General features: G+C 64.2%; 79 protein-coding genes and 2 pseudogenes. 39 read left to right on the plus strand and 42 right to left on the minus strand.

Going from position 1 to position 84,614, the window contains the following annotated elements:
* Positions 1-332 precede the first annotated feature (332 nt).
* The 22 genes and pseudogenes from M6689_RS01965 to M6689_RS02070 all read left to right on the plus strand — a co-directional run bounded on the left by M6689_RS01965 (position 333) and on the right by M6689_RS02070 (position 28,717).
* A complete protein-coding gene (locus M6689_RS01965; RefSeq protein WP_298267186.1) occupies positions 333-1,604 on the plus strand; it encodes an ATP-grasp domain-containing protein in 1,272 nt (423 codons plus the stop codon).
* 25 nt (positions 1,605-1,629) lie between these two features.
* Positions 1,630-4,359, plus strand: a complete 2,730-nt coding sequence (locus tag M6689_RS01970) for a citrate/2-methylcitrate synthase (RefSeq protein ID WP_298267188.1) — start codon at positions 1,630-1,632, stop codon at positions 4,357-4,359.
* A gap of 31 nt (positions 4,360-4,390) precedes the next feature.
* On the plus strand, positions 4,391-4,834 hold the full coding sequence (locus M6689_RS01975) for a CBS domain-containing protein (RefSeq protein WP_298267190.1): 444 nt from the start codon (positions 4,391-4,393) through the stop codon (positions 4,832-4,834).
* Positions 4,835-4,965: 131 nt separating this feature from the next.
* Positions 4,966-6,669 (plus strand): annotated as a pseudogene (locus M6689_RS01980) (FAD-dependent oxidoreductase).
* A complete protein-coding gene (locus tag M6689_RS01985) occupies positions 6,669-7,643 on the plus strand; it encodes a succinate dehydrogenase/fumarate reductase iron-sulfur subunit (RefSeq protein ID WP_298267192.1) in 975 nt (324 codons plus the stop codon). Before M6689_RS01980 ends, M6689_RS01985 begins: the two are co-directional and overlap by 1 nt.
* 10 nt (positions 7,644-7,653) lie before the next feature.
* Positions 7,654-8,502, plus strand: coding sequence for a CoB--CoM heterodisulfide reductase iron-sulfur subunit B family protein (locus M6689_RS01990; RefSeq protein WP_298267194.1), 849 nt, complete (start codon positions 7,654-7,656; stop codon positions 8,500-8,502).
* A 275-nt stretch (positions 8,503-8,777) separates the two neighbouring features.
* The gene (locus M6689_RS01995) at positions 8,778-9,557 is read left to right on the plus strand and encodes a hypothetical protein (RefSeq protein WP_298267196.1); all 780 of its coding nucleotides are present in this window, start codon (positions 8,778-8,780) and stop codon (positions 9,555-9,557) included.
* A gap of 86 nt (positions 9,558-9,643) precedes the next feature.
* On the plus strand, positions 9,644-10,195 hold the full coding sequence (locus M6689_RS02000) for a cytochrome c3 family protein (RefSeq protein WP_298267198.1): 552 nt from the start codon (positions 9,644-9,646) through the stop codon (positions 10,193-10,195).
* A 72-nt stretch (positions 10,196-10,267) separates the two neighbouring features.
* The gene (locus M6689_RS02005; protein ID WP_298267201.1) at positions 10,268-11,050 is read left to right on the plus strand and encodes a 4Fe-4S dicluster domain-containing protein; all 783 of its coding nucleotides are present in this window, start codon (positions 10,268-10,270) and stop codon (positions 11,048-11,050) included.
* Positions 11,051-11,052: 2 nt separating this feature from the next.
* Positions 11,053-12,306: an NrfD/PsrC family molybdoenzyme membrane anchor subunit gene (gene nrfD / locus M6689_RS02010; RefSeq protein WP_298267203.1), complete on the plus strand. Its 1,254-nt coding sequence runs from the start codon at positions 11,053-11,055 to the stop codon at positions 12,304-12,306.
* A gap of 139 nt (positions 12,307-12,445) precedes the next feature.
* The gene (locus M6689_RS02015) at positions 12,446-13,249 is read left to right on the plus strand and encodes a c-type cytochrome (RefSeq protein ID WP_298267205.1); all 804 of its coding nucleotides are present in this window, start codon (positions 12,446-12,448) and stop codon (positions 13,247-13,249) included.
* The gene (locus M6689_RS02020) at positions 13,249-16,824 is read left to right on the plus strand and encodes a nitrate reductase subunit alpha (protein WP_298267207.1); all 3,576 of its coding nucleotides are present in this window, start codon (positions 13,249-13,251) and stop codon (positions 16,822-16,824) included. The genes M6689_RS02015 and M6689_RS02020 overlap by 1 nt, the downstream gene beginning before the upstream one ends.
* A gap of 136 nt (positions 16,825-16,960) precedes the next feature.
* Complete coding sequence (gene narH / locus M6689_RS02025; protein WP_366949714.1) at positions 16,961-18,412, plus strand: nitrate reductase subunit beta; 1,452 nt, start codon at positions 16,961-16,963, stop codon at positions 18,410-18,412.
* Positions 18,409-19,026 carry a molecular chaperone TorD family protein gene (locus M6689_RS02030; RefSeq protein WP_298267212.1) on the plus strand — a complete coding sequence of 206 codons (618 nt, stop codon included), beginning with the start codon at positions 18,409-18,411 and terminating at the stop codon, positions 19,024-19,026. The genes narH and M6689_RS02030 overlap by 4 nt, the downstream gene beginning before the upstream one ends.
* Positions 19,020-19,703 (plus strand): respiratory nitrate reductase subunit gamma, encoded by a 684-nt coding sequence (locus tag M6689_RS02035; RefSeq protein ID WP_298267215.1) that lies wholly within the window; start codon positions 19,020-19,022, stop codon positions 19,701-19,703. Before M6689_RS02030 ends, M6689_RS02035 begins: the two co-directional genes overlap by 7 nt.
* A gap of 97 nt (positions 19,704-19,800) precedes the next feature.
* Complete coding sequence (locus M6689_RS02040) at positions 19,801-21,054, plus strand: nitrate/nitrite transporter (protein ID WP_366949715.1); 1,254 nt, start codon at positions 19,801-19,803, stop codon at positions 21,052-21,054.
* Between the two features lie 90 nt (positions 21,055-21,144).
* A complete protein-coding gene (locus tag M6689_RS02045; RefSeq protein WP_298267221.1) occupies positions 21,145-22,530 on the plus strand; it encodes a NarK family nitrate/nitrite MFS transporter in 1,386 nt (461 codons plus the stop codon).
* 85 nt (positions 22,531-22,615) lie between these two features.
* A complete protein-coding gene (glp, locus tag M6689_RS02050; protein ID WP_298267223.1) occupies positions 22,616-23,824 on the plus strand; it encodes a gephyrin-like molybdotransferase Glp in 1,209 nt (402 codons plus the stop codon).
* Between the two features lie 21 nt (positions 23,825-23,845).
* The gene (locus tag M6689_RS02055) at positions 23,846-24,520 is read left to right on the plus strand and encodes a 2Fe-2S iron-sulfur cluster-binding protein (RefSeq protein ID WP_298267225.1); all 675 of its coding nucleotides are present in this window, start codon (positions 23,846-23,848) and stop codon (positions 24,518-24,520) included.
* Between the two features lie 2 nt (positions 24,521-24,522).
* Positions 24,523-26,118 (plus strand): FAD-binding protein, encoded by a 1,596-nt coding sequence (locus M6689_RS02060; protein WP_298267227.1) that lies wholly within the window; start codon positions 24,523-24,525, stop codon positions 26,116-26,118.
* A gap of 140 nt (positions 26,119-26,258) precedes the next feature.
* Positions 26,259-27,161 carry a protoglobin domain-containing protein gene (locus tag M6689_RS02065; protein WP_298267229.1) on the plus strand — a complete coding sequence of 301 codons (903 nt, stop codon included), beginning with the start codon at positions 26,259-26,261 and terminating at the stop codon, positions 27,159-27,161.
* Between the two features lie 176 nt (positions 27,162-27,337).
* Positions 27,338-28,717 (plus strand): sigma 54-interacting transcriptional regulator, encoded by a 1,380-nt coding sequence (locus tag M6689_RS02070; RefSeq protein ID WP_298267232.1) that lies wholly within the window; start codon positions 27,338-27,340, stop codon positions 28,715-28,717.
* A gap of 24 nt (positions 28,718-28,741) precedes the next feature.
* Here the strand turns inward: M6689_RS02070 and M6689_RS02075 are convergent, their stop codons facing one another.
* Positions 28,742-31,720 carry an NAD-glutamate dehydrogenase domain-containing protein gene (locus tag M6689_RS02075; protein WP_298267235.1) on the minus strand — a complete coding sequence of 993 codons (2,979 nt, stop codon included), beginning with the start codon at positions 31,718-31,720 and terminating at the stop codon, positions 28,742-28,744.
* Positions 31,721-31,990: 270 nt separating this feature from the next.
* On the opposite strand from M6689_RS02075, the gene M6689_RS02080 reads away from it, so the two are divergent.
* Positions 31,991-32,191: a cold-shock protein gene (locus M6689_RS02080; RefSeq protein ID WP_039740022.1), complete on the plus strand. Its 201-nt coding sequence runs from the start codon at positions 31,991-31,993 to the stop codon at positions 32,189-32,191.
* A gap of 56 nt (positions 32,192-32,247) precedes the next feature.
* On the opposite strand, the gene M6689_RS02085 is transcribed toward M6689_RS02080, so the two are convergent.
* Together M6689_RS02085 and M6689_RS02090 are read right to left on the minus strand one after the other, a co-directional pair.
* Positions 32,248-32,676 carry an FKBP-type peptidyl-prolyl cis-trans isomerase gene (locus tag M6689_RS02085; protein WP_298267242.1) on the minus strand — a complete coding sequence of 143 codons (429 nt, stop codon included), beginning with the start codon at positions 32,674-32,676 and terminating at the stop codon, positions 32,248-32,250.
* Between the two features lie 182 nt (positions 32,677-32,858).
* Entirely contained in the window at positions 32,859-34,079 is a 1,221-nt protein-coding gene (locus tag M6689_RS02090) for a class I SAM-dependent rRNA methyltransferase (protein WP_298267244.1), read from the minus strand.
* 98 nt (positions 34,080-34,177) lie between these two features.
* On the opposite strand from M6689_RS02090, the gene M6689_RS02095 reads away from it, so the two are divergent.
* A complete protein-coding gene (locus tag M6689_RS02095; RefSeq protein ID WP_298267245.1) occupies positions 34,178-34,333 on the plus strand; it encodes a hypothetical protein in 156 nt (51 codons plus the stop codon).
* A gap of 57 nt (positions 34,334-34,390) precedes the next feature.
* On the opposite strand, the gene M6689_RS02100 is transcribed toward M6689_RS02095, so the two are convergent.
* Positions 34,391-36,028 (minus strand): ATP-binding cassette domain-containing protein, encoded by a 1,638-nt coding sequence (locus M6689_RS02100; protein WP_298267246.1) that lies wholly within the window; start codon positions 36,026-36,028, stop codon positions 34,391-34,393.
* Between the two features lie 119 nt (positions 36,029-36,147).
* A complete protein-coding gene (locus M6689_RS02105) occupies positions 36,148-36,462 on the minus strand; it encodes a hypothetical protein (RefSeq protein WP_298267248.1) in 315 nt (104 codons plus the stop codon).
* Positions 36,463-36,756: 294 nt separating this feature from the next.
* Here M6689_RS02105 and M6689_RS02110 point away from each other — a divergent pair, with 294 nt between their 5' ends.
* From M6689_RS02110 to M6689_RS02125, 4 genes are all read left to right on the plus strand, one after another.
* A complete protein-coding gene (locus tag M6689_RS02110; protein WP_298267250.1) occupies positions 36,757-37,815 on the plus strand; it encodes an ATP-binding protein in 1,059 nt (352 codons plus the stop codon).
* Positions 37,808-38,206 carry a response regulator gene (locus M6689_RS02115; RefSeq protein ID WP_298267252.1) on the plus strand — a complete coding sequence of 133 codons (399 nt, stop codon included), beginning with the start codon at positions 37,808-37,810 and terminating at the stop codon, positions 38,204-38,206. Before M6689_RS02110 ends, M6689_RS02115 begins: the two co-directional genes overlap by 8 nt.
* Positions 38,199-38,771 carry a CheB methylesterase domain-containing protein gene (locus M6689_RS02120; RefSeq protein ID WP_298267253.1) on the plus strand — a complete coding sequence of 191 codons (573 nt, stop codon included), beginning with the start codon at positions 38,199-38,201 and terminating at the stop codon, positions 38,769-38,771. Before M6689_RS02115 ends, M6689_RS02120 begins: the two co-directional genes overlap by 8 nt.
* A gap of 111 nt (positions 38,772-38,882) precedes the next feature.
* Positions 38,883-39,215, plus strand: coding sequence for an RNA-binding protein (locus M6689_RS02125; RefSeq protein ID WP_298267254.1), 333 nt, complete (start codon positions 38,883-38,885; stop codon positions 39,213-39,215).
* A 203-nt stretch (positions 39,216-39,418) separates the two neighbouring features.
* On the opposite strand, the gene M6689_RS02130 is transcribed toward M6689_RS02125, so the two are convergent.
* From M6689_RS02130 to M6689_RS02160, 7 genes are all read right to left on the minus strand, one after another.
* On the minus strand, positions 39,419-40,915 hold the full coding sequence (locus M6689_RS02130; protein WP_298267255.1) for an ATP-binding protein: 1,497 nt from the start codon (positions 40,913-40,915) through the stop codon (positions 39,419-39,421).
* 69 nt (positions 40,916-40,984) lie between these two features.
* On the minus strand, positions 40,985-42,625 hold the full coding sequence (locus M6689_RS02135; RefSeq protein WP_298267257.1) for an ammonia-forming cytochrome c nitrite reductase subunit c552: 1,641 nt from the start codon (positions 42,623-42,625) through the stop codon (positions 40,985-40,987).
* A 177-nt stretch (positions 42,626-42,802) separates the two neighbouring features.
* A complete protein-coding gene (locus M6689_RS02140) occupies positions 42,803-43,207 on the minus strand; it encodes a hypothetical protein (protein ID WP_298267259.1) in 405 nt (134 codons plus the stop codon).
* Between the two features lies 1 nt (position 43,208).
* Positions 43,209-44,378, minus strand: a complete 1,170-nt coding sequence (locus M6689_RS02145; RefSeq protein WP_298267261.1) for a VWA-like domain-containing protein — start codon at positions 44,376-44,378, stop codon at positions 43,209-43,211.
* Between the two features lie 243 nt (positions 44,379-44,621).
* Positions 44,622-44,921, minus strand: a complete 300-nt coding sequence (locus M6689_RS02150; protein ID WP_298267264.1) for a hypothetical protein — start codon at positions 44,919-44,921, stop codon at positions 44,622-44,624.
* 11 nt (positions 44,922-44,932) lie between these two features.
* Positions 44,933-46,414 (minus strand): hypothetical protein, encoded by a 1,482-nt coding sequence (locus M6689_RS02155; RefSeq protein WP_298267266.1) that lies wholly within the window; start codon positions 46,412-46,414, stop codon positions 44,933-44,935.
* A 129-nt stretch (positions 46,415-46,543) separates the two neighbouring features.
* Complete coding sequence (locus M6689_RS02160) at positions 46,544-47,203, minus strand: YceH family protein (RefSeq protein WP_298267270.1); 660 nt, start codon at positions 47,201-47,203, stop codon at positions 46,544-46,546.
* A gap of 199 nt (positions 47,204-47,402) precedes the next feature.
* On the opposite strand from M6689_RS02160, the gene M6689_RS02165 reads away from it, so the two are divergent.
* The 5 genes from M6689_RS02165 (at position 47,403) to M6689_RS02185 (ending at position 52,487) form a co-directional block, all read left to right on the plus strand.
* Positions 47,403-49,163: a DUF4388 domain-containing protein gene (locus M6689_RS02165; protein WP_298267272.1), complete on the plus strand. Its 1,761-nt coding sequence runs from the start codon at positions 47,403-47,405 to the stop codon at positions 49,161-49,163.
* Positions 49,164-49,191: 28 nt separating this feature from the next.
* Positions 49,192-50,262 (plus strand): type IV pilus twitching motility protein PilT, encoded by a 1,071-nt coding sequence (locus M6689_RS02170; protein WP_298267273.1) that lies wholly within the window; start codon positions 49,192-49,194, stop codon positions 50,260-50,262.
* 119 nt (positions 50,263-50,381) lie between these two features.
* Positions 50,382-50,864 carry a peptidylprolyl isomerase gene (locus M6689_RS02175; protein ID WP_298267275.1) on the plus strand — a complete coding sequence of 161 codons (483 nt, stop codon included), beginning with the start codon at positions 50,382-50,384 and terminating at the stop codon, positions 50,862-50,864.
* Positions 50,865-50,955: 91 nt separating this feature from the next.
* Positions 50,956-51,951, plus strand: coding sequence for a tRNA-dihydrouridine synthase family protein (locus M6689_RS02180; protein WP_298267277.1), 996 nt, complete (start codon positions 50,956-50,958; stop codon positions 51,949-51,951).
* A 413-nt stretch (positions 51,952-52,364) separates the two neighbouring features.
* Complete coding sequence (locus M6689_RS02185) at positions 52,365-52,487, plus strand: hypothetical protein (RefSeq protein ID WP_298267279.1); 123 nt, start codon at positions 52,365-52,367, stop codon at positions 52,485-52,487.
* A gap of 12 nt (positions 52,488-52,499) precedes the next feature.
* On the opposite strand, the gene M6689_RS02190 is transcribed toward M6689_RS02185, so the two are convergent.
* The 4 genes from M6689_RS02190 to M6689_RS02205 all read right to left on the minus strand — a co-directional run bounded on the left by M6689_RS02190 (position 52,500) and on the right by M6689_RS02205 (position 57,719).
* The gene (locus M6689_RS02190; protein WP_298267281.1) at positions 52,500-54,059 is read right to left on the minus strand and encodes a PAS domain-containing sensor histidine kinase; all 1,560 of its coding nucleotides are present in this window, start codon (positions 54,057-54,059) and stop codon (positions 52,500-52,502) included.
* Between the two features lie 59 nt (positions 54,060-54,118).
* A complete protein-coding gene (locus tag M6689_RS02195) occupies positions 54,119-54,991 on the minus strand; it encodes a bifunctional 5,10-methylenetetrahydrofolate dehydrogenase/5,10-methenyltetrahydrofolate cyclohydrolase (protein WP_298267284.1) in 873 nt (290 codons plus the stop codon).
* Positions 54,992-55,123: 132 nt separating this feature from the next.
* Complete coding sequence (locus M6689_RS02200; protein ID WP_298267286.1) at positions 55,124-56,110, minus strand: serine/threonine protein kinase; 987 nt, start codon at positions 56,108-56,110, stop codon at positions 55,124-55,126.
* A gap of 100 nt (positions 56,111-56,210) precedes the next feature.
* The gene (locus tag M6689_RS02205; RefSeq protein WP_366949716.1) at positions 56,211-57,719 is read right to left on the minus strand and encodes a radical SAM protein; all 1,509 of its coding nucleotides are present in this window, start codon (positions 57,717-57,719) and stop codon (positions 56,211-56,213) included.
* A gap of 212 nt (positions 57,720-57,931) precedes the next feature.
* Between M6689_RS02205 and M6689_RS02210 the strand changes: the two genes are divergently transcribed.
* Positions 57,932-58,858, plus strand: a complete 927-nt coding sequence (locus M6689_RS02210) for an MBL fold metallo-hydrolase (protein WP_298267292.1) — start codon at positions 57,932-57,934, stop codon at positions 58,856-58,858.
* 119 nt (positions 58,859-58,977) lie between these two features.
* Positions 58,978-59,457, plus strand: coding sequence for a hotdog domain-containing protein (locus tag M6689_RS02215; RefSeq protein ID WP_298267295.1), 480 nt, complete (start codon positions 58,978-58,980; stop codon positions 59,455-59,457).
* Between the two features lie 83 nt (positions 59,458-59,540).
* Here M6689_RS02215 and M6689_RS02220 read toward each other — a convergent pair whose 3' ends face one another.
* Positions 59,541-60,503 (minus strand): NADPH:quinone reductase, encoded by a 963-nt coding sequence (locus tag M6689_RS02220; protein ID WP_298267297.1) that lies wholly within the window; start codon positions 60,501-60,503, stop codon positions 59,541-59,543.
* Positions 60,504-60,707: 204 nt separating this feature from the next.
* On the opposite strand from M6689_RS02220, the gene M6689_RS02225 reads away from it, so the two are divergent.
* On the plus strand, positions 60,708-61,820 hold the full coding sequence (locus M6689_RS02225; protein WP_298267299.1) for a sorbosone dehydrogenase family protein: 1,113 nt from the start codon (positions 60,708-60,710) through the stop codon (positions 61,818-61,820).
* Positions 61,821-62,141: 321 nt separating this feature from the next.
* Here M6689_RS02225 and M6689_RS02230 read toward each other — a convergent pair whose 3' ends face one another.
* A complete protein-coding gene (locus M6689_RS02230) occupies positions 62,142-62,435 on the minus strand; it encodes a DUF1540 domain-containing protein (RefSeq protein ID WP_298267301.1) in 294 nt (97 codons plus the stop codon).
* A gap of 277 nt (positions 62,436-62,712) precedes the next feature.
* Between M6689_RS02230 and M6689_RS02235 the strand changes: the two genes are divergently transcribed.
* A complete protein-coding gene (locus tag M6689_RS02235) occupies positions 62,713-62,895 on the plus strand; it encodes a hypothetical protein (protein WP_298267304.1) in 183 nt (60 codons plus the stop codon).
* 110 nt (positions 62,896-63,005) lie between these two features.
* On the opposite strand, the gene M6689_RS02240 is transcribed toward M6689_RS02235, so the two are convergent.
* Positions 63,006-63,266, minus strand: coding sequence for a DUF3862 domain-containing protein (locus M6689_RS02240; RefSeq protein WP_298267306.1), 261 nt, complete (start codon positions 63,264-63,266; stop codon positions 63,006-63,008).
* A 230-nt stretch (positions 63,267-63,496) separates the two neighbouring features.
* Here M6689_RS02240 and M6689_RS02245 point away from each other — a divergent pair, with 230 nt between their 5' ends.
* Entirely contained in the window at positions 63,497-64,309 is an 813-nt protein-coding gene (locus M6689_RS02245) for a hypothetical protein (RefSeq protein ID WP_298267309.1), read from the plus strand.
* A gap of 18 nt (positions 64,310-64,327) precedes the next feature.
* Here the strand turns inward: M6689_RS02245 and M6689_RS02250 are convergent, their stop codons facing one another.
* A complete protein-coding gene (locus tag M6689_RS02250; RefSeq protein WP_298267311.1) occupies positions 64,328-65,077 on the minus strand; it encodes an MFS transporter in 750 nt (249 codons plus the stop codon).
* Positions 65,078-65,124: 47 nt separating this feature from the next.
* Positions 65,125-65,952, minus strand: a complete 828-nt coding sequence (locus tag M6689_RS02255) for a biosynthetic peptidoglycan transglycosylase (protein WP_366949713.1) — start codon at positions 65,950-65,952, stop codon at positions 65,125-65,127.
* Between the two features lie 129 nt (positions 65,953-66,081).
* Between M6689_RS02255 and M6689_RS02260 the strand changes: the two genes are divergently transcribed.
* Positions 66,082-67,284, plus strand: a complete 1,203-nt coding sequence (locus M6689_RS02260; RefSeq protein ID WP_298267353.1) for an MFS transporter — start codon at positions 66,082-66,084, stop codon at positions 67,282-67,284.
* Between the two features lie 79 nt (positions 67,285-67,363).
* Here M6689_RS02260 and M6689_RS16230 read toward each other — a convergent pair.
* The 21 genes and pseudogenes from M6689_RS16230 to M6689_RS02360 all read right to left on the minus strand — a co-directional run.
* A pseudogene (locus M6689_RS16230) lies at positions 67,364-67,432 on the minus strand (Fic/DOC family N-terminal domain-containing protein); the annotation flags it as partial.
* Positions 67,433-67,439: 7 nt separating this feature from the next.
* A complete protein-coding gene (locus tag M6689_RS02265; protein ID WP_298267313.1) occupies positions 67,440-68,036 on the minus strand; it encodes a hypothetical protein in 597 nt (198 codons plus the stop codon).
* Positions 68,037-68,253: 217 nt separating this feature from the next.
* Positions 68,254-68,985, minus strand: a complete 732-nt coding sequence (locus M6689_RS02270; protein WP_298267314.1) for a cupin domain-containing protein — start codon at positions 68,983-68,985, stop codon at positions 68,254-68,256.
* A gap of 287 nt (positions 68,986-69,272) precedes the next feature.
* Positions 69,273-69,548 carry a plasmid stabilization protein gene (locus M6689_RS02275; protein WP_298267316.1) on the minus strand — a complete coding sequence of 92 codons (276 nt, stop codon included), beginning with the start codon at positions 69,546-69,548 and terminating at the stop codon, positions 69,273-69,275.
* Between the two features lie 2 nt (positions 69,549-69,550).
* Complete coding sequence (locus tag M6689_RS02280; RefSeq protein WP_298267318.1) at positions 69,551-69,814, minus strand: prevent-host-death protein; 264 nt, start codon at positions 69,812-69,814, stop codon at positions 69,551-69,553.
* Between the two features lie 141 nt (positions 69,815-69,955).
* A complete protein-coding gene (locus M6689_RS02285; RefSeq protein ID WP_298267319.1) occupies positions 69,956-70,411 on the minus strand; it encodes a YaiI/YqxD family protein in 456 nt (151 codons plus the stop codon).
* Between the two features lie 881 nt (positions 70,412-71,292).
* Positions 71,293-72,459, minus strand: a complete 1,167-nt coding sequence (locus tag M6689_RS02290) for a Fic family protein (RefSeq protein ID WP_298267321.1) — start codon at positions 72,457-72,459, stop codon at positions 71,293-71,295.
* Between the two features lie 169 nt (positions 72,460-72,628).
* A complete protein-coding gene (locus M6689_RS02295) occupies positions 72,629-73,360 on the minus strand; it encodes a hypothetical protein (RefSeq protein WP_298267323.1) in 732 nt (243 codons plus the stop codon).
* Positions 73,361-73,431: 71 nt separating this feature from the next.
* On the minus strand, positions 73,432-73,773 hold the full coding sequence (locus M6689_RS02300; protein ID WP_298267325.1) for a hypothetical protein: 342 nt from the start codon (positions 73,771-73,773) through the stop codon (positions 73,432-73,434).
* Positions 73,774-73,878: 105 nt separating this feature from the next.
* Positions 73,879-75,111, minus strand: coding sequence for an LL-diaminopimelate aminotransferase (locus M6689_RS02305; RefSeq protein WP_298267327.1), 1,233 nt, complete (start codon positions 75,109-75,111; stop codon positions 73,879-73,881).
* Between the two features lie 136 nt (positions 75,112-75,247).
* Positions 75,248-75,532, minus strand: a complete 285-nt coding sequence (locus M6689_RS02310; protein WP_298267329.1) for a HEPN domain-containing protein — start codon at positions 75,530-75,532, stop codon at positions 75,248-75,250.
* Entirely contained in the window at positions 75,525-75,836 is a 312-nt protein-coding gene (locus M6689_RS02315; RefSeq protein WP_298267331.1) for a nucleotidyltransferase domain-containing protein, read from the minus strand. Before M6689_RS02315 ends, M6689_RS02310 begins: the two co-directional genes overlap by 8 nt.
* Before the next feature lie 8 nt (positions 75,837-75,844).
* Positions 75,845-76,645 carry a 4-hydroxy-tetrahydrodipicolinate reductase gene (dapB, locus tag M6689_RS02320; protein ID WP_298267333.1) on the minus strand — a complete coding sequence of 267 codons (801 nt, stop codon included), beginning with the start codon at positions 76,643-76,645 and terminating at the stop codon, positions 75,845-75,847.
* Positions 76,646-76,774: 129 nt separating this feature from the next.
* Complete coding sequence (gene dapA / locus M6689_RS02325; protein ID WP_298267335.1) at positions 76,775-77,647, minus strand: 4-hydroxy-tetrahydrodipicolinate synthase; 873 nt, start codon at positions 77,645-77,647, stop codon at positions 76,775-76,777.
* 42 nt (positions 77,648-77,689) lie between these two features.
* Positions 77,690-78,943 carry a diaminopimelate decarboxylase gene (lysA, locus tag M6689_RS02330; RefSeq protein ID WP_298267337.1) on the minus strand — a complete coding sequence of 418 codons (1,254 nt, stop codon included), beginning with the start codon at positions 78,941-78,943 and terminating at the stop codon, positions 77,690-77,692.
* Positions 78,944-79,054: 111 nt separating this feature from the next.
* Positions 79,055-79,879 carry a fibronectin type III domain-containing protein gene (locus M6689_RS02335; protein ID WP_298267338.1) on the minus strand — a complete coding sequence of 275 codons (825 nt, stop codon included), beginning with the start codon at positions 79,877-79,879 and terminating at the stop codon, positions 79,055-79,057.
* 5 nt (positions 79,880-79,884) lie between these two features.
* Entirely contained in the window at positions 79,885-81,261 is a 1,377-nt protein-coding gene (gene argH, locus M6689_RS02340; RefSeq protein ID WP_298267340.1) for an argininosuccinate lyase, read from the minus strand.
* Between the two features lie 23 nt (positions 81,262-81,284).
* Positions 81,285-82,448, minus strand: coding sequence for a hypothetical protein (locus M6689_RS02345; RefSeq protein WP_298267341.1), 1,164 nt, complete (start codon positions 82,446-82,448; stop codon positions 81,285-81,287).
* Positions 82,449-82,458: 10 nt separating this feature from the next.
* A complete protein-coding gene (locus M6689_RS02350) occupies positions 82,459-82,902 on the minus strand; it encodes an NUDIX domain-containing protein (RefSeq protein WP_298267343.1) in 444 nt (147 codons plus the stop codon).
* 96 nt (positions 82,903-82,998) lie between these two features.
* Positions 82,999-84,216, minus strand: coding sequence for an argininosuccinate synthase (locus M6689_RS02355; protein WP_298267345.1), 1,218 nt, complete (start codon positions 84,214-84,216; stop codon positions 82,999-83,001).
* Between the two features lie 27 nt (positions 84,217-84,243).
* Positions 84,244-84,614: hypothetical protein (locus M6689_RS02360; protein WP_298267348.1), on the minus strand; the 371-nt coding region annotated here is incomplete at its 5' end.

The raw sequence follows: 84,614 nt of genomic DNA on the forward strand, positions 1-84,614 counted from the left end.
AGCGTCCCTACAACTGTACCCCATTTCGCGCCCAAGGAAAGAACGTAACCCTTCTCACCCACCACGTTACGGCGGGGAAACATCGGTTCTTGCCCGCCCCCACTCCCCATCAGCTACTTCACTAAAAAAGTTCCGCATAATCAAATGGTTAAAATTTTTCATGGTGCCCAACGCTTTTGGTATGCCGCTTGCCATTGATAACGGCAACCTGCTCTTCCGAGCGCACGCGTTACTGCCTTATTCTGTATCAGGGAGGCGACCAAACTGTCAGAGGCGAGGAGAGTTGTTGTATCAGGCGAAGTGACTATAAAGAAGACAATGAGGAGGACCATATGCAGTTGACAGGATTAAAGTACGGGAGAAGGCTGCTCGATCTGGTCGAGTTTCCGGTGTCGCCGGTTTTGACAGAGGATGCGTCCCACGATGAGATCAATGCGCTCATCGCATCCCATGGGGGCAAATGCATTGTCAAGCCGGTCTTTCTGGGTGGAGTGGGGAAAAAGGGGAAGGCGGGGCTCGTGCGTGTCGCCACCAACGTCTTTGACGCCATGGTGGCAAAGCGCGAGCTCTTCTTTGCCGCCCACCACCAGGGAAACCGCGAGGTGCAGGCGTGCGGCGTGACCTTTGAGGGATACATCGAATCGGACATCGAGATCTACGTGAGCATCACCGAGTCGAGCGAGTACCGGATGCCGGTCCTCCTCCTGACCGCAAAGGGGGGGATCGACGTGGAGGACGTCCCCCCCGAGGAGAAGCGGACCATCGTCTTCAACCCGGTCACGGGGGTGAAGTCGTTCCACATCAACGACGCCCTGCGGGAGCTGAAGTGCCCCTCCCACTACATCAGCTCCCTGGTGCAGCACCTGCCGAAGCTCTGGCAGCTCTACGACAACTACGGGCTCACCACCCTGGAGCTGAACCCGATCCGGATGGGGAAGGTGAAGGGGCGCTACGTCCCCTTCGCCTGCGACATCAAGGCCTCCTTCGACCAGGACAACCCGGCCTGGAAGCGGCTCGGCTACCCCGAGGAGATCTTCTCCACCACCATCACCCAGTTCGAGGCGGAGATCAACGTCCTGCGGACCCACCAGGGACAGAGCGACGTGACGGAGGTGAACCCGAAGGGGACGATCCTCCCCTTCATCTTCGGGGGTGGGGCCAACAGCGCCGCCACGGAGATCCTGGGGGACCGGGCGATCATCTCCTCCGACTTCGGCGGCAACCCCCCCTACGAGAAGATGAAGGCCATCGCCGACATAACCTTCCGCCACTGGCTCCCCCAGGCGCACGTGGTGCTCCTGATCGGGGGAAGGGCCAACAACACCAACATCTTCACCACCTTCAGGGCGATCTTCGATTCGCTGCGGGAACATATCCGCCTGAACCCCGACATCTTCGTGGTGGCGGGGCGCGGCGGCCCCATGGTGGTGGAGGGGATGGTCTGCGGCAGGGACGTCCTCGACTCCCTGCGGGTACCCTACCGCTTCTTCGGCCACGACAGCAGCATGATGAGTGTGCTGCAGCATGCCATGGAGATTGATTCCTTTCGCGAACCGAAACCTGCCGCGATGGCACCGAAACACTATAAAGCCATAGCGGCGTGAAGACTGATGCAGCAAGGAGTCGGCAATGAACTATCAGAACAATCCCTTTCCCTATCACGTTGGCGTCCAGTCGCTGCACGAGCTGGCCAACAAGCATTCCCGGGTCTGCATCATGAACATCCGGGGGACCGAGAGCTCCCTGGTCACCCCCGTATCCCACGCCTACAGCGGCGGGAACGTGGTGGCCGGAGTCCAGTACGGCGAGCCCGGCGGAGCCTTCGAGACCCCCATCGGCGACATCCCGGTCTTCGGGAGCATCTCCGACGTCATCAGGGCCGGGATCCACTTCGACACGGGAGTGATCTATCTCCCCCCCGGCGCCGTTTCCCATGCGGTGTCGGAGATGTGCGCCCGCAACGTCCATCTGAAGCGGATCGTCATCGTGACCGAAAAGGTCTCGGCCCGGGATTCCCGCCTGATCCGCTACGGCTGCCAGAACAGGAAGGTGGACGTGATCGGGGCCAACACCCTGGGGATCGCCAACTCCTGGGACCAGGTGCGGATCGGCGGCGCCCTGGGGGGAGACTCTCCCGCCCAGAGCCTGCGCAAGGGGAGCGTGGCCATCTACAGCAACTCCGGCAACTTCAGCACCACCATCTCCGAGTACCTGAAGACCGCCGGCTTCGGCACCTCCACCATCCTCAGCAGCGGCAAGGACATCTACATCCATTTCGCCCTGGCGGAGTTCCTCTACTGCGCCGAGAACGACCCCAGAACCAAGGCGGTCGTGGTCTACGTGGAGCCGGGGGGGTACTACGAGAAGCAGGCCATGGACTGGATCGAGGAGGGGCGCTTCAAGCTGACCAAGCCAATCGTCGCCTGCGTGACGGGACGGTGGAAGAAGAACCTCACCCGGTCGTGCGGCCACGCGGGGGCCATGGCGGGATGCGGTGACGACGCCGAGGCGAAGGAGGGGTGGTTCGACGCCTTCTTCGGGGTGCCGGTGTTCGAACCGGCAAAGCCGCAAGTCTCCAAGCGGGGGGTCCGCATCAGGACCATCCAGGATGTCCCCGAGGCGGTTAGCGCCTGCATGGAGCTTTTAGGCGAGCATCCCGACTTCCCCTCCACGGGGGATCTGAGCCTCAAGCCGTGGTTCGTGAACGACCAGGAGCTGGAGCTCCCCCCCCAGCTCCGGATGCAGCCGGTAAGGGCCATCTCCCCCTACGGGGAGGAGATCGAGAAGTTCAACCGGCTGGTGGGGGCCCGCATCATGCGGGAGCCGATGAGAAACCGCTCCGGGGCAAGCTTCATCGACCCCTCCGATTTCACCATCGCGCTCCAGGGCCGAAAGCTCCTCGATCTCATCGAGTGCCCCTTCGGCGCCGTGACCCTCTTCTCGGTCCTGAAGAGCATGCCCGACGCGGGGCAGATGGCCATCGTCAACCCGCTCCTCAACTGGTTCACGGCCCGGGGGAGCACCCACGTCGATACCGTGGCCCGGGGGAGGGCCAACGGCTGCACCCCCAACGCTGCAATCGGGGCCGAGGTGATGCTTGCGGGGAACAACCGGCTCTTCGAGGAGCTGCGCGCCACGAGCTCCTGGCTCATCGACCGCTTCTTCCCCGAGACGGGTTCGGATCTCACGGTCAACGAGGAGCTGATCGAGACCATATGCCAGAGCGCCGAAGGGTTCCCCGCCACGGAGGGGGAAGCCCAGTCGGAAGAACTGGCGGACTACTTCGGGGCGCTCCTGCGGACCCACGGCCAGGAGACGATCCTGACCCGCTTTGCCCAGGCTTACAGCGAGCAGCGCCGGGCCGCAGGGGAGCCGGCCGACTCCTTCACGCTCCTTCTCGCGGCCATGCTCCTGGGGCTTGCCTGGAAACCCCTGGCCGAGCGCCGCATCGTCCGGGAGACGGCCCAGGACCTCGGGACCTACCTGGGGCTTAACGGGATCATCGCCGGGGTCTCCCCCGTTACTCCCGAAAAGAACCGCTTCTGGCAGCAGCTCCACACCCTGGACGATCCGGCGGTTCTGGCCACCGATTTCGCGTCGACCTGTTTCCAGATCCTCTTCAACCGCGCGCCGAACGAGCAGGAGCTCTTCACCTACAACGCGCTCCTCAACCTGACCGTCACCAACGGCCCGGGGACCCTGAGCGCCAAGGGGGCCAAGGAGAGCGTCAGCGCCCGAAACCATATCGCCACGGCCTACGCCGGCTTCATGACCAACACCGGCCTGGCCCACGGCGGCAACGGCTTCGAGTCGGTCGGCTACCTGCTGGACATCTTCGCGGAGACCGATCCGTACCAGAGCGACCCGGCGGACCTGGACCACGTGCTGAATGCCCTGGCGGCCCAGGCGACCCAGGAGTTCGTGGCCCGGAAGAGGAAGGCGAAGATGGAAGGGGCCACGGAGAGGATTCCGTGCATCAACCACCCGGTGTTCCGCGACCGGCCCGAGAACCATGACCCGCGGGAGGTTCACATCCGCAACCTGCTCAAGGCCAGGGGGGTCACAAATCCCTTCCTGGAGTTCTACCATCACCTGGTGAAAGAGCTCCATGCCGAGGGGGTGACGGACAACGTCTACTGCGTCAACGTCGACGCGGCCATCGCCTGCATCGCGCTGGATCTCCTCTGGAAGCAGCTGGCCCAGGGGGAGATCAGCGAGCAGGAGGCCCGGGAGATCGTCTTCATCATGTTCCTCCATGGCCGGATGGCGGGGGTGGCGGCCGAGATCGCCGACCACCGGAGCAGGGGGCAGGACCTCGACTGCCGCACCCAGCCCCACGAGCTGGCGTATCTGGCGTAAACCCAACACATTTCTTAAAGGAGGTGGCTCCATGGAGGCCCTGAAGAAAATCCGCAACACCCCCGTATCCGAGCTCATGCAACGAGACGTGGTGACCATCGACGGGAGCCGGACCGTGGCCCAGGCGATCCAGCTCATAAAGAGCAGGGAGGTGGCGAGCCTCGTGGTGCTCCCCCGCAACGAGGACGACGTCTACGGGATCCTCACGGTGCGGGACATCCTGGGGAAGGTCATCGACCCGGGGGAGAACATCTACCGCGACATCTGGAACACCCAGGTCCACGACATCATGACCAAGCCGGTCTACAGCATCGACCCGACCATGCGGGTGAAGTACGCCCTGCGGATGATGAACAGGCTCGGCGTGCGGCGGCTGGTGGTGCTGCGGGGGCACGAGCTGGCGGGGATCATCAGCGAGATCGAGATCTTCCGCGCGGTGGAGGATCTGCCGTCGGTGGCCCAGGTGGCTTTGTAGAACTATTTCCTCCCCCCTTTACAAAAGGGGGGCTGGGGGGGGGGATTTGCCTTCATCCCCGTTTAAATCCCCCTAAATCCCCCTTTTTCAAAGGGGGACTTTCCTAGCGTATCCCACACAGGGAGTCAGTCATGGATCATAGATACGACATAGTCATCGTCGGCGCCGGAGGCGGGGGACTCTTCGCCGCCCTGGAGGCGGTCCGCACCAACCCCCGGGTCTCCGTCGCCGTCATCTCCAAGGTCTACCCGACCCGCTCCCACACCTCCGCCGCCCAAGGGGGGGTCAACGCGGCCCTGGCCAACAAGGACAAAGACGACACCGTGGAGCTCCATCTCTTCGACACCGTCAAGGGGAGCGACTACCTGGCGGACCAGGATGCCGTGGAGTACCTCTGCAGCCAGGCCCCCGCGGTGGTGCGGGAGCTGGAGAACCTCGGAGCCCCCTTCTCGCGGTTTGCCGACGGCACCATCGCCCAGCGCCCCTTCGGCGGGACGGTGAAGGACCGCTGCTGCTACTGCGCCGACAAGACCGGCCACACCATCCTCCACACCCTCTTCGAGCAGTGCCTGCGCCGGGGGGTGACCTTCTTCAACGAGTACTTCCTCCTCTCCCTGGAGCACGCCGACGGCGCGTGCCAGGGGGTCATCGCCCTGGACATGCGCACCGGCGCCATCGAGACCTTTGTGGCGCCGGTCGTCATCCTGGCCACCGGGGGCCACGCCAAGATGTACTGGAACCGCTCCAGCAACGCCGCCGGCAATACCGGCGACGGACAGGCCGCGGCCCTGCGGGCCGGCATCCCCCTGAAGGACATGGAGTTCATCCAGTTCCACCCCACGGGCTTGCGCAAGAGCGGCCTCCTGGTGACCGAGGGGGCCCGGGGCGAGGGGGGATATCTCCTCAACCGCCACGGGGAGCGCTTCATGGCCCGCTACGCCCCCCAGAAGATGGAGCTGGGTCCCCGGGATCTGGTGGCCCGCTCCATGGAGACGGAGATCATCGAAGGAAACGGCTTCGAGAGCGACGCCGGGAGCTACCTCGAGCTGGATCTGCGCCACCTGGGGGCCGAGGCGATCAGGAAGAAGCTCCCCCAGATCCGGGAGCTCTCCATGCACTTCGAGGGGGTGGACCCCGTCGAGGAGCCGATTCCCGTGCGCCCCACGGCCCACTACGCCATGGGGGGGATCGACGCCACCATGGCGAAGACCGCGGTCCGCGGCGTCTACGCCGTGGGGGAGTGCGCCTGCATCTCCGTGCACGGGGCCAACCGGCTGGGGGGGAATTCGCTGCTGGACATCCTGGTGTTCGGGAAGCTGGCGGGGCGGGAGGCGGCCCTGGAGGCCCCGGAGCGAAACGCCCACGGGATCACCCCCGCGGCGGTCAGGAGGGTGGCCGACGAGATCGGGTCGTACACGGGTCACGAACGGTACGAGCGCTACGGGATCATCCGGGAGGAGATGGGGAAGACCATGGGGGACAACGTGGGGATCTACCGGGTCGAGGAGCGGCTCCGCAAGGGAGTCGAGGAGCTCCGGGCACTGCGGGAGCGCTTCCGGCGCATCAGGCTCTTCGACACGGGGACCGTCTACAACACCAACCTGATCCAGATCCTGGAGCTGAAGAACATGCTCGACCTGGCCCTCTGCGTGGCCGTCGCCGCCCTGGAGCGGCAGGAGAGCCGGGGGTCCCACTACCGGTAGGACTTCCCCCGGCGGGACGACGAGGCGTGGCACCGCCATTCCCTCTGCACCATGGGGGGAGACGGCGGGGTGCGGCTCGACCGCAAGGCCGTGACCATGGGGAAATACGCCCTCGGGACAAGGAGCTACTAATGGAAAGGCGAGAGGTTTCCTTCCGCATCTACCGGTACAACCCCCAGGCGGACCGCACCCCCTTCTACGACAACTTCAGGATTGCGGTGGAGAAGGGGATCACCATCCTGCGGGCCCTGAACCACATCAAGGAGCAGCTGGAGCCGCGCCTGACGTTTCGGGCCTTCTGCCAGGCGGGGATCTGCGGCTCCTGCGCCGTGCGCATCAACGGGGTCTCCAGGCTGGCCTGCACGACCCAGGTCTGGGATCTCCTCACGGGAAGCGGCGACGGCCCGATCCTCATCGAGCCCCTGGGGAACCTGGAGGTGATCCGGGACCTGGTGGTGGACATCAACCCGATCATGGAGAAGCTGAAGCGCAACTACAGCTGGGTCAGGCCGGCCATCCCCGAGGAGGAGATGGGGCGAAAAGAACACCTCGTGAGCGACGGGGAGTTCGAGACCATCAACGCCGCAAGCGACTGCATCCTCTGCGGGTCGTGCTACTCGGAGTGCAGCATGATGGGGGTGAACCGCCGCTACATCTCCCCGCCGGTCCTCCTCAAGGCATTCCGGATGAACAACGACACCCGCGACACCCTCGGCTGCGAACGGCTGCGGGAGGTGACCGCCGACAACGGCCTGTGGGACTGCACCCACTGCCACAGGTGCACGGAGCACTGCACCAAGAAGATACCGATCATGGACGGCATCCACCGGCTGCGGGAGGAGGCCTTCGAGCGGGGGATGACCCAGTCGGAGGGGGCCCGCCACGCCCGGGCCTTCTACGACGACATCCGCGACCTCGGACGGCTGAAGGAGGTCACCCTGCCGCTTCGCACCAAAGGGATGCTCGGGAGCCTCAAAATGTTGCCCCTGGCGCTCAGGATGGGGCTCAAGGGGAGAAGGCCCCCCCTGCTGGTGAAACGGATTCCCCAGATCGAGAGGGTGAGGGAAATCTACAGCCGCCTGGAAGCGAACCGGGGCGAGAGATAGGGAGGTCCCCATGAAATACGCCTATTTCCTGAGTTGCATCAACGAATCCATGACCAAAGAGGTGGACCGCGCCCTGAACCTGTGGAAGAAGGACCTGGGGATCGAGCTGGTCAACCTGGAGAAGGGTACCTGCTGCGGGGGGAGCAACCTCGACTACGTGAGCCCCGACCACTTCATCGTCGTCAACGGGCGAAACCTCGCCCTGGCGGAACGGATGGGGCTCGATCTCGTGACCTCCTGCAGCACCTGCCTCCTGACCCTGCGCCGGGCCAAGCATCTCCTGGACACCTTGGCCGAAAAGCGGGAGCTGGTGAACGCCCAACTGGCGTACGAAGGGCTCCGCTACGGCGGCACCAGCGACGTGAAGCACCTCCTCTGGGTGATCACCGAGGATTACGGGCTGGAGCGGCTTGCCCAAAAGGTCACCACACCCCTGCAGGGGGTCCGCTTCGCCCCCTTCTACGGCTGCCACATCCTGAGGCCCTCCGCTCTCCTGGGGAGGGACGACCCCGCCGCCCCCGCCGCCCTGGACCGCCTCGTGGAGGCCCTCGGCGGGAGCGTCGTGGAGTACGGGTCCAGAAACAAGTGCTGCGGCTTCCACACCCTGCTCGTGGCGGAGAAGCAGTCCCTCGCCATGACGGGAAACGCCCTGGAGGACGCGGTGCGGGCCGGGGCCGACTACATCGTCACCCCGTGCCCCTTGTGCCACACCGCCTTCGATGCTTACCAGGACAAGGCCCTGGACGGCAGGGACGTTTCCCGGAACATTCCGGTGCTGCATCTCTCCCAGATGATCGGCCTGGCCCTGGGGTATTCCGGAAAAGAACTCGGCATAGACCTCCACATGATCGCCGCGTAGGAGCGCTTGCTGCCATGGGCGCTCCTTTCGGAGGCCGGGGGACGCCCCGGCCTTTTTTTGGGTCGTAACCCTTCCCTCCCATATGTTACCGGCAGGTAACGCCAACACGGCTCCCCAGCCCTTCCATTGCCCGATCTCGCCCTAATAAGTTTCGCCATATCAAATAGTTACAACTTTTTATCCCACCCGGCGCATTTGGTACGTCGCTTGCGATTATGAAATCACTCCAAGGTTTCCGGATGTCGCACCCATCGCTTCACAGGGAGGTGAAGGTCATGGGAAAAATACTGGAGCTGGTCGGCGGTCCCCCTGCATCGGGAAAGAGCACCTACGTTCGGGCAAAGTACGGAGACAGAGGCACCAGGGAGTTTGTGCACCTCGACTATGACGCCATGGTGGTCAAGGAAGTGGAAAGGTCGTGCGGAAGGGTCGCAGAGCAGGATGTCAGGGATCACGTCAGCATGGTGTACGGTTTCGAGAGATCGACGGTAATTTACGGTGATGCATCGAGGGTAACGGTGGATTGGCCCTTCTGCGTCTCGAAACGGGCCGAGGAGTATATCTCCATCGGTCACAACGCCGGTCGTTTTGTCGAATGTAATTTTTTTACCGCCCAGGCCACCGAGGCGTGGAAGAGATCGCTGACCAGGCATGTGGCCGGCGAATACAACGCGTTCACGGTGTTCCTCAACAAGAATACCAACATTGCCGAAGCGCTCAGGCCCAGCTTCAGGATCTTCCTGGAGGCCCATCGCGACATGCCGGCATCCGTTGAAAGGATATTCCCCCAGGCCGATGCGGCGTTTCTGTGGGACAACAACGAGAGGGATGCCGTGCCGGTCATCATCGCGACCTGCAAAAAAGGCGAGAAGATCCAGATCATCGACCAGGCCCGATGGGACAAGTTTCAGTACAAGAGGGAGATCGACATTGATGCCGGGTTCGAGGTCCTGAGCAGCCATGTCGAGGAATTCATGGGCAGGCCGAGGACCCTCTTCGAAGTCAGGTACGCCAATCTGATCCGAAGCGCAAGGGAGAAGGAGTGTGTGATTTAGCCGATTCGAATTGACATTCGGCAACAAGGTGCTGTCATTGCATTAACGGCAGTTTAGGAACAGACCGGGAGAGAAGGGAGATCACCATGGGGAGTCATGTCTGGCGGCCGCTCTATATCGCCGCGGCCCTGATCGCTGTGGTCCTGGTTGCCAGGACCTTCCTGGTGCCGGAAGACTTCGGCATCCACGAGCGGGGGTACATGTACGGCTGGCACCGCAAGGGGAATGAGGCCGAATGGAAGGCCGTGACGGTGAAATACCGGACGGCCGCGTACTGCAGGGAGTGCCACGCCGACAAGGCGGAGAGCATCAGCCGCACCCCCCACGGGATCATCTCCTGCGAGAACTGCCACGGTCCGGCCCTGAACCATCCCGACGACCCTCCCACCCTCACCATCGACAGGAGCCGGGCGCTCTGCCTGCGCTGCCACGCCGCTCTCACCACCCCCTCCAGCGGCAGGGCAAAGATCGCCGGGATCAACCCCGAAACCCACAACCCCGAGGCGGAGTGCACCTTGTGCCACGACCCCCACAATCCGATCTCATCTCAAGGTGAGGCTCTTGCAAAACGTCATGAGGAGGGCGGGATGCAAGGCGCAAGCGAACGAGGAAGCGAGGCGTACCCATCGGTACGTTGAGCTTTCGAGCGAGCGGCAACAAAGCAGACCGGCCCCGCAGTAGTTTTGCAAGAGCCTCAAGGAGTCACAGGGATGAACAGGCGCGACTTTCTCAAGAATAGCATCACGGTCATCGCGGGTCTGGCGGTTCCCCTCTCGGCCCTGGAACTGATCAGCCCGAGAACGCTCCTTGCCAGGAAGGAGGACGGGTCGGCGGTGCGGTGGGCCTTTCTGGTGGACACCCAGGCGTGCGTGGGGTGCGGCTTCTGCGTCAAGGCGTGCAAGACGGAGAACGAGATCCCCTACGAGGCCGGCATCACCCGCACCTGGGTGGAGCGGTACGTGGTCACCGGAAAGGGGAAGAGCTGCGTGGACTCCCCGCAGGGGGGGCGGGAGGGCTTCACCTCGGACCGGATCGACCAGGGGGAGGAAGGGCACCGGGAGCTCGCCAGGGACGACGTCGAAAAGGCGTTCTTCGTCCCCAAGCTCTGCAACCACTGCGAGAGCCCCGCCTGCGTCCAGGTCTGCCCCGTGGGGGCCACCTACCAGACCCCCGACGGCGTGGTCCTGGTGGACAGGAAGCACTGCATCGGCTGCGCCTACTGCATCATGGCGTGCCCCTACGGGGTCCGCTCCTTCCATCCGGTCCACAAGACGGCTGAGAAGTGCACCTTCTGCTACCATCGGATCACGAAGGGGATGAAGACCGCCTGTGTCGACGCCTGCCCCTTCGGCACCAGGAAGATCGGCAACCTGCGCAACCCCGACGATCCGGTGACGAAGACCATCATGTCCGGACGGGTCGGGGTCCTGAAGGAAGAGTACGGCACCAAACCGCAGGTCTACTATCTCGCCCTTTCCCGGGAGGTGAAATAGCCATGGTACACGGAGAAGCCTGGACCATCAAGGAGCTGTTCGTCTACCCCAACGAGTACATCTACTGGACCATCCAGATCGTCATGTACCCCTTCATGACCGGGCTTGTGGCCGGTGCCTTCGTCCTCTCCTCCCTCTACCACGTCTTCGGGATCAGACAGATGAAGGACATCGCCCGCTTTTCCCTGGTCTTCTCCTTCGCCCTCCTCCCCGTGGCCATGGTGCCGCTCCAGCTCCACCTCCAGCACCCGGAGCGGGGGATCGAGGTGATGCTCACCCCCCACTTCACCTCGGCCATCGCCGCCTTCGGCATCGCCTTTTCCACCTACGGGATGATCGTCGCCTCGGAGCTCTGGTTCGTCTACCGGCGGCACTTCGTGGAGACGGCCCTCTCACTCAAGGTGAAGCGGAACAAAAACCTCCCGGAGCGAGGAAGGTATCTCCTCTTTTCGGCCCTCACCCTCGGCGCGTGGGACGTCAGCGAGCATGCCCTGGCAAAGGACGAAAAGGCAGTGAAGGTCATGGCGGCGACGGGGATCCCGGTCGCCTGTCTCCTCCACGGCTACGCCGGCTTCATCTTCGGCTCGGTCAAGGCCAACGCTCTCTGGACCACCCCCCTCATGCCCTTCATCTTCATCTGCTCCGCCGTGGTCTCGGGGATCGCCCTCTGCGTCCTCTGCTACATCGTGACCATGGAGATCCGCAAGCTGATCGTCGGCTGGAAGAGAAAGAACGACCCGAGCCTCCCCACCCCCGAGCAGATCAAGACCGTGGAGATGTACGAGGTCACCATGACCGCCAAATATCTCGTCATGGCCCTGCTGGCGGCCCTGGGGCTGGAGCTCCTGGACCTCCTCTTCAGGGACTACGCCAAGTTCCGCTCGTGGGAGATCGTGCGAAGTCTCATCTACGGCAAGGATTTCGTGAATGTCTTCGTGATCCAGTACGGCCTCGGCAACCTGGTCCCCCTCATCCTCTTCCTCCTGCCGCGGCTCACCGTGAGGCGGGCGATCGTCGCCACGCTCCTGGTCCTCATGGGGGTGTTCATGATGCGGTGGAACCTGGTCATCGGCGGACAGGGCTTTTCGGCCTCCTTTGCCGGCTTCATGCACTACGACCTCCCCATCATTCCCCGCGACATCGAGACCTTCAAGGAAGGGCTGCCGGGCGCCATACTGGTGGGGATACTCCCGTTCGTCATCTTCTGGGGATTGAACAAGATCTTCCCCGTCTTCAAGGGGGAGGATTCCCACTGAGACGGCTTTGAAACTAATTGCGCTTTCTTGATTAAAGTCAATGCAGGAAAGTTGCAGGACCTTACTCTAAAGCTAAACTTAGACTATACCCAAAGGTGTCGTTAATTAACAAAAACAACTGGTCGACAGGAGGAAAGTCATGACGAGAGGAATTCTCCGAGCAGCGGTCAGCCATCTCTCCCTGATCCTGATGCTGTCACTCGCGCCCCACGCTTACGGCGATGCCGGCAAGGAGCTGTTCGACAAGCAGTGTTCCGGCTGTCACACCATCGGCGGCGGCGACGCGGGGGGGCCGGACCTGAAGGGGGTAACCGGGAAGCGGCCGGAGGAGTGGCTCGTCAAGGTCATCGTGGAGCCCGACAAGCTGACGGCCGCCAGGGATCCGGTCCAGTTGGAGCTCGTCAAGAAGCATGGGTACGAGATGCCGAACCTGGGGATAAGCCGCGACGATGCCCTGCAGATTATCGCCTATCTGAAGGCGGCGAGCGGGGGAGGAGCCGTGGCGGGGGAGCAGCCGGCAGCCGAAGCGGCGAAACCGGCGGAAACGGTGGTGACACCCGAGCTGGCTACCCGGGGGAGGGCCCTCTTCACCGGGGCGAAGCCCTTCGCCAAGGGGGGCGCCCCCTGTGCGGCCTGCCATCCGTTCCGGGCCCCGGGGGTATCGGGCGGCAATATGGCCGCCGACCTCTCCGACCTCTACGAGGGGATGGGGGAGCAGGGGCTTCGCGGCGTGCTGAAGAGCCTCAAGTTTCCCGTCATGAAAAAGGTGTATGAAAACCGCCCCCTGACCGAGGAGGAGATTACCGCCATCGTCGCCTTCTTAAAGGATGCGGCGGCCCAGAAGCGGGGGGGATGGTCCTTCGACATCTTTCCCCTGGCCGGTACCGGCTTCTTTGTCTTTTGTCTCGCGGGGTTGATTCTCTACAAGAGGAGGACCAGATAATGACGCACGAACGGATCAAGGACGACTACACCCCGGCTGGCCGTGACTGGGAAGAGTTCTACCGCAACCGCTACCAGTACGACAAGGTGGTGCGGAGCACCCACGGAGTCAACTGTACCGGAAGCTGCAGCTGGATGGTCCACGTGAAGGACGGCATTGTCTGCTGGGAACTCCAGGCGAACGACTATCCCCAGTTCAACGGCGAGATCCCCAACCACGAGCCCCGGGGGTGCACCCGGGGGATCAGCTTCTCCTGGTACCTCTACAGCCCGATGCGGGTGAAGTACCCCTACGTGCGCGGCCCCCTCCTCGACCTCTGGCAGAAGGCACGGGCCCGCTTTGACGACCCGGTGGAGGCGTGGCGGAGTATCGTGGAGGACCCCGAGGCGAGGAAGAGCTACACCAGCAAGCGGGGGATGGGGGGCTTAAGGCGCGCATCGTGGGACGAGGTGGTGGAACTGATCGCCGCCTCCACCATTTACACGGCCAAGAAGCACGGTCCCGACCGGGTCATCGGCTTCTCTCCGATCCCGGCCATGTCGATGATCAGCTACGCGGCCGGCACCCGTTTCCTCCAGCTCTTCGGCGGGGTGGCCATGAGCTTCTACGACTGGTACTGCGACCTTCCCCCCGCCTCGCCCCAGATCTGGGGGGAGCAGACCGACGTGAACGAGTCGGCCGACTGGTACAACGCCACGAACATCGTCCTGTGCGGCGCCAACGTACCCATGACCAGGACCCCCGACTCCCACTATCTCGTGGAGGCTCGCTACCGGGGGGCCAAGGTGACGGTCATCTCCCCCGACTACAACATCGCGAGCAAGTTTGCCGACACCTGGCTCCCGGTGGCCCAGGGGCACGACGGCGCCTTCTGGATGGCGGTGAACCACGTGATCCTCACCGAGTGCTACGCCGATCGAAAAGTCCCCTTCTTCGAGGATTATGCCAGGAAGTTCACCGACCTCCCCTTCCTGGTGAAGCTCGACGAGAAGGAAGGGGCCTGGCAGGCGGGAGAGCATCTCCGGGCGGCGGAGCTCGCCCGCGGCGCGGGGCTTGAGCACGCCGAATGGCTCCTCTGCGTGGCCGACGACTCCGGCGAGGTGCGAATCCCCAACGGCAGCCTCGGCTCCCGCTGGAGCAAGGCCGAGGGGAACTGGAACCTGGACATGCGGGACCTGGCGGACGGCTCCGAGATCGCCTGCCGCCTCTCCTTCCTGGGGGAAGAGACCCGCAAGGTCCGCTTCCGCTTCGAGGGGACGGGGGAGGTTATCCGGGAGGTCCCGGTCCGGCGGATCAGGACAGCCACAGGCGAGGCGACGGTCGCCACGGTCTTCGACCTCCTCATGGCCCAGTTCGGCGTCTCCCGGGGGCTCGGCGGCGACTACCCGAAGGACTACGATTCCGACCGGCCCTTCACCCCGGCCTGGCAGGAAAAGTACACCGGCATCGGCCGGGAAACCCTGATCCGCTTCGCCCGGGAGTGGACGGAAAACGGCGAGGCGAGCGGCGGCCGCAACATGGTCATCGTCGGCGCCGGGATCAACCACTGGTACCACAACGACCTCATCTACCGGGGGATCATCACCGCCCTGATCCTCACCGGGAGCGTGGGGCGAAACGGCGCCGGGCTCGCCCACTACGTGGGGCAGGAGAAGGTGGTGCCGCTGGCCCCCTGGACCACCATCGCTATGGCCCAGGACTGGGTGAAGCCCTCACGCCTCCAGAACACCCCGAGCTTCTGGTACATCCACTCGGACCAGTGGCGCTACGACCGGAGCTACGTCGACTACTTCAAGCCCGAGACGGGCGAGAAGATGCCGCTCCACTCCGCCGACATGAACGCCAAGGCGGTCCGGCTCGGCTGGCTCCCCTTCGCCCCCCACTTCAACGACAGCCCCTTCAGGCTCGTGGAGAAGGCCCGGGCCGCGGGGGCCGCCACCGACGAGGAGATCCGCGCCTGGCTCGTCGGGCAGCTAAAGAGCGGCCAGGTCCGCTTCGCCATCGAGGACCCGGACGGGGCGGGAAACTCCCCCAAGGTCTGGTTCATCTGGCGCGCCAACGCCATCTCCGCCAGCGCCAAGGGACACGAGTACTTCCTGAAGCATGTCCTCGGCGCCCCCAACGCCGCCTGCACGGCCAGGGAGCTCGCCAAGGGGGAGGTAAAGGACATCGTCTGGCACGAGCAGGCCCCCGAGGCGAAGGTGGATCTCGTGATCGACCTGAACTTCCGGATGGACACCTCGGCGGTCTACTCCGATATCGTCCTTCCCGCGGCCACCTGGTACGAGAAGTCCGACCTCAACACCACCGACATGCACTCCTTCGTGAACTGCATGGACGCCGCCGTCCCCCCCTCGTGGGAGTCGAAGCCCGACTGGCAGACCTTCGCCCTCATCGCGAAGAAGGTGAGCGAGCTGGCGCCGCGCCACTTCCCCGGGCCGGTGAAGGACGTGATCGCCGCCCCCCTCCTCCACGACACCCCCGGCGAGATCGCCCAGCGCCGGGTGCAGGACTGGAAGCTCGGGGAGTGCGAGCCGCTGCCGGGCAAGACCATGCCGAACATCGCCCTCGTGGAGCGGGACTACGCAAACCTCTACAACCGCTTCGCGTCGCTCGGGCCGGGGATCGGCCATCTTCACGCCCACGGCGTCTCCTGGGAGGCGGACGACGTCCACGAGAGGCTCCTGCGGCAGATGCCGACCCGCAGCTGGGGGGAGAAGCGCTACATCGACCTGGCCGATGAGAAGGTCGTGGCCGACGTGATCCTCGCCTTTGCCCCCGAGAGCAACGGCGAGCTCGCCTACCGGGCCTACGAGAACCTGGAGAAGCGGGTCGGCAAGCCTCTTGCCCCCATCGCCGCCGGCAACCGCGACTTCCGCATCACCTGGGAGGAGATCACCCAGAAGCCGCGCCGCTACGTGAGCACCCCGGTCTGGAGCGGGCTCGTGACCGAGGGGCGCCCCTACTCCCCCTACACCCTGAACGTGGAGTACGGGGTGCCGTGGCGCACCCTCTCGGGGCGCCAGTCCCTCTACCTGGACCACCCCTACTACACCGCCTTCAACGAGGGGCTTCCCACCTTCAAGGCGAAGCTGGATCAGGGGATCCTCGGGGAAACCGAAGGGGAGGAGGGGCTTGTCCTCAACTTCCTCACCCCCCACGGGAAGTGGAGTATCCACTCCACCTACAGCGACAACCTCCGGATGCTCACCCTCTCCAGGGCGGGGCAGGTGGTCTGGCTGAACCACGAGGACGCCGCCGGGGCGGGGATCGCCGACAACGACGAGATCGAGCTCTTCAACGCCAACGGCGTCGTGGTCTGCCGGGCGGTGGTCTCGGCCCGCATCCCCAAGGGGGCGGCGATCATGTACCACGCGCCGGAGCGGACCCTCAACATCCAGAAGTCGCGGAAGAACGGCCGACGGGGCGGGGTCCACAACAGCCTCTCCCGCATCCTCCTGAAGCCGACCCTCATGCTCGGCGGCTACGCCCAGTTCAGCTGGTACTTCAACTACTGGGGACCGACCGGGGTGAACCGGGACTGCTACGTGGTGGTGCGGAAGCTGGAGAAGTGACGACCTGTCTTTGTTCCCCCCTTTGAAAAAGGGGGGCCAGGGGGGATTTTTCCCCGCCGGACGAAGGCAAATCCCCCTAAATCCCCCTTTTTCAAAGGGGGACTTAATGACCATAAACCGCACAGGGAGCGACGTCATGGACGTGAGAGCGCAAATTGTAATGGCATTCAATCTCGACAAGTGCATCGGCTGCCACGCCTGCAGCATCGCCTGCAAGAACATCTGGACCGACCGGCAGGGGGCCGAGTACATGTGGTGGAACAACGTGGAGACCAAGCCGGGGATAGGCTACCCGAAGAGGTGGGAGGACCAGGAGGAGTACCAGGGGGGGTGGGTCGCCGACGGGACCAACCTGCGGCTCAAGGGACTCGGCAAGGGGCCGACGCTGCTCAACATGTTCTACCAGCCCAACATGCCGAAGCTCGACGACTACTACGAGCCGTTCGACTTCGACTACGCCAACCTCTACAAGGCGCCGCCGGGGAGCGACCAGCCGGTGGCCGACGCCTTCTCCCAGATCTCCGGGGAGAAGATGCCGGTGATCCAGGGGGGGCCCAACTGGGACGACGACCTCTCCGGCTCCCAGCTCTACGCCGCCGGGGACGTGAACCTGGAGGAGAAGCGGCTCATCGAGGACTACGGCCGGATCTTCATGCATTACCTGCCGCGCATCTGCAACCACTGCGCGCACCCGGCCTGCGTCGCCTCCTGCCCCTCCCGGGCCCTCTACAAGCGGGGGGAGGACGGCATCGTCCTCGTGGACCAGAACGTCTGCCGGGGATGGCGCTTCTGCACGAGCGCCTGCCCCTACAAGAAGGTCTACTTCAACTGGGCGAGCGGCAAGGCGGAGAAGTGCATCTTCTGCTACCCGCGGGTGGAGACCGGCGTCTGTAGCTCCTGCGCCCACAGCTGCGTCGGAAGGATCCGCTACAACGGCGTCCTGCTCTACGACGCCGACAAGGTGGGCGACGCCCTCCTCAGGCGCGACGACCAGCTCGTGGAGGGGCACCGGGGGGTGATCCTCGACCCCCGCGACCCCCAGGTGCGGGAGGGGGCCAGGAAGAACGGCGTCTCCGACCAGTGGCTCGCGGCGGCGGAGAAGTCGCCGGTCTACGCCCTCGTCAAGGAGTTCGGCGTGGCCCTGCCGCTCCACCCCGAGTTCCGGACCATGCCGATGAGCTTCTACATCCCCGCCCTCTCGCCGGTCATCGGCTCGGCCGGCGAGCTCTTCGAGGTGGTGGAGCACGGGGAGATCCCGCCGCTGGAGAGCCTGCGGGCCCCCATCGGGTTCCTGGCGAGCCTTCTGGCCGGGGGGAACCGGGAGGTGATCACCCAGGTCCTTACCAAGCTCATCGCCCTGCGGATCCACATGCGGGCAAAGAGCCTCGGCCGGCCGGCCCCCACCGGGGCCCTGCAGGCGGCCGGGCTCGACGAGGCGGGGGCCGAGCGCCTCTACCGGCTCTTCGCCGTCGGCGGCTACGGGGAGCGCCACGTGGTCCCGCCCCGGCAGCGGGAGGAGCTGGAGGCCGAGCGCCGCAAGGGTGAGAGGGGCTTCGGCATCCTCAGGAAGACGAGGAGGGGGAAATGACCATCGCCGACTGCTACGCATCCCTTGCCCGGATGCTTGACTACCCCGTGGAAAAGGAGGGGCTCCTGGCGGCCGATGCCGTCGTCAGCGGCTTTCTCGGCAGCCGGGGGGTCGCTTCCCCCACCACCCCCTTCGCCGCGTACGTGACGGGCTCCACCCTGGCGGAGCTCCAGGAGGAGTACGTCGCCACCTTCGACTTCAACCCGGCGGCCGCCCCCTACCTGGGGCACCACCTTTACGGCGACAACCAGAAGCGGGTGACCTACATGATCGGCCTCAAGGGGGAGTTCGGCCGGCACGGCTTCGCCGTGGGGCGAAACGAGCTCCCCGACCACCTGGTGGTGGTCCTCCAGTTCCTGGCCCATCTGGCGCGAGAAGAGCGGGACGAGGTACGGCGCACCTTCATAGCCCAGCAGGTGCTCCCGGGGGTGGAGCGGCTCTGCGACGGCTTCGCCACCCGCGAGCACTCCCCGTGGCGCCCCGCCGCCGAGGCGGTCCGGCTTCTGTGCGCCGCGGACTGCGCCGGGGAGACGAATCAGGCGGACTCCGGCGGCGACGGTGCCGCCCCCATCCCGTCGAAGGCGACTTCGCAGAAGGAGGTGACGTCATGCTGAACAACCTGATCTTCATCGTGCTCCCCTACGCCGCCCTGGCGCTGGTCCTGATCGTGACCCCCTACCGCTGGTACACCAACCGCCTCACCTGGTCGGCCTACTCGACCCAGTTTCTGGAGCGCAAGACCCTCTACTGGGGGATCAACCCGTGGCACTACGGGATCATCCTGATCCTTCTGGCGCACCTTGCCGGGATCATCGCCCCCGGTGTGATGAAGCGGCTCCTCGGTCACATGGACGCCCTGATCTTCCTGGAGAGTGTCGGTCTCGGCCTGGGGTTCCTGGCCCTGTTCGGCAGCATCATCCTGCTGCTGCGCCGGGTCAACTCCCCCATGCTGAAACGGGTGACCTTCGCCGGCGACTGGGTCCTCCTCTTCCTCCTGATCGCCCAGACCGCCACGGGGATCTACATCTCCCTCTTCATGCGGTGGGGCTCCCAGTGGTACCTCCACACGGTGGTTCCCTACTTCTATTCGCTCCTCACCTTCAAACCGCAGCTGGAATACATGGCCGACTTTCCCCTCATCTTCAAGCTGCACGCGGCCGGGGCGTTTCTGATCGTGGCGCTCCTGCCGTTCACCAAGCTGGTCCATATGCTCTATCAGCCGATCACGTTCCTGAAGGACCCTCCCATCCTCTACCGCTGGCTCTCCAGGGCACGGGAGAGGGTGGGGTAACGGCAGTCTCAAGTAGTCGGAGGACGACGTCATGGAAACGCAACAGAACAAGATGGCATCGGTGGCAACGTGGGGTACCCAGATCAGGGAGCGCGCCATGGCGACCCACAGGCAGAGGCAGGTATCGGTGCTGACGATGAATACCTTTGCCTTTACCGTCTGCTTCGCGGTGTGGGTGATGTTCTCGATCATCGGCATCCCGATCAAGAGCGCCTTGAAGCTGAACGAGACCCAGTTCGGCATCCTGGCCGCCACCCCCATCCTCTCCGGCTCCCTGATCCGGCTCCCCCTCGGGATGTGGACCGACAAGTACGGCGGGCGGGTCGTCTTTTTCGTCCTGATGCTCTGCACCATCATCCCCATCTACCTGGTGAGCGCCGCCACGGAGTACTGGCAGTTTCTGCTGCTGGGGCTCTTCATCGGCCTTGCCGGCGGCTCCTTCTCGGTGGGGATCAGCTACACCGCCCGGTGGTTCACCAAGGCCCGGCAGGGGCTCGCCATGGGGATCTTCGGCGCGGGGAACGCGGGGGCGGCGGTGACCAAGTTCCTCGCCCCCTCCCTGGTGGTGGCCTACGGCTGGCAGACGGTCCCCAGGGTCTATGCGGCGGCCATGACCGTCACGGCCCTCCTCTTCTGGCTCTTCACCTTCACCGAGCACAGCCACAAGGTCGGCTCTTCCGTGACCATCAAGGACCAGCTGGCGGCGCTCAGAGACCCGAGGGTCTGGCGCTACTGCCAGTACTACGCCATCGTCTTCGGCGGCTACGTGGGGCTCTCCCTCTGGATGACCAAGTACTACATCAACGAGTACGGGTTCGGCATCAGGAGTGCGGCCTTGATGGCCGCCATCTTCGTCCTTCCCTCCGGCGTCATCCGTGCCCTTGGGGGGTGGCTCTCCGACCGGTTCGGCGCCCACACCGTCACCTGCTGGGTCATGTGGATCTCCGGCGGCTGCCTCTTCCTCCTCTCCCTGCCGAAGACCGCCCTGGTCGTCACCACCACCAACGGCCCCGTATCGCTCAACCTGGGCCTCAACGTCTGGCTCTTCACCGCCCTGCTCTTCGTGGTCGGGATCGCCTGGGGGTTCGGCAAGGCGTCGGTGTTCAAGCACATCTCCGACGAGTATCCCCACAACATCGGCGTCATCTCCGGCATCGTGGGGCTCGTGGGAGGACTGGGCGGGTTCGTCCTCCCCATCATGTTCGGCGCGCTGGTGGATCTGACCGGTGTCCGGAGCACCGCCTTCATGCTCCTCTACGGCTCCACCTGCGTCTCCCTCATCTGGATGTACCTGGCCCTGAAGAAGGAAAAAGCCCCTCGCAAGCTGAAGGCTGCGGACATATTGGAATAACCGGCCAATTTCAACGAAAGGAGAGAGAAGATGCCACCGCGTGTGTTAACGGAAGGAAAGCGATCGCCCGTAATGGAAGGAGAAAGAAAGATGTCATCCCATGTGTTGACGGAGTGGAACCCGGAAGACAAGACCTTCTGGGAAACAAAGGGGAAGGCCATCGCCACCCGCAATCTCTGGATCTCCATCCCCTGCCTCTTCCTGGCATTTGCCGTCTGGATGGTCTGGAGCGTGGTCTGTGTGAATCTTCCCCTCATCGGTTTCAAGTACGACACCAACCACCTCTTCTGGCTGGCGGCGCTCCCGGGGCTCTCAGGCGCGACGCTCCGCATCTTCTACTCGTTCATGGTGCCCATCTTCGGCGGGCGCAAGTGGACCGCCATCAGCACCGCGTCGCTCCTGATTCCCGCCGTGGGGATCGGCTTGGCCGTGCAGGATCCCACCACGAGCTACTCGACATTTCTGATCCTGGCCATTCTGTGCGGTTTCGGCGGCGGCAACTTCGCCTCCAGCATGGCCAACATCAGCTTCTTCTTTCCCAAGGCGCAGAAGGGGACCGCCCTGGGGCTCAACGCCGGCCTCGGTAATCTCGGGGTGAGCGGCATGCAGTTCCTGGTGCCGCTGGTGATCGGCACCGGCACGTTCGCCGCCATCTGCGGCCCCGCCCAAGTCTGCGTCATCGGGGCGCAGATCAAACCGATGTGGCTGCAAAATGCCGCCTTCATCTGGGTTCCGTTCGTTCTCGTCTCCACCATTGCCGCCTGGTTCGGGATGAATGACATCGCCAGCGCCAAGGCCTCCTTCAAGGATCAGGCGGTCATCTTCCGGCGTAAGCACAACTGGCTCATGTGCTGGCTCTACCTCGGCACCTTCGGTTCGTTCATCGGCTACTCCGCGGGGCTCCCCCTTCTGACCAAGTCCCAGTTTCCCGGCGTCAACCCGGTCAAGTACGCCTTCCTCGGCCCCCTGGTGGGTGCCCTGATCCGGCCGGTGGGGGGGTGGCTGGCCGACAAGCTCGGCGGTGCACGGGTCACCTTCTGGAACTTCATACTCATGGCCGGGGCCGTGGTCGGGGTGCTCGCGTTCCTCCCCCACGACGGCACCGGCGGGGACTTCTGGGGGTTTCTCGCCATGTTCATCCTCCTCTTCGCCACCACCGGGATAGGCAACGGCTCCACCTTCCGCATGATCCCGATAATCTTTCTGACCGAGCGGCAGCGGGAGGCGGAAGGGAAGGGAGAAGCGGCAAAAGAGCAGGCGATCAAGGACGCCGGGAAGGAAGCGGCCGCCGTGCTCGGCTTCACCTCGGCGATCGCCGCCTACGGCGCCTTCTTCATCCCCAAGAGCTTCGGCACAGCGATCACCATGACCGGCGGCCCGCAGACGGCCCTCTACGGATTCATCGCCTTCTACGCGAGCTGCATCGTGCTTACGTGGTGGTACTATTCGCGCAAGAACGCCGAAGTCCACTGCTGATCCATGCATACATCCATGGCTTGCGGCCCGCTTCCCGCGCCGAAGCGGGCCGCCGCCGATTCATCCGCCCCCGGGGAGCACCGCCATGATCACCATTGAGGAAGCCCGTCACATCATCCTGTCATCCATCCACCCCCTGGGCGGCGAGGAGGTCCCCCTCCTGCAGGCCCTGGGACGCGTGGCCGCCGAGGATGTCGTCTCACCCTGGGACATCCCGGGCGCCGACCACTCGGCCATGGACGGCTACGCCTTCGCCTTCGCCTCCCTGGCCGCCGGCCCCCTTGCGGTCTGCGATGTTGTCCACGCCGGCGCATCCCGTGATGAGCCGGTCCCCAAGGAGTGCGCGGTCAAGATCATGACCGGCGCCCCGATCCCCCCCGGCTGCGACACGGTGGTGCCGGTGGAGGACGTGCGTCTGGAGGGAGAGCGGATCTCCCTCCGGGTAGAGGTCCGCCAGGGGGACCACATCCGCCGCAGGGGCGAGGACGTGACGGCCGGCACCCGCGTCATCCCGGCGGGGGCGCTGCTTCGCCCCCAGGAGATCGGGATGCTCTCCTCCTTGGGACGGACCGCGGCCCAGGTCTTCCGCAGGGCCCGGTGCGGCGTCCTCTCCACGGGCGACGAGCTCCTCCAGCCAGGCTCCATCCCGCAGCCCGGAAAGATCATCAACAGCAACAGCTACAGCATCGCCGCCCAGATCCTGGAGGCGGGGGGAGAGCCGGTCATGCTCGGGATCGCCCGGGACGACCGGGAGGAGACGCGCCGCAAGATCGGCGAGGGGCTCCAGGCCGATCTCCTCATCACCACCGGCGGCGTCTCGGTGGGGGACAGGGACTTCGTCCGGGAGGCCCTCCTGGACCTGGGGGGGGAGATCAGGTTCTGGAAGGTGGCCATGAAGCCCGGGAAGCCGGTGGCCTTCGCCATGGTCCGGGAGAAGCCGGTCTTCGCCCTGCCGGGGAACCCCGTGGCGGCCATGGTCGCCTTCGAGCAGTTCGTCCGCCCGGCCCTCCTGACCATGATGGGGCACACCCAGATCTTCCGGCCCGTGGTCCGGGGGATTCTCACCGAGCCCATCAGGAACCGGGGTGAACGTCCCCACCTGGTGCGGGTCGCGGTCCGCCTCGCGGAGGGGCGTTACCAGGTGGCCGCCACCGGCGACCAGGGCTCGGCGCGGCTCTCCTCCCTCACCAGCGGCAACGGGCTCGTGAAGCTCTCCCCCGATGCCGCCCTGGCCGCCGGCAGCGAGGTGGAGATCCAGCTCCTGGACCGCCACTTCGAGATGGGAGGTCCGTAAGATAAACACTTGGGAGGTCCCATGAAGGGAGACGACGCCATCATCACCGTTGAACTGGAAGGGCGCAAGATCAAGGTCCCCGCCGGCCTCACCGTCATCGAGGCCCTCTGGGACACGGGCCATGACGTGAAACGCGGGATCGGCTGCCTCTCGGGCCTCTGCGGCGCCTGCACCGTCGCCTTCATCGAGAAGGAGAGCAAGAAGGTCAGGTTCGGTCTCGGCTGCCAGAAGGTGATCGAGGAGGGGATGAACGTCATCATGATCCCCTGCTTCCCCTGCCGGGCCGCCCGCTATTCCCTGGAGGCGATGGAAAACCCCCTTGAAAAGCTGAAGGAGCTCTACGACGAGCTTTACACCTGCAACGACTGCAGGGCCTGCAACATCTGCCCCGAATGGATCAACGTGGCCGGCGTCATGAGGGCTGCCATGGCTGGCGACTATGAATCGGCGGCAGCCCACGTGACGGACTGCATCATGTGCGGTCTGTGCGCCTCCCGCTGCCCGAAGAACATCGCCCCCCACTACGTGGCCCTCTACATCCAGAGGGCACTGGCCAGAGAGCGCCCCTCCCCTCCAAACCTCGGGAACCGGCTGGAGGAGATCGAGTCGTTCCGGTACGACGGGGAGTGGAGCAGGGTCGCCGCCATGGACGACGAGGCCCTCAAGGAGTTCTGTGCATCCATGGTGGGGAGATAAGTATGTACCCTCAGGCTATGTGCGACCTCATCGACATCGTCGACGGGACCCGGGAGAAGAGGAAGGGGGAGGCCATCGAGAGGCTCTCCGCCGAGGAGTTGAAGGCGCTTCTCGCCCGCTACCATCCCGATTACCGGGAAGCCGCCTTCAGGAACCTTCGGGTCGGCGTCAACCGGGGAGACCGGACGACCCACGAGATCGCCGACCTCCTGGAGGCGTTCAGCGACCTGGACCACTCGAAGATTGATCTTCGGCCCGAATACGACACCGACGTCCTGGTCCTGGGGGGAGGGGGGGCGGGGGTGACCGCCGCCCTCTTCGCCGAGGGGATGGGGGCGCGGGTGGTCCTCGCCACCAAGCTGCGGCTCGGCAACTCCAATACCATCATGGCCCTTGGGGGGATGCAGGTCTCGGTCCACGAAAGCGACTCCCCGGTTCGCCACTTCGCCGACACCATGGCTGCCGGCAAGTTTGCCGGGAACCGGAAACTGGTGAAGACCATGGTGGAGGACGGGCCGAGAATCGTCCAGTGGCTCCTGGATCTCGGAGTCGACTTCGACCGGGACGGGGAGGGGAACCTTGCCGTCAAGGGGGGCGGGGGGCTCAGCGCCCCGAGGATCATCTGCATCGGAGACTATACCGGCCTGAACATCATGAAGGTGCTGAAGGACCAGATCCGGCAGGTGGAGGGGATCGACGTCTTCGAGTTTTCGCCGGCGGTGGAGCTCACCACCAACGAGTTCGGCGAGTGCAACGGCGCGGTCCTCTACGACCTGGGGAGGAAGCGGCATTTCGTCGTCCGGGCCCGGGCGGTCGTCCTGGCCACCGGGGGCTCGGGGAGGCTCCACATGCAGGGGTTTCCCACCTCCAACAACTTCGGCGCCACGGGGGACGCCCTCGTCCTCGCCTACCGGGCCGGGGTCCGGCTCGAAGGGGTCGATTCGTTCCAGTACCACCCGACGGGGGTCATGTTCCCCGAGCACATGGTGGGGGTGCTGGTCACCGAGGCGCTCCGAAGCCTCGGCGCCCACCTGGTGAACGCCAAGGGGGAGCGGTTCATAAACGAGCTGGAGACCCGGGATGCCTGCGCCGCGGCCATCATCAGGGAGTGCGAACGGGGCAACGGCGTCGGGACCCTCTCCGGGGCCAAGGGGGTCTGGCTCGACACCCCGCTCCTCGAAGAGACCCAGGGGAAGGGGTTCCTCAAGGGGCGGTTCCCTTCCCTCTACCGTCATTTCATGCGGGTCCGGATCAACATCTCGAAGCAGCCCCTCCTGGTCTATCCCACCCTCCACTACCAGAACGGCGGCATTCTCATCGACGAGAAGGGGGAGACCACCGTCAGAAACCTCTTCACCGCCGGCGAGGCGGCAGGGGGGATCCACGGCAGGAACCGGGCCATGGGAAACTCGCTCCTCGACATCTTCGTCTTCGGCCGCAGAGCGGGCCTTGCGGCCGCCAAGAGGAAGTACAACGAAGCGGGGAACGTGACGCTGAACCATGTGCACCGGTACTACGACAGGCTGAAAGCGCTGCGGATCTCCTCCACCGCCAAGTCCCCCACCCTGTTCCCGGAATTCATCGTCAACAAGCTGTGACGCCCGACCCTCCCACCCCGCCCCCTTTACCTGCTACTGGCAGCAAATGTGACAGTATAATTAAAAACGGTATAATCAATGAAAACGAAAGTCTTCCCCCGGGCGGGAGCAGCTGGCCGCCGTGAACCGGAGCGATCTCGATGTACACCATCCAGCAGATCAAGTCCCACTACCTCTTCAGCGATGAGGATGCCGAGACCCTGAAGTCGCTCCTCCCCATAGCCAAGGAGAACCGGGACCGGATGATCCGGGACTTTTACGACTACCTCCTCGGCATTCCGGAGACGGCGGCGTTCCTCCAGGACGAAGCCCAGATCCAGAGGCTCAAGCTGAGCCACGGGGGGTGGTTCGTGAACCTCTTCTGCGGTGTCTACGACAACCAGTACCACCACAATCTCCAGCGGGTCGGCCATGTCCACGTCAGAATCGGGCTCGATGCCCATTTCGTGAACGCGGCCATGCAGCAGGTGCGCCGCTTTGCCGTCGGCATGATCCGGGAGAACTTCCCCGACCGGGATGAGCGGCGGAAGAAAACCGAAGCGGTGGAAAAGATCCTCGACATCAACCTCGATATCCTGACGGCCTCCTACATCGAGGAGGAACTGAAGAAGGTCTTCATCTCGAAGCGGTTCGAGTCGCTCCTGGTCCGGGCCACGGAGCGCTTCACCTACGGCCTCAACCTGATCCTGGTGCTCGCCCTTGTGGGGGTGTCGCTGTCGGTTGTGGGGCTGTTTTTCTGGGAGATATTCCATGTCGTCGGCGGGGCTGTCGAGAAGGGGATACTGGGCGCACTGGGGACCCTCCTGATCCTCTGGATGATGATCGAGCTCATGGACAACGAGATCAAGAGCCTGAAGGGGGGACGGTTCAACATCCAGGTATTCATCGGCGTCGTCATCATCGCCATCATCCGGGAGATCCTGATCTCGACCCTGCGTCACGACCCCCTGGAGACCCAGGTTTTTCTGGCAGGCACCCTGCTGGTGCTGGGGGTCGTCTACTATCTGGTTGCCCGCAGCCAGCAGCTGTCGATCTCCCGGTGAAATGCATGAACAACTGAGGCTCTTGCAAAACGTCATGAGGAGGCCGGGATGCACGGCGCAAGCGAGCGAGGAAGCGAGGCGTACCCGTTGGTACGTTGAGCTTTCGAGCGAGCGGCAACAAAGCAGACCGGCCCCGCAGCAGTTTTGCCAGAGCCTCAACCGACGCGAGGATGAGTATGGGCTTTGAAAAGGAAACCATGAACCACGCCGTGTACCGGGCGATTCTTGCGAGCATGGGGGAAGGGATCGTCTTTCTGGACGCCGATGACCGCTTCGCCTACATCAACGCGGCGGCGGAGAAGATCCGCGGCATCCGGGCGGAGGACTACCTGGGACGCCATATCCTCACCATCTTTACCACCCACCCACCCCATGTCTCCGAGCGGGTGCAGCAGATGCTGGGGGCTCTCAAGAGCGGCCTCCTCCCCTTTCATACCCACGTCATAAAGGTAAGGGGAAAGATCTTCGAGAACAGCTATTACCCGATCCGCGACAAGGAGGGAAACTATCTCGGCACCCTCATGGTGAGCCGCGACATCACGGAGAAGGAGCGCCTCAAGGAAGAAAACCTCACCCTGCGCGAGCAGGTCCTGTCCGAATTCGGCTGCTGCGACATGATCGGCAACAGCGACGTCATGCGCCCCATCTTCCAGATCATCAACGCCGCCGCCGTTGTCGACTCCACCATCCTGCTCACCGGCGAGAGCGGAACCGGCAAGGAGCTGGTGGCCCGCGCCATCCACCAGCACAGCCAGCGCAAGGACCACCCCATGATCAAGGTGAACTGCGCGGCCCTCCCCGATACCCTCCTGGAATCGGAGCTCTTCGGCCACGAAAGGGGGGCGTTCACCGGCGCCATCAAGGAGCGCAAGGGCAAGTTCGAGCAGGCCCACGGCGGGACCATCTTCCTCGACGAGATCGCGGAGATGCCCCTGGCGGCCCAGGCCAAACTCCTCAGGGTGCTCCAGGAAAGGACCGTGGAGCGGCTGGGGAGCACGCGGGAAATCCGGGTCGACGTGCGGATCATCGCCGCAACCAACCGGGATCTGCGCCGGGAGGTGGAGAGGGGGAGGTTTCGGGATGACCTCTTCTATCGCCTCAACGTCATACCCATACATCTACCCCCACTGCGGGAGCGGCGCGAGGATATCCTCGCCCTGGCCCGGCAGTTCCTGAACCGCTTCGCCGAGAAGATGCACAAGCCGGTCATGGAGATCGCCCCGGAGGCCCGCAAGGCCCTCCTGGAGTACGGCTATCCGGGCAATGTCCGGGAGCTGGAAAACGCCATCGAGCGGGCCGTGGCCCTCTCCCTCGGCAGCACGCTGGGCCGGGAAGACCTCCCCTTGGAATTCACCGCTCCCCGTCCTGCGGCCGTCCTCCCCTCCGCCCACCCTGCCGGCGCCCCCTCCCTGGCCGAGAGTGTCCATTCCCAGGAAAAAACCGCCATCGAAGAGGCCCTGCGCGCCACCGGCAACAGGAAGGGTGAGGCCGCACGGCTCCTGGGGATCTCCCGCAAGACCCTCTGGGAGAAAATGAAACTGCTGGGTATTGCGTAACAGGGCCGCTGACCCGGCGCCTCCCTACTCCGCCGCCGGGAAGTTCCGCGCCAGGTGAAGCCGGATCAGGTCCTCGAACTCCGCCTCCCGGTCGTCCCTGTAGACCATGGAGGAGCCGATCTCGGCGGCGAGGATGGCCGAGAGGTACTTCTGCGGCAGCCGGGCAAGGCGGCGGCGGAAGCGGGGCTCCTCCACGATGATCCGCGGCAGGTGCGCCAGGATCGCCCGGCGGCAGAGGGGTTGCCGGCAGAGTTCCGGGCGCCCCTGGAAGAACCTGAAGAGCCGCGCATAGTTGGCGTTGATCTCGGTGCTCAGCGAATCGGAGATCTCGGTGCAGAGAAGGCCCGGCTGCTCGCGGCGGCGTCTGAGGATGAGCCGCGCCTCGTCGCCGGCCCGCTTTTCGAGGATCTGGAGGACGTCGGCCACATAGCGCCCCTTCTGCTCCATAAACTCCTTCTCGGTGAGGAGCAGGTTGGCGATGATCTCGTAGGAGGAGGAGATGACGCCGCACTTGTTGGCCGAGGCGTCGCGCATGACGATGATCCCCTTCTTCTGCAGCTCGATCCGGGCCTCGGGGGTGATGAAGGAGTTGGCCCCCTCCACGATGGCCCGGGCCGATGGCGTCCCGTCGGGGAGGAGGAAGCGTTCCCAGTTCTCCCGGTCGATGGTCTCGGGGCGGCCGCCGGCCGGGATAAAGAGGTCGGCCGGGGCGGTGAAGACCAACTCGCCGAACTCCTTGGAGAATTCGTCCAGGGAGATCCACTCCTCGCTGAGCCCCGCTTCGGTCATGGAGACCTTCCGGTAGAGCTCCCGCAACCCCTCGCGCCGGCTCCCGCTCCTGAAGAGGATGAAGCCGCCGGGGTGGAGCGCCGCCGGGTCGAAGGCGTCCAGGTCCTGCTGCAGGACGATCCGGCGCAGCGCGTCGTGATCGGCGCCGGCCGGGTCACAGAGGGCCGCGGTGCCGTCGAGGATCAGGAGGATCCGCGCCTTGGGGCAGCGCTCCAGCATGATCCGCAGGGCGTTGCCGGCCACGTCCCCCCCGGGGCCGCCGGTGAACTTGACGGTGAACGGCTCCCGGCGGATGTCGATCCCCAGCTCCTCCATGGTGATCTCGGCGAACTTCATCACCCCGGTGGAGGTGACGCCGTACTCCCTGTGGTTGATCCCGACCCGCTTGCTGGACATGATGCCGATGCCGAGCATGTAACCGCGGCGCTTCGACATCCAGGCGATGGTCTCGATCATGTTGTCGTGCATGTTCTCGTCGGGGCCCAGCTCGATCGGCTCGTCCTCCCGGTAGTAGTCCACCACGGCCGGATGCCGGGCCACGCCGCCATCGGTGACGAAGATGTCGAGGAAGGCGCCGGTGATGCCGTACTGGAGCTTGTAGAGGCGCCAGGTCTCCAGCTCCCGTTCCCGCTCCCGCATCAGGTCCGAGGCGTCCAGGAGCACCACGAGCTTCGATCCCCCCTCGTAGATATCCTTGTTCTTCAGGTGCTGGGTGTGGGCCAGGACGAAGTTCTCGCGGAAGAGGGTGGTGGCATTGGTGACGAGGTCGTCGGGGGTGCGGCAGATGACGGTGCGCCACCCCCCCCGGGCGATGTCGGAGAAGCCGATGTGGTAGCCGAAACCGTAGCGGCTGAAGAAGAAGGTTATCCGGAACGGCACGGCCTGCGGGAGATCGGCGGTGAAATCGGGACCGAGCTCCGCCAGGTAGGCCGGGTCGAGCCGGAAGGCCAGGGCCTGCTTCTCCAGCACGAAGAAGTTGCTCTTCAGGGTGTGGGTGATGAAGGTGAGGCAGCAGCGGAAGATGGTCCGCCGCACCTCGTCCAGGTGGCGGTGTCCGGTGTTGTACTCCGCCACCTCGCGCCGCGCCCCGGCGAGCGCCTTTTCGTATGCCGCCGACCGCTCCGCCACGGCGGGGTCGAAGCGGGAGCGAAACAGCGCTCCCAGTTGGAGCGCGATCTCCGGGTGGGCGAGAAAGGCGTCGCGCACGTCGTCGACCCCGAAGCGGTCGGGCTGGTTGTGGCCCAGGTTCGAATGGCAGAAGGCGATGAAGGCGTTGGTGAGGGTGGCGTCCTCGCCGTTCATGAGACCGCTGGCGACGAACTCGCGGTAGGCGGGGGAGCGGGTCGCCAGGAGCTGGGTGGTGGAGAGCTCCCGCTGGAGCCGGCTGAAGAGCTCCGATCCTTTGGCGAGCACCCCGCCGTCGCGGCGCCGCACATAGAACGTCCCCAGGAAATAGGGATGGATGCCGTTGGAGACGGTGAGGCAGTAGGCGCGGTTCACGCCGAGCTCCAGGCGGTTGAAGACCTCCATCACCTGCAGGAGGAAATCCTTCTGGGGGGGATTGCCCACGGCGAAGAAAACCCGCGACTCGGGGCCCACACCGCTCTCCTCCATCTCCTCTACGCCCAGGTAGAGGCCGCCGCGGCGGTTCCCCTCCTGGTAGAGGCGGAGCACCTGCGCCACCCGGCGCGGGGGGGAGATCAGGACGTAGTTTTCGTTGTTCAACCAGAGGATCCAGAGCAGCCGGTCGAAGTCCGCCAGGTCGAAGTCGGGGTAGAACTTCCGCACCGCCGCCAGCACTTTTCGCCGGATCCCGAGTGGGAGCACCGTCTCCAGCCCCGCCTTGATCTCATCGTTGCTCTTTCGGTCGAACTCGAACCGCTGGATCTCCAGGTTCTCGCCGAGCCCCGGGATCGGGTCGTCGGAGTGGGCGATCATGGCGTAGGAGATCTCCCGCTCCTGGAGCCGGCGGAGGGTCTCGTAGAGGGTCCCCGCCCGGTTCACCATCGCCATGATGAGGGATTTCTCCCGGTCGGCCAGGATGAGGCGGCGGTTGCGCCGCAGCATCCCGAGCTCCCGCGTCAGGAGCCCCAGGGCCTCCGGCTCGTCCTTCATGGCCACGAAGAAATAGGGGTTCATCTGCTCCTTGAGCCAGCGGCGGTTCTCCGCCCGCTGCGCGCTTTGCGCCTTTCCGGATGCCGGTGCCGCATTCATGGTGTCGGACTCCTTCCCGTGCCCCCGAAGGGAGCGGTTTTGTCAAACACAGTATACACGGTTTGATGAAGAGGGTTCCCCTGCATTATCCTTCGGCAAAAATCGCGATTTGTTCAGGAAAGAACGGCGCCGACGGGGTCCCCGGAAAAATATTTTTCGGGGGAGGCAATTAATTCGTGGACATCGGGGAGTGAAAACTGGTAGGGTGAGGAAATGTCTGTGGATTCCCCCGGACAAACTAACACGGCAGTATCAGGAGAAGGAAAGAACATGGTAAACGGTACGGTAAAGTGGTTCAACGACAGCAAGGGGTTTGGGTTCATCGAGCAGGAGAATGGCGAAGACGTGTTCGTCCACTTCTCCGCCATCACGGGCGACGGCTTCAAGTCCCTTGCTGAGGGCGATAGGGTAACGTTCGACGTGGTCAAGGGCCAGAAGGGCCTGCAGGCTGCCAACGTATCCAGAGCGTAAGCACGACGTGCCCACTGGCACCGAAGAGCCCCGGAGAGATCCGGGGCTCTTTTTTTTCACACAATCCTGTCGAACTTCAGGGCAAAGGTGAGATCCAGCCCCGCCAGGGGGTGGTTGCCGTCCAGGGTCACCGTCGCCTCGGTCACCTCGGTGATCACCATCACCCGTTCCGCTCCCCCGCCGAATTCGATCTGCACCCTCCTCCCCACGACAAGGTCGCCTGCGGGGAAACTCTCCCGCCCTACCGTAATGATGTTCTCCTGCAGGCGGGGTCCGTAGGCCTCGGCGGCGGTGATGACGATGTTCTTCGCCTGGCCTGCGGCCATGCCGACGACCTCCCGCTCCAGGGCCGCGAAGACCTCGCCGGCGCCGATGGTGAAGACCAGGGGTTCTCCCCGGTCGACGGTGCTGTCGAAGATCCGCCCGTTGTCGAGGGTGCCGATGTAGTGGATGGCGACGGTGTCGCCGGGGGCTGCCGTTCTCATGGTCTGCTCCTTGCCCGCTGCTTAAATAACAGGCGTCGCGATGATCGGCAGTGACGACGGCCACCTCCCTTCCCGGGGCGAAAAAGCCCGTCAGGGGGCATCTGACGGGCTTCGGTGCCCGGGGGGAGTGCATTCCGTCGTGCCGTGCCTCCCCTCGTCCAGCAGGAATCGGACCAACGGGCTCAGCGCGGGAGCCCTCCTCCCTTAACGCTTACCGCGTACTTCAGGTAGCGCCCCTCGGGGAAGGTGACCGGATAGGGGAAATCCTCCGGCTGACCGCTCAGGGAGATGACCCGCAGCTCGCTCCCCCCCTGGAGGGCGCCCCGGCGCAGCTCCTTCAGGTAGTCGGCCACGTCCACCTTCTGGTGGTTGGAGGAGGTGACGAGGAGCCCCCCCTCTTCCAGGAGCGGCAGAGCCGCCGCCACCAGGTCCGACGTCCCCCCCCGGGTGGTGAAGCGGCTCCTGGCGGTGGTGGAGAAGGAGGGAGGGTCCATGAGGACGATGTCGTAGCGCTTCTTCTGCCGCTGCAGCTCCTCCAGGACGTCGAGGCAGTCGCCGACGATAAACTCGTGGCGCTTCGGGTTGAGGCGGTTGGCGCCGAAATTGGCCTTCGCCCAGTCGGTGTAGGTGGGTGCGGCGTCGACGCCGGTGACGAGGCTCGCCCCCGCCGCCGCGGCCGCCACTGAGAAGGCGCCGGTGTAAGCGAAGAGGTTCAGGACCCGCCGGCCGGCGACCCGCCCCATGAGCTCCCGGCGGTTTTTCCGCTGGTCCAGGAAGAGGCCGGTGTTCAGCCCCTGCTCCAGCTCCACCAGGAAGGTGAGGCCGTTCTCCCGCACCGGCAGGCGCGGCGGCGCCGGGGTACCGGAGAGGAGCCGGCCGTAGCGCTTCGTGTCGCTCACCGCCTCCAGCTCGCGGGTCTTCCGGGGACGGCTCTTCTCGTAGATCCCCGCCGGCCGGAGCACTTCCTCCAGCGCCCGGGTCAGGGCCTTCAGGTGGGGACGCCAGGCTGCGCTGTAGAGCTGCACCATGAGGTACTCGCCGTAGCGGTCCACCGTCAACCCCGGCAGGCCGTCCCCCTCGCCGTTCACGAGCCGCCAGGCATCGGTCCCGTCGTCGAGGCCGGCGTGGGCCTCCCGCAGCCGCAGGGCCGCCCGCAGACGCTTCCCGAGCCATTCTTTGTTCAGGATGAGCCGCTCCCGACCGAGGACCCGTGCCACGACCCGCTCCCCCGGGTCGAGGAGCGCCGTGGCGAGGAAGCGCCCGCTGCCGTCCACCAGCTCCACCAGCTCCCCCGCCGTGCCGGCGGGCCACTTCTTCGTGCAGGCGTCGGCGATGATCCAGGGATGCCCGAGCTCCAGCATCCGCACCGATTCGGGGCCGACGACGACCTTTTTGCGTTCCATCAATCAGCTCCTTTCCCGCGAAGCCCGGCAGCGGCCCCTCCAGCGGCCGGACGCCGAAACCCTTTCCATATTTCCGGCATCCGTGTAGTATCAAACCCATGAAAAAAACGCTGTCGCTTCTCCTGATCGCCTTCGTCCTCGCCGTGGTCTCCTTCGGCACCTGGCAGCTCTTCCTCGGCAATTTCGAGGCGGCCTTCTCCTCTGCTCCCCTGCTGCTTCTCCTCTACTTCTTCATGCGGCCGCAGAACGGGTAGATCCTCCACTCTCCCCTAACCGGCACGACGGCCGGCCCTTCCGTCTACCTGCTTCCGCTACAGGCTCGCCTCCACATGGCCGTGGTAGAGTTCGTCCCGCTCCCGGGCCACGCCGGCATCCTCCAGGAAGTCGTCGAAGGACATCACCCGGTCGATGACCCCGCCGGGGGTGATCTCCACGATCCGGTTAGCCACGGTGGAGACGAACTCGTGGTCGTGGGAGGCGAAGAGGATCACCTCCGGGAAGGTGATGAGCCCGTTGTTCAGGGCGGTGATCGACTCCAGGTCCAGGTGGTTGGTCGGCTCGTCCAGGATGAGGGCGTTGGCGCCGGTGAGCATCATCCGGGAGAGCATGCAGCGGACCCGCTCCCCTCCGGAGAGGACCCCCGTCTTCTTCAGCGCCTCCTCGCCGGAGAAGAGCATCCGGCCCAGGAACCCCCGGGCGAAGGTCTCCCCCTCGCCGGGAGGGGCGTACTGGCAGAGCCACTCGACGAGGTTCAGGTCGTTCCCGAAATAGGCGCCGTTCTCCTTCGGGAAGTAGGAGGTGGTGATGGTCACCCCCCAGCGGAAGGTGCCAGCATCGGGCTCCAGCTCCCCGGCCAGGATCTGGAAGAGGGTGGTCTTAGCGAGGCTGTTGCCGCCGACGAAGGCGATCTTGTCCCCCTTGCGGACGGTGAGGGTGAGGTTGTTCAGCACCGGCACCCCGTCCACCGCCTTGGAGAGCCCCTGGAGCTCCAGGATGATGTCGCCACAGGGGCGCTCCGGCTTGAAGACCACGTAGGGGTATTTGCGGGAAGAGACCGGCATCTCCTCCAGGGTCAGCTTCTCCAGGAGCTTCTTCCTGGAGGTGGCCTGCTTCGCCTTGGAGGCGTTGGAGCTGAAGCGCTGGATGAACTCCTTGAGCTCGTTGGCCTTCTCCGTCACCTTGCGGTTCTCCTCCTGCTTCTGCCGGAGATTCAGCTGGCTCGCCTGGTACCAGAAGTCGTAGTTCCCGACGTAGACCTTGATGACGCCGAAGTCGATGTCGGCGATGTGGGTGCAGACCTGGTTCAGGAAGTGGCGGTCGTGGGAGACGACGATGACCGTGTTCTGAAAGCGGGAGAGGAAGTCCTCCAGCCAGGTGATCGACTTCAGGTCCAGGTGGTTGGTCGGCTCGTCCAGCAAGAGGACGTCCGGGTTGCCGAAGAGGGCCTGGGCGAGGAGCACCCGCACCTTCTCCCCCGGCTCCAGCTCTTTCATCTTTTTGTGGCGCAGCTCCTCGGGGATGCCGAGGCCGTTCAGGAGCACCGCCGCCTCGCTCTCCGCCTCGTAGCCGTTCATCTCGGCGAACTCCGCCTCCAGTTCCGCGGAGCGGATGCCGTCCTCCTCGGAGAAGTCCCCCTTGGAGTAGATGGCGTCCCGCTCGGCCATCACCCGGAAGAGCCGGTCGTGCCCCATGATGACGGTGTTGAAGACCGTCTCCTCGTCGAAGGCGAACTGGTCCTGGCGCAGCACCGCGATCCGCTCGCCGGCCCCCACGGAGATCTCCCCCTTGTCCGGCTCGATCTCACCGGCGAGGATCTTGAGGAAGGTCGATTTCCCGGCGCCGTTGGCGCCGATGAGGCCGTAGCAGTTGCCGGGGGTGAACTTGATGTTGACGTCTTTGAAGAGGACCCTCTTGCCGTAGCCGAGGGTTACGTTGGATGCGCTGATCATGCCCTTTCTTGCTCCCTTTTGCGAAAAATAAAGAACCGCAGGGGCGATCCCTGCGGTTTCAGGTACTTTCCATCTATAGCATTTTCGCCTTCCCGGCGGCAAATCCTTTTTACGCCGGGCTATTCGCCCCGGAAAAACCTCCTGATGCTCCTCCCCAGGTCCCGGAACCACTCGCCGATGGAACGCCCGGCCTTTTTCGCTTCCCGGCCGGTCTCCTTCCCCATCTTCTTGAACCCCTGCCCGACCTCCTTCCCCCCCTCCTTGAAGGCCTTGCCGGTCTCCTTTCCCGCCTCCTTGAACGCCTTCCCCGTCTCCTTCCCGAGCTTCTTGACCCCCTGGCCCACTTCCTTCCCCCCTTCCTTGAGGGTATTGTCGGCCCCGGCGGGGACGGCGAGGCTCAGTGCCAGTACGGCGGCGATGATCGATCTGTTCATGGCATTTCACTCCTTGCGCGCAGTCACTACCACTCTACCACCGGGAGATGATGCCGTCAAAAGCCCTGTCCCCGGACGCCACCGGCAGGCGGTCCACGAACAGACAAAATTGACTATTTTTAACAAGTTACATGCTCAAGAAACGGCCCGTTCCTGCCGATACATACCTGACGGCAGATATTCCTCTGGGACGGCGCATCCGTTGCCGAACTGGCCCGGCTTACCCGGAGCACCCTTACCCTGCGCCCATCCGGCGCCCCGGCGGTCGAAACGGCGCCGGACCCGCGCCGGGGAGTGATCACCTTCTCGCGCCCCCTCACGGGGATCGGCGGCAAGCCGGTGGCCACGGTCGTCGTCCGGATGGATGCGCCGGACATCCGCCAGCTCGTCCGGGAGATGGACAACAACGCCTTCATCGGCACCGCCCTCATGGCGGTCCTCGCCATCCTGGTGGTCTTCGTCCTCGTCTCGCGGCAGCGGCTGAAGAACGCCAATGCCAACCTGGACACCGCCCAGCAGACGGCGCAGATGGGGAGCTGGCAGCGGGAGCTCGAAAGCGGCGACACCTCCTGGTCGGAGAACCTCTACCGGATCTTCGGCCTTGCGCCGAAAGAGACCGTTCCCGGCCCTGAGACCTTCTACACCCTGGTCCATCCCGACGACCTCCCCCGCGTCCGGGAGGCGATCGAACGGTCGGCCCGGGAGAAGAGCGGTTACGAAATCGAGTTTCGCCTGATCCGCCCCGACGGCGCGGTCAGGGTGATGCGCTCCAGGGGGGAGGCGTACCCCGTGGCGGTGGGGCGCACCCGGCTGGTGGGGAGCACCCAGGACATCACCGAGCGCTCCCTCATGGAGCAGAGGCTGTCGAGCCTCATCCGCCAGAAGGATGCCTTCGACCACGAGGCGGACATCCTGGCACGCAAAGGGCTCAGCTTCGAGAACGGGGTCCCCCCCGGCCTCGTCGTGCGGGGGGTGCCGGCCCAGATCGAGGAGCTCTTCGTAAACCTGGTTTCCAACGCCGTCTCCTATTCGCCCGAGGGGAGCGTCATCCGGATCAGCGCCGCAGAGGACAACCGGGTGGTGGCGGTTGCCGTGCGCGACGACGGCATCGGCCTCGAACCGGAACAGCTTGACCAGATCTTCGACGAGTTCTACCGGGGAGACGAGGCGCGCCACGAACTCGGCCGTCCCGGCCTCGGCCTCGCCATCTGCCGCCGGATCATCGCGAACCACCAGGGAAGCATCTGGGCGGAGAGCGCCGGAAAGGGGAAAGGAACGACCATCCGGTTCACCCTCCCCCACCTACCGACAGGACCGAACACTATTTCAGATAAGGAGCCCGCACATGTCTGACGCACAGGTAATGCTCGTCGACGACGAGGAATTCATCCGGGAAGCGGTGGAGATCTACTTCCAGACCAGGGAGGTGAAGATCCTCTGCGTCCCCGGCGGAGAAGAGTGCCTCCGCCAGCTGGCGGCGGGGTTTCGGGGGGTGATCCTGATGGATGTCATGATGCCCCGCATGGACGGCTGGGACACCATCCGCGAGATAGTGAGGAGGGGGCTGCACGCGGGAAACGCGATCATCATGCTCACGGCCCTGGACGAGCCCGACGAGCGGATGGAGGGGCTTCAGGAGTACGTCATCGACTACCTGACCAAACCCTTCGACCCCCAGGCGCTGCTCGACGCGGTCACGTACTACCTAACCCTTCTCGGCGCCGGAAACGCGGGCCATGTTTAACAACCGGCTCGTGGTCATCGGGGTCTCCACCGGCGGCCCCATCACCCTCAGGGAGATTTTCTCCGGGATGCCCCCCCTGGAGGCCGCCGTCGTCATCGTGCTCCACATCCCCCCGGGGATGGACCGGCTGATCGCCAGGGGGCTCGACGCCGTCGCCTCCATGCCGGTGGCCCTGGCTCAGCATGGCGAATACCTGGAGGCGGGGCGCATCTACCTCGCCCCCGGCGGTTATCACCTGACCTTCGAGGGAAACCGGAGGATCATCCTGCGGGAAGGGGAGCGGGTCAATTACGTCCAGCCCTCCGCCGACGTGGCGATGAAATCCCTCAGCAGGCCGCTGCGGGGAAAGATCATCGGCGTCGTGCTCACCGGCATGGGAAAGGACGGGGCCGCAGGGCTCCGCCACATCAAGGAGATCGGCGGTACTACCATCGCCCAGGACCAGAAATCATCCGCCATCTACGGCATGCCGAAGGCAGCCTCCCAGACCGGCGCCGTGGACTTCGTCTTCCCCCCCGACCGGATCCGCGGCAAAATCGTGGAGCTGGTGAACGGGGGGATGTAGCTGCGGCAAAACGGTATCCGCCGCCCCGCCAATCTGGTACTATCGGCGAAACGACAGCGACAACGGATCGCCACCTGCCGGAGCAAAGGGGATGGCGCGGAGAGGAAGACCATGGGAAGAGAACTGTACGTGGGGCACATGTCGTACGAGGCAACGGAGGAGGATCTGAAGCGGCTCTTCGCCGTGGCGGGGACCGTCGTCTCGGTCCACCTGATCACCGACCCCCAGACGAAGAAGTCCAAGGGATGCGGCTACGTGAAGATGGCGACCGCCGAGGAGGCGAAGGAGGCGATCGTCACCCTGGACGGCGCCCTTCTGAAGGACCGCATCATCACCGTCAGCGAGGCGAAACCCCAGAAACAGAAACCCCACCCGCCGGGGGGAGGGGGCCGCAGACCCGGCAAGGGGGCCGGGCACGCGGGAGGGAAGAAACGGCGCGACTAGGAGCCCGTCGGACTTAGGGGCTCCTAGCGGGTGATCTCACCCATTTTTCGCTTGACATCGCGCCATCTTTTTCGTAAAAAACGTCACATTAATTTTTATTGGGCACCTCCGCCCCCTCGGTTCCAGGGACGGAACCTCCTTTCACCACCCAACGCGACCCCGTCGGCATCCAGCCGGCGGGGTCGCGTTATTTCACACCCGCCTCACTCCCCTTCGCCGAGGGTGAAGAAGAACGTGGCCCCTTTTCCCTCCTCCGCTTCGACCCAGATCTCGCCGCCGTGACGTTCGATGATGCGGCGCACCGTGGCAAGGCCGATGCCGCTCCCCTCGAACTCGTCGCGCCGGTGAAGGCGCTCGAAAGGGGAGAAGAGCCGGTGCGCCCGCGCCAGGTCGAAGCCGGCGCCATTGTCGCGCACGAAATAGACCGTCTCCCCCTCCATCTCCCGTTTCCCCACCTCGATCACCGCATCCTCCCGCTTGCCGGTGTATTTCCAGGCATTGCCGAGGAGATTTTCCGCCACCGCCCGCAGCAGGCGCCGGTCTCCCCGCACCACCATCAGATCTCCGATCGACAGCTCCACCCGCCGCTCCGGGAAGCGGAAACGAAGCTCGTCGGCAACCGTCGCGAACAGGACGGAGAGATCGACCGTTTCCCGGCGGATCTCCTCGCGTCCGAGGCGGGCAAGGGAGAGGAGTGCCTCGATGAGGAGGTTCATCTGCCGGCCGGCGGCGATGATTCGCTCCAGGTGCTCCTTCCCCTTCCCGTCGAGCCGCTCGCCGTAGTCCTCCAGGAGGATCCTGCCGAAGCCGTCGATGGAGGTAAGGGGAGAACGCAGATCGTGGGAAACCGAGTAGTTGAAGGCCTCCAGCTCGCGGTTGGCGGCTTCCAGGGCCGCCGTCCGTTTCGCCACCCGCCGCTCCAGGTCGACGTTGGCGGCGCGCGCCCGCTCCTCGGCCCTGCTCCGGTCCGCAATCTCCCGTTTCAGGTCGCCGTTCACCCGGCTGAAGACGACGAGGATCGCCATGGCAAGGAGGAAGAAGAGGGAGTGGATGACGATGATCTGGGTCCGCTGCACGGCATACGCCCGGCCGAAGGGGGCGTAGGGAAAGGAAACGCTGATCCCCCCCAGCACCATTCCCGGCCTGCGGGTTTCGGTCATATTGTGGCAGTGAAAGCAGGCCGCGTCCGACCGCAGCGGCGTCATGAGGCGAAAACAACCTCCCTCCTTACCCGGCTCGATGGACCAGACCTCCGCTTCGCCTCCGGAAAAGCGGGTCAGGGCCCGCTCTTCCCACCGGTCCGGGCGGTTGCCGGGGTTCACCGGCTCAAGGCTCGTGATGTGGATCAGGACATCCTGCCCCTTGTGAAGCTCGTCGGCCAGAAGCCGGGTCATGTAGGCGGGGTTGATCTTCGTGAGCCGCATCCCCTCCGTGGTGACGATGTCACGATGGGGGTCCCTGAGGTAAGGGTTCGGACGGATCACGTCGGAAACGGGGAGGTAGAAGCCGCCATGCTCCGCGTTCCACTGCCTCGTGGCGATGATGGAGCGCAGGAGCGTCCGGCCCATCTGGGCCGCCAGCTCCTCGTGGTGATGGGAGGCGTGGCGGAGATTGAGCCAGAGCGAGATTGCGGTCACCACCAGAAGGAGGATCAGGATGGCATAGCTGAGGGAAATGGAGGTGCGGCGGCGCTTCGTCATGGCGGTCCCTGTCGCAGAAAAGCCCGGGTCTCGGCAAAGACCCGGGCCGGTTCCTGCATGCTCCTGCACTTACTGCTTCTTCGGCTCTGCCCCCCTGGCGGCGCCCGATTTCGCCTCGATGGCCCTGTTCAGCAACGCCACCGCTTCCTTGGACGTGGCGATGGAGGCGGTCAGGGTCTCCCGGGCCAGCCCCGGGTTGTGGAAGCCGTCGCTGTTCTCGGCGGTCCACCACTCCCAGAGGACATGGGCCTCTTCGTGCTTCTCCCGGGCCTTGGCCAAGGTTTCCTCGTCGACCCCCCACCGCTTGGCGACGGCATAGGTGTCGATCAGCTGGCCGAGCCAGTATTCGGCCTTGTGCATCTTACCCCGGATGTAATTCTGGATCGCCTGGATCTGGTAGAGCTTCTGCTCCGACGTGTACTGGGGATGGCAGCGCAGGCAGGCCTCCTTCACGTGGTCCTTCGGTTTGATCACCATGTGGGAGGTGTACTTTTTACCCTGCCTGTTCTTCAGAACCGGCATGTGGCAGTCGGCGCACTTTACGCCGGCCCGGTCGTGGACGCTGCCGGCGAAGGTCTCGGCCTCGGGATGCTGGAGCTTGACGAGCCGCGCCCCGGTCACCGCATGCCTGAAGTCAAAGAAATCCTGCTGCTTCCTGTAATGTTCGAGGATCTCCTTCGGACCGGTGAGCGGCATGTGGTTCGTCCGCTGGTCCTCGTACTTGACCGGCTTGCCGTCGCTGAACTGGAAGCCGGCGCCGCAGGCGTACTCCACGTGACACTGGGCGCACATCATGCGGGAGTCGGCCTTCTGCATGACCCCGATCTTGCGGAAGCCGTCGCGGAAGGAGATCACCTTCAGGTCGGTCTTGCCGCTCTTGTCGGCGAACATCTTCGACCCCTTCTCGTCGATGGCCTGGATGAGGGCGTCACGCACGACGCGCGGCTGGGTGCCATGGGGGTCGTGGCAGTGGATGCACCCCATCGGGTTCTGGGTATCCTTCGCCACGGCGATGACGTCGGAGGTCCGGTCCCACTTGGCCCGCGGGTCCTTATCCCCCATGAACTTCCACTTGAGGATATGGTCGGAGGTCTTGCACTGGATGCAGGTCGGGTTCCCCGCCTTGGCGGTCTCGGCCATCTTGAAGTGCGGCCCCTTGTCCTCCAGGATGTCCCAGGTCTTGCCGACGCTGTCGACGGCAAACCACCCCTTCTTGTACTGGAAGCGGCCGGCGGCGAAACGGTCCACCACGAACTGGTCGGTGACCATGAAGGCGTGGCCGCGGGGCTCGTTGTGCTCGAAGGTAAAGCCGTAGGGGGCCAGCAGCTTGTCCATCATCGGCGAGCGGCCGGCCGGCACCCCCTTCTCCTTGCGGGCCTGGGATTCGTAGTTCACCTTGAGGAAGCTCTCGTACTCGTCCCGGTGGCACGAACCGCAGAGAGCGGCGTCGATCTTCGTCACCGGCTTGTTCTCGTAGCTGGCCAGGTGCTCCTTGAGCTTGTCGTGACACACCCCGCAAGCGAGCTTCGCGTGCCTCGACCCTTCCTTCATCCCCCTGATCTCGTCGTGACAGCCGTAGCAGGCTTCCCGGCCGTCATCCTTCACCTTGGCGGCGGGTTTCCCCTTGGCCGCCGTGGAAAGGACCGGAATCGAAACCGCCAGTCCCGCCCCCGCCACCACCGCAACTGCCGCCAGTCGCCTCTTCCACATAGCCTCCTCCTTTTCACTGCCGGATGTTATTGCACGGCACACCAGCGACAACCTCCGGTTCGATCCCGCCGGTCGAAGGGTGTGCCCCTAAAAGAGATATCAAAGAATGAGGGCAGTTTCAATGCAACACAGCGAAAAACAACCCGATTCCAACCGTGGGAGGATCCATCCGTCTCCCTACCGCTCCCCGGTCAGCTCCTGGAGGAGGTAGACCTTGGGGTTCACCTCCCGGACGCAGGCGACGATCTTCCGCAGGGTTCCCTCGTCGACCCCCTCCTCCAGGTCGCGCCCCTGGAACCAGCGGTATCCCTTCGGAAGGGGGGAGTACGCCCCGTCCCGCATGAGCGAGACGTCCACCAGGTCGTTCACCCGGCCGGCCACCTCCCAGGGGTCGCGGTAGTTGAACTGACGTGCCACGATGTGGAGCCCCATCCCGTTCCCGAAGAGGGCCTTCACCTCGAAGGAGAAATCCCGCGGGGCGCCGTAGCTCTCGCTCCGCCCCGAGCGGGCCATCACCTGTGCACCCGCCTCCTCCAGGATCTCCCGGACCGACTCGGCGGTCATCGGCTTCAGCTCGTCCATCTCACACCTCCAGTCTCATCTCCACCCCCCACGGCGCCGGCTTCTCGCCTTCCCTGGTCAGCACCCAGAGGGTGGGAAACTCCATCTTCTCCGGCGCCGGCCCGGCGCCGTCGGTGAGGTAGATCACCGCCGCCGGCAGCGGGTGCATGGTCCGGGCGTAGGCGAAGACCGGCCTCAGGTCGGTGAAGCCGCCCCCCAGGTAAACCTCGGCCACCGCCGCGCTCCCCCGGAAGCTCTCGACCCGCTGGATCCGGCTGTTGGCGTAGAGGACCGTGATCACCGCCTCCCGCCCCCGGGAGATCCGGACGAGCTCCGTGGCGAACGCCTCCCGCAGCGCCACGACCTCGGTGGAGTCGCTCACGTCGATCCCGACCAGGAGGTTCAGGCGGCGGCGCTTGCGGATCCCCGGGGTCCCGTGGGCGAAGCGGCGGTGCTCCTTCAGCCAGGTGCTCCGGCGGCCGGTCCGCCCCGCGGCGGCCACGAACTGGCGGAGCACCTGGCGCCACGGGATCGGCGACGGGGCGAGCATCCCCGCCACCACCTCCCTGATGTCGGCCGGCACCTCGCCATCGGCCTGGCGCCATGCCTCCCGCACCATCCCCCGCACCACCTCCTCGACGAGCCGAAGCGGGGTGGAGTCGGCATCCTCCCAGAGGGCGTGGTCGTCCACCGTATCGGGAAGGGGCGCGTCGTCACCCGCTCCGCTACCACCCCCACGGTCCCGGGAGGCATCGCCGCTGCCGTGTCCCTCCATCCTCCCCAGGTCGAAGGGATCGGCGAGGCGGGCATAGTACTCCTCGGCGGCAAGCCCCTCCTCCAGGGCAAAGGCCGCCGGCATCACTGCGCCGGCGGGGAGATGGGAGACCGTGGGATTGATGGCCAGATCGCAGGAGAGGTCCCAGTCGCGGGAGGTGCGTCCCTTGCGACGGAGCATGTGGAGGTGGAGCAGGTGCTTGATGCAGTGCTCCAGGAGCCCCTCCTGCTCCGCGGGGGGGAATGCGGCGAAGCGTAAGGGGTTCACCGACAGGGTCGGGACGCCATCGCGCACCGTCACCCCGAGGGGATGGTCGTCCCCCGTCTCGATCCGGCGCAGCCCCAGGAGGAACTGGCCGTAGAACGGCCGGCGCTTCAGCATGCGGACGATGGCGTTTTCGAGGACGGGGATCGGCACGGTGGAACCCTGAACGCCTGCGGCGCGGCAGGCGGGAAGTATCGTCGTGGGGGTGGCGGAATTTCAGTATAGACGATGCGGCAGGGAATCGAAAGAAGGACGATTTTCGACGGAAGAGCGGGCATCGTTTCGTTTTTTTGACACGCCAAAATTCAGATAAGGGAGACGGGAGCGCGCCGTTTTTTGCGAGCCCGCGTCAAAAAACCAACAGTCGCGGGTGATCCGCAGGAGGCTTAGATCCTTTCATTCGGCAATCCGCGACGGCTTGAAGCAGCGGGAGAACTCCGGTGTCGGCGGCGGGCACGGCTCCCCTTCCAGCGTCACCCGCTCCCCCTGGTGCCGGCGCCGCAGCTCGTCCTGCAGCGGCCCGACGAGGAGCCAGTCGCTCCCCCCCCCGGCCGGCGTCAGGACCAGCCGGGTGAACGGCTCGTTCCCCACCACCCGCACCGTACCGCTGATGGTCACCGGCCGCCGCGTCCCCAGCGCCCCGGCGGGGGCGGTCGCCAGCAGCACCAGCAGCACTCCGCACAGCATCTTGGCCATGACTCCCCCCGTCACCGGAACGCCGGACGGATCCCCTGGTCGCGCAGCGCCTTCTCCCGCTCCCGGAAGAACGAGTCGACGCAGACGTGCTGGGGTCGGCCGCTCCGGGCGCTCATGCTTCTCGCCAGGGGGTGGGCGTTGGCGGCGGCAAGAATCCGGGCCGGGGTAGCCGGCGTGAGGGACGCAGCCGCGACGAGGGAGGTGCGGGTCACCGCGTCGCCGGCGCTGGTGGCGGCTGCCGTCGGGTTCTGCACGATCAGGTAGCCGTTGGAGGTGAAACTGTTCGATGCGCCCGATGACACGTTGAAATTGACCGTACCGACCCCCCCGTCGATGAACGACGCCGTTTCGCCGGCCCCTTTCGGGGTCCACGTCACCGTGCCGGGTGACGACGTGGTGGTGTAGGCGTAGTAGCCGACGCTCCACTGGTCGAGGGAGCTGAGTGAGGTCTGGTTCGTCGTAGAGGTTGGGAAAAGGCCCGGCAGTATCTGGCTCCAATAATCATAGCTATTGGCATGGGTATCGAGGGAGGTGTACGACCATTCGGGATGTCCGGTCACCGTACGGTTTCCGTAGTAGTTCGCCATGGTCCAGTTCCGGAACGTCCCGGTGAAGTCCCAACGGTAGTTGGCCGCCGAAAGGGCCGCATTGACCGAGTTGATGCCGTACGAGTTGTTGTGAAGTATCTGCTGGAAGATGCCGGCCCCCAACTGGTCGGCAAGGTACTGGGTCCACATGTAGACCACCGCGTAGTTCTCCAGAGAGGCTTGTTGTGGCCAGTAGGTCAGGGATGGGGAAGGAGATTTTTCATAGGTATACACCCGGCCGTAATCAGGGCCATACCCGCAGACGGTCGGCGCGACGGTCGCCATCCCCTCGTCGAGCCAGGTGTCGTCCAGGCTCCTCTTGTAATTCCAGTGGATCATGTGCTGGAACTCGTGGGCGATGGTCCCGTAGAAATCGGTGCCCTGCGCATCAATCCCCAGCACCGGGTTGATGTTCATGTAGATCATCTCGTGCTGGTTCGAATGGGGATACTGAGAAGAGGAATACTCGTTCATCGGGTCGAAATAGCCCGCCACGTAGCTGGAGCTATGGGATGTGGCGCCGTCCTTGATATTGAGCAGGAGGATATAGATCTTCGAGTCGGTGTCAATGTTCGGTTCATCGCCGAAATTCGCCTTCATCTTCGGGTAGATGTTGGTGTCGAATTGATCGGCGATGGCTTTGGGGGCCGTTGCCGGAACGGCATAGTTCTGCTGAAGATAGACGTAGCAATATTGCCCCTCGTAAACCTTCGTGGCGTTGAGGGGATACGGTATTGGGGATTGATTGGTTGGGGACATATCGAGTGCCCAGAACGTGGCGGAAGTGCCGGACTGGACAGGGGCAGGGGCCGCTGCGGGAGCCGGTGCTCCCCCACCCCCGCCGCCGCTGCCGCAACCGCAGAGCAGGGAGAGACACGCAAACGCCACCGCAAGAAACCGTTTCATACCGCCCACCTTTTGTGCCGATAAAATGCGCACGGCGCGCGAGGCGCCGCCACGGCAGCTTTTGCAAGCGGCGGGCCAGCCGTGAAGCCTGGCCCGCCGCCGGTTTTCACGGGTGCCCCGGTCGGTCCGTCATTCGAACTGGGCGCGAAACTCGGCCACCATCTGCCTCAGCGCGGCGACCTCCTCCCGCAGGGAAGTCACCTCCGCCTCCAGCCGGTCTAGCCGCTCGTTCTCGGCCATTACCTGGCGCCGGGCCGCCTCGGGCGCCGGGGTCGGCTCCTCCGCCGCAACCGGCGGCTCGCCGGAGAAGAGGTGGGTGAAGCGGTTTTCCTTGCGCCCCGGCTGCCGGGGGAGCCTCGTCACCAGCGGCACGTCGCGCTCCATGAGGTCGTGGAGCACCTTTTCCACCGCGGCCAGGTCGGCGAAGGGGCGCATCCGCTCCGCCCTTCCCCGCAGCTCCCCCACCGTCTGGGGGCCCCGCAGCAGGAGCTCCGCCAGCACCGCCAGATCCGGCGGCTCCAGGAGGAGCTTTTCCGTCAGGCAGTGGCAGTACTTCATCGCCCGCACCCCCTCGGCCGACTGCCGGGCGAAACCCCTGCCCCGGAGCGAGTCGAGGGCGCGGACCACGTCCGCCTCCTCCATGGAGAGCACCGGGTCGCGGTTGGATTTCTGGTTGCATGCGGCGGTGAGGGCGTTCAGGGTAAGGGGATAGTACTCGGGGGTCGCCAGCTCCTTCTCGACGAGGCAGCCGAGGACGCGGACCTCGAACTCGTTCAGGTTCATTTTCATAGAGGGCTCCTTCGCAGCCACCATTGTAGCCAAGGGAGAAAAAAAGGCAAGCCGCGCGACGGGGCGAAACCGCGGCTCCGTCCCCCCTATCCCTCGGGAATTCCGGGAACTATTCTCTTGAATGATGACCCTGTTTTGAGTTTAATACAACATCTCCACCTACCCGTCCCAACCCCGGCCCGAGAGGAGTGCCCCGCGGATGTCTTTCACCGGCGAACTGGAACACCTGTCGATCGTCGACGTCATACAACTGCTCCATGCGACGAGGAAGTCGGGGACCCTCACCGTCAAGAGCCGCAAGGGTGAGAGCCAGCTCGTCTTCGACGACGGCTACATCATCAGCGCCAACCACTTCGACAACAGCATCCGGGTCGGCAAGATCCTCGTGGAGGCGAAGGTCATCGCGGAGGAGGCGCTGGAACAGGCGCTGCGGGACCAGCAGCAGGCGGGCGAAATCCGCAGCCCGCTGGTCGCCATCCTCATCGAGCAGGGACAGGTCCGGAAGGAGGACGCCTACCGGGGGCTGGAGACCCTCATCGAGCTGACCATCGTCGAGATCCTCACCTGGAAGCGGGGCTCATTTTCCCTCGACGTCGAATCTTTCACGGTCTCCGACGAGTACCGCTACTTCCCCGAAAAGCTCCACCAGGAGATTACCCTCCACACCGAGAACGTCCTGATGGACGCCCTGCGGATCTACGACGAGAAAAAGCGCGACGGGCTCCTGGTGGACGAGGAGTTGACCGACGAGGTCTTGTCCCCCCACGAAACGGAGGCGGCGGGGGGGATGCTCCTCTCGGCCGACGACCTGGGGCTCGGCGACCTCGACAAGCTGGAGAAGACGATTCCGGGGGTCTTCGCCGGCCTCGACGACCGGGGTCCCGCCGCCCCCCACCGCCGCCGGATCGAGGAGTTGGGGGCGGCGCTGTCGGCGAGGGAGCAGGAAGAGCTCCTGGCGTTTCTCGGCAGCTACGGCTCCAGGCCCCCCGCCCCGCGCGCCGGCGCCAACCTCACGGTCGTCCTCTTCAGCGCCGACGAATTCGTTTCCTACTGCCTCACCACCGTCTGCCGCCACGAAGGGGTCTTCGTCTTCGCCACCAACGAGGAGCAGGACCTGGAGCACATCACCGGCCAGTTCCTCGCCAAGGGGAGCGTACCGCTCCTCGTCTTCGACGTCCCTGCCCTCTTCGACGGGCGCTTCTCCTCCGTCCAGCTCACCCGGCTCCGGCGCCGGATGCGCGCCAGCCACCCACGTGCCGGCATCGTCCAGCTCGCCTCCCCGAGCGACTACGGCTTCATGCTCCAGTCGCTGGGCGACGGCGTCAGGGCGGTCTTCCCCCGCCCCACCGGGGAGGAACGGCGCGAGACCTTCGTCGGGGAAATCATCCAGTTCCTCCACGCGTTTCCGGCATACCTCAGGGAGTACGGCCGGGAGCAGGACGGCCTCTCCGTCTCCCGGCTCAAGGCCGGCCTGGCGGCCCTGCGCCGGCTCCGGGAACCCCAGGAGGTGGCGTTCTCCCTGCTGCAGTCGGCCGCCGGGCTCTTCCCCCGCACCCTCACCCTCATCGTCCGGGAGGAGGAGCTGATCGCCGAGCGGGGGATCGGCGTGCAGGGGGGGAAAGAGGAAGGGGCGACGCCGCCGCTGCGGTTCAGGATTCCCCTCACCCGGCCGTCGCTCCTCGCCGGGGTGATCGAAAAAGGGGGTGCATTTTTCGGCGAAACTGCCGATGAGGTAGTGAAGGAGCACCTGTTCCGCGCCATCGGCGCCCCACTTCACCCGTCGGTTCTCCTCCTTCCGCTCCGCAGCTTCGGCAGAACCATCTCCCTTACCTATGGCGATTTCGGGGGGGAGGAGCCATCGCCCGTCCCGGTCGACCTGCTGGAGATCCTGGCGGACCAGGGGGGGCTTGTGGTGGAGAACGCGCTCTACCGCCGGAAACGGTCCCACTCCCCGGCATGATCCGGGAGCCGTCATCGAGGTACGATTCATGGATATGAACCTTCTCAACCAGATACTCGGCATCGCCTTCGAAAAGCGGGTCTCCGACCTCCACTTCGAGGTGGACAATCCCCCCTTCTTCCGGGCCCGGGGGCAGCTGCTGCGCTCCAAACTCCCGAAGCTGACGGCGCAGGACACCGAATTCATCGCCAAGACCGTCCTGGAGCAGAACAAGCGCTCGCTTCCCGAGAACCTGCGGGAGATCGACGCCTCCTACGCCCTCCCCAACGGCGGACGGTTCCGGGTCAGCATCTTCCGGCAGCGAAGCGCCATCGGCATCGTGATGCGGGTGATCCCCCCCCACGTCGGCACCTTCGGCGAGCTGAACCTGCCGCCGGTGCTGGGAGAGATCGCCAAGGCCCCCAACGGACTGATCCTCGTCACCGGCCCCACCGGCAACGGCAAGTCGACGACCCTCGCCTCCATCATCCGTCACCTGAACGAAACCTGCTGCTTCAACATCATCACCATCGAAGACCCGGTGGAATTCCTCTTCACCTCCGACAAGAGCTGCATCATCCAGCGGGAGGTGGGGATCGACACCGAGAACTTCAGCGCGGCGCTCCGCTCGGCGCTCCGGATGGACCCGGACGTGATCATGGTCGGCGAGATGCGGGACCTGGAGACCATCGACGCCTGCATCAAGGCAGCCGAGACGGGACACCTGGTCTTCTCCACCCTCCATACCCCCGGCGCCACCTCCACCATCAACCGCCTCATCGGCCACTTCCCCCCCGACGCCCAGGAGGTGATCCGCCAGCGCCTCGCCGACATCCTCGTCGCCACCGTGTCGCTGCGGCTCATCAAGGGCAAGAGCGGCGAGAGCGTCATCCCGGTCGTGGAGATCATGCGCACCACCACCACGATCCAGGCCTGCATCCGGGAGGGACGCCTCGACGAGATCGACAAGCATATCGAGAACGGCCGCTCCCTCTACCAGATGCAGACCCTCGACCAACATCTGCTGGAGCTCTGCGAGAGGGACATCATCTCCTTCGAACAAGCGAAGCAGATCACCCGCTCCATGGACCTGGAGCGCAAGCTCGCCTTCACCGAATAATCCTGAAACCCGGCCTGGCGCCCATCCCCGCCGCGGTCATTTTTTGCTGGACGGCGGGGCACGGTCCCACGTACGATGAGTGTGCTGCAGAACACAAACAGAGAAGGAAGGATTACGCAATGGCTTTGGCAAAGAAGGGCGACAAGGTAACGATCGATTTCACCGGCACACTCGAAGATGGCACCGTTTTCGATACCACCCTGGAGCACGACGAGTGCGAGACCGACGACTGCTGTGAAGACGAAGAGTGCGGCTGCGAAAGCGGACCGATGGAACTCGTCATCGGCGAGGGGGAGTTTTTCGAGCAGATCGAGAATGCGCTGGTCGGCATGGCCCCCGGCGACAAGAAAACCGTCACCATTCCGGCCGTGGACGCCTTCGGCGACTATGATGAGGAGAAGGCATTCTCCGTCGCCCGGGAGCAAGTCCCGGAGGACATCGAACCCCACGTGGGGCAGGAGCTGGAGCTTACCGGCGAGGACGACGAGACCATGGTGGTGACCGTGGTGGCGGTGAACGACGAGTTCATCACCCTCGACGCCAACCACCCCCTGGCGGGCGAGGACGTCACCTACGAATTCCAGCTGGTGGAGATCCTCTAGTCCCTCCCGTCACCAACGGCGCACAACAAAGGCGGCCCTCGGCCGCCTTTGTTGTGCGCCCCGCCACGGAAACCATTCACCTTAGGACACGATGCACCGCCACACTGAAACAACACCACCCGAATCCGGCCGGCCGCTCCCCTGGCCCCCAGGCCACACGCCGCTGATGCTGGCGCCGATGCAGGGGGTGACCAACCGCGCCCTGCGCTCCCTCTTCATCGACTGGATCCGCCCCGACGTCGTCTTCACCGAATTCATGCGGGTCAACCCCGTGGCCGCCACGCGGCGGCTCTCGGCGGGAGACCTGCGCGAAATCGCCCCCGCCGAAGGGGGAGTCCCCCTGGTGGTACAGCTGATCGGCCACGGCAGGGATCCCCTGGTATCGGCCGCCCGGGCTGCCGGGGAGGCCGGCGCCGTCCACATCAACCTCAACCTGGGGTGCCCCTACGGCCGGATGACCAGCGGCCTGACGGGGGGAGGGATGCTCAAGCGCCCGGAGGAGCTGGAGGAGATCATCCCCGCCCTGCGCCGGGCCATCACGGGGACCTTCTCCGTCAAGCTGCGGGCCGGCTACGACGACCCGCGGCAGGTCTTCACCCTCCTTCCCCTCTTCGAGGCGGCGGGGGTCGATTTTCTCGTGCTCCACCCCCGCACGGTGGTCCAGGAGTACGACGGCCGGGCCGACCACGACATCACCGCCGAGGTGGTGCGCACCACACGGCTGCCGGTCATCGCCAACGGCGACATCCGCACCGCCGCCGACGGCCTGCGCCTGCTGCGGGAGAGCGGCGCCGCCGGCCTGATGCTCGGCCGGGGCGCCATCGCCGATCCGCTCCTGTTCCGGCGGCTGCGGGGCGAGGCCGCCGCCGAACCGGACGAGCAGACGAGGGGAGCGGAACTACGGCGCTACCTCCACGAGCTGCTGCAACGTTACGGCGCCCTCTTCTGCGGTGAAACCCAGGTGCTGAACAAGGTGAAGGGAGTGCTTGCCCCCATGGACGACCCGGCCTTCGAGAAGACCCGCGCGCGGCTGAGGAAGGCGAAAACCATCCGGGCCTTCACCGCCGTTCTCGAAGAACTCGGGTGACGCGGGTGAATCGCCCCCACGAAAAAAGGCGGTGATCGCTCACCGCCTTTCGGGCAACTTTTCCATTATACCCGGATATTTTTTTAATACCAGACTGTGCATCCGCGATCCGGGGGGGTATAGTGTAGTCAGGTAGCGCTACCTGCAACAGACTGACAAACACAAGGAGGATGGACGCATCGGGGATGCCTGTCCCGACCACAACCTTAGTCAGTACCCCACCGGCGGAAAGTGCGCGCCGGAATGACCCGTGAAACGGGGAGAACGGATTCATCAAGCAGCGAGGCCCGCCATCATGGCGGGCCTTTCATTTTCAGACATCCCCCGTGCGCCGTCCTTGACCTGCATCAAGGCATGCCGGCGCCTTCCCTGCTATACTCTCCGCAAAACCATCCACTTCGGAGAGAAATCCCATGACGACAAGCGAGATCGCAGTCACCGCCACCATCTGGCTTCTGGCCGCCATTGGCGGATTTTTTGCCCTCCGGGGCCGCTGGCGGCGCCGGAAGCGACAGCGAGAGACAAACGCTCCGTGACCTGCCCCTTCTTCATCGCGGCCGGCCGGCGTCCTCTCGGGGAGCACTGCCGTGGGGGAGGGTAAAGGAGAAGGTCGCCCCCCGTTCCGGCGCGGCATCGGCCCAGACCTCTCCGCCGTGGCGGCCGATGATGCGGCGCACGGTGGCGAGGCCGATGCCGGTCCCCTCGAACTCGTCGCTGCCGTGCAGGCGCTGGAAGGCACTGAAGAGCTTGCCGGCATAGGCCATGTCGAAACCGGCGCCGTTGTCCCGGACGAAATAGACAACCTTCCCGGCCCGTTCCTCCCGGCCGAACTCGATCGTCGCCTCCGCCACCCTCCCGGTGTATTTCCAGGCGTTGCCGAGGAGGTTCTCCATGACAACCCGCAGGAGGCCGGCGTCGCCGTGCACCGTGAGTCCCTCCCGGATCGCGAACATCACGGTACGCGCCGGATCCGCCTTCGCCAGCTCTGCCGCAATCTCCCGTGCCATGGCGCTCAGGTCGACCGGCTCGAACGCCATCTCCTTCCGCGTGTAGCGTGACAGGTTCAGGAGGGCGTCGATCAACTCCTCCATCCGCCGGGTGGCGCGGGCGACCCTCATCAGGCAATCCAGCCCCGTTTCGTCGAGCTGTTCCCCGCAATCCTCCAGGAGGATGTTCGTGAACCCCGTCACGTGGCGCAAGGGGGCCCGCAGATCATGGGAAACCGAGTAGCTGAACGATTCGAGCTCGCGGTTGGCGGCCTCCAGCTGGGCGGTCCGTTCGGCGACGCGCCGTTCCAGCTCGGCATTGAGCCTGCGGTTTTCCGCCTCGACCCGTTTGAGGTCGGTGATATCCCGGTTGCTGGCGCGGCGCCCGCGGAACTCCCCCCCGCTGTCGAAGACCGGCTGGCAGACATGGGTGACCCACCGGACCTCCCCCTCCCTGGTGACGATCCGAAACTCCAGGGAGAGGGGATACACGCTCCGGAGCGCCTCTTCGTTATGCCGCTCGATCAGCGGGCGATCATCGGGGTGAATAATCCGCATGTTCAGTGCCGGGTCGGCATGGAACTCCTCCCGGCTGTAGCCGGTGATGTCGCGGCAGGCAAGGGAGACGTAGAGGAGGCCGCCGTCGGGAGCGAGCCAGAAATCCCAGTCCGCGGAGTAGTCGGCCACGATCCGGTAGCGCTCCTCGCTCTCCCGTAGCGCCTGCTCCGCCCGCTTGCGGTCGGTGATGTCGGTGGAGATGTGGATGACCTTGTCCAGGCGCCCCGCCTCGTCGAAGACCGGCGTGCACGACACGAGGTAGATGCCGCCGAACGCCTCCATCTCCATCTCCACCGTTTCCATCCGGTTCGAGGCCAGGAGCCGCTCCATGGGGCACCCCGCGGGAGGGGCCGTGACCCCTTTGCCATGGAAGATTTCGTAGCACTTCCTGCCGAGCATCTCCGCCTCGGTGAGGCCGGCGGCCTTCTCCACCGCCCGGTTGGCGGCAACGATGCCGTGCTCCGGATCGAAGATCACCGCCGGATGTCCGATGGCGTCGAATACGTTCCCGCAGGCAGACCGGGAACGGCCCGGTTGGACGTCCGATCTCTCTCCGCTAGCCACGTCGCCCCCTTGCCACGCACTACGGCAGATGGTTTGTCACCCTGTTCCCGTCCCTCCGGTCAGGCCAGGTTGAAATTGTTCTGGTAGGCCATGAGGGTATTGAGCATCAGGGCGGCCACCGTCATCCGGCCGACCCCCCCCGGGACCGGCGTGATCCACGAGCACTTCTCCTTCACCCTCTCGAAATCCGCATCCCCCACGATCCTTCCGTCCGCCAGGCGGTTGATCCCCACGTCGATCAGAACCACCCCCTCCTTCACCATGTCCTCGGTGACGAAGCCGGGAATCCCGACGGCGACGATCACGATGTCGGCGCGGCGCGTCTCGTCCAGCAGCAGTTCCCGCGGCGTCTCGATGTGAGTCAGGGTAACGGTGGCGTTGCCGATCTCGAAATCGTTGGAGAGCATGATCGAGATCGGCTTGCCGACGATGTTCGACCGGCCGATGACCACGCAGTGCTTGCCGCGGGTCGGGATCTCGTAGAACTGGAGCAGCTTGCAGATGCCGTAGGCGGTCGCCGGCCGGAACGCCTTCTGCCCCAGGGTCATGCGACCGAAGTTCATCGGGTGGAAGCCGTCGATGTCCTTCTCGGGGTCGATGGCGTTGATGATGTGCTGCTGGTTGATGTGCTTCGGCAGCGGCAACTGGACGATGAGCCCGTCGGTGGTCTGGTCGGCGTTGACCTCGGCAATCTTCGCCAGGAGCTCCTGTTCGGTGACGGTCTCCGGGAAGCGGATCAGGGTGCTCTCGAATCCGGCGCTGCCGCACGAGGTGATCTTCGACTTGACGTACGACTCGCTCGGCGCATGCTCGCCCACCAGGATGATGGTCATGTGGGGCTGCCGCAGGCCGGAGTCGACATACCCCGCCACCTTCTTGGCAATGTCGGCAACCAGGCTCTGGGCGCATTTCTTTCCGTCCAGCAGTTTCATCTTGACTCGCTTCCTCTCTTTGGTTCCCGGATTCGACGGCCGAAGGGGCCTTCCTTCAGCCAAAACTGTTCATTTGTACCACAAAACCCCAGGCTCCACAACGGCCCCCGCACAGCCCGTGGCCGGCGGGGATCAGGGGAGTTCCAGGGGGGGCTCCGCCAGTGCCGCCAACTGCTCGCGCAGCTCGATGATCTGCTCGTTCCAGTAGCGGGGAGTGTTGAACCACGGGAAGGTGCGGGGGAAAACGGGATCTTCCCAGCGGGTGGCGAGCCAGGCGGCGTAGTGGAGCAGCCGCAGGGCGCGCAGGGGCTCCACCAGCCGAAGCTCCCGGGAGTCGAAGTCGTTGAACTCGGTGTACCCCTCCAGAAGCCGTTCGAGCTGGGCGATGCGGCGGGGGCGGTCGCCGGAGAGCATCATCCAGAGGTCCTGCACCGCCGGCGCCGTGCGGGCATCGTCGAAATCGACGAAGTAGGGGGCGTCGTCCCGCCAGAGGATGTTGCCGCTGTGGCAGTCACCATGGGTCCGGATGAGGCGGACCGGACCGGCTTCGGCCACGGCGGCGTCGATGGCCTCCAGCAGCCGGTCGGTCACCGCCGTGTAGCTTGCCCGCAGCTCGTCGGGGATGAAGCGGTCGCGGATCAGGGCGACGCTCTCGTGGCCGAAGCTGCGACTGTCGAGGACGGGTCGCTGCGCAAAGGGATGGACGGCGCCGATCCGGTGGATCCGGCCGAGCATCCGGCCGAGGATCAGGAGGTTGTCCAGGTTGTCGAACTCCGGGGCGTGCCCCCCCTGGCGCGGGTAGAGGGCGAAGCGAAACCCCCCGTGACGGAAAAGGCTCTCCCCGAAGGCGTTGCGCCAGGGGGCCACCACCGGCAGCTCGTGCTCGGCCAGCTCGTTGCAGAAATCGTGCTCCTCGACGATCTGGGCGTCGCTCCAGCGCCCCGGGCGATAGAACTTGGCGATGAGTGGCTCTCCCTCCTCGATCCCCACCTGGTAGACCCGGTTCTCGTAGCTGTTCAGGGCCAGGGTGCGGCAGTCGCAGACGAATCCCTGGCTCTCCACGGCATCCATGATGAAGGCGGGGGTAAGGGTACTGAAAGGGTGGGTGCTCTCGGTCATGGGTACCACCATACCACCAATGGGTTCAGGAACCAAGGGATTCCCCCGGGATTCGGCGGTAGGAGGAGTTCCAGTTCGCTCCGATTCTGCGACTACCGGCTCACCTTCCGGTAAAAAACGGTGCGTGGTTGGAGGTGAAGAGCGGCGGGTCGCGGCGCAGGATCGCCGCCACCGCCGGGTGGCGGGAGAATTCCCGGTCCAGGAAGCACCGCACCCGGTGACGATCCCACCCCCGGGGGTGCCGGAAGGCGGTGTAGAGGGTGAGGTCCCCCTCGTAAAACGGCTCGGTGCCGTACTCCCCGGCCTCTTCGCCCCAGGCGGGCATGTTGAACACCGCCAGGTTGAGAAACCCGACCGCCTCGTGGTGGCGGACGACGAACTCCAGCGTCCGCCGCGCCGCCGCTTCGTCTTCCGCCGGGGTACCGAAGAGGAGATAGCAGTAGACGGCGATCCCTGCCCGGCGCAGGTTTTCCAGGACCCGGGAGGCGGTCCCCAGATCGATCCCCTTGTGGAGGCGGTCGAGCACCCCCTGGTCCCCCGACTCCAGTCCCAGCTTGAGCATGATGCACCCCGAGCGGCGCAGCGCCTGGCAGAATCCGGGTTCGGCCAGATGCCCGTCGAACCGGGCAAAGCCGTACCACGGCACGCCGGGAGGATCGTCGACCAGGGCCTGCAGAAGCGCCGGGCTGACGGCGTTGTCGAGAAGATGAAGCAGGACCGGCCGGTGTTTCTCCGTCAGTCCCCGCAATTCAGAAAGGGCTTGGGAGACCGGCGCGGGACGGTAGGGATTCCCCTCGGCCCGTTCGGGGCAGAAGGAGCAGTGATTCCACCAGCAGCCGCCGGCAGCACTGTAAGGGAGGATGAGGCCCGGGGAGAGGTAGTCACCAAGCGGCAGAAGATCATAGTCGGGGAGCGCCGGCTGCCGTTGGCCCTCTCCGGCGCCGAGGAGCGCCAGCAGGGGTTCTTCCCCGGGTCCGGCGATCATGTGGTCCACGAGTCCGCCGAAGGGATTCCGCCAGCCGGGACGCCGCAACCACGAGGTCACCAGCCCGCCCCCCAGCACCACCGTCACCCCCGGAAACCGCTGCCGGAGCCAGCCGACCATGGCGAAGGTGCAGACCGCCTGACTCAGGTAGTTGAGGGAAAAGCCGACGGTGGCGACGCCCTCCAGCAGCTCCGGCAGGCGCCGGCTGAACCAGGGATGGAAGGGGTTCTGGTCGGGGTGCTCCGCCGCGGCGAGGAGATCGGCGCTGGAGAGGGGGGAGAAGCGTGGTTGCTGATAGTCCGCCAGCCCCGCAACCGCTCCCCATTCCCGCCCGGCGACGGCGAGGAGGCGGTTCAGATCGCTGACCGCCCGGGCGTAGCGGGCCGGCGAGCGGTAGGTGGCCGGCTCCCGCAGGGCGGCGAGATGGTGGGGGCGGTTCTTCAGCGCCCGGCGGCTCCATGTGTCGTCGGCTGCCGGCGGCTGCTCCAGCAGCCAGAGGAGTCCCTCCAGGTTCGCGTCCAGCAGCCGGCACGGCACGCCATGGGCGTGCAGCGCGCCGGCCAGCCGGGCGATACCGGCCGGCGGTTCGCACGGCTTGGCGATGGGGGGATGGATGAGGAGCATGTCCCGCATTATGAGGGATGCGCGAAACTCCGGCAAGGGGCTTTGCCGCTTACGATCGGGGAGAGTCCGTTCCAACGTGCACCCTCCAGCAACAGGAGCGCCGGGGGGAGCCGGCATATCTCCGTGTTGACAACCAGCGGCTCTCCGCGCGACAATCGGAACCGGGCCAGCCGAACAGAAAATCAACCTCGCCCGCGACACAAGGGGACACCATGGACCTCGCCGCCCTCACCTGCATCGATCTCGATCTTCCTCCCCTCGAAGGGTTCCGGAAGTTCATCAGCTCCTGGCTCTACCGGGGGGACGGCTTCACCCTCCTCGTGGACCCCGGCCCCCTCTCCACCATCCCCCGCCTCCGCGGGGAGCTGCAGCGGCTGGGCGTGGAGCGGATCGACCACATCCTCCTCACCCACATCCACATCGACCATGCCGGCGGGACCGGGGCGCTCCTCAAGGAGTTTCCCGGGGCGACGGTCATCTGCCATCCCGAGGGGATCCGCCACCTAGTGGCGCCGGCGAAGCTCTGGGAAGGGTCCCGCAAGGTACTCGGAGCACTGGCGGACGCCTACGGCGAGATCGTCCCGGTTCCGGCGGAGCGGATCCGTTTCGAGGAGACCGTCGGCCCGGCGGGGGTGCGCGTCTTCCTCACCCCCGGCCACGCCCAGCACCACTGCTGCTATCTCCTGGACGACCTCCTCTTCGGCGGGGAGGTGGCCGGCGTGCGGTGCGACGTCCCCGGCGAGATCTTCATGCGCCCCGCCACCCCGCCCCGGTTCGTCCTGGAGGTGGCGCTGGACTCCCTCGACCGGATGATCGCCCTGGCCCCCCGCCACCTGGTCTTCGCCCACTACGGGATGGTGGATACCCCCCTCGACCACCTGCAGATCGCCCGCCGTCAACTGCTCCTCTGGGTCAGGGGGGTGGCGGAGACCGCAACCGTAGAGCCGTCGCGGCGGGAGGAGGCGCTGGTCGCCTGGCTCCTGGAACGGGACGAACGGTACCGCACCGTCTCCCTCCTCCCCGGGGACATCCGGGCCCGGGAGCGCTATTTTCTCGGCAACACCCTGCGCGGCATGATGGAGTACGTCGCTTCCCTCTCCGAGGAAGAGCGGAGGGCGCTGGTGCAGGGGGGGACGTAACGCCCCCTGAAGTTTTCCGGTCCCCTCCGGGTCCGGAATGTGGTATGGTAAGCGACCTACTTCTACCGCTTTCGTAAACGGGAAGCAACGTCCCGATCCCATGCACGAGGAGAAGCACCGTGGCAAACGCAGCAACAGAAGACGTATCCCCCCCTTCCGTCGACCTCAGTGGCGAGGCCAGTTGGATCCCCTTCGATGCGCCGTCGCTGGTCGGCGAATCGCTCCGCTTCGTCTCCGGCGACCCCGCCGGCAACCGCTTCCGGGTCCGCTACTACCGCGACGGCGAAAAGCATCTCCATGCGCGGATCTGGTTCGGCCCAGAGACCGGCGGCCCCCCGGGCCACGCCCACGGCGGCGCCGTGGCGGCGGTCATGGACGAGGCCCTGGGGCTCGCCGCCTGGGCGGCCGGCTACCCCATCGTGGTCGGCAACCTGAACGTCAGTTTCCGCGCCATGCTCCCCCTGGAGACGGTGGTGACCCTGGAGAGCCGGGTGATCTCCGCCGAGGGGCGCAAGGTGATGGTCCACGGGCGGCTTTTCCGCGGCGAGACGCTCTTTGCCGAGGGGGAGTGCCTCTGCATCACCATTCCAGGGCGCTGATCCGGCGTCACGATTCCTGGCCAGGAACGGAGAAGGGCGGCCCATGGACCGCCCTTCTCCGTTTGCATCGCGTCCCGCTACCCCTAGGGGAGCAGGACGATCTTGCCGAGGGTGCTCGTTTCCATCACCGCGTGGTGGGCCGCGGCCGCCTCGGCCAGCGGCAGCTCCCTGCTCACCACCGGCCGCAGCGTCCCGTTCGTCAACCCCTCCACGAAGGCGGCGTGCATGCTGGCCAGTTCCCGGTCGGTGGCGTTGAAGAGGGTCATGCCGAGGATCGAGGCTTCCCCCTTGAAGAGGGCCCGCGGGTCGATTTCGACCCGGCCGCGGCTGCCGATCACCACCACCCGTCCCCCCTTCGCCAGCACCCCGAGGTCACGGTCCAGGTTCACATTGGCGAGCATCTCCAGGACCACGTCCACCCCCCTGTCGCAGGTGAGCTCCCGGATTTCGTCCAGATACCCCTCCTTCCGGTGGTCCAGGACGTGGTGCCCCCCCTGGGCCAGGACCAGCCTCCTCCCCTCTTCCGTACCGGCAGTGCCGATCACCCGCAGGCCGGCGGCCCGGGCGAGCTGCACCGCGGCGAGCCCCACGCCGCCGCTGGCGCCGTGGACCAGGACCGTATCCCCCGCCACCGCGCGGGCCCGCTGGAACAGGGCCCGGAACGCGGCGCCGTAAGGAACGCCGATGGCCGCCCCCTGGCCGTAGCCGATCTTCTCCGGCAGCGGATGGGTCTGGAATTCCTTGCAGAGCGCCTCTTCGGCGTAGGTGCCGGAGAGGGAGCGGGCGACGTAGACCCGCTGTCCCACCTGCCGGTGCCTCACCTCGGGACCGACGGCGGTGATGACACCGGCGCCGTCGAGGCCGGGGGTGTAGGGGAGCTTCAGGGCGGGGAGATACTGGCCCGAGCGGATATAGGTGTCGACCGGGTTCACGCCGGCGGCGTGGAGCCTGACCACCACCTCCCCCGGGCCGGGGGTCGGAGCGGGCACCTCTTCCAGCCGCATTACCTCGGGAGGACCGAATTCATGGATGCGTATCGCTTTCATGCTGATCACCCTTTCCTTTCCGTGGAGTTCCGTCATTTTTTCTATTATACCTCCCTGCCGCGCAATGAACCTGGAGCAGCAGAAAGAGGGCGTTCCGAGCGGAGCAGACCCCGGCCGGCTGTCGAATTCAGGATTGCCGGGCCGCCTTGCGGATCGGCACACCGTGGTACAATGAAAACGAATGTACCGGCACGGGAGGTTCCCATGCGCCCTTTCAGATTTCGTTGGATCCTGCCCCAGCTCCTCTTCCTCGCGACCGCTGCAAGCTGCAGCGCCGCCCGGCCGCTGCCGGCCGGCATAACGCTCCCCCCCGGCTTCAGCATCGCCGTCTACGCCGGCAAGGTGCCGGGCGCCCGCTCCATGACCCTTGGCGCCAGGGGAACCCTCTTCGTCGGCACCCGGGACGCGGGGAAGGTCTATGCCGTCGTCGACCGCAATGGCGACCACGTGGCCGACGAGGTCATCACCATCGCCAGCGGCCTGCAGATGCCCAACGGCGTCGCCTTCCGCAACGGCTCCCTCTACGTGGCCGAGGTCAGCCGGGTGCTGCGGTACGACAACATCGAGGCGCGCCTGAAGAATCCTCCCCGGCCGGTAACGGTCAACGCCTCCTTTCCGGACAAGACCCACCACGGCTGGAAGTTCATCCGCTTCGGCCCCGACGGCAGGCTTTACGTGCCGGTGGGGGCACCCTGCAACGTCTGCGAGGAGAAGAACCCGCGCTTCGCCACGATCATGCGGATGGACCCGGACGGAAGCCACCTGGAGATCTTCGCCAGGGGGGTGCGCAACACGGTCGGTTTCGACTGGCATCCCAGGACCGGCGAGCTCTGGTTCACCGACAACGGCCGTGACTGGATGGGGGACGACTTGCCCCCAGACGAGCTCAACCGTGCCCCGCGGGCCGGCCTCCATTTCGGTTTTCCCTACTGGCACGGCCGCGACATCCCCGACCCGGCGTACGGCACGAAACACCCCCGGAGCGACTTCGTCCCGCCGGAGATGGAACTGGGTCCCCACGTGGCGGCACTCGGCATGCGTTTCTACACCGGCACCATGTTTCCCGAAGGCTACCGCAACCAGATCTTCATCGCCGAGCACGGCTCCTGGAACCGGAGCGAACGGATCGGCTACCGCATCACCCTGGTCCGCCTCAGGGGAAACCGGGCCCTCTCCTACGAGACCTTTGCCGAGGGGTGGCTGCGCGACGGCACGGTGAGGGGAAGACCGGTCGATCTGCAGGTAATGCCCGACGGCAGTCTCCTCGTGTCGGACGACAAAGCAGGCGCCATCTACCGGATCAGCTACCGGAAATAACCTGGGCGGGGGAACCGCACCCAACCCGGGGAGGCGGCCTGCCGTGCGATGCCTGGAGGATTGCGCAGCTGACAGACACGGGGGCCTTCGGGGACACAGATCGAGGCGCTCTGGCTGGAGGGAAAGAACCGGGAGGCCGAAACGTGGCGGGAACACCGGGATATCAACATGGTGATGCTCGCCACAAGCCTCGCCCCCGATGCCTTTTTGTCGATTTAGGAGTCTGTCGGACTTAGGCTGAGTCCGACAGACTCCTGGGCCGTAACTTCGGGCAGGGGGGCTCGGGGGCGGGTTACGGGGCTTCGACGGGGGAGTGCCCGTCTACCGTGAATGAAAGGTCTTGCAGTCGGCGTGCCCCTCGTGCCATCCGATGGTTACCCTGCTGGCGGAGCATTCGAGGGACTCGTTGTGCATGCAACTCGCGACCTTGCAGGCCCCAACCCCGCCCCTCGTATCGGGAATCCCTCCCGTCTCCCTGCTGACCACGTAGGTATCGCAGCTCGGACAGGCCTCCGGACCGCCGACCGTGATCGCCAGGGTATGACACGAGTTGTGTTTGTTGTAGGCACAGTCTGTTACGTCGCATTCGGTGATGGTCGTCATTACCTTTGTCATGATGTTCTCCTTTCCCTGAGATTCGTCCCCTCCTGGGTGGTCGAGATTCTTCCAGGCCCCCCCCGCCCTGTTCCCGTCTTCCCGCCCCAGGACATCCTATAAATCTTAAGTATATAACGAATCTCCCGGTCGGCAAGGAGGCCGCCTGAACTCTTTCCGGCTTCTTGACCAGGGTACCGGTTGGTTCTAACATTTAAGGAAAGAGCCGCGGCCGGTGGCGATGCTCCGGGAAAGAGAGAGGGAAGTCTGCGGCAGGAAACCGGGAAGGAGGTTCACCATGGCAACCTTTGAACTGAGCGAAAGAGAAGCGGCAACACTTGTCAGGGTGCTTGAATCGTATATCCCCGACCTGACAACGGAGAGGGTCGCAACCGACCACCGGCAATGGCATGCGGAACTGAAGGAGCAGGAGGCCGTACTCGGCGACATCCTGAAGCGGCTGAAAGCCGTTACGTCCTGAACGGGAAACCCGGCCTACCGCAAACCGGCGGCGTGCGAGGCGGGAAAACGGCAAAGGCGGTCGCTCGGCCGCCTTTCACATAAGGATGAATCTCCCGGACACTACTGCGGTCAGTTGATGTTTTTGCTGGTGAACAGCATCACCTTGTCGTTCACAAAGTTTATCGTAATGTTCTTCTGCTCGTTCCCCCAGACGCAGCTCCTTACGAACAGCGCCTCCGAACAGCTGTCTGGCTTGCCGAGAATCTTGACCACCTCCCCATACTCAATCCCCACCTTGATTTTTCTGTAGTTCTCCATCGTCAACTTGCTGCAGCCGACGAGCATTCCCAGCGCAGCAATGACAATTATCAGACGCAGGCAGACCGGCACCGTAATGCTCCTTTCCTTCGGAGTTTTCGAATCCGTATGGAGCAACTATAGCAGAAAACGGCAGAGGCGTCCCCCGCAACCTCATCCGTGTGTTGAGCACGTGCCCAGATTGACAGGTCGGCAGCGTGGGATAAACTTTGACGTGCTCAAAATGATGCATGAACGCCGGCAAAGTTGCATCCCGAGACCGGCTTTTCAGCCGGCCCCGCTTATCGCAAAAGGAGGACAACATGCGGAAAATGCGCTACGGAGTCGTTGCACTGTGGATGCTGCTGTGCTGCTCGGTGACTTCGGTCTCGGCCCAGGTGAGCATCGGGATCGGGCTGCCCAACGTGCACATCGGGATCAACCTGCCGCTGTTCCCGGAACTCGTGCCGGTGCCGGGCTACCCGGTCTATTACGCTCCCCGGGTGGATGCCAACTACTTCTTCTACGACGGCATGTATTGGGTCTTCCTGGACGACGGCTGGTACGCGAGCTACTGGTACAATGGCCCCTGGTGGCTTGTGGAGCCCGACGTGGTGCCGCTGTTCATCCTGCGTATCCCCGTGCGCTACTACCGGTATCCCCCTCCTTACTTTCGCGGATGGCGACGGGATGCGCCCCCCCACTGGGGCCAGCACTGGGGCCGCGAATGGGAGCATCATCGAAGAGGATGGGACAAGTGGAAGCGTGGCTCTACTCCGCACCGCGCCCCACTCCCCGTCTACCAGCGGCGATATTCGGGAGACCGGTATCCACAGGTAGAGGAGCAGCAGCAACTCCGCCGCCAGCATTATCGTTACCAACCGCGCGACAGGGCGGTCCACCGGCACTTCCGGCAGGAAGGTCCGGCCGGCCCACGCCCGGCGCCGGCTCGCCAGCCTTCTCCCCGGGAGCGGGGACCGGCATTGCGGGAGCAGAGGGAAGAGCCGGCGCCAAGGCCCCACGGCAGGGAAGAAGGAATGCGGGAGAGGGGTAGGTCCCAGGAGCCCGAGCGGGGCCGGGAGCATGGGGAGAAGAGGAAAAAGGAGGAGGAGCGTGGCCGGGAACGCAAAGACTGACCGATCTGGCAATTCGCCTCAATTATCTTTACGCGGCGCCGGCAGACCGGCGGCAAGGAAGGCTGCCGCTACGGTCAGCGCCGCCGCAAGGAGGTAGGCGTAGCGGAACGTACCGGTTGCCTTGGCTATCACCCCCGCCATGGCGGGGCCAACGGACTGGCCGAAGGCGAAAAACAGCGTGATCGTGGCAAAGGAGGTGGCGGCGCGGGAGAGCCCCAGATAGTCGCCCACTGCCGCCGCCATGATGGCGGGGATGGCGAACACCGCCACCCCGTACAGGACAATCGAGGCACTCAGCAGCAGGGAGCCGCCCGGTTTCAGGCCGGCGAGCAGATAGGCGGCGGTCTGCACCGCAAAGACCAGCGCCAGTCCCCACTTGCGCCCGATCCGGTCGGACAGGGCGCCGAACCCGACCCCGGAGAACATGCTGAACAGACCGACCCACGACCAGTAGAACCCCGCTTTTGCCTCGCTGAAGCCGTACTCCCCGACCATCGTCGTCACGATGAAGGTGCCGAATACCATGAAGGTGGCACCGAAGACCAGATAGAGGAGACCGAGGCGCAGGAGGATCACCCCATCCCCCCGGCGCTCACGGCTGACGAACTGCTCGTCGGAGGGAGGGAGCGGCCGGCCGAGCGGTTCGAGCCCCACCTCGGCGGGATGATTGCGCAGAAAAAGCGCCGCACCCGCGGCAACGAGCAGACAGAGCAGGCCGAGCACCAGCCAGTCGCTTCGCCAGCCGTCCGCCCCGTAGAGGCGGTTCACCGGATGATCTCCTTATGCTGGAATTCCCTGGCATTCCAGCGTGTGGCTCACCGGAAAACCCCGAACAGGTCCCTGAAGAAGCGCCGCGCCTTGGCCGCGAAACTCTGGTCCACCTTCTTCTGCATGCCGCCGATGTTGGGAATTTCCGCCAGGGCCTGGCGGTACTCCGCCTCGGTCAGCACCCCCTTCTGCCGCAGCTGCCCGAGGATCATGTCGGAGCGCTTCAGCACCCGGTCCAGGTGGCGGTACGGATTGTAGACCTTCCGGGGACCGGGAAGCATGGCGGCGAGGAAGGCGCATTCCCGGGGCGTGAGGGCGCTGGCCGGCTTATCGAAGTAGTAGCGGGAGCCGTGGCCGATGCCGTACACCATCGGTCCCAGCTCAACGATGTTAAGATAGAGTTCGATGATCCGCCCCTTGGTCAGCTCCTGCTCCAGCCGCCTGGCGAGGTAGATCTCCTTGATCTTGCGGGTAATGGTCTTGTCCCTGGTGAGGAAGAGGTTTTTCGCCGTCTGCTGGGTGATGGTAGAGGCGCCGCGGGCGAAGCGCTTTTTCTCCAGGTCATACTTGATGGCGTTCTTGAGCGCTTTGACATCGATCCCCTCATGCCGGTAGAAGTTGGCGTCTTCCGCCACGATGACCGCCCACTTCATCTCCGTGGGGATGCTTTCCGACGGGGTCCACCAGGGGTTCTGCGGTCCGACGACAAAAGGATGGAGCTTACCCCGCCAGTCCTTCACCTGGATGGTCAGGTTCGCCCTGCGGTCGGCAAGCGCTGCCACCGGCGGGAGGCGGTAGAGGGCGATGCCGATGGAGATGACATAGAGGGCGATGCCGCCAAGGATGATTGTTGCCAGCCACCTTACAGCCTTCAATGGTGCCTCCCGCGGAAAGAGGGGTTTACCCGGAACGGCGCGCCACGATGAACAGCTCGATGTCGATCCGGTCGTGGAATAGTCGACAAAACCGTACCGTTTAGTTGCCTTGCAGGTTATGCTGTGACAATGCGAACGCCCGGCACGGCCATGAAGCGCAACATCCCCCTGCTCTACGCCTTCTCCTTCCTGCAGATGACCCTCTTCCCCATGGCGGTCATCACCCTGTTCTGGAAGGAGCACATCGGGCTGAGCCTGTCCCAGATCCTTCTCCTGCAGAGCATCTTCGCCGTGGCCATGGCGGTGATGGAATACCCCTCCGGCTATATCAGCGACCGGATCGGCTACCGGCCGGCCCTGACCGCGGCGGCGCTTCTCGGCATAGCGGGATGGGGAGTCTACACCGTAGCCTCATCGTTTCAGGGCGTCCTCGTCGCCGAGATTCTCCTCGGCATCTCCACCTCGTTCATCAGCGGCACCGACAGCGCGCTCCTCTACGAATCCCTCAAGGGCAACGGGGAGGAAGGAGCCTACGCCCGCTGCGAAGGGCGCTCCACCTTCTTCGGCCAGACCGGCGAGGCCGCCGGGGCGCTCTTCGCCGGCGTCCTCTACGCCCGCTATCCCCTCCTACCCTTCATCCTCCAGGTGGGGGTCTGGGTGCTGGCGCTGCTCGTCACGGCAGGGTTGACGGAACCGCCACGCGAGCGTCGACACAGCGGCAGGCACCTGAAAGAGGCACTGGCCGCGGCCCGCTACGTCTTCATCGAGAACCGGCGCCTGCGCGTCACCATCCTCCTCAGCATCGCGCTCGGGCTCTCCTCCTTCTACCCGGTCTGGCTGATCCAGCCCTACATGCGCGACAGCGGCGTGCCGCTCGCCTCCTTCGGCCCGGTCTGGGCCGGGGCCAACCTGGTCGTCGCCCTGTTCGCCGTGGTGAGCCACCGGGTGCGGGACCGCCTGGGGGACCGGTGGATGCTCCTGCTCCTGATGCTGCTGGTCTGGGGGGGCTACCTGGGGCTGGGGTGGACGGCGGGGGCGTGGGGCTTTCTCTTCTACTACCTGCTCACGGCCATGCGGGGGATGCGGGGGCCGTTCCTCCTCCACGTGGTCCAGACCGAGATCCCCTCGGCCAGCCGGGCCGGGATGCTGTCGCTGCAGTCCCTCTGCTTCCGGCTCCTGTTCGCCTGCACCGGCCCGCTGGTGGGGCGGCATGCCGATGCCTCCGGCGTGGGGAACACCTTCCGGCTCCTCGGCATTGCCTACCTTCTCGTTCTGCCGCCGCTGGTGTATCTCTTTTTGCGGCACCGGCACATCGACGAAGCAGCGAGATGAAGCCGGCGCCCAGCCCATGGGTTACCTCGGCGACGTCATCCGGGGAGCTCCTACCCTCGATCTCTCCCTCATATTCCAGCAGGTCCGCCAGAGAAGCCTGGGTCCCCTCGATCTGGGAGCTGAGAACTGCCTCCTTGCGGACGTACAGGTGGCCCCTAGATCCTTTGGCAGAGCACCCGTCTTGAGCGAATTCGACGGATCAGCACGGGTACGATGACCATCGCCCCGAGGACGATGGTCATCGTCGTGTTGGGGTCTCGAAAATAGGTATTCAGGCGGAGGGTGGTGAGCGCAATGACGACAAAGTAGAGCATGTCGCCGGCGATGGCGAATGCCCATCCGGCAACGAACCCATGTCCGGCCGCCAGTGCCGAGGCGCGCCCCGTCATGGGATCGACACCGAAAGAAATCATGATGAGCGCAAGGGGTCCGGCGCCGGTCCCGCTGAAATGGGAGACGCTGCGGGCAGTAGCTGTCTTGAGGAGGGCGCTGAACCGGGCGAGAAACGGAATTTTCCCGCATACCAGTGCCATCAGGCGCAGGATCGGTTCAAAGGCAACGGCCAGGGCGATATCCGAAACCAGGTAGAGCAGCGCGGTGACGGGCCAGGCCAGCCCCTTTGCCTGGGCGAGCAGCACGCCGGCAGGTATGCCGCCGCCGACAGGAATGATGAAGAGCTTCAGCACCGAGAGCATGGTCGACGGTGCCGGAACTGCGTCGGTAGATAGCGTGGGGAGCAGGAAGTTGGTCATAAAGATTCCGTTATAACGATAATCCGCAGTCTTCCGCCACCAGTTGCGCCACCGGGGCCGTGATCTGCGGTGAATAGCCGGCTAGATATTTCAAATGATGTTGGTGCATCTGTGCTCCCTTCTCATTCGTTCCCGCATCATACCTGCAGTTCCTCCCACAGGTCGAATGTACCGCCAGAGATGAACACTATGAAAGGATCACGGGAAGGAAGACCCTTCAGTCCCCGTCCCGGGTCAGCCGCCGGATGATGCCGGCATGGGTCTGGAACCGGCTGAGCAGGTCGGAGCGGCTCCCCATCTCGAAATCGGCAAAGTCGAAACCGGGGGCTACGGTGCACCCCACCAGGGAGTAATTTCCCGTGGTTTCGGCGCCGAACCAGCACCCCGCCGGCACCACCGCCTGGAACGTTTCACCCGCCGCCGGATCGCTCCCCAGCGTCAGGGAGTAGCAACCGCCCGCAGGGGTGATGACATGCACGATCAGGGGAGCGCCGGCATGGAAATGCCACAGCTCGTCCGACTTGATCCGGTGCAGCGCCGAAATGTCACCCCGTTCCAGCAGGAAGTAGATCGCGGTCGAAAAGGAGCGCTCGCCGGCAACCTGTTCCGGGAGGAGATTGCCGGGAATGGTCCCGGCCGCCCGGTAAGTCTCCCGGTACCACCCTCCCTCCGGATGGCGTGTCAGGCCGAGGCCGGCAATCAGCTCCGTGGCGACCGGTCCGCCGGCACGGTCGGGGGCGACAAGGCTGAAGCGGGGGAGTTCGGCACCGTCCACGAGCACCATCTCCATAAACATCGCCAGCGGCCGTACCCAGAGGGAATCGTTGTCGTAGAGGCAGCGGTAGACCACCATGAGCTCGTCCGTCTCGCTGTGGCGGGCCGTGCCGATCACCCGGTACTCGCCCCCCTTGTAGTGCCGGTAGAGCCCCGGCGTCGGTTCTTGGTGCATGGAAACTTCCTCCACTCTGCTCGACAGAAACGATTATGGCTGAATAACGGTGCGTCCGAAAGCGTAGTGCCGTACTTCTCAGAAGAAGCTGCACAGGTGGCCAAGCGGCCGTCCTGCGTATTACCGAACATCTTGTCATCATGGAAGACCCCGTTTGATGCCTTAGAGCAAGACGCACGCTAATAAACTTTAAGGCCGTATCGTTTATTAGTCGAGACACTTACGAAACGGAAAGTGATTTGCGTTTATTAGCGCTGCAAGCAGGACCGTCTGACGGCGTCTATGGTCTACCGATACACCTCGTCATGACTGCCGATGTCGAGGAGAATGATTTCCCGGTCAGTGATAATGACCGTCAGGGTAATGCGGTAGCTGTGCGTGAGGCTTACCGCCTGAATCCCTTTCAGTTTGCCGGTCAGGTGGTGGTACTTGAGATGGGGCTGGAACGGGTCATGTTCCAGGTCACGAAGAATCGCGGAGAACTTGGCACGCAGCTTGGGATGATGCTCGATGAACTTTGCGGCCGCGCGGGTAAAGCCGGATGTCCAGACAAGAGTATACACGGTCAGTCATCCAGACCCAGCTCTTTGATCAGGTCGGCGGCAGTCCCCCGCTTCACGCGGCCGGCCTTCACATCCTCCAGTGAAGCCTTTACCCGGGCCACATACGCCTCCTCTGCCTCGGCCACCAGCTCCCGGTAGCGCTCCTCGGTCAGTACCACGTACTCGGGCCGGTTGTTTCGGATGACATGCACGTCACCCTTGGCAATCAGATCATCCACCGCAGCCATGCCGCGTCGTTTGAGTTCTTGGGCGGGAATGGTATTCATGTTGGCACCTCTTTAGGTACTTGATTGAATATTAAAATCATGCCACAGGCCGAGCAATCGGGCAATTGAATTTTTGCTTCAAAACAGTAAAGGGCGGCCATACGGCCGCCTTCTTCTGGGTTAACGAGACGTGGCAACAGACTAGCGCCGGAGCATACGATGCAGGAGGCTGTCCAGGGCCGAAGCAAAGCGGTTGCGGTCGCTCATGCTAAACGGTGCAGGGCCGCCCCCCTGGATTATACCGGTGTCGCGCAGCTCGCTCAACAGGTCTCGCATGGCCAGCCGGTCGCCGATGGACTCCTCGCTGTACAGTTCGCCGCGCGGGTTGAGCGCCACGCCCCCCTTGGCGACGATCCGGGCGGCCAGCGGCACGTCGGCGGTGACAACCAGGTCAGTCGGAGCTGCGTGCTCGGCGATGTAGTCGTCCGCCACGTCAAAGCCACCGGCCACCACCACGCTCTCCACCAGCGGGCCGGCATGCTTGGCGAGGCTCTTGTTGGCCACCAGGCAGAGCGGCACCTGCAGCCGGGTCGAGGCCCGGAAAAGGATTTCTTTCACAGCCCGCGGGCATGCATCGGCATCGATCCAAATCTTCATAGGTTCCTATTTGTGAACGAAACGGGTACCGGCTGCAATATAAAATCGGGTAGGAGACGGGGTCACCCCCGCCGTCCTCCCACACACCGTGCGTACGGTTCCGTACACGGCGATTCATGAAGGGCCATTCCGTTTGCAGGTAACCTTTCAGGGCCGTTACCGCCATGTTGTCCACGCCGGCGGATCCCTTGTTGCTCACTACTCGTGCATATGCCGCCATCATGTTGCCGCGACTGACGATCTTCTCCATCAGCCCCGTTGCCGCTTCCGGCCAGCGAGTCGCTTTCCTTCCCGTGACGTTTGCCGCACCTCCCCCCTACTCTTGCGGTTTCCGACCACTACCCTCCGGGGTGGCGCCGGGCGTCTCGGCCCGGCCTTCTGCTGCTCCTGCCGTCATCGAAATTCAACCGACGCCTCTCGACGCCGGTAGCACAAGGCAGGTTGACAGACCTCCCAAGGTAATGCGCGTGACCTTCATCCCATATACCCGCCGCATCTACAGCCACACCCTCCCGGATGGTTATCGGGCTTTGAAGAGAATTGCCTTCTCGCCCGGATGTGGCTGCCTCATATGCGATTCCTGTTCGTCGGGCCGGGACTTTGCCTGCGGCTTCCTTCAGATTCCGCCTCGCGACGGACACCCTTGCCGTCCGGCTATCGGTTCCCACCATCAGGGTCCGAAGAGGACTTGCACCTCCAAGTCTCCAATTCAATCACCACAACCGATTGGATGGCGCTTACGCGCCACGCGCCATGCCTGACGCACAACAGCAAAGGCCGCCTTTGGCCGCCTTTTGAATTAAATATGGATGTCCCCGGAATTTGCCCAAAAGTCAGCCGCTTGGCCGCCTCGCGATCCTGTCCCATGGCAAGAGCATGAATTAGCCGTACAGTTCCGTCCCTTCCCTGATGATCGCCAGATACGACTCATGGAGAAAGACCCGGTCCCGCTTCTTGCCGCTCACTTCCTTGAGAATACCGAGGGACACCAGATTGCGCACCGCCTTGCCTGCTGCCGGGGAGCTGATCCCAAGTTCTCGCGTCACGTACGGGATGGTCACGTAGGGGCTGCGATAGAGCATATCCAGTAGCGTCATGGCTGTCGGTGCCGCCTTCCCCAGTTCGGCCAGTTTTTGTCGATCGGCGGCCATCAGGTCCATGATCGCCTTGGCGGCGTCGGTAGCCTGCTTAGATATTTCGTAGACACCCTGCAGGTAATACTTGATCCACCCCTCCCAATCGCCATCACGCCTGACGGCGTTAAGACGTTCGTAATACTCCTGACGATGCTTCTTGAAGAAGAGGCTCAGGTAGAGAAGGGGTTTTTCCAGTACCTGGTCGTGACAGAGGATAAAGGCAATCAACAGCCGCCCCATACGGCCGTTACCGTCCAGGAAGGGGTGAATGGTTTCGAATTGGGCGTGGGCGAGACCCGCCTTGAGCAGCGGCGGAACCGTCTCATCGTGGAGGAATTTCTCCATCTCGCCCAGACACGGCAGCACTTCATGGGGTGGCGGTGGCACAAAGGCGGCATTACCTGGCATGGTGCCGCCGATCCAGTTCTGGGTCGTCCGGAACTCCCCGGGATTCTTGTGCCCACCACGGATGCCGGCCATCAGGCGGGCATGAATCTCCTTGATCAGGCGCAGACTCAAAGGGAGTTCCCGCAGTCGCTCCAGGCCGTAGTTCATGGCGGCAACGTAATTAGATACCTCGTTGATGTCGTCCTGGGAGCTCTTCCCCTCGATCTCCCCCTCAAACTCCAGCAGATCGTCAAGGGATGCCTGAGTCCCCTCGATCTGCGAGCTGAGGACTGCCTCCTTGCGGACGTACATGTAGAGGAAGAGATCAGGATTGGGGAGGGTATAGGTGCAGCCGTCCAGTCGACCCAGGGCGCGGTTGGCCCGCTCCATTAGGCGGCTCATCTCGTCGTCGATCTTGAGCGGCGGCACTGGCGGCAATGGATTGGGAATAAAAGCACTGTAGCCGTCAGGCCCTTTCTGCTGCATCACCAACCTTCCGCCTCGCGGGGAAGCTTCGCTGAACATGTGATCTCCTGATAAACGCAATGGCATTTTCGTTTACTAGTGCGTAACGCAATGAAACTATCGTTTCTTAGTGCGCAACACTAATAAACTTTAGTGGCATTAAGTTTATTAGTCAACGGCGTTATGTCACGCAAGCCCGTGTCCCCGGAATTTGCCCGTTCCTCTCTGATTACCAGGAATACTTGATCGGGTTAGCAGCTCCAGCCTTTCGAAATTCATCTGGTACGCGTTTTCCAATATAGAGATTCCTGATCTCCTGGTTTGCCTCATGCCCGATAAATCCACAACGCCCCGGTACGCTTTCACGACCAGGGAAGTTTTCAGAAGTGGCGTCGAGCCATTGATCGGCAATGAATGCCCCGATGATGAGACTTTGTCGTGTAGGTAGAATGACTTCAGCCTGCTCGGCTTTCGACTTGTTTATTTTCCAGGCATAACGCGTTGCTTCGTACAGCGAGGTCTCTGCTGCGCTCTGGTTCACACTTATAAGGAGGGCTTTATGATCGAACCTTGCCGGTTCTGCGCTGTATCGGTTAATGATTTCTCGTGCATGCATCACCCCATAGTCGCTGCTGCCGGTTCCTCCCACGATGTTTGTAAGGCCCGGGTACGCATCTATCAGTGCCGCCTCGACTTCGAATGCCGCATCATCGTCCATTCCATGGCGATGAATCACATGGGCAACTTCAAACCCCGCCAATTGAATATTTCTGATGCGTGATAGTTTGTCGCTGAGGGCGTCGCCGTTCAGATCACCCCGTATATGGGAAAATACGCGATCACCTTTACCTTTACCGACGTAGAATGTTTCTCCGTTTCGAGGGTCTATCAACCGGTAAACGTAACTCTTGAGCTTTTCCGCGACTTCTGAAGGAAACGAGTTTGGAGTTGAATCTGTCATAATTCCTCCTGATCCTAATTGGGATAGATCCTGCCATGTCGCTGGACGGTAATGGGGGTGTATCGTCATTCCTACTTGCCGTTGACTTCGAATACTTCGGCAACCGTTTCTCTGACACCTTCGGGTAAGCTATTGCACTCGGGATCGTACAGGTAGATGACCCCGTCGACGTAGCCGCCGAATCGTCCCGATGCAGTGTAATAGTTGCCGCTGGCTATGGTTGCCAAGACATCATCCTTCTCCTGCGGGGTCTCCGGCTGCCAGACGAATTCCATGTCATGAACGAATCCGATGCAGTCCAGCCCCTTGCAGGCCGCCATTATCTCGAACCGGTCGTCTTCATCGTAATGGTAGACCTCTATCCGGTTGATAAGAGCGATGCAGTGCAGGGTAGAGTCGTTCGGGAAGAGCATGTGCCGAACGTCGGACGTCTCGCCGGTTTCGGTGTTGGTAACGGTTCCCGTTATCATGTTGTCAAAAAAAAAGGGCGCCGCAAAGGGCGCCCTTTCTATCGCAATCTACTTCAGATTCTTCTTTATCCTCTCCACCGCCTCGATCACATTCTCGCGATGGCCGAAGGCCGAGAGCCGGAAGTACCCTTCGCCGCTCGGGCCGAAGCCGGAGCCGGGGGTGCCGACGACGTGGCACTCGGTGAGGAGCTTGTCGAAGAAGTCCCAGGAACTCATGCCGCCGGGGGTCTTGAGCCAGATGTAGGGGGCGTTGACGCCGCCGTAGACGGTGAGGCCGGCGGCCGCGAGGCCCTCGCGGATGATCCGGGCGTTCTCCATGTAGTAGTCGATGATCTCCTTGTTCTGCTTCCACCCCTCGTCGGAGTAGACGGCGGCGGCGGCCTTCTGGACCGGATAGGAGGCACCGTTGAACTTGGTGGTGGTGCGGCGCAGCCAGAGCTTGTTGAAGCTGTACCGCTCGCCGGTGGCGGTGGTACCCGTTACCTCTTCCGGCACGACCACGAGGCCGCAGCGGACGCCGGTGAAGCCGGCGGTCTTGGAGAAGGAGCGGAACTCGATGGCGCACTTCTTGGCCCCTTCGATCTCGTAGATGGAGTGGGGGATTTCCGGATCGGTGATGAACGCCTCGTAGGCGGCGTCGAAGAAGATCACCGCGTCGTTGGCGTTGGCGTAGTCGACCCACTTCTTCAACTCGGCCCTGGTGGCCACCGCGCCGGTGGGATTGTTGGGGAAGCAGAGGTAGATGATGTCCACCTTCTCGGTGGGGAGGGCCGGAATGAAGTGGTTCGCCTCGGTGCAGGGGAGATAGACGATCCCCTTGTAGTACCCCTTTTCGTCCGCCTCGCCGGTGCGGCCGATCATGACGTTGGTGTCGTTGTAGACTGGGTAGACCGGGTCGCCGATGGCAACCACGTTGTCGAGGGCGAAGATGTCGAGGATGTTGGCGCAGTCGCACTTGGAGCCGTCGGAGATGAACATCTCCTCGGTCTTGAGATCGACGCCGAGGGGCTTGTAGGACTTCTCGATGATGGCGTTGATGAGCCAGTCATACCCCTGCTCGGGGCCGTAGCCGGCAAAGTGCTCGGTGGTGGCGAGATCGTCCACGGCGTCGTGGAACGCCTTGATGACGGCCGGGGCCAGGGGGCGGGTGACGTCGCCGATGCCGAGGCGAATCACGCGGGCGGACGGGTTGGCCTCGGCGAAGGCCCGCACCCGGCGGCCGATCTCGGGGAAGAGGTAACCGGCCTTCAGCTTCAGGTAGTGGTCGTTGATTTTTGCCATTACGTCGTCTCTCCTTGGTGCGATGTATTCAGAACTGAATCTTGCTCACGATGATCGCGTGAATTGACAGGGCCGTATCATAGGCCTGGCGGGCTTCTTCAATGGTCGGCTCGTTAGTCGTCCGGATAACGGACAGCTACACCATATTCGGATATCTCCTCCAACTCCCCCTCGTGAGAAAGAAGCTCGGAGCCAGGTCGGTCACACCGGTCAGCAGTTTGACCAGATCGTGGGTCTTGGTGACATTGCGGCGGTTGGCAACCAAAAGCCCCTTGAACAGTTTTTCGATGGCCTGTTGGGCATGAAAGCAGACGGTATCGGTGGGAACGATCGCAGATGCGAGGTTGTTGCTGATATTCAAGAGGTCGTGGTCGGCCTTGTGCAACCACTGCCGTACAATCTCAGCTGTTACCTCATCCATAGAGAAGCTTTCCGAAGTGGGTGGCGTTATAGACGATGGTGCCGGGAATATCCTTGTACCTCGCGAATTCCCGCGGAGTGTAGACAAAGGCATCCAGAGAGAACGTCCGTCGCGGAAAGAGCCGCTTCAGGGCAACGTTCCGCTTATGGGGAGGCAATTCCGACTCCATGACCACCACCAGATCAACATCGCTGTCAGCGGTCGCCCGCTCCTCGGCGTACGAGCCGAAAAGGAATATCTTTTCCGGCTTCATGGCCTCAGCGATGCGGTCCTTCAGTTGCTCGATGTCCGCAGACGAAAGCATGGCTTTCCCTAACGCAACCCCAGCACATCCTGCATATCGTACAGCCCCGGCGCCTTTCCCACCACCCACTTGGCGGCGCGGACGGAGCCGCGGGAGAACATGTCGCGGGTCATGGCCCGGTGGCTGATCTCGATCCGCTCACCCATGCCGATGAAGTAGACGGTGTGCTCGCCGACGATGTCGCCGCCGCGCACGGTCTGCATGCCGATCTCTTCCTTGGTCCGCTCGCCGCAGATCCCTTCGCGGTGGTAGGTGGCCACCTTGTTGTAGTCGCGGCCCAGGGCCTCGGCCACCACCTCGCCCATGCGGACGGCGGTGCCGCTCGGGGCATCCTTCTTCTTGTTGTGGTGCAGTTCCACGATCTCCACGTCAAAGTCGTCCCCCAGGGTCTTGGCCACGTCCTCCAGGATCTTGAAGCAGACGTTGACCCCGACGCTCATGTTGGGGGCGAGCACCGCCGGGATTTCCCGCGCCAGCTCCACCGCCAGGGCCCGCTCCTCGGGGGTGAAGCCGGTGGAGCCGATGACGATCGCCTTTTTCTTGAGGGCGCATACCTCCAGGTTCTTCAGGGATACCTTGGGAGTGGTGAAGTCGATGAGGACGTCGCACCCCTCCACCACGGCGTTGAGATCATCGGAGATGGCGACGCCGAGGGCGCCGCAACCGGCGATGAGGCCGGCATCCTGCCCCACCAGCTCGTGGCCCGGTCGCTCCAGGGCGCCGGAGACGGTGCATCCCGCTTCCCTGGCGGCAACGATGATCCTCTGGCCCATGCGGCCCGCAGCGCCGCAGACAGCGATCTTGATCATAAAAAACCTCGGCAGGCTGAAGACTTAAGACTGAAGGAAAAACCTCCAACTGTCAGCACTTCGCCTTGAATTTGAATAGTGTGTTACAGACTAACAGACTTATTAAATCTTCAGCCTTCAGCCCTCAGCCTAAATCAGCTCGTATTCCTTCATGATGGCCACCAGCTTCGTCTTGCTCGCCTCACCCATGGGGCAAAGCGGCAGGCGCACCTCGTCGGAGCACTTCCCCATGAGGCCCAGGGCCGTCTTGACCGGGATCGGGTTCGACTCGATGAACATGGCGTTGCCGATCTTGAGGGTCTTGAGGTGGAGGCTACGGGCCTTCTCCTGGTCGCCGGCAAAGAAGGCGTCGGTGAGATCGCCAACAGTCTTCGGCATGATGTTGGCCAGCACCGAGATGACCCCCTTGGCGCCGCAGGCCATCATCGGAAAAGTGATGAAGTCGTCGCCGGAGAGTACGTCGATCCGGTCACCGCAGAGGGCCAGGATCTCGGAGGCCTGCTGGAGTGAGCCGGTAGCCTCCTTGATGGCGACGATGTTCCGGTGGGGGGCCAGGCGTGCCACGGTCTCGGGGAGCATGTTGACCCCGGTGCGCCCCGGGACGTTGTAGAGGATCTGGGGGATGGCCACGGCGTCGGCGATGGCGGTGTAGTGGCGGACGAGCCCCTCCTGGGTCGGCTTGTTATAGTAGGGGGTAACCAGCAGCACGCCGTCGGCCCCGGCCTCCTTGGCCTTCTGGGAGAGCTCGATGGCCTCGGCGGTGGAGTTGGAGCCGGTGCCGGCGATGACCGGAACCCGCTTGTTGACCTGGTCGATGACGGCCTTCACCACGTCCATGTGCTCGTCGTAGTCGAGCGTCGACGCCTCGCCGGTGGTGCCGCACGGCACGATGGCATCGGTCCCGTTGGTAATCTGGAACTCGACGAGTTCCCGCAACTTCTCTTCGTCCACTGCCCCGTTCAAAAACGGGGTGACAATGGCGACAATGCTTCCCTTGAACATAATTTATTCCTCCTCCAGAGGTAGATGAAACCGGGCTAAGGGTTACAGAAACGAGGCGATTTTCTCGCCTTTAATGAGGTCTTCGACGGTCTCGCGCTCGCGGACCACTTCGAACTTGTCCCCCTTCACCATCACCTCGGCCACCCGGGGGCGGCTGTTGTAGGAACTGGACATGGCGAAACCGTAGGCGCCGGCGGACATGAATGCCACCAGGTCCCCCTGCCTGAACATGGGGACTTCGCGCCCCTTGACCAGGAAGTCACCCGACTCGCAGATGGGGCCCACGATGTCGGCGACGATCATGCCGTCCTGGTCCTTGGTGACCGCCTGGACCCCGTGGTAGGAGTCGTAGAGGGCCGGCCGGGCCAGGTCGTTCATGCCGGCGTCGATCATGATGAAATTCTTCTCGTCCCGTGCCTTGGTGTAGAGGGTCCTGGCCACCAGGATGCCGGCATTCCCCACCAGGTTGCGCCCCGGCTCGAAGACCAGGTGCATCCCCAGGTCCTTGGTGGCGGCCACGATCTCCTTGCCGTAGTCGGCCGGCAGGGGGGGCTCTTCGGCGTTGTACTGGATGCCGAGACCGCCGCCGCAGTCGAAGTATTTGAGGTCGATCCCCTGGCTGCGGAGCTTGGCGATCATCACCTTCAGCTTCTCGATGGAGTCGACAAAGGGGTTCACCTTGGTCAGCTGGGAGCCGATGTGCATGTCGATGCCGATGACGTCGATCCCCGGCAGGGTCTTGGCCCGGGCGTACTCTTCCATGGCCCGGTCGATGGTGATGCCGAACTTGGCGTTCTTGAGGCCGGTGGTGATGTAGGGATGGGTGCCGGGGTCCACGTCCGGGTTCACCCGGATGGCAATGCCGGCCGTTTTCCCCATGCGGGAGGCGATCTCGGAGATGCGGGTCAGCTCCTGCTCCGACTCCACGTTGAACATGAGGATGCCGGTATTGAGGGCGTACTCGATCTCGTCGTCCTTCTTGCCGACGCCGGAGTAGACCACCTTCTTCGAGTCGACGCCGGCTTTGAGGGCCCGGTAGAGCTCGCCGCCGGAGACGATGTCGACGCCCCCTCCCAGGTTGATGAAGGTCTTGAGGACCGACTGGGTGGAGTTGGCCTTGACCGAGTAGCAGACGGTGTGGGGAACGCCGGAGAAGGCCTCGTCGAACGCCTTGAAGTGCCGGGTCAGGGTGGCGTGGGAATAGACGTAGACCGGGCTCCCCACCCTGGCGACAATCTCCTTGAGGGAAACATCCTCGGCAAAGAGCTCGTTACCCTTGTACTGGAAGTGATTCATGGTTTCCTCCGTTTATGAAAAGTGTGTCATCGTCACGACGTAAACAAAAGTGGGTATTTCTAACATGCCGTCCCGAAAAAGTCAAAAGATTAAAGGCTTACCGGACTTTCGCTAGTCGGAGGGGGCCGTCAGGGCGCCGCTCGCCTCATTGGAAGCGGCCCCCTCCACCAGTTGGCCGTCGGCCCCGGTCACCTCGCGCACCGTGTAGAAGTAGGTGACGCCGCGCTCCACCTCCCGGTCCTCGTAGCGCTGCTCCTTCACGGGGGTAGGGGTCAGGAGGACCAGGGTCCCGAGATCGTCCCCCCGCCGGCGGTAGAGGTCGTAGCCGGCAAAGTCGGCGCCGGGCGTGCGGGCCGGCTCCCACCGAAGGAGGATACCGGTGGGGGTCGAAGCCGCCGTGAGGCGCGGGGCGGGGGGGGCCGCCACCTTCAGGCGCCGGGCTCGGTTGGAAGGCGCGCTCTCGCTTCCGTCCTTCCGGAAGGCGATCACCTTGTACTGGTAGGTGGTGCCGTTCTCGACCCCTGCGTCGGGGACGACGTAGCGGTTGCCGTACACCGTCACGTCCCGGAGGTAGTCGAGATCCACCGTTTTCACGAGACGGTAGGCGGTGGGGCACTCCTCGCAGTCCTCCCCCGGAGGGAGCACGGGGCGGCGGTAGAGCCGAAACCCGGCCAGATCCTTCAGGGGGCGCCCCCCCGCATCGCGCGTCGGCGCCTCCCAGGAGACGAAAAACCGGTCCCCCTTCTGCTCCACCGCCAGGGTAGCGACCGCCCCCGGCGCAAAGGCCTCGGGGGGAACGAGGGGCCCCTTCTTGCCGCAACCGGCCACGAGCAGAAGCCCCGCCAGGGCGAAAGCACAGATCGCCGCTGGCGACGTCGGCCGGAGCCGCCGCAGGATGTGAGACACACCCTGAACGTTGAACGCAGAACGCCGCACGGCCCTTACCTCCCCGCCTTCACCCGCTCGATCTCCGCCTTCACCCGCTCCGGAGCGGTGCCGCCGGTGGCGGCCCGGGCGTTCACCGACGCCTCCAGGGTGATGCAGTCGAAGATGTCCCCGTCGATCTTCTCCGAGAATCCCTGCCACTCCTCCAGGGTCAGGTCGGGAAGGTCCTTGCCGCTGGCGATGCAGTAGGCAACGGTCTTTCCCACCACCTCGTGGGCGTCGCGAAACGGCATCCCCTTGCGGACGAGGTACTCGGCCACGTCGGTGGCGGTGGAGAACCCCTTGGCGGCGGCGCTCCGCATGTTCCCGGCGTTCACCCGCATCTCGCGCACCATGTCGGCGAAGATCTTCAGGCTTCCCTTCACCGTGTCGATGGTGTCGAAGAGCGGCTCCTTGTCCTCCTGCATATCCTTGTTGTAGGCGAGCGGAAGGGCCTTCATGACCGTCAGGAGCGCCATGAGGTTGCCGTAGACCCGGCCGGTCTTGCCGCGGACCAGTTCCGGGACGTCCGGGTTCTTCTTCTGGGGCATGATGGAGGAACCGGTGCAGAAGGAGTCGGAGAGCTCCACGAACTTGAACTCGCTTGTGGACCAGAGGATCAGCTCCTCCGAGAAGCGGGAGAGGTGCATCATGAGGATCGACGAGGCCGCCATGAACTCCAGGGCGAAGTCCCGGTCCGAGACCGAGTCGAGGGAGTTGCGGGTCACCCCGGGGAAGTCCAGGAGCTCGGCCGCGTGCTCCCGGTCGATGGGGAAGGTGGTCCCGGCCAGGGCCCCGGCCCCGAGCGGCAGCAAGTCCATCCGCCGCAGACAGTCCTCCATCCTTCCCTTGTCCCGGGTGAACATCTCCACGTAGGCCATCATGTGGTGGGAAAAGAGGATCGGCTGTGCGGTCTGGAGGTGGGTGTATCCCGGCATGATGACGCCCAGATTCTTCTCCGCCTGGAAGACGAGGGAGTCGACGAGGAGATCGAGGTAGGCGGAGATCTCCACGATCTCGTCCCGTAGGTAGAGGCGGATGTCGAGGGCCACCTGATCGTTGCGGGAGCGCCCGGTGTGGAGCCGTTTCCCCGCCTCGCCGATCTTCTCCGAGAGGCGCGCCTCGATGTTCATGTGGATATCTTCCAGGGCGACGGAGAAGTCGAATTTCCCCCCCTCGATCTTCTTCAGGATCTCCTGGAGCCCCTCGACGATCCGCTCCACGTCCGCCAGCGGGATGATCCCCTGCTTGCCGAGCATCTGCGCGTGGGCGATGGAGCCCCGGATGTCCTGGTGGTAGAGCCGCTTGTCGAAGTCGATGGAGGCGGTGAACTCCTCGACGAATTTGTCGGTCGGCTCGGAGAAACGGCCGCCCCAGAGTTTTTCGTGTGCCATGGTTATATCTCCTGATGGTTTGTTTACGTTTCCTGCCCGATCTCGAACCCCGTCACCATCTCGTCACCGGTGACCTTTACCCAGCCGCCGTCCCGGGACCAGCGCATGATCGCATGCACCTTCAGGGGGACCCGGCTCGTGCGGGGGTCGAGCTCGTGGTGGAGGGGGAGATTGAAGTAGTAGAGGCGGGTCCCCGCGCCGAAACGGAGGCGGCAGACCGGCGCGCCGTGGAAATCGTCGGTGGAGAACTCCGAGAGATCCATACTGGTGAGCCGGTGGTTGCGGTTTATCACCACGGACGAGGTGCCGAATCCCCGCTCCTCGGGGGCATCCTCGATCCGGGTCTCGTCGGAAGCATTGCCGAAGACGGTCACCGTCTCCCGTACCCCCGGCGTATCCTCCAGATACTCGCCGTAAAAGCCCGAGAGGACGTCCCGGTAAGCGCGGTGCTCCGGCTTCGGGTTGCACTGGATGACGAAGAGGGCGTCAAGGGCCTGCCGGGTGGTGAAGAAGAGCTGGTTCGCGTGGTCGATGATCTGCCGGATGTTGGAGCGGTAGAGGTCGCGGTAGAGGTAGTCGAGACAGATCAGCACCATGAAGTTGAAGCAGGAGGGGCGGCTCCGGAAGAGGTAGAAGTGGCGTCCCCGGTAGAGGTCGTGGAACTTGTCGAGAAACTCCTCTCCGTGGAACGGATGGCTCTTCGCCTCCAGGAAGACCCGCAGCTTGCCGCTTGTCTCCTTGATCGCGATGCAGCACCAGTTCACCGGCGTCTCCAGCACGTCCCCGGAGTCGATGTCCCGCTCCACCAGCTCGATCGCCTCGGCGTTGTCCTCCCGGAACCGCTCCAGCTGCTGTCGGTACGTCTTGAGGCTCACGTGCTCCACGCCGAACATGGTAGCTGTGTTGGGGCGGAAAGTGCCGTCGATGATGGCGAGCATCTCGTCGAAGCGGGCGAAGGGGACGTGGGTCTCGGGGAACATGAGGAAGTGAAGCTTCTTCAGGTTCCCCTCCCCCGCCGTCACCAGATCGAGGACCGACCGGACCATCTCCCACTGCCGGTCCGGCTCCACGATGGCGAACCCCTTCTCCGCCCGGCGCAGGCGATTCGGTACCTGGGCGATCATGCAGTGGAGGTGGTGCCCCAAGGGGTATTCGAGATTCACCTTCTTGTCGATGATCTGGACCATCGGGCACCTCTCACGTCTCGCAGCTGCAAAGTTCCGAAAAGACCTTCCCGAGGATGAAGCGGGTCCCCTCGGGCATCTTGTACGCCGGCAGCTCGTTGCGGGGAACCCAGCGGGCCTCCTCCACCTCGGCGCGGTTGTGGGCGATGTCGCAGTAGAGGGGACGGCAGAGGTAGTAGAGGATGATGAAGTGGTAGTTGTCCTCCCCCGGCGTCACGTGCTCGAACACGTCGATGAGGTCCTCCACCTCCACCTGGAGCCCCACCTCCTCCATCACCTCCCGCTGCAGGGCCTTGACGATCGGCTCCCCCAGGTCGATCTTCCCTCCGGGCATGACCCACTCCCCCAAGAAAGGGGAAATGTTCCGCTTGGTGAGGAGCACCTGTTCGTCGCTGTCGACGATCACCGCGACGACGGAGGTGACTATATGTCCTTTCTTGAATACCTTTTCCATCATGCGATACGCAAAGGGACACGGCGGACCGTGTCCCTGGAGTGGATTGACGGGATGGTCCGTAGGGGCGATTCACGAATCGCCCCTGACGCATCTTCCCTACTTCTTCTGCGCCTGCATGAGCGACCGGATCCGCAGCCGCAAGCTGTTGATCTTGATGAACCCTTCGGCATCCTTCTGGTTGTAGACCTGGTCCTTCTCGAAGGTGGCGAAGTCGAGGTTAAAGAGGGAGTCGGTCTCGGACTTGCGGCCGACGGTGCGGCAGTGCCCCTTGTAGAGCTTGACGCGCGCCACGCCGTTCACCGTCTTCTGGGAGTCGTCGATGAGGGTCTGGAGCATCTCCCGCTCGGGGGAGAACCAGTAACCGGCATAGATCATCCTGGCGTACTCGGGGATGAGGGAGTCGCGAACCCGCATCACCTCGCGGTCCATGGTGATCTGCTCCACCGCCATGTGGGCCTCGCGCAGGATGGTGCCGCCGGGGGTCTCGTAGACGCCGCGGGACTTCATCCCCACGGAGCGGTTCTCCAGGAGGTCGACCCGGCCGATGCCGTGCTCGCCGCCGAGGTAGTTCAGGTGGGCCAGCAGTTGCGCCGAGCTCATCTTCTCGCCGTCTACCGCCACGGGGTTGCCGTTCCTGAACTCGATCTCTACGTACTGGGGCTTGTTCGGGGCCTTTTCCGGCGCCTTGGTCAGGACGAACATGTTCTCGGGGGGCTCTGCCCAGGTGTCCTCCAGGATGCCACCCTCGAAGGAAATGTGGAGGAGGTTGCGGTCCGAGGACCAGGGGCGCTTCTTGGTGACCGGAATCGGAATCCCGTTCTTCTTGGCGTAGTTCACCAGCGCCTGACGGCTGTTCAGCTTCCAGTCCCGCCACGGGGCGATGACGGTGATGGCGGGGTCGAAGTGGTAGTAGCCGAGCTCGAAGCGGACCTGGTCGTTCCCCTTGCCGGTGGCGCCGTGGGAGACGGCGTCGGCACCCTCGATCCTGGCGATCTCCATCTGGCGCTTGGCGATGAGGGGGCGGGCGATAGAGGTGCCGAGGAGGTAGTGCCCCTCGTATATGGCGTTGGCCCGGAACATCGGGAAGACGAAGTCCTTGACGAACTCTTCCTTCAGGTCGTCGATGTAGACCTTGTCGGCGCCGGTGGCGAGGGCCTTGTCACGGATCGGCGCCAGCTCGTCCCCCTGCCCCAGGTCGGCGGAGAAGGTGATCACCTCGCAGCCGTACTCGTTCTTGAGCCACTTGAGGATGATGGAGGTGTCCAGACCGCCCGAATAGGCGAGGACGATCTTCTTCACGTCTTTCTTGGCCATGTGGTTCTCCTTTGATTTAGCGTTTAATTAGCAATAATTTTCAATCAATTGCTTGAAATTAAAAAGCTCCTTGCACCGCGCTGTTGATTTATCGATGTAACGTAACAGTCTGGGCACATAAATTACATTATTCTCAAAAAGTGTTTTTTGTTTATATAACCTTCCAGGTTTTTCCTTGTCCTCCTCGTAGCCCATTGACAACAACAGGGATTCAACATTTGTTATTGATTCATAATCGGAAATTCCTTCAGGAAATAATCCTGTGAATGTGTCAGGATCATACGTAGCAAGAAGCCATGTTTCAATCTGTAGAGTCGGGATAACATATTGGAAATTTATTGCAGTCTTTGCCGTTCCTAACCATAAATCTATACCTCTTGCACACCATTCCCTTCTTT

The organism is Geobacter sp., assembly GCF_027327745.1.
In the GTDB taxonomy this organism is placed as follows: Bacteria; Desulfobacterota; Desulfuromonadia; order Geobacterales; family Geobacteraceae; genus Geobacter.

Coding starts and splice junctions, on each gene's coding strand:
- M6689_RS01965 (WP_298267186.1), top strand. CDS start 333: ATGCAGTTGACAGGATTAAAGTACGGGAGAAGGCTGCTCGATCTGGTC.
- M6689_RS01970 (WP_298267188.1), top strand. CDS start 1,630: ATGAACTATCAGAACAATCCCTTTCCCTATCACGTTGGCGTCCAGTCG.
- M6689_RS01975 (WP_298267190.1), top strand. CDS start 4,391: ATGGAGGCCCTGAAGAAAATCCGCAACACCCCCGTATCCGAGCTCATG.
- M6689_RS01985 (WP_298267192.1), top strand. CDS start 6,669: ATGGAAAGGCGAGAGGTTTCCTTCCGCATCTACCGGTACAACCCCCAG.
- M6689_RS01990 (WP_298267194.1), top strand. CDS start 7,654: ATGAAATACGCCTATTTCCTGAGTTGCATCAACGAATCCATGACCAAA.
- M6689_RS01995 (WP_298267196.1), top strand. CDS start 8,778: ATGGGAAAAATACTGGAGCTGGTCGGCGGTCCCCCTGCATCGGGAAAG.
- M6689_RS02000 (WP_298267198.1), top strand. CDS start 9,644: ATGGGGAGTCATGTCTGGCGGCCGCTCTATATCGCCGCGGCCCTGATC.
- M6689_RS02005 (WP_298267201.1), top strand. CDS start 10,268: ATGAACAGGCGCGACTTTCTCAAGAATAGCATCACGGTCATCGCGGGT.
- nrfD (WP_298267203.1), top strand. CDS start 11,053: ATGGTACACGGAGAAGCCTGGACCATCAAGGAGCTGTTCGTCTACCCC.
- M6689_RS02015 (WP_298267205.1), top strand. CDS start 12,446: ATGACGAGAGGAATTCTCCGAGCAGCGGTCAGCCATCTCTCCCTGATC.
- M6689_RS02020 (WP_298267207.1), top strand. CDS start 13,249: ATGACGCACGAACGGATCAAGGACGACTACACCCCGGCTGGCCGTGAC.
- narH (WP_366949714.1), top strand. CDS start 16,961: ATGGACGTGAGAGCGCAAATTGTAATGGCATTCAATCTCGACAAGTGC.
- M6689_RS02030 (WP_298267212.1), top strand. CDS start 18,409: ATGACCATCGCCGACTGCTACGCATCCCTTGCCCGGATGCTTGACTAC.
- M6689_RS02035 (WP_298267215.1), top strand. CDS start 19,020: ATGCTGAACAACCTGATCTTCATCGTGCTCCCCTACGCCGCCCTGGCG.
- M6689_RS02040 (WP_366949715.1), top strand. CDS start 19,801: ATGGCGACCCACAGGCAGAGGCAGGTATCGGTGCTGACGATGAATACC.
- M6689_RS02045 (WP_298267221.1), top strand. CDS start 21,145: ATGTCATCCCATGTGTTGACGGAGTGGAACCCGGAAGACAAGACCTTC.
- glp (WP_298267223.1), top strand. CDS start 22,616: ATGATCACCATTGAGGAAGCCCGTCACATCATCCTGTCATCCATCCAC.
- M6689_RS02055 (WP_298267225.1), top strand. CDS start 23,846: ATGAAGGGAGACGACGCCATCATCACCGTTGAACTGGAAGGGCGCAAG.
- M6689_RS02060 (WP_298267227.1), top strand. CDS start 24,523: ATGTACCCTCAGGCTATGTGCGACCTCATCGACATCGTCGACGGGACC.
- M6689_RS02065 (WP_298267229.1), top strand. CDS start 26,259: ATGTACACCATCCAGCAGATCAAGTCCCACTACCTCTTCAGCGATGAG.
- M6689_RS02070 (WP_298267232.1), top strand. CDS start 27,338: ATGGGCTTTGAAAAGGAAACCATGAACCACGCCGTGTACCGGGCGATT.
- M6689_RS02075 (WP_298267235.1), bottom strand. CDS start 31,720: ATGAATGCGGCACCGGCATCCGGAAAGGCGCAAAGCGCGCAGCGGGCG.
- M6689_RS02080 (WP_039740022.1), top strand. CDS start 31,991: ATGGTAAACGGTACGGTAAAGTGGTTCAACGACAGCAAGGGGTTTGGG.
- M6689_RS02085 (WP_298267242.1), bottom strand. CDS start 32,676: ATGAGAACGGCAGCCCCCGGCGACACCGTCGCCATCCACTACATCGGC.
- M6689_RS02090 (WP_298267244.1), bottom strand. CDS start 34,079: ATGGAACGCAAAAAGGTCGTCGTCGGCCCCGAATCGGTGCGGATGCTG.
- M6689_RS02095 (WP_298267245.1), top strand. CDS start 34,178: ATGAAAAAAACGCTGTCGCTTCTCCTGATCGCCTTCGTCCTCGCCGTG.
- M6689_RS02100 (WP_298267246.1), bottom strand. CDS start 36,028: ATGATCAGCGCATCCAACGTAACCCTCGGCTACGGCAAGAGGGTCCTC.
- M6689_RS02105 (WP_298267248.1), bottom strand. CDS start 36,462: ATGAACAGATCGATCATCGCCGCCGTACTGGCACTGAGCCTCGCCGTC.
- M6689_RS02115 (WP_298267252.1), top strand. CDS start 37,808: ATGTCTGACGCACAGGTAATGCTCGTCGACGACGAGGAATTCATCCGG.
- M6689_RS02120 (WP_298267253.1), top strand. CDS start 38,199: ATGTTTAACAACCGGCTCGTGGTCATCGGGGTCTCCACCGGCGGCCCC.
- M6689_RS02125 (WP_298267254.1), top strand. CDS start 38,883: ATGGGAAGAGAACTGTACGTGGGGCACATGTCGTACGAGGCAACGGAG.
- M6689_RS02130 (WP_298267255.1), bottom strand. CDS start 40,915: ATGACGAAGCGCCGCCGCACCTCCATTTCCCTCAGCTATGCCATCCTG.
- M6689_RS02135 (WP_298267257.1), bottom strand. CDS start 42,625: ATGTGGAAGAGGCGACTGGCGGCAGTTGCGGTGGTGGCGGGGGCGGGA.
- M6689_RS02140 (WP_298267259.1), bottom strand. CDS start 43,207: ATGGACGAGCTGAAGCCGATGACCGCCGAGTCGGTCCGGGAGATCCTG.
- M6689_RS02150 (WP_298267264.1), bottom strand. CDS start 44,921: ATGGCCAAGATGCTGTGCGGAGTGCTGCTGGTGCTGCTGGCGACCGCC.
- M6689_RS02155 (WP_298267266.1), bottom strand. CDS start 46,414: ATGAAACGGTTTCTTGCGGTGGCGTTTGCGTGTCTCTCCCTGCTCTGC.
- M6689_RS02160 (WP_298267270.1), bottom strand. CDS start 47,203: ATGAAAATGAACCTGAACGAGTTCGAGGTCCGCGTCCTCGGCTGCCTC.
- M6689_RS02165 (WP_298267272.1), top strand. CDS start 47,403: ATGTCTTTCACCGGCGAACTGGAACACCTGTCGATCGTCGACGTCATA.
- M6689_RS02170 (WP_298267273.1), top strand. CDS start 49,192: ATGGATATGAACCTTCTCAACCAGATACTCGGCATCGCCTTCGAAAAG.
- M6689_RS02175 (WP_298267275.1), top strand. CDS start 50,382: ATGGCTTTGGCAAAGAAGGGCGACAAGGTAACGATCGATTTCACCGGC.
- M6689_RS02180 (WP_298267277.1), top strand. CDS start 50,956: ATGCACCGCCACACTGAAACAACACCACCCGAATCCGGCCGGCCGCTC.
- M6689_RS02185 (WP_298267279.1), top strand. CDS start 52,365: ATGACGACAAGCGAGATCGCAGTCACCGCCACCATCTGGCTTCTGGCC.
- M6689_RS02195 (WP_298267284.1), bottom strand. CDS start 54,991: ATGAAACTGCTGGACGGAAAGAAATGCGCCCAGAGCCTGGTTGCCGAC.
- M6689_RS02200 (WP_298267286.1), bottom strand. CDS start 56,110: ATGACCGAGAGCACCCACCCTTTCAGTACCCTTACCCCCGCCTTCATC.
- M6689_RS02205 (WP_366949716.1), bottom strand. CDS start 57,719: ATGCTCCTCATCCATCCCCCCATCGCCAAGCCGTGCGAACCGCCGGCC.
- M6689_RS02210 (WP_298267292.1), top strand. CDS start 57,932: ATGGACCTCGCCGCCCTCACCTGCATCGATCTCGATCTTCCTCCCCTC.
- M6689_RS02220 (WP_298267297.1), bottom strand. CDS start 60,503: ATGAAAGCGATACGCATCCATGAATTCGGTCCTCCCGAGGTAATGCGG.
- M6689_RS02225 (WP_298267299.1), top strand. CDS start 60,708: ATGCGCCCTTTCAGATTTCGTTGGATCCTGCCCCAGCTCCTCTTCCTC.
- M6689_RS02230 (WP_298267301.1), bottom strand. CDS start 62,435: ATGACAAAGGTAATGACGACCATCACCGAATGCGACGTAACAGACTGT.
- M6689_RS02235 (WP_298267304.1), top strand. CDS start 62,713: ATGGCAACCTTTGAACTGAGCGAAAGAGAAGCGGCAACACTTGTCAGG.
- M6689_RS02245 (WP_298267309.1), top strand. CDS start 63,497: ATGCGGAAAATGCGCTACGGAGTCGTTGCACTGTGGATGCTGCTGTGC.
- M6689_RS02260 (WP_298267353.1), top strand. CDS start 66,082: ATGCGAACGCCCGGCACGGCCATGAAGCGCAACATCCCCCTGCTCTAC.
- M6689_RS02265 (WP_298267313.1), bottom strand. CDS start 68,036: ATGACCAACTTCCTGCTCCCCACGCTATCTACCGACGCAGTTCCGGCA.
- M6689_RS02270 (WP_298267314.1), bottom strand. CDS start 68,985: ATGCACCAAGAACCGACGCCGGGGCTCTACCGGCACTACAAGGGGGGC.
- M6689_RS02280 (WP_298267318.1), bottom strand. CDS start 69,814: ATGAATACCATTCCCGCCCAAGAACTCAAACGACGCGGCATGGCTGCG.
- M6689_RS02285 (WP_298267319.1), bottom strand. CDS start 70,411: ATGAAGATTTGGATCGATGCCGATGCATGCCCGCGGGCTGTGAAAGAA.
- M6689_RS02290 (WP_298267321.1), bottom strand. CDS start 72,459: ATGTTCAGCGAAGCTTCCCCGCGAGGCGGAAGGTTGGTGATGCAGCAG.
- M6689_RS02295 (WP_298267323.1), bottom strand. CDS start 73,360: ATGACAGATTCAACTCCAAACTCGTTTCCTTCAGAAGTCGCGGAAAAG.
- M6689_RS02300 (WP_298267325.1), bottom strand. CDS start 73,773: ATGCTCTTCCCGAACGACTCTACCCTGCACTGCATCGCTCTTATCAAC.
- M6689_RS02305 (WP_298267327.1), bottom strand. CDS start 75,111: ATGGCAAAAATCAACGACCACTACCTGAAGCTGAAGGCCGGTTACCTC.
- M6689_RS02310 (WP_298267329.1), bottom strand. CDS start 75,532: ATGGATGAGGTAACAGCTGAGATTGTACGGCAGTGGTTGCACAAGGCC.
- M6689_RS02315 (WP_298267331.1), bottom strand. CDS start 75,836: ATGCTTTCGTCTGCGGACATCGAGCAACTGAAGGACCGCATCGCTGAG.
- dapB (WP_298267333.1), bottom strand. CDS start 76,645: ATGATCAAGATCGCTGTCTGCGGCGCTGCGGGCCGCATGGGCCAGAGG.
- dapA (WP_298267335.1), bottom strand. CDS start 77,647: ATGTTCAAGGGAAGCATTGTCGCCATTGTCACCCCGTTTTTGAACGGG.
- lysA (WP_298267337.1), bottom strand. CDS start 78,943: ATGAATCACTTCCAGTACAAGGGTAACGAGCTCTTTGCCGAGGATGTT.
- argH (WP_298267340.1), bottom strand. CDS start 81,261: ATGGCACACGAAAAACTCTGGGGCGGCCGTTTCTCCGAGCCGACCGAC.
- M6689_RS02345 (WP_298267341.1), bottom strand. CDS start 82,448: ATGGTCCAGATCATCGACAAGAAGGTGAATCTCGAATACCCCTTGGGG.
- M6689_RS02350 (WP_298267343.1), bottom strand. CDS start 82,902: ATGATGGAAAAGGTATTCAAGAAAGGACATATAGTCACCTCCGTCGTC.
- M6689_RS02355 (WP_298267345.1), bottom strand. CDS start 84,216: ATGGCCAAGAAAGACGTGAAGAAGATCGTCCTCGCCTATTCGGGCGGT.